Source organism: Mesorhizobium sp. M0185 (assembly GCF_040322175.1).
Classification (GTDB): Bacteria; Pseudomonadota; Alphaproteobacteria; order Rhizobiales; family Rhizobiaceae; genus Mesorhizobium.
In genome coordinates this window covers 1-115,343 of record NZ_JAMYSY010000008.1, presented here as the reverse complement: position 1 = coordinate 115,343, position 115,343 = coordinate 1, and the positions used below count along the sequence as shown (strand labels likewise).

The following is a 115,343-nucleotide window of genomic DNA, read 5'->3' as shown; positions in this document are numbered from 1 at the left end:
CTGGTGTCGACGACGAAAATAGCAAGCAGACGAGCGCCTTCCGTCTTGCTGGCGTTTTCGCTGACGGCATGACGGTCGCCAGGGAATTCCGAGAAACTCTCGCCGGCGCGATAAGTCTTCACCGGCCCGTCATTGACCTGGCTTCGGATCGCCCCCTGCAGGACCGTGGCATAGATGAACGCGGATTTGGGATGGGTATGAGCCGGCGACGTACCCCCAGGCGCGTACTCGACGAGCACGGCTTTCATGCTCTTGCCGGGCACGTTTGGCAGAGCCTGGTCGTAGACAAGCTTCACGCTGGCGGCGTCATTGGCCATTGCTGCGGTGACGGAAGCGGCGGCGAGCGCGGCGCAGAGAAGTGTTTTGATCATGTCTGGTCTCCTTGTTGTGCGAATGGCGGGCCTATCCGATGACTACTTACTTCGGTGGTGTGTATCGGCTGAGCCAATCATCGAAACGCACGGCGCCGATGCGCGCGTTCTCGCCGGGCACCAGCGTTCGATCGTCGATTGCCACTTGGCCGTAGTAGAGCGCGCCGGAATCCGGGACGACTTTACGCGGGTCGTTGGTGGCCTTCAGGAAGCGCTCGACAAGGTCGCTCATGCGAACACGCTCCGGGCCGGCAATTTCGATCATGCCGTTCAACGGCGCGGCAATCGCGACGTCCGCCATCGCATCGGCAACATTATCAGCCGCCATGGGTTGGAAGTAGGCCGGCGACATATGAATGGTATCCCCGACGGCGCCCGTGTTTGCGATGGCGGCGGTGAATTCGAAGAATTGAGTGGCGTGAACGATGGTGTAGGGAATTCCGGACTCCCTGATCAGCTGTTCCTGAAGCAACTTGCCGCGGAAATAGCCCATGCCCTGCAGCCGGTCGGTACCGACGACCGACAGCGCCACGTGATGACGGACGCCGGCGGCCGTTTCGGCGGCAAAAAGATTACGCCCGGATGCCGAGAAGAACTCCAGGGCAGCCTTTTCCTCGAACGACGGCGAGTTCGCGAGGTCGACGACGACCTGCGCACCGGCAAGCGCAGCCGCCAGACCCTCTCCCGTAACGGTGTTGACGCCCGAATTCGGCGACGCCGCAAGTACGTCGTGGCCTTTGTTTCGCAGTCTCTCCACGGTCTTTGAACCGATCAGCCCGGTTCCGCCGATGACGACGATCTTCATGTCTAGTCTCCTGGTGTTGCGTGTCTATTTTCGTTGCTCGATCGGATGCTGGGCGTTTCCGGCCTGCTACTGACTGACCGATGCAGCAGCATCCTCGATGAGTGACGTGACCTCGTCGGGATGCGAAACCATGAGCGCGTGGGACGCACCCTCGATGACGACGGTCTTTACCGCGTGCGCACGCTTGGCCATGAAGCTCATGACGGCTGCCGGAATGTTGCGGTCATCCGAGCCATAGATCATGTAGGACGGCAGCGTCTTCCATGAGGCGACGCCCGAGGCTTCAGCCAGAGCCGCCTGCGCAACAGGGCGTTGAGTGGCAGCCATCAGCAAAGTCTGCTCTTGCGGAACGTCGGCGGCGAACTGCGCGCGGAACTTGGCCGGCTCGATGAAGAGGTCTTGTCCGCCGTCCGGCAACGCGACGGGAGCAAGCGCGCTCCCCAAGGTGCTGCCGGGAAACATGCTGGACAACGTAAGGCTCGATTCGCCGGTATCCGGCGCGAAACCCGCCACGTAGACCAATGCCTTCACATTGGGATTGCCATTGGCGGCCTCGGTGATGACAGGCCCGCCGTAGGAATGCCCCACCAGCACGACCGGCCCGGAAACCGACCGGATGATGGCTGAGACTGCTTTCGCATCGCTGGCAACGCCGCGGAGCGGATTAGCTGCGGCTATCGCTACATAACCGTCCTTGCTGAGCTTGGTGATGACTGCATCCCAGCTCGACGAATCCGCGAAGGCGCCGTGCACCAGTACGATCGTCGGCTTGGGCTGAGAATTCGCGGCCTGCGCCATCCCGCCGCCCGACGCGGCAAGCGCTGCGGTGAGGGCCAGGACTCGAGTTATGTTTCGCATTTGCTTTCTCCCGTGTGGCCTGTGGTGACCAATGCTCAGGAGCATGCGCCGACGCGGCCCGCCAACCTATTGTGCGGAAGGGTCTGTCATACAATGCCAAGGTGCAGGGTAGGTCACCGGGGAGATCAGGTGCCCTGCAGCATAATTGAGGTATCTATGCCGGGTGTGCATTGTCGGCGATCGCCGGAACAGACACTGAGGGCGCGCGGCCAGAGAGTTGTGTTTGCAAGACGCCGCTGCCGCCGTGGCGAGAACCTGGCGCGGTCGATCCGTTGAGCGCTGGTGAGCCGGCCGGATCGAACACGGCGGCAAAGCCTCCTCTCGTCAACGACATAGTTCCTGGCCTTCGGCCCGCATCGCCCAAATGCCTTGGTATGGGTGAAACAGCCGGACCGGCGTTATTCGCCAGTCTATTGGCGCGACATCGCAGTCGTGGCTCAGAGCACTGCCATCCCGCCGTCGACCCGCAGATTGATGCCCGTGACGAAACTGCTCGCGTCCGAGGCAAGGAACAGGGCGGCTTTTGCCAGCTCTTCCGGCTGCCCCATCCGGCGCAGGGGAATTGCCTCCGCCATCACCTTTTCAAACAGCCCGCGCTGCTCAAACGGTACGCCTAGCTTATCGAGAATAGCCGTATCCACCGGACCTGGGCTGAGCACGTTGACCCGGATGCCGCGAGACTTCAGTTCGATCGCCCAACCGCGCGCAAAGGCATTTATGGCCGCCTTCGAGCCAGCGTAAACAGCATGACCGTCCAGAACCTTCTCGCTGGCCAGCGAGCGCATGACCGGAATCAGCTTCTGGACGCCGAAGAAGACGCCTCGCGTATTGACGGCAAATTGCGCATCATATTCTGCCTCGGAGACGTCGGCCGAGTGCGTGATGGTGTTTATGCCGGCGTTCGCCATATAGATGTCGAGCGCCCCGAACCTCTGGCGGATCTGCCGTGCTACCTCGTCATGGTGCGACACGTCGGCCACATTTCCCTGAATGCCCAGCGCGCCTGCCCCGATCTGTGCGACCGCTTCCTCGACCGCCTGCCGCCGGCGGCCGGTAATGACGACTTGCGCGCCCTCGGCCGCAAAGATTTTTGCAGCCGATAGTCCGATCCCGCTGTTTCCGCCGGTGACCACCGCGATCTTGCCCGAGAGTGCGCCCATTTCGTTCCTGCCTTCGAAAAATAGTGCCGGTGCTGCTGCGATAGTCGCAACTGCTGGCCAAGAAAATTTCACGCCGAATTGAGACCGCCAAAATGAGCGGCAATCGCAAACGGCTACCGATTGATAAACTCCCGGTGCTTAGCCAGTTTGACGTCTTGGAGAGCGCTTTGGCCTTCAAGGCAGAACAAGCGCGCGGCGGCGACCCCCGACAGCGCGACGTAGTGTCGAACGCCGGCGATCGCCTCCGCGCTGCACAGGCGCAGTTGGCCGAGTGGCAGCCGTGGCGCAGCATATGTTTCGCGCCTCTGCCAGCGCTCCAGCTCGATGGCGCAGTGGTTCGGTTCCACAATCCGGGACATGAGCCGACAGAACCAGCATTCAGGCCACCGCTCGGCTATGCGAGCGCACAAGGTTTGACCTGGCGCGCCACCCGACATGCGGTTCAGGGCGCGCGAAGTATTGCCAAAAGTGGTCATCGGCGGCTCCAAGGAATTGCGGACAACATGCGGTCGTGACTGAGGGCGTGCTATCCTTTGATGAAGGCGAGCAGGTCAGCATTGACCTGATCTTGGTGCGTGGCCGTGATCCCGTGGGGCGCGCCGGGGTAATAGATGTCCTTTGCGCCTTTGATCAATCGGGCCGACTTGACTGCCGAGTCCTTGACCGGGACGATCTGATCGTCCTCGCCATGCAAGACCAGAGTTGGCACATCGAACTTCCTGAGATCTTCGGTGAAGTCGGTCTCGGAGAACGCCTTGACGCTTTCGTACGCGTTCACGAGACCCGCCTGCATGCTCCAGAGCCAGAACTGATCCAGAGTCCCCTGGGAAACCTTGGCGCCCGGCCTGTTCGCGCCATAAAACAACGGTGCGAGGTCCCGGTAGTACTGCGAACGATCCTTGACGAGGCCAGCCCTTATGCCGTCGAATACCTCGATCGGCAGACCTTCCGGATTGGCCGGCGTTTTCACCATGATCGGCGGAACAGCGGCGATAAGAACAGCCTTGGCCACCCGCTTCGTCCCGTGCCGTCCGATATAGCGAGCAACCTCGCCTCCTCCGGTGGAATGGCCGACCAGCGTGGCGTCCCGGAGATCCAGCGCCTCGATCACGGCTGCAAGATCGTCCGCATAGCCGTTCATGTCGTTGCCGGACGTGGCCTGGCTCGATCGGCCATGGCCGCGCCGGTCATGCGCAACGACGCGAAAGCCGTTATGGGCAAGAAAGAGCATCTGGCCGTCCCAGGCGTCGGAATTCAGCGGCCAGCCGTGCGAGAACGTGACGACAGGACCCTTGCCCCAATCCTTGTAGTAGATTTCGGTGCCATCCTTGGTCGTGATGGTGCTCATCGTCGTGGTTCCTTTGATTGAGGGGGAAGAGGGAAGGTTTTGTTTTCGGCTCGTTGCCGAAGCAGCGCGGGGCAGTCCGGCGGCAACCGTAGAGATCAGGCCTGCCAACAAGACATCGCGGCGAGATCCGCCGACGGAGAAAAGTCCGTCTTTGTTCATCATGTCCATCCATGTGCTTTGAACATCCTGCTCACCATCACGACCGTCGAGTCGGCCTGTGCGGTCGCGTTCGGGGAGGAGCGAGCGAGGAGCGGTAGAAACGCGACGGTCGTGATGGCTTGCGAGGAACAGAATGCACCGATCCGGGCCGCGAACCTACTCTACGGAAGCATCTGTCATACGATGCCAAGGTGCAGGGCAGGCACGCCGAAGATAGGGCCGGGCTAAGGCAAGCTCTTATAGACACACGTCAATTTAGGCTTTGGGTAGCGGCGCGGGGACCGACGCGGCATGGCCGGCGTCAGTTGCTGATGCATGAAAATGTTGCGAGTTTGTCGGTCAGACTGGCGCTGCCAAAGAGCGCCGCTCAGTGGTAACCGATGTTTGGCGCGGGCCTTGCCGCGAAACACCAACAGGACCACCGATGTACATCAGGATCACCCGCAGCAGCACGAGCGTACCAACAGGCAGGAAGGCCTGGGCGCGCTGAGAAAGCACCTGAAATGGCCGGGCGGGCCGGGCGATCCTATTGGATGGGGCATGGATCGGCTTGTGCCAAATTCTAGACCTCGCGCATCGGCGCGGGCAGCGTTTCCCACGCCCGGATCAGCTCACCGATGGAAGCGGCTTCCATCTTGCGCATGACGTTGCCGCGGTGAAGCTTGACCGTCACTTCACTGATGCCGAGGTCGAAGGCGATCTGCTTGTTGAGGCGTCCGCGCGCCACTTCACGCAGGACCTCGCGCTCGCGCGGCGTCAGCGTCTCGACGCGCTCGATATTGCGCTTGACGATCACGGCATCCGCCCGCCGCTTGGCATCCACCGCAATGCCGGCGATCACAGCGTCAAGCAGCGTCTGATCCCGCACCGGTTTGGTGAGAAAGTCCACGGCGCCGGCCTTCATCGCCTGGACAGTCATCGGGATGTCGCCATGCCCGGTCAGGAAGATGATGGGCTTGGGGTTGCCGTTTTTCGCAAGATGGTGCTGCAGATCGAGACCGCTCGTCCCCGGCATGCGCACGTCGAGGATCAAGCAGCCGGGGCTCTCCAACACGTCGGCGTCAAGCAATTCACGGGTTGAGGTAAAGCACACCGGCAGGAAACCCGCCGACAGGATCAATTCAGACAGCGCCTCCCGAACAGAGGCATCATCATCGACAATAATGACCAGCGGCTGCTCGGCTTCAGCCCTTCGCTGCTGTGATGATGGCGTCGATCTCGGTAAGGGCAATTGGTCAACTCTCATGTTTAGCCTCCGTTTCTGGGTTGCGTAAAGCGTCGCCGATCGCCGCAAGCAGTGCCTGGCCATCGAACGGCTTGCGGAAAAGCCCGCCAATGCCCTTGGCGCGGTGCTGATCCACTATCTCGTGGCGGCCGGTGATCAGGAACACAGGCAAATCCGGACGCGCCTTCTTGACCAAGTCGCGAAGTTCAAAGCCGTCCATGCCGGGCATCCCGATGTCGGTGATAAGCATGTCCAATCCAGACAGGCCGCTGACCAGCAACGACCCTGCCGACGAGAAGCTGCGGGCCACATAGCCGGCGGACTCCAGAAGGTCCTCCAGCGACTCGAGCAGTCTTGGGTCATCGTCGACAATCGCCACGACAGGCCTCCGCTTGCTCACCCTCAGTTCCCCCCTGCCCGGCGCGAGTGCGTGATCGGTATTCCCAGTCGCTCGGCGATGCGAACGAGGTCGGCGAGCGACGCCGCGACCATCTTCTGCATGACGTTCCTTCTATGAATTTCCAGCGTAACTTCGCTGATCCCCAGTTCAGCGGCCGCCTGCTTGTTGAGCAGGCCGCTGACCACCAGGGGCAGCACCTCACGTTCGCGCGGCGTCAGCTCGAGATAACGTTGCTTCAACACGCCCAGCTCGGCGCGCTCCGATCGCTGTACCCGATCCTGGGCAATCGCCGCATGGATTGCGGCCATGAGGTCTGCATCGCTGAAGGGCTTAGTCAGAAAATCCACGGCGCCGTGCTTGATCGCACGCACCGAGGACGGGATATCGCCATGTCCCGTCAGGAAAACGATCGGCGGATGATCGCCCTCGGCAATCTGCCGCTGCAGATCGAGGCCGTTAATATCCGGCAACTCGATATCGAGGATGAGGCAGGCAGGGACGTCCGGCTTGTCAGCGCGGATATAATCGCCCGCCGATCCGAACGCTACGGCACGCATGCCATGTGCGGCCAGCAGCTCACTGAGCGCCTCCCGGATGCGTTCATCGTCATCTACGATGAAGACAATTTGGCCGTCCGTCGTCATGACGCCGCTTTCGCTTCAATCGGCAACGTGAAGATAAACGTCGCTCCACGTGGTTCGTTCTTCTCGACCCATAAACGCCCGCTGTGCGACTCGATGATCGAACGGCAGATCGCCAGTCCCATGCCCATCCCTTGCTCTTTCGTGGTAAAGAACGGTTCGAATATCCGGTCGGGAAACTCGACGCCCCGGCCGCGATCTCTGACTTCGGTCTGGACAACATCCCCGATATGGCGCACGCGGATGCTGATAACTCCGTCATCCGCACCAGAGTCCATCGCCTCCATGCCGTTGCGGATGAGATTGACCAGAACCTGCTGGATTTGGACGCGATCGAACGCGACTAGCGGAATGTCGCTTCCGACATCAACGCTGGTGCGAACGCCCCGACGCATCGCTTCCTCGGCCACGAGGTCGCGTGCCTCTGCGATGACACTGCTGAGCGTCGCATTGGTCCTCGTCTCGGTGGATTGCTTGAACAGCGCGCGGATGCGGCCGACGACGTCCGCCGCCGAATTAGCGTCCCGGATTATGCGCTCGGCCGTAATCTTCGCGCGTTCGACGTTCGGAGGGGCGGCGGACAGCCAACGGTGGCATGCATGGGAATTGGCGACGATCGCGGCCAGCGGCTGATTCACCTCGTGCGCGATCGAAGCGGAAAGCTCGGCGAGACTTGCAGCCTGAGTGGCTTGCGCGAGTTTGTCGGAGGCTTGTCGCAGCGCTTCCTGGGCGCGCACCTCTTCGTCGATGTCGAGGGAAACCCCGTACCATTGCACAACCGCCCCGTCTTCATCACGCCGCGGCTCGACCCTGCACTCCGCCCAGCGATAGCCATCTGTTTCGCGCCAGCGAAACCGCATCGCGGAACCGCCGCCTGTTTCGAAACAGCTCAGCAACGTGCGCAGCACCTCGGGAGCATCTTCGGGATGAACCAGTTCTTGCAGCAATTCCTCGATGCGCGGCTCTCCGAGTGTTTCGAAATTGGCGATGACGGCGCGGGAATGGTCCTGGTATCGCTTGTTGAAGTAGACCGGCCCGCCGGTCGGCACCGCGCTCCAAATGCGGACCGGCACAGCGTCGATCATCTGCTGAAGCTGCAATTCGCTCCGCCGCAGCGCCTCTTCGGCTTGCATCTGATCGTCTATGTCGTGACAGAGGCCGTACCACTGCACGATCAGGCCAGCGTGATCGCGCATCGGCTCTGCCCGGCTCGACATCCAGTGATAGACGCCATCGGCGCGGCGTAGGCGATACCTCATGGAGAAGCGCTCGCCGGTAGCAAGGCAGTGACTGAGCGTATCGCCGAATGCTGCTGCGTCGTCCGGATGGACGGTGGCCGCTATCATCGCCGCCAGCCGGCCGATGCCCTGTTTGTCCAAATCCGTTGCGTCAAGGCCGAGAAAGTCGACCATTCGCTTGTTGAAAAAGGTCGGCTCGCCGTCCGGCGTCAGGCGCCAAACGTGGCTCGGAACCATGTCGACAAGCTGCGAGAGCTCCCGCTCCCGGTCGCGTAATGCCTCCTGCGCGCGCACCTCATCGTCGATGTCGATGCTGGCCGTGTACCATTGCACGATCGCCCCACTCTGGTTCCGCAGCGGCTCGGCGCGGCCCTCCCTCCAGCGGTAGACACCGTCAGCGCGACGCAGGCGATACCTTATGGGATAGGGTTCGCCGGTGGCGAGGGAGCGGCTGAGCCATTCTCTCATCCTGGGTCCATCGTCGGGATGGACGGCTGCCGCGACCACGGGCGCCAGGCGGCTCGTGCCCGGCTCGTCCCAGTCCGCGATGTCGTTGAGGCCGATATAGTCTGTCGTGCGCTTGCTGAAGAAGGTTGGTTCGCCGTTGGGCGCCATACGGGCGATGTGAGCGGGGATCATTTCGACCAGCAACGAGAGTTCTCGCTCCCGCTCCCGCAAGGTCTCCACACTTTGGCGCAAAGTGAGCACCGCCGCCTGATGCTGCCTGGAAATGGCGGCCACGACGAGCGCCGAAAATGCAGAGATGGCCAGAAAAAGCTGCAGCATGATCTGGTTGTGCTTTTGGGACTCGGGATCGCCGGCAAATTGGCTGGCGCCGGATATCGTGAATACCGCCGTGATCAGAGCGAGGACGGTCAATGCTACGGCGGCGCCTCTGAACTCAAAACGCACCGCGGCCCAAAGAAGAGGCGGCATGATGATGTAGGCGAAGGGCAGATAGCCGCTCAAGGAAAGGGCGGCGATACCAAGAAAGATCAGCCCCAGGACGCAAGCTTCCATCCATCGCGCTGCCGAGAGCTGCGCCTTGCCGCGCCAGTTCTGGAACACGACCAGCGCCAGTGGCGCTACGATCAGGACTCCCGTCGCGTCTCCGATCCACCACAGCGGCCAAGCCGTCGCAAAGGTTTGCGCTTGTATGCCAAACCATGCAAGCGCCGCACTTCCCACCGTCGCGCTTGCAACTGGCGCAATTCCAGCGGCCAGTACGACGAATGCGAGAACGTCCCGCAACGTTTCCAGCCGAACTGGGCGCTTGCAGGTCTGGTTCACAAGCCATGCGCCGGATACCGCTTCAAGAGCGTTGCCGGCAAAGATCAGGAAGGCCGCGGGCAGCGGAGTGTGGAACCACAAGAAGTTGCTGAACAGTTCCGCCACACAGGCCCCCAGCACCCACCACGGCCAGCTATACCTGGAGGCGAAGACAAGCGTAGCGATGAAAAGCCCGCTCGGAGGCCAAATGGAAATCCCTGTTCCAGGTATGATTGCGAGCGACTGGGCGAAGCCGCAGCCCAGGACATAGGCCGTAATAAAAAGCCCCAGATGCAAGAATCGGGGACGGTGCGACCAGGCGCGCGACAACCCGCCTCTTTCAATGTCGCGGATCAGGTTGCCGCGAATCAGGCCCGGTTCATTCGTCGCGGAAGGTCGGCCACTTCCCGGTCCGGATCGGTCCAAGTCATGCGTTAACGCGCGCGTTGCGTTGGAATCGGTCTCGCCAAGTGAGTTGGGCGCTATCGTCATCGGGTGCCCCTGACGGACAAACAAACTCTGGAGATTGTCGGCGCTTCGTGTAGCACTTGCTCTTGATAGCTGGACTGGGCTGACGGACTCACGTCGCCACCCTAATCCCGCCACGCCCCAACCGCACCTCATGGAAATCCATGCATTGCACGGGGCGGCGGCGCCCCTTCACCGAGAGCCGAAAAAACCAAGCGCTTACTGAGCGCCGCCAGTTATTGCGCAGCTTTCGCTTCAACCGGGAGGGTGAAGATGAATGTCGCCCCACGCGGCATGCTATTCTCCGCCCAAAGGCGTCCGCCGTGAGACTCGATGATCGAACGGGAGATCGCGAGCCCCATGCCCATTCCGTTCCCTTTCGTTGTAAAGAACGGCTCGAATATCTTGTTGGGACGTTCGATACCCGGGCCCCGGTCGCGGACCTCGGTCTGGATCGTGTCCTCTATCCGGCGCACGCGCATTGCAAGAACCTTGTCGCCCGCCGTGGTGTCCATCGCCTCCATGCCGTTGCGAATGAGGTTGACCAGGACCTGCTGGATCTGGACGCGATCGAACGCAACCAGCGGAAGGTTGCTTTCGACATCGATGTCCATGCGAACGCGACGCCGCATGGCTTCCTCGGCCATAAGGTCACGTGCTTCGGCAACGACGCTGGGGATCGGTGTGCTGGTTCTCATTTCAAGCGAAGGTCTGAACAAGGCACGGATCCGGCTGACGACATCCGCCGCCGAGTTGGCATCACGGATGATACGCTCGGCCGTGATCTTCGCGCGCTCGACGTTCGGGGGCTCGGCGGACAGCCAACGATGGCATGCGTTGGAGTTGGCGACGATGGCGGCCAGCGGCTGGTTCACCTCATGAGCGATGGATGCGGAGAGTTCGGCAAGGCTCGCCGCCTGGCTCGCACGCGCAAGTCTCTCTTGTGCCAGCCGAAGCTCCTCTTGTGTCCGCATCTCATTTTCGATGTCGAGGCAGATAACGTTCCACTGCACGATGGCGCCTTCAGCGTTGCGCATCGGCGCGGCGCGCGTCTCGACCCAGCGATATTCACCATCGAAGCGCCGCAGACGGTGCCGTCGCGCATACGGCTCGCCTGTGGACAGACAATCGGCATATCTCTCTTTGACACCTGTCAGGTCGTCGGGATGAACACCGGCGTCGAGTGTGCCAGCCAGCCGGGACTTTCCCGCTTCGTCCAATTCCTCAAGATTGTATCCGAGGAATTCGCGGAGCTGCTGGCTGCGATATATCGGTTCGCCATCCGGCGCGGCGCAATCGATCATTGCCGGCAGCGTTTCAACGAGCTGCCAGAGAGCCCGTTCTCTCTCGCGCAGCGCCTCTTCGACGCGCAGCTGATCGTCGATGTCGTGCGTAAGGCCGTACCATTGGACGATGCGTCCACCCTGGTCCCGCAGCGGCTCCGCGCGGCCCTCCATCCAACGATAAACGCCATCGGCACGGCGCAGGCGATACTTCATGAAGAAGCGCTCGCCGGTGGCAAAGCAGCTGTCGAGTGCTTCCTTCAGGCTGGCTGCATCGTCGGGATGGACGACGGTGGCAATGAAGGCCGCCAGCCGGCTCGTGTCCGGCTTTTCCGCGTCCGCTATGTCCAGGCCGAGAAAATCTATCAGGCGCTTGTTGAAGAAGCTCGGCTCACCGTTGGGAGACAGCCGCCAGAGGTAGCTCGGAACCATGTTGACGAGTTGCGAGAGCTCTCGTTCCCGGTCGTGCAACGCGGCTTGCGTGGTCACCAGGTCATGGATGTCGACGCTCACGCCGTACCATTGGAGAATGCTGCCATCTTCGTCGCGCAGCGGCTCGGCGCGAGTCTCGGTCCAGCGATAGCCGCCGTCGGCCCGCCTCTGGCGATATCTCTGAACGTAAGGCACGCCCGTTGCGAATGAATGGCGGATCGCCTGCCGTGCGGTGTCGATATCGTCTGGATGGATCACGCTCAGCGACGGCGAGCCGTCCGGGGCGGTGATGTCGTGGAGCGTGGCCCCGGTTACATCGGTGAACCGTTTGTTGACGTAGGAAGGCGTCCCTTCCCGTGTCGTACTCCAGATCAAAGCGGGCACGGTGTCGATCAGTTGCTGAAGGCGCCGCTCACTTTTGCGCAACGCCGCCTGCGCGCGCACCTCATCGTCGATGTCGAGAGAAACCCCGTACCACTGCACGACCGTTCCGTCGCCATCGCGTCGCGGCTCGACCCTGCACTCAGCCCAGCGATAGGTGCCGTCTTTTTCGCGCCAGCGAAACCGCATCGCGGAGCCGCCGCCAGTTTCGAAACACCTCAGCAACGTGCGCTGCACCTCGGGCGCATCTTCGGGATGAATCACCTCGTGCAGCAACGTTTCGATGCCCGGCTCGCCGAGCACATCAAAGTTCGCGATAACGGAGCGGAAATGGTCCTGGTATCGCTTGTTGAAGTAGACCGGCCCGCCGGTCGGCATCACACTCCAGATGCGGACCGGCACCGCGTCGATCATGTGCTGAAGTTGCTGCTCGCTCTGCCGCAACGCCGCTTCGGCGTGCATCTGATCGTCTATGTCGTGACAGAGGCCGTACCACTGGACGATGCGGCCAGCGTCATCGCGCATCGGCTCCGCCCGGCTCGACATCCAGCGATAGACGCCATCGGCACGGCGCAGGCGATAGCGCATCGCGAAGCTCGCACCGGTAGCGAAGCAACCACGGAGTGCATCGCCGAATGCTGCCGCGTCGTCCGGATGAACGGCGGCCTGTATCATCGCCGCCAGCCGGCTCATGCCCGGTCGGTCCAGATCCGCTACATCGAGGCCGAGAAAGTCGACCATGCGCCCATTGAAGAAGATCGGCTCGCCGTCGGGACCGAGCCGCCAGATGTGACTCGGGACCATGTCCACGAGTTGCGAGAGTTCCCGCTCCCGGTCGCGCAATGCTGACTCGGCCCGCTTCTGGTCCTCAATGTCTATTGTCGTGCCGTACCATTGAACGATGCGCCCCTGGCTATCGCGAAATGGTCGTCCTGAGCTTCGAAACCAGCGATAGACGCCATCGGCGCGCCGCAGACGATGCTCGGTATCATAGGGATCGCCGGTTTCGAGGCAATGCCGCCATCTGGCGGCTACAGGATCATAATCGTCGGGATGGACGGCTCGACGCCAGCCGAAATCATCGTCGTCTTCGGAAGTGTTGAGATCCTCATCCATGTTGCCGAGGAACGCCAGGGTGTTTGGGCTGACATAGGTGAATCTTCCGGCGGCATCGGCTGCCCACGCGTGGCCGGGCATGCTCTCGATGATTTGCAGCGCAAGCGTTGCTTCGGGGTCGATTTCGCCAAGTGAGTTGGACGCTGCTGTCATTGGCTTCTCCTGTCGGACAAAAAAGCCTGGGGACGGTCAGCGCTTGATATAGCACTTGTTTTCAATATCTGGACAGGCGAACTCACCGCCTAAATCTAGTTCCGCCATGCCACGGCTGCATCTCATGGAAATCCATGCATTGCGCGGAGATATCGCCGCAACGGGGGCCCTAACGATGGCCTCGCGCGAGGAGCGACGCGGATCGATGCATCAACACCTACCACTGGGAATACGAGCCGGACAGGTAAGACGCTACCGCTCGTCGAAGCAGACAGCAGCCACATCGCGCCTGCGAAGAGCAGAATGCCAAATGGCGCAAGCGTGATCAGGCGCATCCCGGTCCTTTGGATGACGAAGCCGGACAACAGAACCTGATCGGTAGTTCGTACTGAACCTCAGCACAGGTCGTATTATCAGTCAGCCGGATTCAGGCGCGCGAACGTGCCGGCGCGGATCTCCGTAGTGCCGAAGACCGCCCACGAGAAAATCCACTTTGAAGTGTTTCCGGATCATCCTGTGGCAGCAATGATCGCAGAGAGCGCCCTCTTGAAGAGTTCGGTTGTCTTAACGTTCACCTATTTTGACAAGCGCAACACGCATTCGCTGTGCGCAGTTGCGAGGGTTCATGAAAACAACCCGCTATCTTGCCGCCGGCTAACGCGGTGCGACACGCAGCCCGGCGGCATCGAAGAGATGCATGCGCTCCGGCGGCAGAGCGAGGTTGATCGGCGGCCCTTGCGATTCAACGCCCTGCTGCTTGAGAACGGCGATAAGTTTGCTGTCGCCGGCAATGGTGGCGTGGACAACTGTTTCCGGTCCCAACGCCTCGGCCAGCGTTACCCGCGCTTCCACCGATCCCTTGCCGCCATTCGAAAGTTGGATGTCGTGTGGCCGGATGCCAAGCGTCGCGTCGTCTCCCGGTTTCAGCGCGACCCCGTCGGCGGCGATCGAGGCCGACAGCCCGCCTGGACCTTCGACACGCACCTCGGCGCCGCTTGCCGAACGCACCTTCACTGGCAGCAGGTTCATCCGCGGCGCGCCGATGAAGCCGGCGACGAACAGGTTGGCCGGCGCGTTGTAGAGATCGAGCGGCCGGCCGACCTGTTCGATCCGCCCCGAGCGCATGACCACGATGCGGTCCGCCAGCGTCATCGCCTCGATCTGGTCATGGGTGACGTAGATCATCGTGGTTGCCAGCCGCCGGTGCAGGCCCGCCAGTTCAGCGCGCATGGTGATGCGCAGTTCGGCATCGAGGTTGGACAGCGGTTCATCGAGCAGAAAGGCGGTCGGATTGCGCACCACCGCACGGCCGATCGCCACGCGCTGCTTCTGACCGCCCGACAATTGGCCGGGCCGGCGGTCTAGATAGGGAGCAATTTCCAGCATGCGCGTCGCTTCCGTGATCCGCGCGTCGATCTCGGCCTTCGGCATACGAATGTTTTCAAGCCCGAAGGCGAGGTTCTGGCGCACGCTCATGTGCGGGTAGAGCGCGTAAGACTGGAACACCATCGCCAGACCGCGTTGCGCGGCCGAAACGTTGGTGACGTCGACCCCGTCGATCTCGACCTTGCCGTCGGTCGGCCGATCGAGTCCGGCAATCAACCGCAGCAGCGTGGACTTGCCGCAACCCGACGGGCCGACGAGGACCAGCATCTCGCCGTCACCGACGTCGAGGTTGATACCGTGCAAGATCTTCATCTTGCCGTAAGCGCGATCGATGTTGGTCAGCGTTATCCGTCCCATGACATCCTCACTTCAGCCCGGTGCCGGCAATGCCGGAGGTGATGTAACGCTGCAGGAAGACGAAGACGAGGACGACGGGGATCATCGTCACCACGGTCATCGCCAGGATGTAGTGCCACTGCACGTTTAGCTGGCCGGCATAGGTGTTGAGGCCGACCTGGAGTGTGTAGAGTTCCTTGCGCGACAGCACCACCAGCGGCCACAGAAAGTCGTTCCAGCGCCAGACGACCGAGAAGATCGCCAGCACGGCGAGCGCCGGTGCTGCAAGCGGCAATACGATGCGCCAGTAGATCTGCCATTCGGAAGCGTTGTCCATGCGCGCCGCATCGAGCAGCTCGTCGGGGATGGTCAGCATATATTGGCGCAGCAGGAAGACGCCGGTTGGCGTCGCCACGGTCGGCAAGATCACGCCCCACAGCGAATCGAGCAGTCCGACGGCGCCCACCACCGAATAGAGCGGCACCAGGATGACCGACAGCGGCACCATCAGCGTACCGACGATCACAAGCATCGTCAGATCGCGACCGCGGAACTTGTATTTCGACAAGGCGAAGGCGGCCATCGAATTGGTGAGCAGCGTGATCAGCGTTGCCATTGCCGTCACAAAAACCGAATTGCGCAGATAGCGCAGGAAGTCGAAATGGACGAAGGGCTCGGTGTAATTCTCCGTCGCGAAGCCGATTTCGCGCACCGGCTGCCGGTCGGCGATGTTGACCTTCACGATATCGTTCGGCGCCTGCGGATCCATCATTTGCGCCACGATGCCGATGCGCCGCACCTCGGCCAGCACCTTGGTCGAACCATCCGGCAACTTCACCCTGTAGAGGGTCAGCGGCTTGTCGTAACCTTCGACCCTCGCGTGTTGGCTGACATAAGGCATTATGGTCGGCGGGAACTCGGCGAGCTGTGCCGGCGTCTTGAATGACGAACCCACCAGCCAGACGGCCGGGCCGAACATGATGACAACGCCGCCGAGCAGCCACAGCCAGCTCACGATATCCGTCCAGTGCCAGCCGCGACCGCCGCGCCGGCGGGTCAGGAATGTCACGACCCGGCTCATTCGCGGGCTCCTTTCCGCTCACCCCGGCGTCCGACCTGCAGCTGAACCAAGGTCAGCACGACCAGCACCAACCCCATCAGGATCGAAGCCGCCGAAGCCAGCCCCGGATTGCGCAACAGGGAGGCGAAGCCGATCTCATAGATGTACTGCGTGATATAGAGGGTCGAGGTTCCCGGCCCTCCACCCGTCAGCACATAGACCTCGTCGAAGATCTGCACGGCGCGGATCAGCGCCAGTATGATGACGACAAGCAGATTCGGCATCAGCAGCGGCAGCGTGATGCGCCAGAACACCCGCGCCGGCTTCGTGCCGTCCATCTCGGCCGCTTCGTAAAGGTCGCGCGGGATCGCCTGCAATCCGGCAAGCAAGATCAGCGTATAGAAGCCCATATGTGCCCAAACCGAAACGCTGACCGCGGCGGTGAAAGCCCAGAAGCGGTCTGTCAGCCAGTTGTGCGGCTCGCCGCCCAGATCATGGACGATCAGGTTGAGCAGGCCCTGGCGCTGCAGGATCCAACGCCAGATCAAGCCGGTGACGACGGGCGACAGCAGCACCGGAAAGAAGAACACCGCGCGCCAGAAGCTGCGCCCGACGATCTCGCGGTTGAGGATCAACGCTGTCGCCATCGACACGACCGTCATCAGCGCCACCTGCACGACGACGAACAGGCCGGTATTGTGCACGGCCTTCCAGAAGAGATCCTCGTGGCAAGTGGCAGTGTCCAGGTAGTTGCCGCAATCGAGCAGGCGCTGATATTGCTCGAGCCCAACATAGGTTCGGTCCTGCAGGAAGTAGGCCGTTCCCGACGTGGCCGAATAGAAGAAGTTGATGATCATCGGCACCAGGACGAAAATGCCGAAGATCGCCATGTTTGGGGCGAGGAAGAACGCGGCCATGCCGCCGGTGCCCGTCGCTCGCTGCCAGAACTTCAGCGGCACGTTGACGATCGACGCCAGCCACACGACCGGCGCCGCGAGGGCGGCGCCAATCCATGCCTTCAGTGTCGCGGCGGCGATCACTTCGCCTCGGCAACCTTGTCGGCGATATCCTGGTCGATCCTGCCCCAGGCATCGTCGAGGCTGAGCTCGCCGGCCATCACCTGGCTGACGCGCGTCACCAGCGCGGCGAAGTAAGCGTTGGCCCACTTCCACGGCGGCAGCGCATCGGCCGCCGGCAGGGTTTCACCCGCCGCCTTGACGAACTTGTCGAGCGCCGGACCGACGTTCTTGTCGGCAGAAACCCATTTCAGCCCGCCCTTGTCTACGACGCCCTTGTGCGCGGGCAGAAACAGCGTGCGCTCGCTGAACTCTTTTACCACGTCTTCACGGGCTAGATAATCCATGACCTTGGCGACGTCCTTGGGGTTCTTCGTGTATTTGATGGCGACCAGCGCCGCGCCGCCCTTCACGCCCGAACAGCCTGCGGTACCGCAGGGCGAGCCGGTCGCCACCCAGTCGAAACTATCGCCGATCTTGGTCGATAGATTGGCGACCTGCCAGCTACCCGAATAATAAAACGGGATCTGGGCGTTGATGAAGTCGTCGGCGGCCGCGCGATAGGTCGAGCCTGCCGCCGAAACCCAGGTATCCTTCAGCATCAGGCCCTTGGCGGTCCAGTCGACGAGCTTGCCGACGAAAGCCTTGGTGCCGTCGTCCACTTTCGCCGGCATGCCATCGGGGCCGATATAGTTCGCTCCGAAGGAGACATTCGGACCCGAAATGCGGTGACCGGAACGATCGATGGCGAAGGCAGCCGGAAGCTGCTGGCTCTTCGCCACCTCGGCGGCGGCGTTGATCCAGTCGTCCCAGGTCGCCTTGTCACCGGGCAGCGGCACGCCGGCCTGTTCGAACAGCGTCTTGTTGGCGAAGCCGCCGGTGAGCGTGAGCTGGGTCATGAAACCCGGGATGGCGTTGGAGCCGTCGGGGCGCATCCAGTCCAGCGTGTCAGCGAAATTGTCCTCCCAATATTTCGGATCGGCCACCAGTGGCCTGAGATCGAGCCAGTGCTGGGCAAGCTCCTTGATGTTTGTGACGCGGGCGATGTCCGGACCCTGGCCGGCTTCGAGCTGGATGGGCAACTGCTCCTGGATCACCTTGTAGGCGACGTTGTCGAGCGTGACGTGGATGTCGGGATTGTCCTTCATGAAGCGGTTCAGAATGTCCTGGATGACATCGCCCTCGACACCGTCCGAATACCACATGATGCGCACGTCGCCGGCAAACGCGCTGGTCGATGCGAGCAGGCTGACCGATAGCGCGGCCAGCAAAGTGCGGGTCTTATTCATGCTTCGTCTCCTCCTTTAGCGGGGCGGCGCCCCGATGGTTCAAGCCTGCTACGCCCTCCTCCTCTTGAGCGTCGCAGCCGATCTCCTCCCTACTCTCTGTGCTTCATGCGCATCGCCTCACCGCGCACGGTCCAGTTGGCCGGATCGAGTGTACGTCCCTCAGCCACGATCCTTGCGTCGGCGAGGAAATGCACCGTGCCGTATTCCGGATCGTCGACGATCAACTCGCCGTCGGGACCCGACCGCACCGACAGGTCCCCAAAAACGGCAGTCCAGGCGTCGAGGGCCGGCCGATTGGCATTCCGGTCACCGAGGCGAAAGATCCATGTCGTCCTGCGTCCCGCCGCCCGCAGCTCGTTGCCGGCGGTCGGGCCGGCCACTACCTGCATGAGCGGCACATCCGTCTTCAGCATGACGAAGGCGTCGCCCGATTGCGCGAACGCCCGATCGCCACCCACTTGCACGGCATCGAAGGCACGTGCGGGGAACCAGGCGTGCGTGAAGTCGGGCTGTTCATCCGAGCAGGAGAAGCTGACGACTGCGAGGTCGCGGTATTGGTGAAGCCGGGGCAAAGTGCCTGAGCCACCCCAATATGATGGTCTGCCATATCCCGACTGCAGCACTTCGCCGGGGTGGTTGATCCAGATCTGCGCATCCGGATTCTTGCCCAGCCGGGCGTGAATGACGGTCTCCTGATAACCCCATTGGTTCCAGCGGTAGCCAGCGGCGCTGCCCATCGCATGGTCGCGCGTCTTGTAGTGGTAGAGCCGCGCGAAGCGATCTTGTCCCTGCGCAAAAGTCCATTCCCACGCCGTATCGTCGGTGAGGGAAGCAATTGCTGCCAACCCGTCCGGAAGGCTCAAATCGTGATCCCGCAGGCACAATGCCAGCTGCGGCAGCGCGTGAAAGCGCATGCCGTAGTTGCCCTTGCCCCAAAGCATGCGGCAGATGCCGGATAATTCCAGGGAACGCGCGGCGCGCAGCGTGTGCTCATAGGAGCGGCCCTGCGCCCCGGTGAGGATGCCGCGATGCGCCGAGCGGGCGACGATTTCAAGCAGGCGTATGATTGCCTTGCCGGCACGTTCGGCGATGTCCTTGTCCGGGGCCAGCGCGTAGAGCGCGCACAGGCCCTTGAGGTCGATCGGGAAATAAGGCGCCGAGTTGAACTCGGCCATCTCCCATGCCTCGAAATGGTCGAGCCAGGCGCGTACACGCGCGGCTCCAACCGCGGACTGTTCGCGGCCAAGGCGGCCCGACCGCACGAACCGCACATCAGGCAACAGGCCCCCGGCAATATAGGCGGCGGTGTGGAAGAGCAGCGCGTGGTTCTCGGAGAAGTACCACTGCACATCATTGCCGGGCTCGTCCATCCAGTAGCGATAGCCGAGGATGGCGTTGTCGACGCGCGCGCGCAGGCTCGCTTCCAGCCGATCGCCATAGGCCTTGCGGCACCACAGCAGCGGCACCAGGATAAAGTCGGCGCAATCGTGACAATCCTCGATCGCCGGCAGCGTGCCGGAGATCATGGCGTCGGTCTCGGCGCCCTGCCGCCCGATCGCCAGGCGCGCCAGCGCGCGCACCGTATCGGCCTCGGCGTGACCGGCGACCTCGCGCAGGGCTTCATCTATCCGCGCGGTAAGCGTTTCCGGCGCATCGCCCTGACGGCGCGCGTGGCATATCTCGACGCCGAAGATACGCGATACGGCATGGTCTGCGACCGTCAGCGCTACCTTGAAATGGCGAAAGTCGGCCGGCAGCTGCTCGGTATCGGCGATCGGCAGCCGCGTCTGGCCCGCCGGCAGATGGAAGGCGAAGCGCACCGGCGTCTCGATCGACATGAAATCGCCTTCGATCTCGATCTCGACTTGCGCGTCGCGCGGCAGGGCCACGCCGGTGACGAGCGCCACCTCGCCGCCGTCATAGGCGGGACGGTCGAAATGCATGGCGTCAAGGGCTGCTTCCATCGCATCGGCAACGCCGCTCTCGACTTCGATCGGCAGTGCCACCGAAGCAGCCGGACCGGATAGATAATCGAGCTGGAAATAGTAGCGGGCGTCGCGCTCGGCGAGATCGTCGAACCACACGCGAATGTCGTTACGGCCGGCCCGCAGCGCGATCTTGAAATGCTCGGCACTTTCCAGGTTGCGGCCGTAGGGCGCCATCCAGCCGGCTTCCTCGCCATTGGCAAAGAGTGTGGCGCCGCCGCATGTGCGCAGCCGCACCAGCGCCTCGCCAGCCGAGGCCGCCTCGATGGTGGTCTCGGCCCAGGTTCCAAGCACCGTCGGCCGGAACCAGAAGCCCGACAGGTCGATGCGCGGCGAGGCGAAGGGCAGCCAGATGCGCTCGGCGCCGAATTCGGCGCTGACCTGTGGTCGCTTGCCGCGTCGTTCCCCTGCGAACTGCGTGCGGCACGGATATTCATGGGGAATGAAATTCTTGTGCTTGGTCAGGAAGAAGAAGGGATCCATCTCGCCTTGCATAGGCTGGTCGGCCACGTCGTAGCGTTGCTCGGCGATAGACCCGAGCCGCCAATAGACGATTGGCTGCCCCGCCATGAGCGGCCGGCGCAGCGTAAAATCCGTGCGAACGCTTTGCGCGGCCTCGCTCATCGCAAATCCTTCACGGCAACTGGATCGACATCGGTGTAGGCCTGGTTCTCGCCGGTCATGCCCCAGACGAAGGCATAGGGGCCGGTGCCGGCACCCATATGGATAGACCAGGCAGGCGACAGGACGACGTCGCCGTCGGCGACCATCAGGTGGCGCGTCTTGTCTGGCCGGCCCATCAGATGGATTACACGGTCGGCCTCGGCGAGGTCGAAATAGCAATAAGCTTCCATGCGCCGCTCATGCAGATGCGGCGGCATGGTGTTCCACACACTGCCCGGCGCGAGGTCGGTGATCCCCATCAGCAAGAGGCAGGACGGGGCCACTTCGGGATGGATGTACATACGCAGCGTGCGCCTGTTCGCACGGGCCTCCTCGCCAAGCACAAGCGGCCTGGCTTCGCTGCTGACGATGAGACGGTGCGCAATATCGGCGCCAGCCGGCACCGAGTTCATGTAGAAGCGTGCCGGCCTCTCCGGATCGTCGCTCTCCAGCGTCACCTCACGCGCTCCGCGTCCGACATAGACGATGTCGCGGTTAGCCACGTGAAAGCGCCGGCCGTCCACCGCGACCGTGCTATTGCCGCCGAGATTGGCGATGCCCATCTCGCGCGCGTCAAAGAAGAGCGGGGTGCCGACTTCGGCCCCGTTGCCGAATGCCAGCGGGTTGGCCAGCGGCACCGCGCCACCGACGATCATGCGGTCGACATGGGTGTAGACGAATTCGATCGCGCCAGGCCGGAACAAGCCGTCGACGAGGAACTCGGCCCTCAGCCGGTCCGTGTCCATGCCGGCAATATCGCCCGGCGACGCGCCATAGAGCGTCCGCATCATGCCGCCTCCACCTTCGACTGCAGATGCCGCGCCCCTTCGGTCAGGCACAGAATGGCCAGCGCCTGCCCGTAGCCCGTCGGATGGATGGGTATATCGCGATAGAACTGCAGGTCGGCGCCCATGCGTGTGCCATAGGACACGTTCGCCACCACACCTTTGTCATCGATGTTGGCCACCACGGCTTCCAAGGCGCGGAGGCCGGCGGCACGGCACTCTGTCGAGCCGATTCCGAGCCGCGCGGCCTTCATCAACCCGTAGCCGAAGCCGGCCGTGGCGGAAATCTCCTCGTAAGATGTCGGGTCGTCGAGCAGAGTGTGCCATGCGCCCGAACCTGCCTGCACCTCGAGCAGGGCGTTGATCTGCGTGTCCAGCACGCCGAGCAGATAGGCCCGGACCGAAGGTGCAATTTCGGCGAACTCCACCAGTTCCAGGATGCCGACGGTAATCCAGGCATTGCCTCTCGCCCAACGCGCGCGGGCGAAATTGTGCCGTCCCGCGAACGTCCAGCCGTGAAACCACAGCCCTGATGCCGGGTCAGCGAGATAACGGGCGTGGACCAGGAATTGCCTTTCTGCTTCCTCGACGAAGCGACGCTGGCCGGCAGCCTGGCCGTAGGATGCGAGGAACAGCGCCACCATGAACAGCGTGTCGTCCCACAATTCGTCGTCGTTGACCCGGTCCGAAACATCATGCTGGAAACCGCCTTCGGGCGTCCGCGGCAAGGCGGTGGCCACCCGCTCGGCCCATTCGCGCAGCACCGGCTCGAAGCGCGGCTGGCGCCGGCGCCGCCACAATTCGCTTAGCGCCAAAAGGGGCGCGGTGGTGTTGACGTTCATCGCAGGGAGACCGGCAGCGATGCGTCGGTCGTACCAGGCCTCGATCGTCTGCAGCAGCCGATCGTCGCCGGTCTGCGCCCACAGCCGAACCAGCCCGTAGAGCCCGACGCCTTGCGGCCATTCCCAGCTGTCGAAGCTGACATAGTCGCCCGGCGTGCCGTCGAGATTCGGCTCATGGAACCGCCCGTCATGACGCAAGCCGGTCATGCCGGCCACAAGGCTGGCAAGCACGGAATTCAGGCGTTCGGCCGATAGCGGCATCACTCCTCCCGTTTCTCCCGCTTCATCGGAATTGTTTCACAGCCATTTTTCTTGCGCAATCTGAAAATTTTTTGCATTAATCGGATGACTTTGCCGGAGGTGACGGAGCGGATGAATATCCAGGGCAAGCGCGGCAGCCCCAGCCGCCGCATTCGACTTGAAGAGATAGCGGCGCGTTGCGGCGTGTCGGTCAGCACCGCCTCCCGTGCGCTGAGCGGCGTCGGCGGCGTGAGGGACGAGCTTCGCACCAGGATCATCGAAACGGCGAAGTCGATGAACTATGCCATTCCCGCCTCGGTTGCCGGCCGCAAGGTCATCCTGGCCGCAAGCAGCGTGGCAATGGTGGACAGTGCCCGCAATCAGTTCACCTACCATGTCCTTGATGGACTCAACGAGCGCGCCCGGTTGCTGGGCGTCGAACTCGTGACCCGGCCGGTTTCGGCGCCCGAGGACGAAATCGCACTGCTGCGTGAATCCGAGCGCGACGACAGCGTCGCCGGCTGCCTGTTTCTGACGCTGGACGATGACGATGTGCTGACGCTGACAGCCGGATTCGCCAAGCCGATCGTGCTCGTCAACGGCGACGATCCCTCGATGCGCCATTCGAGCGTGACGCCCTGCAATCGCTCTGCCGCCATGCTTGCGGCGCAGCATCTGATCGGCCTCGGCCACCGCCGCATCCTGTTCCTGATGCGGCGTGGCCGGCGCACGATCGAGCGGCGCTACGAAGGTTGGCGCGACGCGCTGATCACGGCCGGCATTGCCGGCTTCGACGACTTCGTGGTCGAGGTGCAGGACTGGCTGCCGGAACTTGCGAGCAGGGCCGTGACCGAGCGCATCGCGGCCCGTGGCCTCGATTTCACCGCCGTGCTGACGGCCGGCGACAGCTTGGCGTTTGGTGCCATCGCCGGCGTCCAGGAGGCCGGATATTCGGTGCCTGGCGATGTGTCCGTGGTCGGTATGGACGACTTGCCGCTCGCTGCCTTCTGCAACCCGCCGCTGACGGCGATGCACATTCCCATGCGCGAGATCGGATCGGCGGCGCTTAGCCTGCTGCTCGACGATATGGCCCATTCGGGGTCGCCGCCGCGTCGCGTCGAACTTGCCTGCAATCTCGTGGTGCGCCAGTCGACGGCACCAGCCCGAAGCGGCGCCGGCGGTCATCAACTGGCCTCTTGAGCGCGCGACTTGCCGCCAGCAAAGAGCAGCGGCAAACCCTCTTGCGTCTGCAGTTCAAGGACACGTCCAAGCAGGATCATATGGTCGCCAGCCGGGAAGCGGTCGGCGACGCTGCATTCGAACCGCGCCAGTGCGCGCGGCAGCAATGGCACGCCGTGCTCGCTCCACGACAGGTCAAGATCGGCAAAGTCCGTCCCCGACTTCGAAAAACGCCAGCACAGATCGATTTGATCTTCCGCCAGCACGTGAATGGCGTAGTGCGCGGAATTGGCGAAGGCTTCGAACCGGCGCGAGTGGCGGCCGATAGACCAGAGCACCAGCGGCGGATCGAGCGACACGGATGAGAAGCTGTTGGCAGTGATTGCGACCGGGCCGTCGGCCGTGCCTGTGGTGACGACCGTGACGCCGGTGGCGAAGCGCCCGAAGGCATTGCGCAAAAGGCGTGGATCGCACACGACATGCTCCATCAGCGGCGCTCCCCCGTTCCCAATGGTGTCGCCGGGGTCCGTTCCGGCACACGGCCATAGGCGTGCGGGAGCGAGCATGTCTTGAGCTGGGGCAACACCTTGGTGCCGAAATGACGCGCTTCGTCGAGATGCGGGTAGCCGGAAAAGATGAAGGCGCGGATCCCCATCTTCATATACGTCTCGATTTCCGACAGAACCTGATCGGCCGAGCCCACGAGCGCCGCGCCGCAACCAGAGCGCGCCCGCCCGACGCCCGTCCACAGATGCGGCTCGACATAGCCTTCGGCATCGGCGATCTGGCGGTTCCTGGCTTGGTGCGATACGCCGAGCGATCGGGCGTCGAGCGCGCGCTCGCGGATCGCCCTGCCCTGCTCGTCGTCCAGTTTCGAAACCAGCTCCCGGGCATATTCCTTTGCCTCGGCCTCGGTATCGCGCACGATCATGTGGACGCGCAGGCCGTAGTCGAGCGTCCGCCCATGGCGCTCGGCGCGCTCGTGAACTGCTCTCATGCGGCCGGCAAGTTCCTCCCTGGTTTCCGGCCACATCAGGTAGACATCGCACTGTTCGGCGCAAAGCTCGAGCGCGTCGGGCGAATAACCGCCGAAATAGAGCAGCGGGCCGCCATTTTGCTGATAGGGCTTCGCTGGCGCCGTCGAGAGTCCTTTATAGCGATAGACCTCGCCCTCGAAATCGATGCTGTCCCTGGTCCAGGCCTGGCGCAGGATCTGCACAACCTCGCGCGAACGCTGATAACGGTAGGCGCTGTCGGCTGTCTCGCCCGGAAAGTCCGACGAAATGATGTTCACCGTCAGCCGGCCTTCCAGCATGTGATCCAGCGTCGCAATCGTGCGCGCCAGCATGATCGGCTGCATCTCGCCGCAGCGCACAGCGGCTAGCAGATTGATCTTCGAGGTGATCGGCGCGCAGCCGGCTACGAAGCTCAGCGTGTCCTGGCCGACCTGATAGGACGACGGACACAAGATGTTGCGGAAACCTAGTTCCTCGGACGTCTTCACGATCTCAGAGCAATGCGCCCAGCTCGAGCGCAACGCGCCGTCCGGCACACCGAGATAGCGATAGTCGTCCGAGCAGAGTGCGGCGAACCACGAGACTTCGGCTGCATCGAGATCCGGCGAGGTGATTGGGACGATGCTCATTGCCACTCTTCAAAAAAGAAGCCCGGGCCATTCTTCAAAGAGGTCCGGAGCTGCGAATAGGGCTTGCGTAGCATTCGTTTTGGTGTAGATCAATACTGTATCAATTTGAGCCAAACCCGAAACCGGGATGCGATTGGACACCGGATGCATTTGACAAGGGCTGACCCCGGCCACCGATCCAGCCAGATGCGCGGGCCCTTGCCTGTGCACTTGCAGACCAGCGAAATGCTGATCCGCGAAATCGCGGCCGGACGGCTGGCCGACGGGGCGCGGCTGCCGCCCGAGCGCGAGATGGCCGCGAGCCTCGGGATTGCCGTCGGCACGCTCAGGCGGGCGCTGGCAGATTTGACCGAAAAGGGCCTTCTCGACCGCATCCAGGGCTCGGGTAACTATGTGCGGGCGCGCGGCGACTTGCTCGGGGTCTATGCCTTTTTTCGCCTGGAGCGCATCGGCGGTGGCGGCCTGCCGAGCGCCGACGTGCTGTCCATCGAGCGGCTGCCCAAGCCCGCCGACCTGCCGCAATTCGGCAGCGCCGGCGAAGCCCACCGAATACGCCGGCTGCGGCGGCTCGACGGCGAGCCGGCCGCGGTCGAGGAGATCTGGCTGGACGTCAGCCGCGCCGAGCGGCTCAAGCGCGAGGATTTGTCGGAATCCCTCTATCTCCACTACCGGCTCGCGCTCGGCTTTTCGATCGTTCGCGCCGAAGACCATGTTGCCGTCGCGCCTGCGCCGGACTGGGCCCCGCTTGAGTTCAGGCCACCGCCGGGCACGGTCGTGGGTTTCATAGAACGTATCGCCTGGGCTGGCGACGGCGCCAGCGCGGAATATTCCCGCAGCTGGTTCGATCCGGGCGCGGCGCGGTACGTCACGCGTTTCAGATAGGCCGGAGGAAGACGCCGCGTGACCAGATCATCGATCGGCTACGGCATCATTGGCTGCGGCATGATGGGCCGCGAGCATATCCGCAATATCGCTCTGTTGCCCGACGCGCATGTGGCCGCGATCGTCGAGCCGGACCCCGGCATGTTGGCGGCGTCGCTGGCGACGGCGTCGGGTGCGCGATCGGCGGCATCGATCGCCGAACTGCTGGCCATGGATGAGGTGGACTGCGTCTTGATTGCCAGCCCCAACCACCAGCACCTCGGTCAGATGGAGCAGATCGCCGCACTTCGACCACTGCCGGTACTGGTGGAAAAGCCGCTCTTCACCGAGGGCGCCGACGAGGGGCGCATCGCGGCGTTGAAAGCTCGGCTTCCGCTCGTCTGGGTGGCCATGGAATATCGCTATATGCCCCCCGTCGCCGTATTCGTCGAGCAGGCGCGCCCCGCCACCGGCGGCATCCGCATGCTGACGATCCGCGAGCACCGCTTCCCGTTTCTGGCCAAGGTCGGCGACTGGAACCGCTTCAACCGCAACACCGGCGGCACGTTCGTCGAGAAGTGCTGCCACTTCTTCGACCTGATGCGGCTGATCCTCGGATCGGACCCCGTCCGCGTGATGGCGAGCGCTGGACAGGCCGTAAACCATCTCGACGAACGCTATGGCGGTGAGAGGCCGGATATCCTTGACCATGGCTATGTGCTGGTTGATTTCGCGAGCGGCGCGCGCGCCATGCTGGAACTCTGCATGTTTGCCGAGGGCAGCCGCTACCAGGAGGAACTCTGCGCTGTCGGCGGCGACGGAAAGATCGAGTGTCTGGTGCCCGGACCAGGCCGTTTCTGGCCGACCCACCTTGGCCCTGCGCCAGTGCCCCAGTTGATCGTTAGTCCGCGCAATCCGCCTGGACCACGACTGCTGGAGATTCCCGTCGACCCCCGGCTGCTCGAGGCAGGCGACCATAACGGTTCGACCTATTTCGAGCACGCCCGCTTCACCGCTGCGGTGCGCGGACAAGGCAAGGTGGAAGTGACCTTGCAAGACGGCTGGTGGGCCGTCGTCATGGGTCTTGCCGCCCAGAGATCGGCCCGCGAAGGCCGCGCCATCGAACTCGCCGGTGAATTCGCGTTGCCGACCTAGGCCGACGACGCATTACCGGACCACCGAGTCAGATGCGCCGACCGGTTGCTGCGTCGAACAGATGCGCACATGCGCGGTCGATCTCGATCCGCACCCCTTCGCCTTGCTTGAGCGCAAGCCTTTCTCGGAACAGGCAGGAAATTTCTTCACCGGAGCAGTCGACCTTGGCGAAGATTTCCGAGCCTGTCGCCTCGAGAAGCGTGATCGTGCCCGGCACGCCCTGCCCGGTTGCCCGGATATGTTCCGGTCGAATGCCGTAGACGAGTTCGCGTCCCGCGGCATCCGCCGGCTGGGCGCCTTCCGGCAACGGCAGGATCAACCCGCCGGCGCTGCGGAACACGCCCTCCTCGATGCGGCCGGCAATGAAGTTCATAGCGGGCGAGCCGATGAAACCGGCAACGAAGAGGTTGGCCGGATGGTCGTAGAGGTCCAGTGGCGCGCCGATCTGCTCGACCAGGCCGTCATGCAGCACGACGATCTTGTCGGCCATCGTCATGGCTTCGATCTGGTCGTGCGTGACATAGATCGTCGTGGTACCCAGCCGCTGGTGCAGGGCCTTGATCTCGCCGCGCATCTGGACGCGCAACTTGGCATCGAGGTTGGAGAGCGGCTCGTCGAACAGAAAGACCTGCGGGTCGCGTACGATCGCGCGACCCATGGCAACGCGCTGGCGCTGGCCGCCCGAAAGCTGGCGCGGATAGCGGTCAAGCAGCTTTTCCAGGCCGAGGATGCCGGCTGCCTTCCTGACCCGGCCAGCGGTATCGGTCGGGTCGGCTTTCTTGATCTTGAGGGCAAAGCCCATATTGTCGGCCACAGTCATATGCGGATAGAGCGCATAATTCTGGAACACCATGGCGATGTTCCTGTCCCGTGCCCGCAGATTGTTGACCATACGCTCGCCGATGGCGATCTTCCCGCCGGAGATCGTCTCAAGGCCTGCGATCATGCGCAGCAGCGTCGATTTTCCGCATCCCGACGGGCCGACCAGGATGACGAACTCGCCGTCGGCGATATCGACGCTGACGTCGTGAATGATCTTGGTGGCCCCGAAGGCCTTCTGCACGTTGTTGATCGTTACCGATGCCATTGGATCTTTCCTGGAAAAAGAGTGATGTCAGGGCGCGCCCTCAGCCGCCCTTGACGGCGCCGGCGGTCAGCCCCGCGACGATCTGCCTTTGCGCGAACATGGTCAGGATCAGCACCGGCAACGTCACCACCAGCGCCGCCGCGGCGAGCGGCCCCCAGCTGACCTGCTCGTAGGACAGCATGTTGTAGACGGCGACCGGGAGTGTGCGCGTCTCACGGCTGGCGAGCACCACGCCGAAGACGAAATTGTTCCACGAGAAGATCACGGACAGGATGAAGGCGACGACGATGCCCGGCTTGGCGATGGGCAGGGCAACCAGCCGGAAAACCTGCCAGGAGCTGGCGCCGTCGATGTTGGCCGCCTCTTCCAGTTCCATCGGCGTGGTCTCGAAATAGCCGATCATCACCCACACCACGATCGGCACCGTCACCACCAGATGGATGATGATCTGCGGCCACAGCGTGCCGAGTATCCCGATCCATTGGAACAGCAGAAACAGCGGGATGAGATAGGATAGCCCAGGCGTCATGCGGGCGATCATGATGACGACCGCCGATCGTTCAGCCTTGAGCCGTGCGATGCCATAGCCGGCCGGTACGCCGATCAGCAGCGCCAGCAAGGTCGCCGTGCCGGTCACCAGAACCGAATTCCAGAGATAGAGCAGGAAATTGTTCTCCTCGAACACCTTTACATAGTTCGACCAGGCGAAGCGTTCGGGGATCAGGATCGGCGGATAGGCACCGTTGTCGATCTCGAATTTCAGCGACAGCGAGATCATCCAGAGGAAGAACAAGATCGCCGGGGAGACGAAAACCAGGGCAGCGAAAAACAGACCGATCTGGTTGAGCAGCCGTGAACTCATCTATTTGCCCTCCGTATCGATCCACTGCGAGCGTTGGCGCAGCATCAGCAGGACAAACGACAGGGCCACGATGACAATGAAGAACACCACGGCCATGGCCGAGCCGTAGCCGATATCGTAGTAGGAGAAGGCGGTGTTGTAGAGATAGATGTTGATGGTCTCCGACGCCGTTCCCGGCCCGCCCTGGGTCATCGCGTAGATGATGTCGAAGCTCTTCAGCGCATCGATGGTGCGGATGATGACCGCGATCATCAGGAACGGCGCGATCATCGGCAGAGTGAGATAGCGGAATTGCTGCCAGGCATTGGCGCCGTCGATCTCGGCGCTTTCGAAGGGCTCGCGCGGCACCGAGGCCAGCCCGCCAAGCACGATCAGCATGACCAGCGGCGTCCACTGCCAGGTCTCGACCGCAACCAGCGACGGGATGACCGTGTTGGCGTTGAATATCCATTCCTGAGCCGGGATGCCGACCAGCGACAGCAGGTAGTTGAGCACGCCAAGCTGAGGATGGAACATCATTGTCCAAACCAGTGCGACGGCAACGGGTGTCGCCATCATCGGCATGACGAAGACGCCGCGCAGCAAGCCGCGCAGCGGAAACCTGGCATCGAAGATCAGGGCGGCCAGAGTGCCCAGCAGCATCGGCGCTGCAACCGAGAGGAAGGTGTAGGTCAACGTATGAACAAGGGATTCCCAGAAACGTGGGTCGCTGGCCAGGCGGAGATAGTTTTCCATGCCGGCAAAGCTCCGCGACTGGCCGAGCGTCCAGCGATTGACGCTCATCCACAGGGTGAAAGCCCAGGGGAAAACGATGACGGCGCCGACGACGACGAGTGCGGGGACAACGAAAGGCCAGTAGTTGGGAGCCAGCCGGATCGTCTGGCTCCCGTCGACAACCGGCATCGTCACCCCGGTCTGTTCTGGGGTGGTGGCCGACATCAGCCCTGCTCGCTCCTGTCGAGAACCGGCTGGAATTGTTCGGTGGCCTTCTTCAGCTCCGCGGCTGGATCGGCGCCGGCAATCATGTTGGTCAACGCCACGCCATAAATGTCGCGGAATTCCGTGACGGGGATGATGACCGGCAGTGCCAGCCGACTGATATTGCCCGAGCCGACCACGGCATCAAGCCAGCTTGCCGGCATGGTGACGCCTTCGCGCACCTTGGGATCCTCCAGCACGGATTTGCGGAACGGAACGCCGGCGCCGGCCTGCAACAGCCGTGCACCCATGGTTGGCGATACCGCCCACTGGCAGAACAGATAGGCAGCCTCCTTCTTCTCGCTGGCGGCGGTAACGCCAATCCCGTCGCCGAAGGTGCCCGAGGCATGCGCCTTGGGACCCTTGGGCATCACGCCGTAACCGACCTTGCCGACCACCCTCGATTTTTCCGGATTTTCCATCGGCGGGGCAAAACCCACGCCGTCGAGCCACATGCCGATCTTGCCCTGCAGGAAGGCCGACTGTGCTTCGGCCCAGTTGAACCCGGTAACGCCCGGAGGGGCGGACTTGGTCATCAATCTTTGATAGAGCGCGGCAGCCTCGATCGCCTCGGGAGCCTCGGTGCGCAGCTTGCCCTTGTCATCTAGCGGCGTCATGTCGTACCCGAGCATCAGCGACGTCCACACCGGCGTGTTTGCGTTCTTGAGCCCGCGGGCGACGAAGCCGTATGTATTGGTCGAGGGGTCGGTCAGCGCTTCGGCGGCTGCCACCAGTTGCTCGAAGGTCTCTGGGTATTTGAGGCCCTTGGCCTCGAACAGCTCCTTGTTCCAATACAGGATCCAGTAGTCCACCGAGAACGGTAGCGAGCGCAGCACGCCCTGGCCGTCCTTGGCAAACAGAATGCCGGCTTCGGCGAAGTCGCTTTCGACCAGCGCCGGGTCGGTGAGCGACGGATCGGCGAGATAGCCGGCGATGTCGGCCAGCCAGCCACCCTTCTCGAACTGGCGCTTCTGCACGTGGTAGCTCAGATGCACGACGTCGAAGCTCGGCTTGCCCGAGCTCAACTCGATCACCGTCTTCTGGCGCTGCTGCTGCTCGGGCGTTGCCTCGGCATTGACCTTGATGCCGGTCAGTTCCTCGAACTCGGCGAGATATTTCAGGATGGTGTCGCTGCGCGGGCTTTTCACCAGATTGACGTCAAGCGTCGTCCCGGCAAAGCGTTTCCAGTCAACGCCTGCGGCAAAGCCGGGGCGAAGCCCCACAAGGCCGGCAGCGGTTAGCGCCGCGGTTCCGGCAAGGAGTTGCCTCCTGGTTGGGTTGAACAGATTGGACGACATTTCTTCCTCCCGGTTGCTGTCGTTGTGGATGCGCCGCGAACCGCGGCGCGGCTATATTTCCTCAGATCTGGAGCGCCAGCCGGCGCGCATTGTCGATATGCAGACTGATCGCTTCAACCGCTTTTTGCGGATTGCGGCTCTCCATGGCTTCGATGACCGCCAAATGTTCGCGCATCACCGGCACCACACGACCGTCGATGCGGAAACGCTCCTGGTGGATCAGCCGGATTTTCACCGAGTTGACCAGATAGGCCTTGGCGATAATCTCGTTGCCGAGCGCATTGATGAAGGTGTCGTGCATCGCCCAGTCGATGTTCTGGGCCTTGGCTTCCATTTCTGGCGTCGGCGCCTGCCCGAGAGCTTGAGCCAGCATCTCTTCATGTTCGCGCCGCATGCGGGCAAGTTCGGCATCAGAAGCACTGGTCGTGAATAGCGCCACTGCCTCGCGTTCCATGAACAACCGAAACTGAAACGCCTCGCGGATCAGATTGATATCGATATGCGCGATCTGCATGCCGCGCTGCGGGATGGTGGTCAGCAGTCCCTCGGCCTCGAGACGCGGGACGATCTCGCGAATGGCACCCAGCGGCAGCCCGGTAAAAGCGACCAGTTCGCGCTGTGACACGAACTGCCCCGGCCGCAGATCGCGGGCCAGCAAATGCCGCGTGAAGCTGGCATAGGCCTTCTCCCGGAGAGTGATCGGTTCGCTGCCGTCTTCCACTTCAGCTCGCTTCCTTGTCGGTCAGCCCGGCCTTGTCGGTCAGGCGGCCTCTGTCGCAAACAGCCTGTCGTAGGCAGCGGCAAGCTGCCGCTGTCCCTGCGGATCGATCGCCTCTAGGGGCGGGCGGACCGCCAGCCAGCGCTCGTCGCCGGTCTTGCGCGCGACCATGACCTTCACCGCCGGCGTGACCGGGTATTTGAGCAATTCGAGCACGAAGTCTTCGACGCGTGGGTCGTCGCCCCCGTTTTCGACCATTGCCCGGATTTCGCCGGTAACAAAATTAGCCATGCCGGAAATCGCGCCCTGTCCGCCGCGGCGCACGCTTCTCGCCAGATGCCGTTCGTCGCCGATGAGGATCACCAGATCGCCGTGCGCCTCAAGCAGCGCCTCACTGTAGCTCCAGTCCCCGCCGGAATCCTTCACCCCGGCCACCACAGCGGGAAAAGCGGCGCGCAGCCGGCCGATCAGCCCAAGCGGGAGCGGCACCATGGTGACTGAGGGGATGTTATAGAGCAGCACGTCGCGCGCCAGCGGACCCAGTGCGGCGAAGACGGCGGAAAACCATCCGAACAGCCCGTCCTCGCCGACATTCTTGAAGTAGCTCGGCGGAGCGAGCAGAATGTTGCGAACGCCGCGCTGCAAAGCGTGCCGGGCCTGATCGGCGGCATCTTCGGCTGCATCGACCAGCACTCCGGCGACGAGCTGATGTGGCGGAATACCGGCCGCCAGCATGGCCTCGGTGACGATCCGTCGCTCGTCGGTGCCGACCGAGGCACCTTCGCCGGTGGTGCCGAACAGCGTCGCGCTGCTGCAGCCGGCGCCAAGGCAGGCTCGGGCATGCGCGATCATCGGCGCGAGCGCTATCTGCCCCGACGGGTCGAAGGGTGTGGTCAGGGCAACCGAAAGACCAAAGCGGGAAGCCAATGCGATCTCCGTTGAAATCAATGTGGACGTAGCGTTAGCACGCTAACATGTCAGATGTAAACGGGTGATCTTGCCAACTGGTCACTGCCGCACGGCGCCGGCGAGGGCCGATCACATCCGATGACACATGCTGCTGCCCCCGAGCGTTCTTGCTAGATCGGCCGGAAACTTTGGGGTAGCCGCTATGGTTCGCCGTGGAATGCGTAATAAATCCACGTTCGCTGAGCGCGCCGGACAAACGCGGTTCGCTACCATTCAAAGCAACGACTTTAATATCGGTTTACCTGAATCTGCTAGCAGCAATGACGCCGGTTTTTCGTCGGTTAAGCAAAGGGTTCCACCTTGCCGCAGCAATTCAGCACTCCGTTCGGTCACCGGGGCGATCGCAACTGGCCGAGGTTACACGGCTTCATGGGCGTCGAGTTGGAACGCGCGCCCGATGTTCTCGTGCCTCGTGTCGCCTTGGCCCGGAAGCTCGGTGGACGGGACTTTGGTGGCGGGAGCCGGGCTTGAGCGTCATTCGCGCCTTGCAAGGCGCCGATCTCCCGGCAGTTGCGAACATGTTTCAGCGCGTGCTGTTGAAGGAGAGGACCGAAGCGCCGGCCTCTCTCGTGGAATACATGAAACGGTTTTATCTGGATGCGCCCGGTTGCGCAGACAACCTCCGGTCGCTTGTCCATGTCAACGACGCCGGTCGCGTCTCCGGATTTGTCGGCGTCCACGTCCTGCCGATGACGTTCAACGGCCGACAACTACGCGCGGCCATCTGTAGCTCGCTCATGGTCGAGGACCATGAGCACGACCCGCTGGCCGGCGCCCGCTTGCTGAAAGCTTACCTGGATGGTCCGCAGGACATCTCCTTCAGCGAGACGGCCAACGATATTTCCGTGAAATTGTGGACCCGGCTGCGCGGCGTGGTCCTGCCGCAATACAGCCTTGACTGGGTCCGCGTGATGCGCCCCGCGGCCTTCATGCTCAGCCTTTCCGCCAATCGCATGGCGCTTGCGCGAATGCTCAATCCGCTGGCGCGGACAGTCGACCGATTTTACTGCAGAAGGATGACGTCCAGCGAACGACGTTGGTCGGGTGTGGCGGTGGACGGGGCAGGCCACGGAGCATTTCGTACATCCGAAATCGACAGCCACGCATTTGCCAAGCTCATCGAACCGTTTACCGCTCAATTCGCCCTGCGCCCAGATTGGACGGAAGACCAACTCGACCACATCCTGACCGATGCCGCACAAAAGCCGGATCTGGGCGAGCTTGTGTACGTTTGCGTGACATCGCCAGTCGGCACCAATGTCGGCGCTTTCGCCTACTACGCACGAAAGTATGAAATTGGTCGCGTGCTGCAGATCTTCGCCCTCCCCGGCCAGGCGGGCTCGGTGATTGACTGCCTGATCGATCACGCCGCCGCGCGCGGCGTCAGCGGCCTGCGCGGACGTATTCAACCTGCACTTCTGGAGGCGATGCTTGGACGACGCATTGCTTTCCTGACCGTTGCCTCAACGGTGGTACATTCACGTGATCCAGAGCTTTTGGACGCCATGAAGAACTCGCAAGTCTTCCTGAATGGGCTTGCGGGCGAGCAGTGGAGCCGGCTGATCGGCAGCCGTTTCAGCTGAGGCGGGATGCTTTCAAGTTGAAACCGAGCATCCCGCTCTATCTATTTATTTTAGGCGCGTTTCCACTTGGCTGCAAAATGCTTGGGTCAAAACCCAATCACTCTGAACGACCGAGTTCGACCGTTTGCCGTCATCCAGTTGGGAGCGTCGCATGACGCGATCTGACCCTTGTCCGACATTCGGGCTCTCATGCAGCAAGGTACACAGACCCGAAAAGCTGTCTTTCAGGGCCGGCGGCAATGGCATCAACCTGCGACCTGCTGTAAGCTTGGAAAGCGGGTAACAATCCGCGAAGGATTGGGGGGATGGAACGTCATCTCGCAGCCGTCCTGATTGCCGATGTCGTCGGCTATGGCCGCTTGAGCCAGATCGACGACGAGGGTACGCGTGCGCTTTTCCGAACCGACCTGAACGAAGTATTCGAGCCAAGGATCGCTGCGCACCATGGTCGACTGGTGAAAACCATGGGAGATGGGATGCTGGTCGAGTTCCACAGTGTGGTCGACGCCCTACGCTGCGCGGTCGAAATCCAGCAACAGAAGGCGGAGGTGAACGTTCTCACGCAGCCAGAACGGCGGCTTGATTTCCGCATCGGCATCAATCTGGGCGATGTTATCGTTGAGGGTGACGACATCCACGGCGATGCGGTGAACATCGCCGATCGGCTGCAAGGGCTAGCGGAACCTGGAGGAATCGCGATTTCCGCCACCGCCTGCGACCATGTGAGGGGAAAGGTGCCGATCGGCTTTGCCTCACTCGGCGAGCAGAAAATGAAAAGTATCGCCGAACCGGTTCGCGTGTACCGTGTCTTGATCGACCCCGCTACTGCGGGCAAGATCGTCGGTGCCAAACCAGGCCTTTCTGCCGGCGACGACAGTAAGCCGCCGGTAATTGCGGTTTTGCCGTTCGAAAACCTGAGCGCCGACGACGGCTGGACGCGGCTGGCAGACGGCCTGTCGGCCGACATGATCGGCGACCTAGCGCGCTATCCCGATCTTGCGGTCATTTCGCGCCAGACCATGCAGTCCTATCGGGGACGGGCGAGCGACACACGCTCGGTTGGACGGGAACTGAACGCCGATTACCTGCTGGAAGGCACCCTCCAGGCGATCGGACAGCGTGTCCGCGTCGCGGTGCAGCTGGTCGACACCCGGACCGGAGCCAACCTTTGGTCGGCGCGGTTCGACGAGTCGACCGATGATTTTTTTCTCATGCAGGACAGCATCACACAGAACGTCATCAATGCCCTGGCAGGCACTTTCGGCAAGCTCGCCAATCTCGGGCGTGAGGTGGCTCGGCGGAAGCCTCCCTCGAGCCTGGGTGCTTACGACTGCTATCTACTCGGGGTGGAACTGCACGACAGGTTCACGACCGATGCGAGGGCAGAAGCCATACGCATGCTGTCCCGCGCCGTGGAACTCGACCCCGGCTTCGCGCGGGCCTGGATGACGTTGGGATTGGCACATGCGGTCGATGCCTTCAATGCCTTCACGCCAGATTCAGCCGCTTCGGTCGAGCGCTGGCGAGAATGCGTGGAAAAGGCTCTGGCGCTCGACCCTACCGATCCGATGACGCGCCTTTACATGGGCGCTCTCCGCGCCATTGACGGCGATATCGGCGGGGCCGCAGAGGAATACGACCGGGCGCTGGCCCTGGCACCCAATGACGCCGATGTGCTGTCGATGCTTGCCTCAAGCCGAGCTCTCGTGTGTGGAAATCCGGAAGAAGGCTGTGCTCTTGCCGAACGGGCGCTTCGCCTCAATCCGCAGGCTCCGAGTTGGTACTACGCGCAGCTCGCCCGGGCGCGGTTCGTCGCCGGTCGCTATGCCGACAGTCTGTCGTCGCTGCGCCAAAGTCCGCCGGATATTCCCGTCACTCTGATGTTCCGTGCCCTGTGTCACGCGCTGCTTGAAGAGCCGGCGCAGGCGCAGTCGATCGCCAGGCGGATTGCCGTCGAGTTTCCAAGGTTCACCGTCGAGAACTTCATCCGAACCTATCCCGTCACCAATCCTCTGGCCCTCGCTGCGATTAAGGAAGGGGCTCGTCGCGCAGGTATAGCGTAGAGCCGAAAACGGTGCCTAGCTGAGGAGGGGGACGCGCTTCCTGGATATGCCACTTGGTAAGCCGGGCCCCGCTTCCGGCACAGGCTGAAGGTCTGCTTCGTAGCGCTAACTGGGCGCTGGCGTGACCCCTGCTAAGCTTCCGCTCCTGGCGCAACGTGCTCGTCTGGCAGATGAGACGAACGGCAACTTCCCGCCCATCTCGGCCATTGGCGGCAGCCTGCTGATTGAGTTTTGACCCTAAGGCGCTTTTTGGGACGTGGCCGGTCTCCAAGCAGGTCAGGTACCGAGTTCTTCGACTTCCTCGACGAGTTGCGGACGCTGGTGCAGATAACGCGTCGCCTTGCGCTTGGCGATGATATCGGCCCAGACGCGTTCCACTTGTGTGGCGGCCAACCCGGCCGCCTGCCCCACCACCTCAGCCGCCACGCCGTTGTTGAGACCGTAAAGGCAGAGATCCATACGGTCATAAGGAAGCGAGAAGTAGAACTCCTCCTGGGTCTGCGCCAGCGAGTAGGTATCGGTGGTCGGAGGCCGGTTCAGGATTTCCTCCGGAACACCGAGATGGGCCGCCAGCGCATAGACCTGCGTTTTATAGAGGTGGGCGATCGGCTTGACGTCCGCGGCGCCGTCACCGTTCTTCACGAAGAATCCCTGATCATATTCCAGCCGGTTCGGTGTTCCAAGAACGGCGAAGTTCAGACGATCAGCATGATAGTATTCGATCTGCTTGCGGGTGCGCTGCTTCATATTGGTAGCGGCGACGACGCCGAGATAGACAGGCAACGGCATTCTCAGTTTCGTCTGCTTGCCTTCGGGATCCTGCACCACCAGCGACGAGATATTATAGCCTTGGCCCTCGAGCGCGTTCGCGATCACGATCTTCGAGGCCCAGCCTTCGCCGTATTCCGGGACCAATTCGCGGATGAAGGCGTCGCGGCGCTGGTAGCAGCCCATCGCGCGCAAGGCCGGCCCGATATCCTCCGTCACAGCCTCGACACCGAAAGTTTCGGCGACGAGGCGGCCGAGCCGCAGACTTTCAGGATCGGAATCGCTTTCCGGCATGAACAGGCAAAGCACATTCTTGGGGCCGACGGCTCGTGCCGCCAACGCGACCGACACGCTCGAATCGATCCCGCCCGAAAGACCGAGCACAAGGCCCCGCTTGCGAAGCCCGCGCAACTGCTGGCGCAAGGCCGTTACGATACGGTCCGTTTCGGTGATCAGGTCGATTGCCAGAGCCTGCGCCAGAAAGGTCCGCGCATCCTCGGTCGGGCGAACATTCATTGCGCGGCCTCCATGGTTTCTGCCGCAAGCCGACGGCTGACCTTGCCGGTATCGGTCTTCGGCAGCTCGCGGCGGAACTCGATGACCTTGGGGACCATGAAGTCCTCAAGGTGGCGCGCACAGTGGCGTATGATATCCTTTTCGCTAAGCGCTGGGTCGGACCGTACGATAACTGCGCCGATCGCATGCCCGAGCACGGGATCCGGCACACCGACAACCACCGCTTCCGCGATGCCCGGATGAGCATGAAGCACGGCTTCCACTTCCTTGGGCGCCACCTTCTCTCCCCGCGACTTTATGATGTCGTCCTTGCGGCCGACGAAATAGAGAAAGCCGTCCTCATCGGCCCTGAACAGATCGCCGGTGTAGAGAACCTTCTCCCAAGGGTTCGGGCCTGGGCGCAGGGTTTGTTCCGTCGCAGCTTCGTTTCGCCAATAACCCTGCATGACGTGCGGCCCGCGAATGACCAATTCACCTGCTATGCCCGGCGGCACTCGTTGCCCATGGTCGTCGACGATAAAGGCTTCGGTGTTTGGAATGGCTATTCCGACCGATCCCGGCCGGCGGTCGAGCTCCTCGGGCGGCAGATAGGTGCAGCGCTTGCATTCCGTCAGGCCATACATCGAATAGAGCCTGACACCGGGAAAAAGGAACCGCAAGCGTTCTATGTGAGCCGGCGGCAAGGCAGCCGCCGTGTTGGAAATATAGCGAAGGCTGGGCAGGAAGCCCGGCGCCAGATCACGCATCTGCAGGATCATCGCTGCCATCGTGGGCACGAGCGGAAGCCCGGTGACGCCTTCCTGGCGGATGCGTTCAAAGACCGCCTGGGGAAAAGCGAAGGACTTCTCGAGCACGAGCGTGGCGCCGAGCCTGACAGCCATCAGCAACTGATAGAGGCCGTAGTCGAAAGCGAGGGGCAGAACATTCAAGATGATGTCGTCTGGGGAGTTGCGCAGATAAGTGATGATGGAGCCCGCCGCCGCGTCGCAATTGCGGTGCGTCATCATCACGCCCTTGGGCCGGCCGGTCGAGCCCGAGGTGTAGATCAACATCGCAAGATCGACGTCAACGCCGCGGTGGTCAATCTCCCTGGCTTGGAGCGTCAAGCAATCCGCCAGGGACATCGCCCCTGCCGGGCATTGATTATCGGCAGCAACGGTGGAAGCCACGAAGATGCCGGTCTTGCCGGAGGACGTCTTGCCGGACGATCCGCACGCCTCGGCGACCACGGGCATCAGTTTTGCTTGCGTGAGGATCGCAGCTGCGTCGCAATCGCCGATGATGTAGGCCAGCTTTTCGGCCTTGGTGGATGCATTGATCGGACTGAAAGTCGCGCCTGCTTTAAGAACTGCGAAAATCGAAACCGCAGCCTCCCAGCAATTGTCCATGAAGATCAGGACCCGGTCGTCGCGACTGACGCCATTCATGAAAAGGGCGGCGGCCAGGCGGCTCGAAAGATCGTCCAGCTCTTCATAGCACAGCCTTTTGTGCTCGGTGATCAATGCCGTTTTGGCTGGATGGGCAGCGGCCTTCGCCGTCAGAAAATGTTCGATCCGCACGGACGCTCCTCGCCGATGGCGCCTACGCTGCCAGCGCTTCTGCCTTTGCCTTGATGAAGGCTGAGATGCGGTCAATCGAATCCAGATTGGCCGGTACGATGTCGGCATCGACCATCGCTATGCCGAAATCATCCTCTATGAATGCCACGAGCTCCAACACGGCCGTCGAGTCGATGATGCCGTTCTCGATCAGTGATACGGAGTCTGCAAGCTCGTAGGACGTGTCCCCGAACAGGAAGTTGTCGACGATAAAGGTTTTGACCTTGTCCTTGATTGCTACCATGATTTTTCATTCCCTCGATTTCTCAGGCCGCTCGTGCTGCACCGACCTTTTCGCCAGTGAAAATCTTCTGCCACAGTTGCGTCGACAAAATGCCGACGAAAGCCGCATTGTCGCGGAATCCGGACGCTGGCTGCAAGCGGCATTTCTCGTGCAGGTTCGCCACCGCCTTGGCGTTGAATAGTCCGCCGGCGGCGATGCTCGCTTCGCTCAGTGAGTCGCGTACGTAGTCCAGTTCTCCCGCTCCAACGAAGGAGCGGGCTTCCGGTGCCCGGTAAGGCTGTTTGGTGCGCTCGCGGATGGCCGTCGGAAGCAGGTGCTTGGCAGCTTTGCGCAATATGTGTTTTTCCACCAGTCCCTTCAGCTTCATCTCCGGCGGAAGTCTGGCCGCAAACTCCACCAAGCGATGGTCAAGGAAGGGGAAACGCCCTTCGATACCGTGTGCCATGGCCATGCGATCGCCCTGGCTGGAGAGGATGTAGCCCGGCAGGAGAAAGCGGGTTTCGAGATATTGCGCCTGATGCAGCGGATGCCACCGGGAAAATGCCTCAGGCAACCGGCTGGCCAGGTCCTCGGCTGCGTCATACCCCTTCAATGTCGCGCGCAGGTCACGGGAAAAGAACATCTTCGCCGCTGATGTGGTCTTGAAACGCGGCCGATGCGAGAACAGCGGATCGTCCAGGGCAGCGCTGCCGGTTCCGAAGAACGCAGCCAGGTACTCCACGGACTGCTGTTGCAGGCCCGGCAGATAGGGATAAAGCTTGCGGAACAGTTGTGGCCTTATGCGCGATGCCGGCTGTCGCGCGCAGAAACGGCGAACCCGCGCTTCCTTGAAGACATCATAACCGGCAAAGACCTCGTCGGCGCCTTCGCCTGTCAGCACCACTTTCAAACCGGCCTGGCGAACGAGGCCGGACAGTTGATATAGGGGGGCCGGGGCCGTGCGGATGATCGGCCGCTCGGTAAAGCGGATGACTTCGGGAAACACACCGGCGATATCGCCGGCACGGCAGGCGATGGTTCGATGCTGCGTGCTAATTGCCGACGCCATTTCGGTCTGGAAGGCGCTTTCGTCATGCTCGGCGCTGTCGAACGTCACGGAAAATGTCTGCAGCTTAAGAGGAGTCATGCCGGCCGCGAGTGCCGAAACGAGGGATGAATCGAGCCCGCCCGAAAGGTAAGAACCGACCGGCACGTCGGCGCGCATGCGAAGCCTCACCGCGTCGGTCAACAGGGCCTGCAGTTCCTCGGCCGCGTCGTCCTCATTGGTGATCTTCGATGGCGTATCCGGATACGGGTAGTCTAGGTGCCAATATGGTTTGACCGTGACTTGCCCCTGTGTCGCGATCATCACGCTTGCCGGCTCCAGCTCGTGGATGTTGCGGAAAGCCGTGTGTGGAGCGATCGGCGCCCACAGCGTAAAGATCTGGTCGAGTGCAATCGGATCGATTTCGGCCGAGACGCCGGGTACCTTCAGCAGGGCCTTTATCTCCGACGCAAAGTAGAGCACCCCGTCCTTGCTGGTGTAGAACAGCGGCCGAACACCCATGCGGTCTCTTGCAAGCACCATCCGCCGCCGCCGGTTATCCCAAATCGCGAAGGCGAAATCACCGTTCAGGAGCGACAGGCAGTCTTCGCCCATCTCGTCATACAGCTGCAGGAGAACTTCGGTATCGCTCGACGTGCGAAAGCGTCGGCCCCTGGCCAGCAGCCCTTCGCGCAATTCCACGTAGTTGAAGATCTCGCCGTTGAACGCAATCGTCAAATTGCCGGTTTCGTCGGACATCGGCTGCTGGCCATCGCCAATCCCGATCACCGACAGCCGCGCATGCCCAAGTCCAGCCTCGGGCGCTACGAATTTCCCTTGTTCATCCGGCCCGCGATGGGCGATCGCAGACGTCATGCGCGCAAGCAAAGCTTCCGCATCCCGGACTGAACCGAAATAGCCCCCGAATCCGCACATCCACACAGCTCATACTGAACAGCAAGCCACGAAACATAGCGGTCATAAGCGCCTCAAAGGTTAATCGGATACTTTTCAGCAAGCATGTGGTTAACAGGATGTTAGGACAAAATGATGCTTTTGCGGACCGACTTGCGCCCCACTCCAGGTGTCACGCTTGAAGGCGTCACGGCGAGCGTTGCAAATCACTGCTTCGAGTACGGCCGGTACCAGGCAACAAACTTCTTCAGCCCGTCCTCTATCGAAACGCTAGGCCTGAAACCGAAATTCCGCTCCAGCGCGGTCATGTCGGCGTAAGTCTTCTCGACGTCGCTCGCCTGCATCGGTTCGTTGTGGCGGATTGCCTTGACCTCGAGCAGCCTTTCCAGAATGTCGATGAAGTCGCCCAGACGCACCGGCCGGTTGTTGCCGACATTGTAGAGCCTGTTCGGCGGAACGTCAGCCGCCGGCGGCTTGTCGAGCACGGCGACAACCGCCTTCACAACATCGTCTATGTAGGTGAAATCGCGCCACATTTCGCCATTGTTGAAGACCCGGATCGGCTTGCCCTCGAGCATCGCCTGGGTGAACATCCAATAGGCCATGTCGGGACGGCCCCAGGGACCGTAGACCGTGAAAAACCGCAGGCCGGTCTGCGGTATGCCGAACAGATGGGCGTAGGTGTGGCTCATCAACTCATCGGTTTTCTTGGTGGCGGCGTAAAGCGAAACGGGCTTGTCGACCTGATCGGCTTCGCTGAACGGCACGCTGCGGTTGCCGCCATACACCGAGCTCGACGAGGCATAGACCAGATGCTCGAATGCCGGTTCGGCGCGACAGAATTCGAGCACTTCGAGGTGGCCCATGACATTGGAGCGGATATAGAGCCGCGGATTGTCGAGTGAGTGGCGCACGCCCGCCTGCGCGGCAAGGTGCACGATCCTAACGATGCCTTGCCCGGCCAAAGCGGCTGCAAGCGCGCCCTGTTCGGCAATATCGATCTGGTGGAACGAAAAATCCTTATGGGGCAGAAGGCCGGCAAGCCGCCCCTTTTTGAGCGCCAGGTCGTAATAGTCGTTCATGTTGTCGACGCCGACGACCGCTTCTCCCCGGTCGAGCAGATGGTGGCAAACGTGGCTGCCAATGAACCCCGCGGCTCCGGTGACAAGTATAGGCAACAAGCTTCTCCACGCGCATAGCCGGGCCGGTATCTGGAGCGGCAGATCCGGCCCATTTTGTCGTGCTATAGTCGAAAGCCGAGGTGGAGACCACCATTAAGCTGATGCGTCAGCTTGCCTCGCGCATGGCTTCGGCCGCCTGCAGGTCAACCGACACCAGTTGGCTGACGCCTTGCTCGGCCATGGTCACCCCAAACAGCCGGTCCATGCGCGCCATGGTGATCGGGTTGTGTGTGATGATGACGAAGCGCGTTTCGGTGGTTGCGGCCATTTCGTCCATCAGATTGCAGAAACGCTCAACATTGTGGTCGTCGAGCGGCGCGTCGACTTCGTCGAGCACGCAGATCGGCGCCGGGTTGGTCAGGAACACGGCGAAGATCAGCGACATCGCCGTCAACGCCTGCTCGCCGCCGGACAGCAGCGTCATCGTCTGCGGCTTCTTGCCGGGCGGGCGCGCCAGGATCTCGAGCCCCGCTTCGAGCGGATCGTCGGACTCGATCAGTTGCAGCTCGGCGGTGCCGCCGCCGAACAGGTGCGAAAACAGCCGTTGAAAATGGCCGTTGACCACCTCGAAGGCAGCGAGCAGCCGCTCGCGGCCTTCACGGTTCAGGCTGTGGATCGCCTGCCGCAGCTTGCGGATCGCCTCGATGATGTCGTCGCGCTCTGAAACGATGGCCTCCAGCCGGTCCGACAATTCCTTCTGCTCTTCCTCGGCGCGCAGATTGACGGCACCGAGCCGTTCGCGTTCGACCTTCAGCCGGTCGAGCTGACGCTCGATCTCGGCCATTTCGGGCATCGGGCTGTCGGGTTCGAGGCCGGTGTGGCGGATCACCAGATGCGGCGGCGTGTTCAGCGTTTCCTGGATGCGCGCCTCGACTTCCAGCCGACGCTCGTCGGCGGCGGTCAGCCGCTCTTCGGCGCGAACGCGGGATTCGCGCGCCTCGGCCAGCGACTGGATGGCAGCAGTCGCAGCCTTGTCCAGCTCGGACTGCCGGTTCTCCGCTTCCTGCAAGCGGTCGCCCGCTGCCTTGCGCAGGCTTTCGGCCTCGGCGAGCTGCGACAGCAAGGCACGCCGCTTGGCGTCGATCTCGTCGGGGGCGTCGGCCAGTTGCTCGCGCTCGGCCTCGGCCTCTGCCTTGCGTTCGCCGAGCGCCGCGATCTGCGTCGAGGCGTTTTCGGCGCGCTCGACCCAGTTGCGCCGTTCAACGCCGATGGCGTCGAGCCGGCGCGCACGTGCCTGGGCTTCCCGCCTCAGGCCCTCGTGAACGGCACGCGCATCGGCAAGGGCGGCGCGGTCGCGGGCGACGTTGGCGGCCGACTGCTCGAGCTGCAATTGCAGATCGCCGAGATCGGGCGCGTCCTGCAGCAGCATTTCCGCCTCGACGAATGCCGCCGCCGTTTCCTCATGGCTGTCGACAATGCGTGCGCGCGCCTCTTCAAGTGCTGCACGCCGGCTCGACAGTTCGCCGCCGGCTTTTTCGGCCTCGGCCAGCGTATTGCGGGCAGCGTCGAGCCCGTGCTGGGCATCGCGCCCGGCCTGTCGGGCGTTGCGTTCGGCCTCGCTCGCCTGGGCACGCGCCTGTTCGGCCTGTGCAAGGGCTTGTTCAGCTTCGCGCAGGGTGCGCGTGGCATGGACTGCTTCGGCATCGAGCTCGGCCAGCCGGTTTTTCTGCGCCAGCCGCTGCGCGGCGGCGGTCGGGGCATCGGCGCTGGCGGTGAAGCCGTCCCAACGCCAGAGCGCGCCTTCGCGGCTGACCAGCCGTTGACCGGGAGCAAGCAGCGTCTGCAGCCGTCTTCCGTCGGCGGCTTCGACAATGCCGATCTGGGCCAGCCTGCGGGCCAGCTGTGCCGGCGCACGCACAACGCTGGCGAGGTTCCTTATGCCTTCGGGCAATGCGGCGTCGGCAGGCTGGATTTCGCTCTGGCCCCAATGTACCGGCGCACTGCGGTCGAGCGGCACGTCGAGATCTTCGCCAAGCGCGGCACCCAGCGCCGTCTCGTAGCCACGCTCGACGCTGATCTGCTCCAGCACCGAGGGAAATAGATCGCCGCTGGCGGCGTTGAGGATCTTGGCCAGCGTGCGAGCCTCGGTTTCGATCCGCGCCAGCTCGGCCTTTGCGTCCTGAACCGGTGGGCGGGCAGCACTTTCGCCTGCACGCGCCTCGGCGACCGCCTGTTCGGCGGCAATGGCGGCTGCCTCGGCCTTTTCGAGCAGCGCCAGCGCCTGATCGACCAGTAGCCGCTTCTCGGCGGGATCGGGCAGGCCGGCGACCCTGGAGACGATCTCCGACAGTTCGCGGTCGACATCGGCAAGCTGGCGGGCAAAGCGGTCGCGGCGCTCAGCGGTGTCGCGCAGCGTCCGTTCGATCTGGTTGCGCGAGGCGGCAGCCTCCGCCCGTTCGGCGGTCAGCGCGGCGAGCCTGGCCTCGCTCGAGGCAAGCGTCGATGCCGCCTGCTCGAAAGCCGCGCGGGTGCTGGCCTCGCGCTCGGCGGCGCCGGCGTTTTCGGCGTTGAGCGCGGCTTCTTCGGCGGCGAGGCGTTCGAGGATATCCGCATTGTCGCGGACCATGCGCTCCTCGCGGGCAAGGTCGCCATCGAGCTGTTGCAGTCGGCGGTCGAGCTCAGCCTGGCGGGCGCGGATGCGGCCTGCCTCTTCCTCGATCTGCGCCTTGGCGATCGATAGACGCTGGAAGGCGGCGGCGGCAGCGGCTTCCGCATCGCGCAGGTCCGGCAGCCGGTGGGCGTTGATGCCTTGTTCCCTGGCGGCAGCCATCTGGGCGGCGGCACGGTCGCCGACCAGCGCGGTGGCAATCGCCAGCGCCGAACGCGCTTCGCCTTCCTGCGTCTTGGCCAGCGTCCAGCGCAGATGCAGCAGCGTCGCTTCGGCCTTGCGGATGTCGGCCGACAGGTTCTTGAAGCGCGAGGCCTGGCGGGCCTGGCGTTTCAGGCTTTCGATCTGGCTTTCCAGCTCGCCGACGACGTCGTCCAGCCTTTCGAGGTTCTGTTCCGCCGCCTTCAGCCGCAGCTCCGCTTCGTGGCGGCGCGTATGCAGGCCGGAAATTCCGGCCGCCTCTTCCAGCAGCGCGCGGCGCGCCTGCGGCTTTGCCTGGATCAGCTCGCCGATGCGGCCCTGGCCGACCATCGAGGGCGAGCGGGCGCCGGTCGACTGGTCGGCAAACAGCAGCTGAACGTCCTTGGCGCGAGCCTCCTTGCCGTTGATGCGGTAGAGCGAGCCGGCCTCGCGCTCGATGCGGCGCGAGACCTGCAATTCGTCGGCGTCGTTGAAGGCGGACGGCGCGGTGCGGTCGCTATTGTCGAGGAACAGCGTGACTTCGGCGGTGTTGCGGGCCGGACGCGTTCCCGAGCCGGAAAAGATGACGTCGTCCATGCCGGACGCACGCATGTTCTTGTAGGAGCTTTCGCCCATGACCCAGCGCAGCGCCTCGACCAGGTTCGACTTGCCGCAGCCGTTCGGCCCGACGATGCCGGTCAGGCCGCGTTCGATGACGAACTCGCCGGGTTCGACGAAGGATTTGAAGCCGAGGAGGCGAAGGCGCGAGAACTTCATTCGCGCCGGCCCTTAGCCAAGTTTCGCAAAACTGTGCCGCGGTTTTGCAAGGAGAACCCCCGGCAAGACAAAGAAGTGCGCACGCCGAAGCTTCGCCGCTTCGGCGCTGCCGAAACGTCAGAGCAGAGGGTCGATGATGGCCGACATTTCCGCAATCGACATCGCCCCTTTGTAGGTCTTTCCGTTGATGAAAAAGGTCGGTGTGGAATCGACCTTGAATTCGTCGGCGCCGCGCTTCTGGACGGATCTCACATCGTCCAGAAGTTTCTGGTCCGTCAAGCAGGCCTCGAAGGACTCCTGTGTAAAACCGGCAAGCTTGGCGATTTGCAGCAGTGCGTCCTTGGTATTGTTCACACCAACCCAGTTCGCCTGCTGCCTGAACAGCACGTCGACCATCGGGAAATAGTTGTCCTTGGAGCAGCGCGCCAGCATGAAACCGGCCTCGGCGCTGGGATCGAACGGAAACTCGCGCAGTATGTAACGGGCCTTGCCGGTATCGATATATTTCGTCTTCAGCTCCGGAAAAGTGGTCTCGGCGAAATGCGCGCAATGCGGGCAGGTCATCGATGCATATTCGACGATAGTGACCTTTGCATCGTCCTTGCCGAGCTGCATGTCGGGCAATGCGCCGGGCTTCAGCAGTGCCGCCATATCGACCGTGCCCTGAGCCTCCGGCGCCGCCGCGGCGGCCGGAGCGGCCGGCTTCGCAGGTTCCGGAGCCGCAGGCTTCACATCCTGCGCCTCGGCTTTCTCGCCCGAGTCGCTGCAGGCGGCAAGCAGCGCCACCGCTGGTATTGCGGCCAGCGAAGTCAAAAGGTTTCTGCGGGACAAGGAACGGATCATACGAATCACCTGGCAATAGTTGGATTTTGCAATGCAAAGTCTACAAAAAGCGAGAGTTGGCGCGAATTAAGGCATTACCGCCCCTATTCCAATCGCCAAATCCGGGCATACCATCACGATAGCGCGAGATCACGGTTTCTTTTGACCGAGAATGGTGGCGCCAAGCCGCTCTAGCGAGGCGCGCAGCCCGCCGTCCTCGATCAAACCAACGGTGCCCGACAGCTTCGCTTTCTCGGCCGCAGTCAATGGCCGCAAACTGGGTTTCGGCTTGTCCTTGCCCGCCATTACCGGCTTCTGCACGATTCTGATCCGACCGATCGCATTGAAACCGAGGAAGGCATTGACCCGGTTGATGATCTCGCCGGTCTCGTGCTGCAGATGCAGTGCCGCTACACCCTCGCAGGCAATCACCAGCACCGCCGGTTCGAAAGGATCGTCCTCATGCATGCGGCGCGGCCACTGGATCTTTTCCGGGCGCGAGCGGCCGGCAAGCCGCGGCCCGGCAATTTCTTCCCATGACTGGACCAGTCCGATCGACATACCGGCCCGCTTGCGCAGCACTGGGTCGAGGATCTCGGTTGCGAGATCGCTCACCGGAACGGGATTGCCGAAGGGCCTTTTCCCTGCCATGTGCGTTCTCCAGCTTCAGCACCAATGGATTAGGGCCGACCCTCGATCAATGGCACTGCACGACCAGACCCGCAAGGCCGTATCCGGAGACAATGTCGAGATCGCCTCCCGGCTGCTTGGCTGGTACGACGCGCATCACCGCGACCTGCCCTGGCGCGTTTCGCCGCGCACGCTGGCGGGCGGGGCGCGGCCCGATCCCTATCTGGTCTGGCTTTCCGAGGTGATGCTGCAGCAAACCACGGTCGAGGCGGTAAAATCCTATTTCCGGGCGTTCGTGCAGAAATGGCCAACGGTCCAGGCGCTGGCGGCGGCACCGACCGAAGACGTCATGAAGGCCTGGGCCGGGCTCGGCTATTATTCCCGCGCCCGTAACCTCAAAGCCTGTGCCGATCTCGTCGCGCGGCAAGGCGGCCGCTTTCCGGACAGCGAGTCCGGCTTGAAGGAACTGCCCGGCATCGGCGCCTATACGGCGGCGGCGATCGCAGCGATCGCCTTCGACCGACCAGCCGCGGTCGTCGACGGCAATGTCGAACGGGTCGTCTCACGGCTGTTTTCGATCGCCACGCCGCTGGGCGAAGCCAAGGGCGAGATACGCGGCCAGGTCGAACGCATGGTTCCCCCGACAAGGCCCGGCGACTTCGCGCAGGCGATGATGGACCTGGGCGCGACGATCTGCACGCCGCGCCGGCCCCGCTGCATGCTGTGCCCCGTTCGCGAGGATTGCAGCGCCACAATCTCGGGCGACCCCGAACGCTTTCCGGTCCGCCTGCCCAAGGCCGAAAGACCCCTACGCCGCGGTGCCGCCTTCGTTGCCGTCAGGGGCGACGGCGCCGTGCTTTTGCGAAAGCGCGTCGAAAAGGGCCTGCTCGGCGGCATGACTGAGGTGCCGACGACCGGCTGGACGGCGCGCATAGACGGCGCCACCACGGAAGCGGCAGCCCCGTTCCCCGGCGACTGGCGGCGGGCCGGACGCATCGGCCATGTCTTTACTCATTTTGCGCTTGAACTCTACGTGTTCAAGGCGGACACCGACAGCGTCGCCCCGGCCGGGCATTTCTGGTCGCTGGCGCATGAAATTTCCGGGGAAGCGCTGCCGAGCGTCATGAAAAAGGTAATCGAAGCGGCGATACCGGGCGCGACGAAAAAGCAGCGGCCGCGTTGAAAGAGAGAAGAATGACTGAAATCCGCCACATCGTTTTCGACATCGGCAAAGTGCTGATCCACTATGATCCGGACCTGCCCTTCAGTCGCTTGATCCCCGATCCCGACGAACGGAAATGGTTCTTCGACAATGTCTGCACGCATGATTGGAACATCGAGCAGGATCGCGGCCGCAGTTGGGAAGAGGCCGAAGCGCTGGCGATCGCGCAATATCCCGAGCACGCCGAAAATATCCGCAATTTCCGCCGGCACTGGCACGAGATGGTGCCTCACGCCTATGAGGACAGCGTCGCCATCATGATCGGCCTGATCGACAGCGGCCATGACGTGACGATGCTCACCAATTTCGCTGCGGATACGCTCGCCGAGGCCCGCGAGCGCTTCGATTTCCTCAATCGGCCGCGCGGCGTCACCGTTTCCGGCGACATCCGCCAGATCAAGCCGGATCGCGCCATCTATGACCACCACGTCGCCGCGTTCAGCCTCGAACCGTCAGCGACGCTGTTCATCGACGACAGCCAGAAGAACGTCGACGGCGCCAAGGCGGCGGGCTGGCAGTCGGTGCTGTTCACCGATGCAAGGACGCTCAGGGCGGACCTTGAGCGTCTTGGGATCAAAGTGTGATTTGAATCGGTTCCAGGAGTTGGTTGAGCCTTCGCATTAACCGATCTGTCGCAACTCGGAAGCCGTCAGGCGCCCGCCCGCTCCATGCCTAGCCGAGCAATGCGGCGAAGCTCGTCGATCGGGGTCAGGCCGCCGCTGCGCTCATAATGCCAGAAGGTCCATCCGTTGCAGGCGTCCAGCCCCTGCACCTCGGCGCCGATCTTGTGGATCGACCCGGCACTGTCGCCGATGGCCAGCGTGCCGTCGGCGCGCACTTTTGCCGCCCAGCGCTTCTTGGCGTCGTAGAGCGTGGCGCCTGGCGCCACCAAGCCATTGTCGAGAAGCGTGACGAATGCGACGCGCGGCTCAGCCCGCTTGCCGGTCAGTACCGTCAAGTTGGCGCCTTCCAGCGGCCGGACCGCATCGATACGTTCCATGGCGGCATCGATATAGGTTTGTTCGCGCTCGATGCCGACGAAGTGGCGGCCAAGCCGCTTGGCCACAGCCCCGGTGGTTCCTGAACCGAAGAACGGGTCGAGCACGATGTCGCCCGGCCTGGTCGATGCCGTCATGATGCGGGCAAGCAACGCTTCCGGCTTCTGCGTCGGATGCAATTTGTCACCATTGTCGTTCTTCAGGCGCTCGCCGCCGGTGCAGATCGGAAACAGCCAGTCCGAGCGCATCTGGACGTCGTCGTTCGATGCCTTCAGCGCCTCGTAGTTGAAAGTGTAGCCCTTGCCCTTCTGGTCGCGCGATGCCCAGATCATCGTCTCATGCGCGTTCTGGAAACGGCGGCCACGGAAATTGGGCATTGGATTGGTCTTGCGCCAGACGACGTCGTTGAGGATCCAGAAGCCCAGGTCCTGCATCTTTGCCCCGACCCTGAAAATATTGTGGTAGGAGCCGATAACCCAGATCGTGCCGTTGGGCTTCAACACACGGCGCGCCGCCAGCAGCCAGGCGCGGGTGAAGGCGTCGTAGGCCTCAAAACTGTCGAACTGGTCCCAATGGTCGTCGACGGCATCGACCTTGGATTGGTCGGGCCGGTGCAGATCGCCATCGAGCTGCAAATTATAGGGCGGATCGGCGAAGATCACGTCGATCGACTTTTCCGGCAGCCGTTCGAGCGCGGCGACGCAGTCGCCCTTCAGGATCGTATCCAGCCACTCGGATTGCTGGGGAGCATCGGAAAGCTCGTCGAGAAGACGCACGGCAGACATTGTGACACCCAAGGCACGCGTTACTGTTTACTGTCCGTTATGGTTACCGATCAGCGTAAATATTCAGTGAAGCAGCCCGCCGAATTTGCGAAGCACGGCCTGTTGGTGTATGCCGCGCCGCCTGAGCCGTTTGGACCAAAGGGCCTCGGCATTCCCCTCATCCCGCTTTCCGGATCACCATGCCTCAGCCAGACCTTGTCATCTTCGATTGCGACGGCGTGCTCGTCGATTCCGAAATCATCGCCGCGCGGATCGATGCCGAGCTGTTGACCTCGGCCGGCTACGAGATATCGGCCGAGGAGATTTCCGAGGTCTATGCCGGGTTGACTTTCAAGGACATCATGATGCGGGTCGAGGAAAAGTCCCGGATCCCGTTCCAGGCCTCGCTGATCGACAAGGAGGAACAGCTGGTCGATCGTCGGCTGCGCAGCGACGTGCGTGCCATCGACGGGGCGCACGAGGCTGTCGCCGCGGTAGCAGTGCCGCGCTGCGTCTGTTCGAATTCGCGTTCGGAGCGAATCGAATTCATGCTGGAGAAGGTGCAGCTTTTGCCGTTCTTTGCCGGCCGTATCTTTTCCTCGCTGGAAACCCCGACCGGGAAATCCAAGCCGGCGCCGGACGTGTTTCGGTTCGCCGCGGAAAAGCTCAAGGCCGATCCTGCGAACACCTTTGTCATCGAGGATTCGGTGCATGGCGTCACCGGCGCCAAGACGGCGGGAATGCGCGTCATCGGCTTCACCGGCGCGGCGCACAGCTATCCCGGCCACGCCGATGCGCTGACCGAGGCCGGCGCGGAAACGGTCATCCGCCGCTGGGCGGAACTGAAAAGCGTGATCGCCGCGCTGTCGGAATGGTCGGCGGACGTCTGAGAGGCCGCCTCCAACCGCCGTGGCGCGAATGCAGCGGCTTAGTTGGTCGCGGCGGCTTTCTTCTTCCTCGGCTTGTCTGTCGCTACTTTCGGAGCGCCCTCGTCATACCCGGCATACGCCTGGTAGTCCTTCGCCGTCGGCTCCGGAACGACGACGTTGGAATCGGTGAAGACGAACTGCGTGGCACTCGAAGGATCAGTAACCTGGACCTGATAGGAGTGAAGCTGCGAATAGAGAACTTCGGTGCCGTGCATCACCGCGATGCGGATCGGCATGGTGATGGTCCCGGGGGTGAACATCGGGCCAGGCACGACCTTGCCGGCGACGGCTATCTTCATCGACAAGGAGCCGTTGGCGCGGCTGCAGTCGCGGGTCACATCGGTGATCGAGGCCTGATAGATGATCTTGGCGGAATCGTCCGGCTGATCGGCGCCAGCCGCGTCCGCTGCCGGCTGGGCGGCTTCCTCGGCGGCAACATCGGTTTTTTTCTTCGGCTTCGGACCGCTCTTGGCGTAGGTATTGAAGAAGGCGGTGCCGTCCCGCAACGTCACTTTCGGGCAATAGGCCTGCAGCTGGCTGGAAAGCACCTTGGGATCGGGTGGCGGTGGCGGTGTTGTATCCTTTTTGCCGAAGCCGAGAATTCCATTGTCGCTCGATTGGCAACCTGCGGCGGCAAGCATAAAGCCGGCGAGCGCCAGACCCGCGACAAAACGACCGTTGAATGAATGAAACGCCATGAACTGCACTTCCCTCTCGCAAAGCCGGTGACGTATATCAACCGCGCGGCAAAAATGCGACTGAGCCTGCGCAGAAATCCACCACCTCGCGGCGGGCGAAAATTCCCGGCAGCAATGGAAACGTGACGATGCAATATGTGAGTACCCGCGGGGAAGCGCCCGCGCTTGGATTTTCCGACGCGGTGCTGGCCGGACTGGCGCGCGACGGCGGGCTCTACCTGCCGAGCGCCTGGCCGCATTTTTCCGCAGCCGAGATCCGCGCCATGCGCGGCCTTGCCTATCCCGATCTTGCCATCCGTGTGCTGTCGCCGTTCCTCGGCGGCGAGATCGCGGCGCCAGTGTTCGAACGGCTGGTGCGCGAAGCCTATGCGACCTTCCGCCATGAGGCCGTCTGCCCGCTGGTGCAGACCGGGCCGAACAGCTTCGTGCTGGAGCTGTTCCACGGCCCGACGCTCGCGTTCAAGGACGTGGCGATGCAGCTTCTTGCGCGGCTGATGGACCATGTGCTGGCCGAGCGCGACCAGCGCGCCACCATTGTCGGTGCCACCTCCGGCGACACCGGAGGGGCCGCCATCGATGCCTTTGCCGGGCGCAACCGCACCGACATCTTCGTGCTTTTCCCGCACGGCCGCGTCTCGCCGGTACAGCAGCGGCAGATGACGACCTCGACCGCCGCAAACGTCCATGCGTTGGCGATCGAAGGCAATTTCGACGACTGCCAGGGCCTGGTAAAGGCCATGTTCAACGACCACGGTTTTCGCGACCGGGTATCGCTGTCCGGCGTCAACTCGATCAACTGGGCCCGCATCATGGCCCAGATCGTCTATTATTTCTCGTCCGGCCTGTCGCTCGGCGCGCCCGACAGGCCGGTTTCCTTCACCGTGCCGACCGGCAATTTCGGCGACATCTTCGCCGGCTATGCCGCCAAGAAGATGGGGCTGCCGATCGAACGGCTGATCATCGCCACCAACGACAACGATATTCTGGCGCGCACGCTGGCGACCGGCGAATACCGCATGAAGGGGGTCTTTTCGACCACGTCGCCCTCGATGGACATCCAGGTGTCTTCGAACTTCGAACGCTTGCTGTTCGAAGCGTCCGGCCGCGATGCCTCGACCGTGCGGCGCTACATGAACGGGCTCAAGCAGTCCGGCGCCTTCACCATCGAGGCCGGCGAAATCGCCAAGATCCGCTCCGAATTCGACGCCGGCCGCGCCACCATGGACGAGGTCGCCGCCACCATCCGCACCACACTTGCGGCGAGCGGCTATCTGCTCGACCCGCATTCGGCCGCGGCCGTGCATGTGGCCGCCGGCAAGGCTGCGGGTGAGGTGCCGATGGTGGTGCTGGGCACTGCGCACCCGGCAAAGTTTCCCGCCGCCGTCGAAGCCGCCAGCGGCGTGTCGCCTGCCCTGCCTGCATGGCTAGGCGGGTTGATGAGCGCCGAGGAAAAATACACGGTACTTCCATCCGACCTGAAAATGGTGGAAGATTATCTCGGCCGCCACACGCGGGCGGCGCGTTAGGGAGTAATTGCCATATGGGTGTTGAGGTAAGCCGTCTGTCGAACGGCCTGACAGTCGCCACCGAAACCCTTCCAAGCCTCGAATCTGTTGCCCTTGGCGCCTGGGTCAAGTCGGGCGCACGCAACGAGCGTGACGAAGAGCACGGAATGGCGCACTTGCTCGAGCACATGGCTTTCAAGGGCACCAGGCGGCGAAGCGCCTTCGAGATTGCCTCGGAGATCGAGGACGTCGGCGGCGAGATCAATGCCGCCACCAGCGTCGAGACGACCTCCTATTATGCAAGGGTTCTGAGCGACGACGTGCCGCTGGCCGTCGATATCCTTTCCGACATCCTGCAGGAATCCGAATTCGATCCGCAGGAGTTGGAACGAGAGCAGCATGTAATTCTGCAGGAGATCGGCGCCGCGCACGATACGCCCGACGATGTCGTTTTCGATCACTTTACCGAGACCGCCTTCCGCCACCAGACTATCGGCCGCTCGATTCTTGGCACGCCGGAAACCGTCAAATCCTTCACCTCGAAGCAGCTGCACGACTTCATCGAACGGCAGTACGGCGCCGAGAACATGGTGATGGTGGCAGCCGGCGACATCAAGCACGACGATTTCGTGCGCGAGGTCGAAAAGCGTCTCGGCGGCTTCCGCGGCAAGGCCGACGGCACCGTCCCGCAATATGCGCAATATGTCGGCGGCGATTTTCGCGAGGACCGCGACCTGATGGACGCCCAGATCGTGCTGGGTTTCGAGGGCCGCGCCTATCACGTCCGCGATTTCTATGCCTCCCAGGTCCTGTCGATGATCCTGGGCGGCGGCATGTCGTCGCGACTTTTCCAGGAAGTCCGCGAAAAACGCGGCCTGTGCTATTCGGTCTATGCCTTCCATTGGGGTTTTTCCGACACGGGCGTCTTCGGGGTCCACGCGGCGACCGGACAAAGCGATATTGCCGAGCTGGTGCCTGTGATCATCGACGAGTTGCAAAAGGCCGGTGAAAACATCCTGCAGGAGGAGCTTGACCGGGCGCGTGCCCAATACCGCGCCGGGCTGATCATGTCGGCCGAGAGCCCGGCCAGCCGCGCCTCGCAGATCGCCAGGCAGTTGCTTCTGTTCGGCAGGCCGATCGCCAAGGAAGAGCTGATGGAGCGGCTGGCGGCGTTGACTGTCGAGCGGCTGACGGATCTGTCGTCCCGGCTTTTTTCGACCAAGCCGACGCTTACAGCCGTCGGGCCGGTGGGTACGCTCGCGCCCTATGAGGCAATCCTCGATTCGCTTTCGGGCACGCAGACCACTGCCCGTAAGCTTGCCGTCTAAGCCTATTCGAGCGTCGTGTTCGCGCTCCCTTTCTTTCGCCGCGACCTGCCGGCACTGAAGGGCGAGCTTGTCACGCTGCGCGTACCGCTGACCAACGACTATCGCGAGTGGTCGGTGCTGCGCAGTGAAAGCCGCGCCTTCCTCGAGCCGTGGGAGCCGCGATGGACGCCTGACGAACTCGACCGCACGGCGTGGCGGCACCGTATCGGCCGCTACCGCGAGGACTACGCGCAGGGGACGGCGATCGCCTTCTTCATCTTCGAGAAAAGCAGCGGCAAGCTGGCCGGCGGTATCACCCTCGGCAATATCCGCCACGGGGTCGCCCAAAGCGGCCATATCGGCTACTGGATCGGCGAGCGCTTCAGCGGACGCGGCCTGATGACCGATGCCGTCAAAGTGGTGACGCGTTTCGCCTTCGAAACGCTGCGATTGCACCGGATCGAAGCTGCCTGTATCCCCGATAACGCCCGGTCGATCCGCGTGCTTGAAAAAGCCGGATTCCGGCGCGAAGGACTGCTACGATCCTATCTCAGGATCAACGGCATCTGGCAGGACCATTACCTATACGCCCGAATCGCGGACGATCCGCCGGGCGTTGGAACAAAGGGCTGATTTTGACGAATTTTCTGCGCAACGGGTCGCTGCTTGCCTTTATGCTGGCGGCAATCGTCACGCTCTGCGCGGCATCCTCGGCGTTTGCCGTAGAACCGATCAAGATCGCCCGCGACGACGTTGCGCTCGATCTTTCGGGCGCCGTCTTGATCTACCGGAACCAGGGCGAGAATTTTCAGGTGTCGACCGCGCCAGGCCCGGACGGCATCGTGCGGCGCATCGAGGTCGAGGCAAATGATGCGCGCTCGACCGGTGACTGGGCGGTGTTCGCGCTCGCTAATACCACCGACCAGCAGCTCGACAGGCTGATTGTCGCACCGCATTTCCGGCTGGTGAATTCCGGCCTGTTCTGGCCGGATCTCGGCTCGACCCGTATCGCCGCGATCACGCCCAGCGAAGGCTTTGCGCTCGACCGCCAGACCAGCCCCGACGCCGACGTGTTCCGGGTCACACTGAACCCGGGAACGGTGATTACCTTCATCGCCGAGCTCGCCTCGCCCAAGCTGCCGCAGGTCTATCTGTGGGACCCTGAATCCTACAAGGATTCGGTCAATTCCTACACGCTGTTTCGTGGCATCGTCATCGGCATTGCCGGCCTGCTGGCGCTGTTCCTGACCATTCTTTTCGTCGTCAAGGGGACCTCGATGTTCCCAGCAACGGCGGCCCTAGCCTGGGCGGTGCTTGCCTATATCTGCGTCGATTTCGGCTTTCTCAACAAGATCATAGAAATCTCACCGGGCAATGAGCAGATGTGGCGCGCCGGAACGGAGGTGGCGCTTGCGGCGACCTTCGTGGTGTTCCTGTTTGCCTATCTCAACCTCAACCGGTGGCACGGCCATTTCAGCTACGGCGCACTGGCCTGGATTCTCGGGCTGGTGCTGATCGCCGGTGTCGCCATCATCGATCCGGCGGTTGCCGCCGGCATTGCCAGGCTGTCCTTCGCCGCCACCGCGCTGACCGGGCTCGGCCTGATCATCTTCCTCGGTATCCGCGGTTACGACCGCGCCATCATGCTGGTGCCCAGTTGGGTGATGGTTCTGCTGTGGCTATGCGGATCGTGGATGGCAATCACCGGCATGCTGGACAACGATATCGCTCAGCCGGCGCTGGGCGGTGGGCTGATCCTCATCATCCTGCTGATCGGCTTCACCGTGATGCAGCACGCTTTTGCCGGCGGCGCGCTGCATCAGGGCCTGTTCTCCGACCTTGAGCGGCAGGCGCTGGCCGTTGCCGGATCGGGCGATACTGTGTGGGACTGGGACGTGCTGCGCGACCGCGTCGTCACTCGTCCCGACGTCAGCATTCAGCTCGGTCTTGCCCCCAACAGCCTCGGCGGCCCTGCCCGCAACTGGCTGCCGGTGCTGCATGCCGACGACCGCGACACGTTTCGCACGACACTCGACGTGGTGCTCGAGCACCGGCGCGGCCGGGTGTCGCAAAACTTCCGCCTGCGCGGCGCCGACGGGCACTATCACTGGTTTTCGTTGCGCGCCCGGCCGGTGATCGGCTCGGACGGCGAGGTCATCCGCTGCGTCGGCACCATGGTCGACGTGACGGAGCAGAAGAAATCCGAGGAACGGCTGCTACATGACGCCGTGCACGATAATCTGACCGGCCTGCCCAACCGCGAGCTGTTCATGAACCGGCTGGAGGCGATCATTTCGATTGCCCGCACCGAAGAGAAGGTGCGCCCGACTGTCTTCGTCATCGACATAGACCGGTTCAAGCAGGTCAATGACGGGCTCGGCATCTCGGCCGGCGATACCATCCTTTTGACTATCGCGCGGCGGCTGCACCGGCTGCTCAAGCCGAAGGATTCGCTGTCGCGCTTTGCCGGCGACCAGTTCGCGCTGATGCTTTTGTCGGAGCAGGATCCGGCCCGCATCGCGGCCATTGCCGATGCCATCAAGCACGCCATCAACAACCCGATCACCTTCGCCAAGCGCGAGATCGTGCTGACGGCCTCGATCGGGCTGATCACCTGGACCGCCACGCAGACCTCGGCCGAGGACATGGTCAAGGATGCCGAGCTTGCCATGCATCAGGCCAAGCGCTTCGGCGGCGACCGGATCGAGCCGTTCCGTCCCGCCTTCCGCACCGTCGGCACCGACCGGCTGCAGTTCGAGTCCGACCTGCGCCGCGCCATCGAACGACGCGAATTCACGCTTGCCTACCAGCCGATCGTGCGGCTGGAGGACGGCAGCGTCGCAGGCTTCGAAGCGCTGCTGCGCTGGGACCATCCGCGGCGCGGCATGATCCCGCCGGCGGATTTCATTCCGGTCGCCGAAAACTGCGGCCTGATCGTGCAGCTTGGGCTGTTCGCCATGCAGCAGGCTGCCGAAGACCTGGCGGGATGGCAAAAGCAGATCGGCGATGCGCCGCTGTCGGTCTCGGTCAATCTGTCCAGCCGTCAGCTCATCCGCCGCGACCTGGTCAGTGACGTCCGCTCGGTCATCGCGCGAGCCAACCTGAAACCGCGCTGCTTCCGGCTCGAACTCACCGAATCGCTGGTGATGGACAATCCCGAGCAGACCGCCCATGTGCTGACCAAGCTGAAGCAGCTTGGCATCGGCCTGTCGCTGGATGATTTCGGCACCGGCTATTCATCGCTGGCCTATCTGACGCGCTTTCCGTTCGACACTATCAAGATCGACAAGAGCTTCGTCGACGACGCGACGCCGAAACGTGCGGTGCTGCTCAAATCCATGGTCAACATGGCGCATGAACTCGGCCTGTCGGTTGTCGCCGAAGGCATTTCGGACGAGAGCGATGCGCTGGAGTTGCGGCAGATGGGCTGCGAATACGTGCAGAGCTTCATGTTCGGCGCGCCGATGCCGGGCGACCAGGTGCTGAAGACGCTGAAGGAACAGTATCCGTTGACCCAAGCGTGACAAGTTTCAGGACGTAATGAGGTTCAGGCGTGACCGGCAGCCAGGCTGAGATGCGCAAGATCGATGCCGATCGAGGCGAGGATCCGGTCATATTTGCGATCGATGTCGGCGTCGAACAGAAGCTCGGCACTTGCCGGGCAAGTCAGCCAGCCATTCTCGACGATCTCGTTTTCAAGCTGGCCCGCACCCCAGCCGGCATAGCCGAGCGCCATCAGCGCCCGCCGGGGTCCGCGGCCGGAGGAGATGGCGCGCAATATGTCGACGGTCGCGGTCAGACAGACATCGTCGGACACGGCGAGCGAGGATTCCACCCGGTAGTCGCCCGAATGCAGAACGAAGCCGCGGCTGCGATCCACCGGTCCGCCATTGCGCACGACGAAGTCGCGCGCCGGCGGCGGCAGGCGAATTGCCTCCAGCTCGTTCATGATGCCGAGTTGCACGAGCAGGTCCGGAAACAGCATCTGCTGCGTCTGGTTGATGATCAGCCCCATCGCGCCTTCGTCGCTGTGCGCGCAAATGTAGATGACGGAGCGCGTGAAGCGGTCGTCCTTCATGCCGGGCATGGCAATCAGGAACTGGTCGTCGAGAAAGCCGGGTCCTGTGGCCGTCCTTTTATGGCGCAACAAATCCATGGCCACAGCGTAACGCGTTTCCGGGGCGTCGAAAAGATGGGCGGCGCCCGATTTGATCAGGCTCAAAAGCCGAAGGTCACGCAAATATGATGCCGGCGGCGTCATGAAATCATTGTGCGGCCATCAACGGACGATCAAATCATCGCCATGCAAAGCTTGAAAATCCTGCTGCTTGGCGTGGCCATTGGATCGGCGACCGGCTTCCCCGCCTCAGCCTCCTCGTCGGCCTGGTACAACAGCGAAGGCGGCAGGGTGCGGCTGGTGACGAGCGGCAAGGCCGACGAGGCCGGGCGTCTCCAGGGCGTCCTCGACATTGCGCTGAAGCCCGGCTGGAAGACCTATTGGCGCGATCCGGGTGATGCGGGCGTGCCGCCACAGATCGACGTCTCGGCCAGCACCAACATTGCCGACGCGACGCTTTCGTTTCCGCCGCCGCAGCGCCATGACGACGGCTATGGCAAATGGGCCGGCTACGACCACCCGGTTTCGTTGCCGGTGACGTTCACGCTTGCCGCGCCCGGCCAGCCGGCCGTCATCGATGCGGACATCTTCCTCGGCATTTGCGAAACCATCTGCATCCCGGTGCAGACAAGGCTGACCGTCGATCCCGGCGCCGATCCCGACAACGCCGAGGATGCGGCACTGGTCAAGGCGGGCCTTGCAACCCTGCCCGCCACGGCAACGCCCGATTTCGGCATAAACGTACTGCCGGGCGACCACGAAACGCTGATTGTCGAAGCGAGCTTTCCGGGCAGCCCCGAGGGCGCCGACTTCTTCGTTGCCGGCGAACGCGACTACATGTTCGGTGCCCCGGCACGCAGCGAAAAGGATGGCAAGCTGATCTTTACTGTGCCGATCCTCGACAGGCCGTCGACAACGCCAACCGATGGCGGCCTGCACTACACACTGACAAGCGCCGCAGGCGCGGTCGAAGGCCTGTTGCCATTCCCGTGATGCCAACGTCTGGACGGTTGCCGGGCGCGCCTTAATTCGCTATCGCAAGGACACTCCCTTCCATTTCCAAGCGAGGACCATCATGACGATCTCCGTTGGCGACAAACTGCCCGATGCGACCTTCAAGACAATGACCGCCGACGGTGCAAAGCCGATCACGACGGGCGAGATATTCTCAGGAAAGACGGTCGTGCTGTTTGGCGTTCCAGGCGCTTTCACGCCGACCTGCAGCAACAATCATCTGCCCGGCTACCTGGATAATTACGACGCCATCCTGGCGCGCGGCGTCGACACTATCGCCGTTGTCTCGGTCAACGATGTTCACGTCATGGGGGCTTGGGCCCGCTTCAGCGGCGGTGAAGGCAAAATCCTTTATCTTGCCGATGGCAATGGCGATTTCGCCAAATCGGTCGGCCTCGACGCCGACCTCTCCAGCGGCGGCATGGGGCTGCGCTCAAGGCGTTTTTCGATGATCGTCGATGACGGCAAGGTCACCGCACTCAATGTCGAGACAAAGCCCGGCGTCGACGAGTCCGGTGCGGCTCACATTCTCGGACAGCTTTCCGTCCTGGCGACAGCATAGGCCTGGGACGGCGGCGGGCGCCTTCGAGCGCTCAGCGTCCAAAGGACGCTGACTTTTGCATCGGCGCATGATTCTTCCGAAAGCCGACCCGGTTTTCGGGGCCATGTGTCGGCCCTTCGGGACTGCTTGCTTTTGGGGACCTCGATTATGTCCGACATCTTGTGGCGCAGCGTCGCGATCGGCATCGGCGCAACCGCGCTTATGGATGTCTGGGCGATTTTCCTGAGCAAGGTGTTTGCTCAACCGCGGCCGAACTGGGGGCTGGTCGGCCGCTGGGTCTGTCATCTCAGGGAAGGCAAGGTCTTCCATGACGACATTGGCGAGGCCTCGCCCTGCCCGCATGAATCAGTACTTGGCTGGGCCTTTCATTATGCTGTCGGCATCGTCTACGGCGTCATACTGGTCGTGCTGGCCGGAACGGCCTGGCTCACCGCGCCGACCTTCCTGCCGGCTTTTATGCTCGGCATCGTCACCGTCGGCGCCGGGTGGTTTCTGCTGGCGCCCGGCATGGGCGCCGGCTGGGCCGCTTCGAAGCGGCCCAATCCGATGCAGGTCCGCGCCCTCAATCTTGTGTCGCATACGGTGTTTGCCATCGGACTGTTCGGCACCGCCCTTCTGATCCGCTGACACGCCAGTTCAACCGGATCAATAACTCTGGGTCGAGCGCCGAACCTTCTTGGCCGCCGATTGCCTGGACTGGGTGCCTTCCTTCGGCGGCACGGACGCGAGCACGGGTTTCGCCGACTTCGTCTTGAATGGCGCCATGCCGAGCCGCGCCAATTCGTCGGCGCGCTCGTTCTCAGGATGGCCGGCATGGCCCTTGACCCAATGCCAGGTGACCTGGTGGCGGTTGCGCGCAGCGTCGAGCTGCTGCCACAGCTCGGCATTCTTCACCGGCTGTCGGGCAGCGGTTTTCCAGCCGTTGCGTTTCCAGCCATCGATCCAGCCGAAAATGCCGTCCTTGACGTAATTGCTGTCGGTATAAAGGTCGACGACGCAAGGCTCCTTGAGCGCATTGAGCGCCGAGATGGCCGCCAACAGTTCCATACGGTTGTTGGTGGTCAGAGCCTCGCCACCATGGAGCTCCTTGATTGCGCCGTTGAAGCGCAGGATTGCGCCCCAGCCGCCAGGCCCGGGATTGCCCGAACAGGCACCATCGGTGAAGATTTCAACGCGCTTGGTCATGTCAGTCCATATTCGGAAGGAGAGTTGATCGCCCGGTGGAAGCGCATCCGGCGGATATACTCGGTCGGGTCGCGTTTCATCACCAGCCCGCCGTCCGGGACCGTCAGCCAGTCGTAGAGCCGGGTCAGCATGAAGCGCAGCGCCGAGCCGCGCGCCAGCATCGGCAGCGCAGCTTTCTCGTCACTGCTCAACGGCCGCACGCTTTGGTAGCCGGCAAGCAGCGCCGTGCCCTTGGTCAGATTGAAGGAAAAATCCTTCTCGAAGCACCAGGCGTTCAGGCACGTGGCAACGTCATAGGCGTAGAGGTCGTTGCAGGCGAAATAGAAGTCGATCAGCCCGGACAGTTTCTCGCCGAGGAAGAACACATTGTCCGGGAAAAGATCGGCATGGATGATGCCTTGCGGCAGACCGTTCGGCCAGTTCCGCTCGAAATCGGTGAAATCGGCATCGACCTCGGCCGCCAGTCCCGGCTCGACCTCGTCGGCGCGGGCGCGGGCGGCATTCCACAGCTTGCGCCAGCCATCGATGGCAAGGGCGTTGGGGCGGGTCATCGGAAAATCCGCGCCGGCGAGATGCAGTGCCGCCAGCGCCTTGCCGACCTCGCCGCAATGCGCAGCCGTCGGCCGCCGCAGCGACAGGCCTTCGAGAAAGGTGATGATGACCGCCGGCCGGCCGGCAAGTGTTCCGATCACACCGCCATCATGTGCGGTGACCGGGAGCGGGCACGAAATGCCCTTTCTGGCGAGGTGGGCCATGAGGCCGAGAAAGAACGGCAGGTCAGCCTTGTCGACGCGCTTCTCGTAAAGCGTCAGTATGTAGGAGCCGCTGCTGGTGTGCAGCAGAAAATTCGAGTTTTCGGTGCCTTCGGCGATGCCCTTGTAGGACAACAGGTCGCCGACCGGATAGTTCCTGAGGAATGCGCCGAGCTCGCCCTCGTTGACGTCGGTGTAGACCGCCATCGTTGCTACGCGGCCCCGTTGACGAAGGCCATGTCGGCAGCCGTCAGTTCGACATCGCGCAACACCCGCATCACCGGAAAGTCCTCCGTCTCCGTCGCCGTCACGGCCAGCTCGATGGTCACGTCGAAGCGCTGCCTGAACGCATCGACGATCTCGTCGACGATGATCTCCGGCGCCGAGGCGCCCGCCGACAGGCCGAGCGTCGAAATGCCGGCAATCTCATTCCACGGAATTTCGGAGGCGCGCTGCACGAGAAGCGACATCGAGGCGCCGGCGCGCTCGGCCACTTCGACCAGGCGCCGCGAGTTGGAGGAGTTGGGTGCGCCGACAACCAGGAAGAGATCGGCGCCGGCCGCTGTTTCCTTGACCGCTTCCTGGCGATTGGTGGTGGCGTAACAGATCGATTCCGCCGCCGGCGCGTGCAGCTCGGGAAAACGCTGCTGCAGGGCGCGGATGATACCGGCGGTGTCCTCGACCGACAGCGTCGTCTGGGTGACGAAGCCGAGCGCTTGCGGGTCTGCGGGCACGAAGCTTGCGGCGTCGGCCTCGGTCTCGATCAGAGTGACCGCGCCGTCCGGCAACTGGCCCATTGTGCCGATCACCTCCGGATGCCCGGCATGGCCGATCAAGAGCACGTGGCGGCCAAGCCGCTGATGGCGCATCGCCTGCTTATGGACTTTCGAAACCAGCGGGCAAGTCGCATCGAGATAGAACAGGTTGCGGGACTGGGCGTCGGCCGGCACCGATTTCGGCACGCCATGCGCCGAAAAGACGACCGGGCTCTGGCGATGCTCGGGCGGGATCTCGGAGAGCTCCTCGATGAACACCGCGCCGAGGCTTTGCAGCCCTTCGACGACGTAGCGGTTGTGCACGATCTCGTGGCGGACATAAACCGGCGCGCCGTATTTCTTCAGCGCCAGCACGACGATCTGGATGGCACGGTCAACGCCCGCACAGAAACCGCGGGGCTGGCAGAGCCGGATGGTCAGCGACGGCTTGGTCTGAAGCATGATTGCATCTTACGCTGATTGTAGGCCGGTTGATCGGACTATGACTTCTGAGCTCAAGGCGCGAAATGAGGTGCGCGGCCCTGCCCTGTCAAGGGTAGTGGCGGCGATCATTGGTCTTTCGCCGGGCGGCGGAGCCAGGAGATCAGGACGCCGGCAAGGGCGGCGGCAAGGCCGTACCAGGTTATCGCATATTGCAGATGGCTGTTCGGCAGGTCGATGACGGTGACACCGCCAACTGGCAGCCCGCCGGGGTTGGGCGTGGCGTTCGCATCGATGAAGATCGGCACCAGCGCCGCACCTGTCGGCAGGCCGGCGCTCGAGGCCATCGCGTCACGATCTTTCCAGTAGAAGATATTCTTCTGCGGATCATTGTCGGGAAGCATCATCGAGGGCTTGGCCGGCAGCGGGTTGCGGGCGAGCCCCGTCACCGTCATTTTGCCCGTTACCTGCCCCTGCGGCCGCTTGGCTGGATCCTTGAAATCGTAAGGCACGAAGCCGCGGTTGATCAGCACGAAACGGCCATCGTCGAGCTGTAGCGGCGTGAAGACGTCGAAACCGGACTGGCCTTCCCAGGTGGCGAGGAAATGCCGCTCGCCTCGATGCAGGAAAATGCCGGTCACTATCACCGGCGTGTAGTCCACGTCGCCGGCGGCAGCAAACCGCTTTTCGAGCTCGGCCAATGGCACAGGCGCCGAATGCGTGCGCTGGTCTATCGTCTGGAGAAGGCCCTCTTTCCAGTGCAGGCGCTGAAGCTGCCAGGTGCCGAGCGCCAGCAGGATCAAAAACACGACGATACCCAGGCCGAGTGCCAATGCGCGCTTCGGCCGCGACCGGCCGGCCACCGAACCTGATGCCTCGCTCATTCGCCGCGGTCCAGCCGGCCCTCGGCCGCCTTGTTGCGGTATTGCAGCGTCAGCAGCACGCCCTTGATCAGCCTGAGCGCCGCCAGGCAAAGCACCAGCGTCAGCGGAATCCACAGCAGCAGATGCAGCCAGAGCGGCGGATTGAGCGTCACCTCCATCCACAACGCCAGGCCGACGACGATAAAGCCGATGATCAGGATAACGAACACCGCCGGCCCGTCGCCGGCATCGGCGAAGGAATAATCGAGGCCGCAATTGGAGCAGCGATCACCGACCGTGAGGAACCCGGAGAACAGCTTGCCCTCGCCACAGCGGGGGCAGCGGCCATGCAAGCCGGCCGAGATCGGATCGATTGGTGGCCAGATCGCCTTGTCGTCGCTCATGAGGTCATCCTAGGAGCATTTGCCGCAAAAGATAAGGCGGCCACGTCGCCGCAGCCGCCTTGTCGATTTCCTCAGCTCGATCTCAGTGCGGTTCGATCATCGCGCCGTTCGATGCCCAGACGTAGATCGAGGCAAACAGGAACAGCCACACCACGTCGACGAAGTGCCAATACCAGGCGGCGGCCTCGAAGCCGAAATGCTGCTTGGGCGTGAAGTCGCCCTTCATGGCGCGGATCAGGCAGACCAACAGGAAGATCGTGCCGATGATGACGTGGAAACCATGGAAGCCGGTCGCCATGAAGAAGGTGGCGCCGTAGATCGAATCCCTGAAGCCGAACGGCGCGTGCATGTACTCATAGGCCTGCACCATGGTGAACAGCATGCCGAGGCCGACGGTCAGCACCAAGCCATTGATCAGGCCCTTGCGGTCGCCGTGGATGAGCGAGTGGTGCGCCCAGGTCACCGTGGTACCCGACAGAAGCAGGATGACGGTGTTGTAGAGCGGCAGATGGAAGGGGTCGAGAACCTCGAGGCCCTTGGGCGGCCAGACGCCGCCGGTGAAGGCGGTACGGGCGTATTGATGGACCTCGCCCGGAAACAGGCTGGCGTCGAAGAAGGCCCAGAACCAGGCGACGAAGAACATCACCTCGGAGGCGATGAACATGATCATGCCGTAGCGCAGATGCAGCGACACGACACGGGTATGGTGTCCCTCATGCGCCTCCTTGATCGTATCCGACCACCAGGCGAACATCGTGTAGATGACGATCAGCAGGCCGATGAAGAACAACCATGGATTAGCGATGTTGAAACCGAAGATCGGGAAATCGCCGCCCTTGAGATATTGCATGTAACAGACGCCGCCGAACGCGGTCACCAGCGCCCCGACGGAGCCCAGGAAAGGCCACGGGCTCGGGTCGACAAGGTGGTAGTCATGTTGTGGTTTTGCGTGTGCGTCTGCCATGTCAACCCCCGAGGCTTGCTTCGGTATCTGAAATCTTGTTGCGGCGGCCGTCGGCCGGCACCGATGATGCGACCGGCTTGGTCTTGTCGACCGGGAACATCGTGTAGGACAGGGTAATCGTCGTCAGATCCTTCAATTCCGGCGCGTTGACGATGTCGGGATCGACATAGAAGACGACCGGCATGTCCAGCGTCTCGCCCGGCTTCAGCGTCGTGTCGGTGAAGCAGAAACACTCGACCTTGTTGAAGTAAGGTCCGGCCAGTTCCGGCTGCACGTTGAAGGTGGCGCGTCCGGTGATGGGACGGCTGAATTTGTTGGTCGCGCTGAAATGCGCCTCGGCGGTTTCGCCGATCTTGATGGTGATCGAGCGGGCGACCGGCTGGAATTGCCAGGGAACGCCGGCGGTGTTGGCGTCGAAGCGGATGGTGATGTCGCGATCGAGCACCCGATCGGCATATTGCTGGGTCGCCCGTTTGACGGTGCCGCCGTAGCCTGTCGCCTGGCAGAACATCGCGTAGAGCGGCACCGCGGCGTAGGCCATGCCGATCATGCCGCCGAAGAACGCGATGCAGACGCCGGCGACGACGCGGTTCGTGTTTTTCTTCGTAGGATCGGTGACTGTTTGCCTGGTCATTGTGAGCTCACATCGAGCCGGGGAAACTGTGACCAAATTTCACGATGGTCGCGACGTAGAATATGACGACCAGCGCCGCCAGCGCGAAACCGATTGCGGCCGAGCGATTGCGGCGGGCCTTCTGCTGACGTTCGGTCAGCGTGACCAGTTCAAGCTTCTTTTCGATCATGCTCATGCTCCACCGATGGTCAGCGCGCGCGCGACAACGCAATCGCCAAGGTAGGCGGCGAAGATGGCGAAGAGATAGAGCAGCGAATAGCCGAACAAGGCCTTGGCCGGCTTCATCGCCCGGTCGTCATCGGCCATTTGCAGCACCTTCCACGCATACCAGACGAAGCCGGCGCCGAGCAGCAATGCAACGATGCCATAGGCCGGCGTGGTGAAGCCGAGAACCCATGGCAGCACGCCAACCGGTGCGAGGACCAGCGCATAGGCAAAGATCTGGCGCCTGGTCGAGGCCTGGCCGGCGACATTCGGCATCATCGGAATGCCTGCCTTCGCATAGTCCTCCGACTTGAAGAGCGCGAGCGCCCAGAAATGTGGCGGCGTCCACAGGAAAATGATCAGGAACAGCACCAAGCTTTCGAGGCTGACCGATCCGGTTACCGCCGCCCAGCCTATGACCGGCGGAATGGCACCGGCAGCCCCGCCGATGACGATGTTCTGCGGCGTCCAGCGCTTCAGCCACATCGTATAGATGACGGCATAGAAAAAGATGGTGAAAGCCAGAAGCGATGCTGCCAACCAGTTGACCAGCACGCCGAGCGTCATCACCGACAGAACCGACAGCACCAACCCGAAACTCAATGCCTCGCCCGGTCGGATGCGGCCGGCCGGCACGGGACGGCCGGCGGTGCGCGTCATCACCGCATCGATGTCTGCGTCGTACCACATGTTGAGCGCACCGGAGGCGCCGGCGCCGATGGCAATAGCCAGGATCGCGATCACCGCCAGCAGCGGATTGATGGTCACCGGGGCGGCGACCATGCCGACAAACGCAGTGAACACCACCAGCGACATGACGCGCGGCTTCAGCAGGGCGAAGAAATCGCCCGCCGTCGCTTCCGACATGCGGAAGCCCGGCTCGTCAATCAGTCTGTCTTCGGCAAGGGCCATGCGTACTTAAAGTCCATCATTCCGTTGGCCAAAACCGCCGGCCGGCCGGCGGTTCCGTATTAAGGAGGCAACCGCCTACTTGATCTTCGGCAACTGTTCCCACTGGTGGAACGGCGGCGGCGAAGGCAGCTGCCATTCCAGCGTGGTCGCACCCTCGCCCCAAGGATTGGCGCCGGCGACCCGCCTCTTCTGGAACGCCTCGAAGACGCCGAAGAGGAAGATGACGACGCCGACAGCCGAGATGTACGAGCCGTAGGACGACACCATATTCCAGCCGGCGAAGGCATCCGGATAGTCGATATAGCGACGCGGCATCCCGGAGAGACCGAGGAAGTGCTGCGGGAAAAAGACCAGGTTGACGCCGACGAAAGTGACCCAGAAGTGGGTGTTGGCGATCACCGGCGAATACATGTAGCCGGTCATCTTCGGGAACCAGTAGTACCAGCCGGCGAAGATGGCGAAGACCGCGCCCAGCGACAGCACGTAGTGGAAGTGCGCGACCACGAAATAGGTGTCGTGCAGCGGGCGGTCGAGGCCGGCATTGGCCAGCTGCACGCCGGTGACGCCGCCAACAGTGAACAGGAAGATGAAGCCGATCGCCCACAGCATCGGGGTCTTGAGCGAAATCGACCCGCCCCACATAGTGGCGATCCACGAGAAGATCTTCACACCCGTCGGCACCGCGATGACCATGGTGGCAAAGACGAAATAGCGCTGGGTGTCGAGCGACAGGCCCGTCGTGTACATGTGGTGGGCCCAGACGATGAAGCCCACCGCGCCGATGGCAACCATCGCATAGGCCATGCCGAGATAGCCAAACACCGGCTTCCTCGAAAAGGTCGAGATGATATGGCTGATGATACCGAAACCCGGCAGGATCAGAATGTAGACCTCCGGATGGCCGAAGAACCAGAACAGGTGCTGGAACAGGATCGGATCGCCGCCGCCGTCCGGGGCGAAGAAGGTGGTGCCGAAATTGCGGTCGGTCAACAGCATGGTGATGCCGCCGGCCAGCACCGGCAACGACAGCAGCAGCAGGAAGGCGGTAATCAGCACCGACCAGGCGAACAGCGGCATCTTGTGCATGGTCATGCCGGGCGCGCGCATGTTGAAGATGGTGGTGATGAAGTTGATGGCGCCAAGAATCGAGGAGGCGCCGGCTATGTGGATTGACAGAATCGCCAGGTCCATGGCCGGTCCAGGCTGGCCCGATGTCGACAGCGGCGGGTAAAGCGTCCAGCCGCCGCCGACGCCGTAGGCGCCGGGCGCACTCGGGACGAAGGCCGAGAAAATCAGCAGAATGAAAGCCGGCGGCAGCAGCCAGAACGACACGTTGTTCATGCGTGGGAAGGCCATATCCGGCGCGCCGATCATGATCGGCACCATCCAGTTGGCAAAGCCGCCGATCAGCGCCGGCATCACCATGAAGAAGATCATGATCAGCGCATGCGCGGTGGTGAAAGCATTGTACATGCTCTTGCCGCCGTCGATGGCGGCGTCGCCGTTCATGCCGTAGACCATCTGCGCCAGGCCAGTGAAGATCTGGATGCCCGGCTCCTGCAATTCCATGCGCATGACGACCGACAAGGCGCCACCGATGCAGCCCGCCATGATCGCGAAGATCAGATAAAGCGTACCGATGTCCTTGTGGTTGGTCGAATACACCCACCGGACCCAGCCATGATACGGCTTGTGGTCGTGGTCGTCGTGAGCTGCAGCGTGCGCCATGGTCGGCTCCGTTCCCTGAATCTTTTCTGGTCGCGGCATCAATTGCCGGCGGCCGCTACCTTGTTCGTGCCATCGACCTCGGCCATCAGCGCCTTGTTGGCGCCGGGAAGGTCGGTCTTGGCTGCCGCCAGCCAGGTCTTGTATTGTGCATCGGAGACGACGCGAATGGCGATCGGCATGAAGGCGTGGTCCTTGCCGCAGAGTTCCGAGCACTGGCCGTAATAGAGGCCTTCCTTGTCCGCCTTGAACCAGACCTCGTTGATGCGGCCCGGCACCGCATCGGTCTTGATGCCGAAGGACGGCATGGCAAAGGCGTGAATGACGTCGGTCGCCGTCACCAGCACCCGGGTCATGGTGCTGACCGGCACCACCATCTCATTGTCGACGGCGAGCAGGCGCGGATACGCGGCGCGATCTTCCTTGCCGGCAGCAGCCCTGTCGGAATCCTGAAGGATCGCGGAATTAAAGGAAAGCGTGTTGTCGACCTGGTATTCGTAGTCCCAGTTCCACTGATTGCCGGTCGCCTTGACGGTCAGCTTGGCTTCTTCCGGCGGCGTGTATTGCGCGGTCAGCAGCTGGAACGAGGGAATGGCGAGACAGAGCAGGATGACGACGGGACCGACAGTCCAGATGACCTCGATCAGCGTGTTGTGGCTGGTGCGCGACGGCGTCGGGTTGACGCTCGCCCGGAACCGCAAAATGCAGTAGGCAATCAGGAAAAGCACCAAGGCGGTGATCACAATGATGAACGCAAACGAGTAGTTCCCGAACCACTCGATCTGCCGCATAATGTCGGTTGCCGGAGGCTGAAAACTGGTTTCCCAAGGTTGGGGCTGGGCTGCATGAGCGGATGCAGCGGCAAACAACGTGGCGGCGGCAGTAGCTACGATTTTGGCGGTTGCCAGGAATTTTCTCATCGCCCTCGTCATCTCCCAGTTCCTCGCGATCGGACCGCAAGAATGTCGAACAATGCCGGGACGGGAATCCCGGACAATTCAAGGCTGGTTCAAACCATACTCTATTTGCCTCCGCAAGAAAGGAGCGCCGGAACCCGTGCGGCATTTTTGCGCGCAAGCGCGGCGCTGGCTTCGTGCGGTGACGGCTCGCCGCGAATCACCAGAGCGGCATCCGGGTAGAATGAGCCGCGCGGCGCGCGGAACCGTCGCAATTAGGGCGAAATTGGCACGGAAAAGCGCATTGTTGCCTGTGTCGGGGCAGATCGCCGGGGTCTCGTCCTTTACTTGGGTTTAGTGCGGCTTAAAGTGCCGTGATTCGCAATGGAGCCGTCATGAACCCTTGGCTTTCGAGAACCTTGGCGAAGGTCATCTTTGTTGCCGCCGCAATAGCCTTGTCCGAGGCCGGCCTGGCCAATGCCGCGCAGCCAAGCGGCACGGTGAAGTCAACGCACGGGGCGTGGTCGATCATCTGCGATACGCCCGCCGGTGCTACATCCGAACAATGCGTGATGATGCAGAACGTCGTCGCCGAGGACCGTCCGGAAATGGGTCTTTCCGTTGTCGTGCTGCGCACAGCCGACAACAAGGCCGAAATCCTGCGTGTGCTGGCGCCGCTCGGCGTGCTGTTGCCCAACGGCCTCGGCCTCAATGTCGACGGCAAGGATATCGGCCGCGCCTATTTCGTGCGCTGTTTCCAAGACGGCTGCTATGCCGAGGTCATCCTGGAAAAACCGCTGCTCGACACGCTGAAGACCGGTACGTCCGCCACCTTCATCGTCTTCCAGACGCCGGAAGAGGGCATCGGCATTCCCGTCGACCTCAAGGGTTTCGCCGACGGCTTCGCCGCCCTGCCTTGAGACTGGGTCTTGTAGCGCGATCCAGTGAGTTGACCGGCCGAGGTCACGGCAAATCTTATTTCAGATTGTCTGTGCGGGCCTTCGCGCCTACATCGTGGGAAACAATCCTCCTGCGAATGGACCTGCCATGAACAGCCTGATCGGCCAATTTGACATTTCCGACGATCGCATCAAGCAAATCGTTGCCGAGACTATTAACGGCGCCGACGACGGCGAACTGTTTCTCGAATATAGCGAAAGCGAATCGCTGATGTTCGACAATGGCAAGCTGAAGACCGCGAATTTCAACACCGACCAGGGTTTCGGCCTGCGCGCCGTCGCCGGCGAAGCCAGCGGCTACGCCCATTCCAGCGATCTCTCCGAAGCCTCGCTGCTGCGCGCCGCCGATGCCGTTTCGACGGTGAAGAGCGGCTATTCCGGCACGCTTGCCGCAGCGCCTGCCCGCACCAACCGCCATCTCTACGGCGACGGAAACCCTATCCCCTCGCCTTCCTTCGAGGCCAAGGCCAAGCTGCTTCAGGAAATCGATGCATGGCTGCGGGCCGAGGATCCGCGCGTCAGGCAGGTGACGGCGTCGCTCGCCGCCTCCTGGCAGCATGTCGAGATCGTGCGCGCCGACGGCCAGGGGGTGCGCGACATCCGTCCGCTGGTCAGGATCAACGTGTCGGTGGTGGTCGGCGACGGCGACCGCCAGGAGAGCGGCTCCTACGGCATGGGAGGCCGCAAGGATTTTGGTGAATTCTTGATCGAGGACAGCTGGCGGCACGCGGCCAAGGAGGCATTGCGGCAAGCGCTGGTCAATCTCGAAGCGGTTCCAGCACCCGCCGGCACTTTCGACATCGTGCTGTCGAGCGGCTGGCCGGGCGTCATGTTGCACGAGGCGGTCGGCCACGGGCTGGAAGGCGATTTCAACCGCAAGAAGACGTCGGCCTTCGCCGGCCTGCTTGGCCAGCAGGTGGCGGCGAAAGGCGTCACCGTCGTTGATGACGGCACCATGCCCGAGCGGCGTGGTTCGCTGACCGTCGACGATGAGGGTACGCCTTCGGCCTATAACGTGCTGATCGACGATGGCAAGCTGGTCGGCTACATGCAGGACCGTCAGAACGCCCGGCTAATGGGCATGAAAGCCACCGGCAACGGGCGACGCCAAGGTTACGCGCACGAGCCTATGCCGCGTATGACCAACACCTACATGACAGCAGGCGACATGGAGCCGGACGAGATCATCGCCTCGGTCAAGAACGGCATCTATGCCGTGTCGTTCGGTGGCGGCCAGGTCGACATCACTTCGGGCAAGTTCGTGTTCGGCTGCACCGAAGCCTACATGATCGAGAACGGTAAGGTGACGCAGCCGATCAAGGGCGCCATGCTGATCGGCAACGGGCCGGATGCCATGCATCGTGTGGCGATGATCGGCAACGACATGAAGCTCGACACCGGCATCGGCATGTGCGGCAAGGCCGGACAGGGCGTGCCGGTCGGCGTCGGCCAGCCGCATCTCAGGATGAACCAGATGACAGTCGGCGGCACCAGGGTTTGATGGAGTTGACGCCGAATTATCGCCGCTCCGGAACAACCAATCCCCGCCGCCCACTGCCTTGTCATCGCTTTAAGTAGGAGTAGCTTGCGCCTTGAATTTGCCGAGAGCTTCGACTATCTTACATTCGTCTTACACCTAAGGACGTGCCGAGATGGCTGCCGCAGAGAAGCTCGTAACTACGGTCTCGACCAAGGGACAGGTTATCCTGCCCAGCGCGATCCGGAAACGGAGGGAATGGCATGCCGGCACACGCCTTCTGGTCGAGGATACCCCGGAGGGCGTGCTACTGAAGCCTGCGCCAGTCTTCGCCGAGACGCGGCCAGAGGACGTGTTTGGATCGCTGCGCTATAGCGGCAGGCCGAAGACGTTGGAAGAAATGGACGCGGGCGTGCTCGCCGAAGCGCGGCGGCGCCATGCTCGCAATTGATACCAACGTGATCGTCCGCTACCTGACGGGCGATCACCCGTCGCAGTCTTCCCGCGCCCGGGCGCTGATCGATAGCCAGCCGGTCTTTGTCGCCGTCACGGTGATGCTGGAAGTCGAATGGGTGTTGCGCAGCGCCTACGGTTTTGCGCCTCTTGAAATCGCCCGTACGCTACGGGTGTTTAGCGGGCTTCCCACGGTAGAGGTGGAAGACGGGGCGGTCGTGTCGTCCGCGCTCGACCTCTCGGAACAGGGGTTGGATTTCGCTGATGCGCTGCATCTGGGCAAGTCCGCTCACTGCGCTGGCTTCGCGACTTTTGACCGCAAGTTCGTCAGGGCCGCGAAGGCGGCCGGATACGAACGCGTGCAAGAAGCATAGCAGCTCACAGCGGCCCAGCGCGGCACAAAAGCGCGCCACAGGGTCAGCCTGGTTTCAGGCATAGATGCCGGAGCGGACTGCCTCCAGATAGGCAAGCACCTTGTCCGTCTTGCCTTCGCGAACCAGATCGTAGGCGGTCTTTCCGGCCCAACCGGGGATCGGCTGATGCTTGAACCAGATCGCCGCACGATGTTCATCACCGGCCATCTCGCCGGCCATCGCCAGGATACGGACGATGGGACTCAATGCGGCGTCGACCTTGCGCGCACCGGGCTTGGCGGCAAGCGTGTTGCGCGCGAGACCGGTCAGCCCCGCCAGTTCTGTCATATTGACCGCTAGCAGTTCAGCGACCCGCCTTGGCGAGAGAAGCGGCGCCCGCTCCTCGCCGAAGCGCGATGCCGAAATTTCGAAGGCTGCGGTGCTCATGGCAATTTCCTGGCACAGTTTGAACGACGTGCGCTAAATTTCTTGGCACAGTTTGAACGACGTGCGCTAAAAATGTGCTTTTTTGGTGCGCGTTTCAGGCCCTGGCTGCTAGCGCCTTCGTCTCGGCTTCTCCAACAGCGCCACGGCCTCGACATGCGGCGACCACAGGAACTGGTCGATCGGCGTCACGCTCTTCAGGGCGTAGCCGCCGTCCATGAGGATGCGTAGGTCCCGCGCCAGCGTTACCGGATTGCAAGACACCGCGGCGACGAGCGGCACGTCGCAGCGCGCGATCTGCTTCGACTGGTCCTCGGCGCCGGCGCGAGGCGGGTCGAAGACAACGCCGTCAAAGGCATTCAACTCCTTGAATGTGAGCGGCCTCCGGAACAGGTCGCGACGTTCGCCGGTCACCCGCTTCAGGCCGCTGGCGAAACGGAATGCCCGGTCGAGCGCCGCGAGTGCTGCCGCATCGCCTTCCACCGCATGAACCTCCGATCTTGCGGCCAGGCGCAGCGCGAAGCTGCCGCAGCCGGCGAAGAGATCGGCGACCTTTTTGGCGCGCGCGAAATGCTGGCCGACAATGTTGGCCATCGCCTGTTCGGCAGCTTCGGTCGCCTGCAGGAAAGCGCCCGGAGGCACTGCGACGGCGACGCCACCAAACAGGACGACCGGTTTGTTTGGTTCGATAATGACCTCGCCGTCGACCGACAGCCTGGCTAGCCCCTCGGCGATGACGAAGTTGGAAGCGACGCGGCGCTGGTTCTCGCCGAGCTTGCCGGAATCGTGAACCGCGACATCGAGGCCGGAACCGGTCACCGTCACCGCCATGTGGAACGATTTGGTCGTGGTGCAGATCAGTCCGGCAAGCATCCTCAAACGGTCGAGCGCAGCGACGATCTGCGGCGCCGAGATCGGGCATTCCTCGATCGAGATGATCTCGGATGACAGCGCGCGAACGAAGCCGAACTGCATTCCCGCCTCGCTCCGCCGGGCGGTGAAGACGACGCGGCGGCGCGTGTGCGGCGCGCACGGCACCAGCGCCCCGACATCGCAAGCGATGCCCTTGCTCTTCAGCGCATGCACGACCTTTTCGCGCTTCCACCGGTGATAGGCTTCAGTCTCGAGATGCTGGACGGCGCAGCCGCCGCATGCGCCGAAATGCCGGCACGGCGGATCGACCCGCAACCGCGAAGCCTGAAGGACCGACATCAAGGTGGCGCGATCTTTCTCCCGCGCGGCGGTGACGACCTCTCCCGGCAGCGCGAACGGAATGAAAACCTCGCCGGTTTCCGTCTCGGCGATGCCGTCGCCCTGCGAGCCCAACCTTGCGATCGTGAAACGGGTGCTCATCGCCTCTGGGTCTCGACGTCCTTGATGCCGCCGAGCAGGAACTCGCGGTTGCCGTCGCCGCCCTCTATCGGTGACAGATGAAGCCCCAGCGAGCGCCAGCCGGGAATGGCATCGAGCCAGTCCTGCATCAGGCCGGCAATGCGCGCCGCATCATAGGGGTCCTTCAGCAGGCCGCCCTTGCCGATCGCCTCGCGGCCGGCCTCGAATTGCGGCTTGACCAGAAACACAGCTTTTGCGCCATTCCTGGCCAAGGCAAGCGCCGGCGGCAGCGCCAGTTTCAGCGATATGAAGCTGACATCCGAGACGATGAAATCCGGCACACGGCCGCCGAGATCGGCGGCCGATAGTTCGCGCGCATTCAGGCCTTCAATTACCGTCACGCGCGGATCGCCGGCAATGTTGGAGTGCACCTGGCCGTGCCCGACATCGATCGCCGTGACATGCGCCGCGCCGCGTTCGAGCAGCACCTGCGTGAAGCCGCCGGTCGAGGCGCCGACATCGAGCGCTTCGCTGCCGGTGGGGTCGAGGGCGAAATGGTCGAGACCAGCCTTCAGCTTCAGTGCAGCGCGCGACACGTAACCTTGCGCCGGATCGTCAACGACGATGTTGCACTCAGGCAGAACGGCCTGGCCCGGCTTGAGGGCGACGATGCCATCGACCGTCACGGTGCCGCGCTCGACCGCGTCGCGGGCACGCGAGCGGCTGGCAAACAGGCCGCGCTGGACGAGCAATTCGTCGAGCCGCTGGCGTATGCTGGCTGGCGGAAGGGAAGTCATCGGCCTTCATGGCGAAAGCCAACGATGATGGCAAGGAGATTGGCGATCAGAGAAGGCATAGTTGGAAAGGCGGTGAACGCATCAAGCCGCTGCGCTGTTTGTCGAACCTCGCACGAGACCCGACGCAATGCTAAGAAAGAGATGCCGTTTAGCCGTCGAAACGTGGAGGAGGAACATGCTGACGGGAACCTGCCACTGCGGCGCAGCCCACTGGACCCTGGAGGGCGATCCCGGTTCGATCACTGCCTGCAGTTGCACACTTTGCCGTCGCTACGGCACGCTCTGGGCTTACGACTATGTCGACGAACGCATCCGCCTTGCCGGGCCCGTAAGCGCCTATCGGCGCGTCGGAAAGGCTCATCCTTCGCTTGAGATTCTCTTCTGCCCAACCTGCGCTTGCGTCCTGGCCTGGCGCGGTTTGCATCCCGATGCGGCTGGGCGCTACCGCATCGCCGTCAATGTGAGGCTTGCGCCGCCCGAGGCCGTCGCCGATCTCCCGATCGACCATTTCGATGGTCTCGATACATTCGAGGATTTGCCGAGAGATGGTCGCTGTGTGCGGGACATGTGGTTCTAGTTTCTAGAGTCTTTTCGGGATCATGCTTTAGAATCTGGTCCGCGAAACCCGCCGTTCGGCGGCCGGCGTCGGACCGTCGCTGCTGTCGCCGAACACCTGCGGGCGCGGCCGGTCAACGGAAATTGACGCCTTCGGCAAGGTATCTGGCATGACGACAAATTGCGGCGCCTGCTTGTAGGAAAAGCCGCCGCGGATTTCGCCGATCTTGCCGGCGACGATGCCCATCACCGCCTCTTCGAGTTTGCGGTCGCAGCGCGTTTCGGCCCCGGCCGACGCGGCGAAGATGGCCGCAAGCGCGATGCCGCCCAAAAGCGATCTCATTGGTCTTCTTTCCCCTGCCTGGTTGCCTTCTAGCAGGGCAGCGTTGAAGAACGGCCAAAGGACACGGTAAGCAAATCGCCAAACGGCAGCGTAAACAGCATGTTACGACTGTGCGCCGGCAATTTGATTCAAGCAGTTGAGATTTTGATTCAGACTAGCATCTTGCAGCCAAGTTGAATCGCGTCGGCGTCGCGGGAATGCGTCCAAAAAGCTAGGCGCGCTGGGCCTGCGCGGTATGCCCCAGCGCCACGAACACGGTGCGCACGATGCCGGCGCTGTCCAGCCCGGCATCGGCATACATCTTTTCCGGCTTGGCATGGTCGACAAATGTATCGGGCAGCACCAGCGGGCGCACCTTCAGGCCGCTCTCCAGCAGCCCTTCATGGGCCAGGAACTGCAGCACATGGCTGGCGAAGCCGCCGACCGCGCCCTCTTCCACCGTCACCAGTATCTCGTGCGAACGGGCCAGCCGCCGGATCAGGTCCTCGTCGAGCGGCTTGGCAAAACGGGCATCGGCGACCGTGGTCGAAAGCCCGGCCGCGCCAAGCTCCTCGGCCGCGGCCAGGCAATCCTGCAGCCTGGTGCCGAAGGAAAGCAGCGCAACCTTGGTGCCTTCCCTGACGATCCGGCCCTTGCCGATCTCCAATACCGAGCCGCGTTGCGGCATCTCGACACCAACGCCGTTACCGCGCGGGTAGCGGAAGGCGATCGGGCCGTCATCGTAGCTTGCAGCGGTGCGTACCATGTGGCGCAGCTCGGCCTCATCGGCCGCGGCCATGACGACGAAACCGGGCAGCGTCGCCAGGAAGGTCGTGTCGAAGGCGCCGCAATGGGTGGCACCATCGGCGCCGACGAAGCCGGCGCGATCGATCGGAAAGCGCACCGGCAATTTCTGGATCGCCACGTCGTGGACGACCTGATCGTAGGCGCGCTGCAGGAAGGTCGAGTAGATCGCCGCGAAAGGCTTGAAGCCTTCCGTGGCAAGGCCGGCGGCGAAGGTCACCGCATGTTGCTCGGCGATGCCGACATCGAAGGTCCTCGCCGGAAACGCTTCGCCGAACAGATCAAGCCCAGTGCCGTTCGGCATGGCGGCGGTGATAGCGACGATGCGGTCGTCCTCTCGGGCCTCCTGGATCAGGCTTTCGGCAAACACCTTGGTGTAGCTCGGCGCATTGGCGGGCGCCTTGGCCTGGGCGCCGGTGATGACGTCGAATTTGTTGACGCCATGATATTTGTCGGCCGCCGCCTCGGCCGGGGCGTAGCCCTTGCCCTTCTGGGTCACGACATGGATCAGCACCGGGCCGTCGGCATTGTCGCGGACGTTCTTCAGCACCGGGATCAGGTGCTCGAGGTTGTGACCGTCGATCGGGCCGATGTGGTAGAACCCCATCTCCTCGAACAACGTGCCGCCGGTGACGTAACCGCGCGCATGCTCGACCGCTCGCTTGATGGCGCGATCGGCGCGCTCGCCGAGATAGGACGTCAGCTTCTTGCCGAAATCGCGCAAGCCCAGATAGGTCTTGCCCGACGCCAGACGGGCCAGATAGGCGCTCATTGCACCGGTCGGCGGAGCGATCGACATATCGTTGTCGTTCAAGATGACGATCAGCCGGGCATCGAGTGCGCCGGCATTGTTCATCGCCTCATAGGCCATGCCGGCCGACATGGCGCCGTCGCCGATGACGGCAATGACATTGTTGCGGCCATCGGACAGATCGCGCGCCATCGCCATGCCGAGGCCGGCTGAAATCGAGGTCGAGGAGTGGGCTGCGCCGAACGGATCGTATTCGCTCTCGACGCGACGCGTGAAGCCGGACAGGCCGCCCTCCTGGCGCAGCGTGCGAATGCGATCGCGGCGGCCGGTCAGGATCTTGTGTGGATAAGCCTGGTGGCCGACGTCCCAAATCAGCCGGTCGTCCGGCGTGTTGAAGACGTAATGCAGCGCGACAGTCAGTTCAACGACGCCGAGGCCGGCGCCGAGATGGCCCCCGGTGTGGGAAACGACGTCGATCAGTTCGGCGCGAAGCTCTGACGCCAGCTGCGGCAGGTCGCCTTCGGCAAGCGTGCGCAAATCGGCTGGGACGCGGACCTTGTCGAGAAGCGGCGTATCGGGCTTTGCGTTCACTGTTTGCGAGCCTGGTCAGATTTTCTGTTCATCGTGAAATATGCCGCTGGCCGGCGAATGTAAATGTGGCGGTAACGCGCATCAGCTTTCGGGCAGCGGGATGAACTCTTGCTCGTCTCCAGGAACGATATCGAAGCGGCCCGTCTTCCATTCTTCTTTCGCCTGCTCGATGCGTTCCTTTGAGGACGATACGAAATTCCACCAGATATAACGTTTCGAACCGAGCGAAGCGCCGCCAAACAGCATGAAATGGGCGCCGCGTTCCGATGAGACAACGATCTCATCGCCGGGCCGGAAAACCAGCAGCCGCTCGGCCGGGAAGCGGTCACCGGATATCGAAACCTCGCCTTCCAGCGTATAGATGGCGCGCTCCTCGGCATCGGCCGGGATTTTCACGCCGGCACCCGGCGCCAGCCTGAGATCGGCATAAAGCGTGTCCGAAGCGGTGGCGACCGGGGAGCGCAGTCCGGAAAACGCACCGATGATCACACGGCCGCTGACCCCCTCGGCCTCGACTTCGGGCAGGCGCAGGGCTGCGGTGTTCTCGAAGACCGGCGCGACCTCCTCCTTGCCGTCCGGCAGCGCCAGCCATGTCTGCAGGCCGGAAACCGACATCGGCGCGCCGCGCAATTCTTCCGGTGTCCGCTCCGAATGGACGATGCCACGGCCGGCGGTCATCAAATTCACATCGCCGGGCTGGATTACCATCTCGGTGCCGAGCGAATCGCGGTGCCTGATCTTGCCGTCGAACAGGTAAGTCACCGTAGACAGGCCGATATGTGGGTGCGGACGCACGTCGAGCGCCTGACCCGCTCGCAGAACGGCTGGACCCATGCGGTCGAAGAAGATGAAGGGTCCGACCAGCCGGCGCCTGGCCGTCGGCAAGGCGCGGCGAACCTGAAATCCGCCGATGTCCTTGGCATTCGGAATGACCATCAGCTCGATCTGATCGCTGGCGAAGGCATCGCCCATCTGCGGATCGTTTCCGGGAAAGAAGCTCACGCGGTCCCCTCAGGCGAAGCGAAGTGCAGATTTGGCTTTCGCCTTGGCCGCCACCTCTTCGCGATTGCGCGGATGCTGTGTCGTCTCGAGGCTGTCGAGCAATTCGCGCGCCGAGGCGGCAATGGCCTCGACGGCATGGTCGAACGCATGCTGGTTCTGTTTCGACGGCCGCGTCGTTCCGCTCAGCTTGCGGACAAACTGAAGCGCGGCATCGCGGACCTCGTCATTGGTTGCCGGCGGATCGAAATTGAACAGGGTTTTGATGTTTCTGCACATCGTTCGCAATCTCCTCTCGTCCTGGAGCCGTTTCAAACGGGATGAGTTTTATCCTCAATCGTGATGATGTCCAAAGCCGGTAAGCAAAATTGTCGTTCGAGGCCGCGCCTCAATCCGCGTCCAACGGCTCTGTCCCCACCGGCTTGCCGTCACGCGACAGCCTGATTTTCTCGACCTTGTCCTCGGCCGCCTTCAGCAGCCGGTCGCAATGCGCCTTCAGCGCCTCGCCGCGCTCGTAGATGCGGATCGACTGGTCGAGCGGAACGTCGCCGCGCTCCAGATCGTCGACGATCCTCTCCAGCGCCTCGAGCGCCTGCTCGAAGCTCATCGCCTTGACATCCTCGTTGGTCTCACCAGCCATCGTCTATCCCTTCATCAGCCGCCCGACATGGGCGGCGACTGAAAATGCCAATCCCTGCAGATCGTAGCCGCCCTCGAGCACGCTGACGAGCCGGTTGCGGCTACGGCGCCCGGCTCGTTCGAGCAACTGGCCGGTCGCCCAGTCGAAATCATCCTCGGTGAGGTTGATCTCGGCCAGCGGATCGCGGTGGTGGGCATCGAAACCGGCGGAGATGATGATGAGGTCGGGCGCAAAATTGTCGAGCGCCGGCAGGATGCGTGACAGAAAGGCGTCGCGGAAACTATCGCTGCCGCTCTGCGGCGCCAGCGGCGCGTTGACAATGTTGCCGGCGCCGGTTTCGCTCACGGCCCCGGTTCCCGGGTAAAGCGGCATCTGGTGTGTCGAGCAATAGAGCACCGATGGATCGTCCCAGAAAATGTCCTGCGTGCCGTTGCCGTGATGCACATCCCAGTCGACGACGGCGACGCGGTCGGCGCCATGGTTCTTCTGCGCGTAGCGTGCCGCGATCGCGGCGGTGTTGAACAGGCAAAAGCCCATTGAGGTGGTCTTTTCGGCATGATGGCCGGGCGGCCGTGCGGCGACGAAGACGTTTTCGGCACGGCCGGTGAAGACGTCGTCGACCGCGGCGTTGGCTGCGCCGATCGCGGTCACGGCCGCCTGCCAACTCTTCGGGCTGGCGGTGGTGTCGGCGTCGATACGGGCGATGCCGGTGTCCGGAATCGCTGCGCGGACACGTTCGACGAATTCGGGCGGATGCGCGTAGAGGATGGTTGCCTCGTCGCCTTCGGGCGCCTGGACGCGATCGAGCGCCGCGAAGGCCTCGTCGTCAAGCACACGCTCTATGGCGCGCAGACGGTCCGGTCGCTCCGGATGACCGGGCGGGGTTATGTGCTCGAGAAAAATCGGGTGGGTGTAAAGTCTCGTGACCATGCCCCGATATAGGCGCGCCTCGCCGGTTTGGCCATGTTTTCGCGCGCTGGTGACGCGATGTTCAACAGGGTTTAGGCAACGGGCGTCGGCTGAGCCCACCGCGAGCCGCCTTGGGATCGGCGAAAAGATGACCTCAGGCCGGTGATCGGTCAACCTCGGGCTGCATCGCCGACGGTCGGTCAGGCTGAGGCAGCTTGCCGGTGCGATTGAGCAGCCCTTCCAGAAGAACCTTGAACGCCTTCACTGCCTTCTTCGACGTCGCTTCGGGATGGTTCGAATTTGCGATCCACTGCGCCGCATGCAGCGAGGCGCCGCTGACCAGCCTTGCCGCGGCTTCGGGATCGACGGCGAGAATTGTCCCCTCGTCGCTCAGTCTTTGCAGGCTCTCTGTCATCGAGCGGATGCATGTGCTCTGGCTTGGCCATTGCGATGGATCGCCGAGCACCGCCGGCCCGTCGCGAAGCACGATACGCTGGATCTCCGGCTCCAGCGCCATCTCGATATAAGCGGTGCATTCGTCGACAAAGCCCTGCCAGAGATTGTCCGGCTTGGCCGAAACGACCTTCAGCCGGGCCGACATTTCGGCATCGATCTCGGCAATGACCGCCTGGAGCAGGCCCTTCTTGTCGCCGAAGTGATGATAGAGCGCACCGCGCGTCAGCCCGGCCGATGCCGTGAAATCGTCCATCGAGGCTTCGGCATAGCCGAGCGTGCCGAAGGCCTGGCGCGCCGCCCCGATCAGCTTGGCGCGGGTTTGGGCAATCATCTCCTTGCGTGGTCTATGCATGCTCTGGCCCTATTAACATACGTCTCGTATGCCAATTGACATACGCCGCGTATGATCTATTTAAACTCATACGCCACGTATGTAATCGCCGAACCGGCCGTTGTCGAGGAGCCAGACCATGCAAAATCCCTATTCCCAGATCTTTCGCGCGCCGGGCGCCAAGGGCTTTGCCGCCGCCGGCTTCGTTGCCCGGCTGCCGATGGCCATGGCTCCGATCGGGATCGTCGCGATGCTGTCGCAGACCGATGGCGAATACTGGCTGGCCGGTGCCGTCTCCGCGACATATGCGCTGGCCAACGCTTTCGTCGCCCCGCAGGTATCGCGACTCGTGGACCGCCTCGGCCAGACGCGGATTGTGGTGCCGACCACCATGATTTCCACGCTCGCTTTTGCGATCCTGATTGCAGCGGCCAATCAGCATTGGCCGATATGGACGCTATTCGTCTCGGCGCTGCTCGCCGCCGTCATGCCCAGCATACCGGCAATGGTGCGCGCACGCTGGACCGAGATTTTTCGCAACCGCCCCGAGTTGAACACGGCGTTCGCCTTCGAGTCGGCGGCGGACGAACTGGTGTACATCGCCGGCGCATCGCTGTCGGTAGGGCTGAGCGTTGCGCTTTTTCCGGAAGCGGGAGTGCTCGCGAGCACATTGTTCCTCGCCTTCGGTTCGACGGCCTTCATCCTGCAGCGCTCGACCGAACCGCGAGCCCGACCGGTGGAACATGGTTCAGGCGGCTCGGCAATCCGCCTGCGGCCGGTCCAGATCATCACCTTGGCCCTGATCTTCATCGGCGCGACCTTCGCCACCACGGAGGTGAGCACGGTGGCGATCACCAAGGAGCTTGGCCAGCCAGGGGCCGCCAGCTTCGTCATCGGCGTCTACGCGCTCGGATCGTTCGTCGTCGGCATCATCATCGGCGCCCTGAACCTGAAACTGCCGCTGCAAATTCAGCTTGCCATCGCAATCGCCATCATTGCGCTTACCACGCTGCCGCTGCTCGTCGCCGACACAGTACCGCTGCTGGCACTGGCCGTCTTCGTCAGCGGCGTGGCGATTTCGCCGACCTTCATCACGGCATTCGGCCTGATCGAACGGCGCGTGCCCGAGGCGGTGCTGACCGAAGGCGTGACCTGGGTGATGACCGGCATCGGCATCGGCATGGCGCTCGGCTCGTTCGCCGCCGGCTGGGTGGTGGACGCTTTCGGCGCGCAGAACGGGTTCTGGGTATCGGTGGCATCGGGCACAATCGCGCTGGTCATCGTGCTCGCCGGCCAGCGCAGCCTTGCCGCGCCGGACTGCGACATGGCTGCATGCGACGCAGCCGCGGTCGCTGCGGAATAGTTTCCGGTGCGTCCGCCCCGAGCCGGGGCCGGACGCATACCAGCACCGTAAGAATGGCCTAAAGAATCTCGGTCTTGGCGATGTGGATGCCAAAACCTTCGAGGCCGACATAATGGCGCTCGCGCGAGGCGATCAGATTGATCGAGGAAATGCCGAGATCCTTGAGGATTTGCGCGCCGAGGCCGATCTCGCGCCATTCGTTTTCGCGGCGACGCGCCTCTTCGTGATCCTCGCGGTCGCCGGCAGCCGGGCGCTTGCGCTCCTGATGGGCGACGCCGACCGAGCCTTCGCGCAGATAGACGATGACGCCGCGCTGGCGCTCGCCCATTGCCTTCATGATGGCGTCCAGCCTGTGGCTGGTGCCGAAGACGTCGCTGACCACGTCCTCGGAATGAAGGCGCACCGGCACCTCGACGCCGTCGCGGATATCGCCGAAGACGACCGCCACGTGATGCATGGAGTCCCAGGGCAGCGTGTAGGTGAAGACCTGCGCCTTGCCGCCCGGCGTCTCGATGTCGGAACAGGCGACGCGCTCGACGAGCGTTTCCTTGCGTTGCCGGTAGCCGATAAGGTCGGCAACCGAGATCTGCTTCAACCCGTGCTTTTCGGCGAAGGCCTGCACCTGCGGGCCACGCATGACGGTGCCGTCATCATTGACCAGCTCGGAAATGACGCCGACCGGCGGCAGGCCGGCGAGCTTGCAGAGGTCGACAGCGGCTTCGGTATGGCCCGAACGCATCAGCACGCCGCCTTCACGCGCGATCAGCGGAAAGATGTGGCCGGGGCGGACGAAATCGGAAGCGCCGACATTGCCATTGGCGAGATTGCGCACCGTCAGCGTGCGGTCGTCCGCCGAAATGCCGGTCGTGGTGCCGTGCTTGAAGTCGACGCTGACGGTAAAGGCGGTGGTGTGGGCGGAATCATTGTCAGCCACCATCGGCGACAGGTTGAGCCGCTTTGCTTCCTCGCGCGGCATCGGCGTGCAGACGATGCCCGACGTGTTGCGGACGATGAACGCCATCTTTTCCGGCGTGCAATGGACGGCGGCGACGATCAGGTCACCCTCGTTCTCGCGGCCGTCATCGTCCATAACGACGACGATCTCGCCGCGCTCGAAGGCGCGCAGGGCTTCGACGATTTTCTTCTGGTCGTAAGGCATGGGTGCTCGCTTCGCTCGCGGGAACAGGGGAGTAAGGGAGTAGGGCAGTACGGGAGTAGGGAAAAGGAAAAAATGCTGTCGTGGGAGCTGCGTAACCTACTCCCCTACTCCCCTACTCCCCTACTCCCTTCCCGTTTGTCCCCGATGACGCAGATAATGATCCGCAATGGCGCAGGCAACCATCGCCTCGCCGATCGGTACGGCGCGGATGCCGACACATGGATCGTGCCGGCCCTTGGTCATGATCTCGACGTCGTTACCGTCCTTGTCGATCGACTTTCGCGGCGTCAGGATCGACGAGGTCGGCTTGACGGCGAAACGCGCGACGATCGCCTGGCCGGTCGAGATGCCGCCGAGGATGCCGCCGGCATTGTTGGACAGGAAGACCGGCTTGCCGTCATTGCCCATGCGCATCTCATCGGCATTCTCCTCGCCGGTGATGCGGGCGGCCTCGAAACCGTTGCCGATCTCGACGCCCTTGACGGCGTTGATCGACATCAGGCCGGCGGCGATGTCCTGGTCGAGCTTGGCATAGATCGGCGCGCCAAGCCCCGCCGGAACGCCGTCGGCGACGATCTCGATGACCGCACCGACCGAGGAGCCCGCCTTGCGGACACCGTCCAGATATTTCGTGAAGACGGCGACGGACGCCGGATCAGGCGTGAAGAACGGGTTTTCGGCGTCGCCGACGAAATTCCAGTTCCAATTGGCGCGATCGATCGATTTATCGCCCATCGACACCAGCGCGCCGCGCACCACCATGCCGGGCACGACCTTTCGGGCAAGCGCCCCGGCGGCCACCCGCGCCGCCGTCTCACGCGCCGAGGAGCGACCGCCGCCGCGGTAATCGCGCAGGCCGTATTTGACCTCGTAAGTGTAATCGGCATGGCCCGGCCGGAACTGGCGGGCGATGTCGCCATAGTCCTTGGAGCGCTGGTCGACGTTCTCGATCAGCATCGACACCGGCGTGCCGGTGGTGACCATCGTCTCACCGTCCTCATCGAGGATGAAGCCGGACAGGACCTTCACCTCGTCAGGTTCGCGACGCTGCGTTACAAAACGTGACTGGCCGGGGCGGCGCTTGTCGAGTTCGGCCTGGATCTCGTCGCGAGTGAAGCGGATGCCTGGCGGACAGCCGTCGACGACGCAGCCCAGCGCCGGCCCGTGGCTTTCGCCCCAGGTGGTGACGCGGAAAAGATGGCCGAACGTGTTGTGCGACATGGAACCAGCCCTGCCGGCGTCGGAGCCGGCTCAGCGCATGAGCCCGAAAATCGGAGCGATTTTCGGAAAGGATCATGCACAAAATCAAAAGTGCTACAGCGTCCCTTGCGCGTCCAGGAGGACGCGCGGCGCTGTCGCCTGCCTTCTATTGGCGTTTTCCACAGTGGTCAAACTGTGATCCCGCGGATTTAGTTTTGACACATTCGATTGGTTTCTGCTCAGTTCCGTTCCGTTGGACCGAGCCGCTGTACCGGCAATGATTAAAGAGGACGATGATGCGTATCCTGATTGGCGCTGTTGCCGCCACGCTGTTGATTTCCACCGCCGCCTTCGCCGGCCAGACCGAAGGCCTGATCAAGAAGGTCGACAAGGATGCGCTGACGCTGACGCTGGACGACGGCAAGTCCTACAAGCTGAACGCCGAAACCGACCTCGATGCGCTGAAGCCAGGCATGGACATCGTCCTCGCCTACGACGTGACCAATGGCGAGAACGTCGTCACCGATATGGAACTGCCGGACACCGGATCGACCGAGTAGGACGCGTCGATATTCAGCTGATGCCGGCCCGACCTGATCTCAACATACGCTACGTCATCGGTCTCAGAGCCACTCCAGGCGCCGGCCGTCCAGTCTGAGCACGCGATCCTGCGGCACTTCCATGCTGACCGCATCTTGTTCGGACATCCCAAGTACCAAGCGGAACATTACGCGCATGATGCCACCATGGGTCACGCAGACCGTCTGGCGATCGAGCGCGTCGAACCACGGCTTCACCCGTTCGAGCAGCATCTGGTAGCTTTCGGCGCCCTCGCCGGGCGGCTGGAAATTCCATTTATCGAGGCGGCGGCGCCTGGTCGAACCGGGATTGTTCGCCTCGAGTTCGGCAAAGGTGAAACCCTGCCAGTCGCCAAAGCTCAATTCCACGAGCAGCGGCTCGGTGCGATAGGCGTGCGGATCGAGCTTCATCGCCGCGCGCAGGCGCTCCATCGTCTCGCGCGTGCGCCGCATCGGGCTGGCGACAAAGTCGAAATCTTCGGGCTTGTCGATGAGTTCGGCCAGCCTGCGCCCGTTGCGGCTAGCCTGCTCGCGGCCGAGCTCGTTGAGGTCGGTATCGGCCTGCCCCTGCAGCCGGGCCTCGGCGTTCCACGCCGTCTGGCCGTGGCGCACGATATAGACGAGCGGGTACATCAGGTCTTCCGGAAGAGGTCAGGCGGTGGCGTCAGTCCTTGACCGTCGAAATATCCGGCGCGTCGACCGCCTTCATGCCGACGACATGATAGCCGGAATCGACATGATGGACCTCGCCGGTGACGCCGCGCGAAAGGTCGGACAGGAAATAGACGCCGGAATCGCCGACCTCCTCCTGCGTGACCGTCTGCTTCAACGGCGAATTGTATTCGTTCCATTTCAGGATATAGCGGAAATCGCCGATGCCGGATGCGGCAAGCGTCTTGATCGGGCCGGCGGAGATCGCGTTGACACGGATTTTCTTGGCGCCGAGGTCGACGGCCAGATAGCGCACGCTGGCTTCGAGTGCCGCCTTGGCGACACCCATGACGTTGTAGTGCGGCATCACCTTTTCCGCGCCGTAGTAGGTCAGCGTGAGCAGCGAGCCGCCGTCGGTCATCAGCGCCTCGGCACGTTTGGCGATGGTCGTGAAGGAATAGACCGAAATATCCATGGTGCGCAGGAAATTGTCGCGCGTCGTCTCGACATAGCGGCCGGTCAGTTCGTCCTTGTCGGAGAAGGCGATGGCGTGGACGAGGAAATCGAGCTTGCCCCAATGGCTGGCGATATCGGCGAACACCGCATCGAGGCTGGCCGGGTCGGTCACGTCGCAATGGCCCGCGACATGCGCGCCCAGTTCCGCCGCGAGCGGCTCGACACGTTTCTTGAACGCCTCGCCCTGATAGGTCAGCGCGATCTCGGCGCCGTGATCGACACAGGCCTTGGCGATGCCGTAAGCGATCGAGCGATTGTTGGCGATGCCAAGGATAAGGCCGCGCTTGCCGGCCATAAGGCCCCGTTCACCCGCCATGTCAGCCCTCTCCGCAAGGTTCTCTACTTTGTGGAGTGCCTATCGCACAGCCACAGTGCCCCTTCAAGCGTTCAAAGCGGACAGTTCGGGGGACAAAGCCGCTGGTCTACAGAGCCGCGCGTCCTTTGGGCGCGCAAAGGACCCTGTAGCGCCTTGACCTTGCAGTCGTGCGCCAGTGGAAAAATCCGACGCCAGTATCGGTGTCACGGCGGAAGATGATCCTTTGGCGGAAGTTCGTTGGCCCGTGGCCGAAGTCACGCTCATGACCCCGAGCCGACTTCCATGCTTTGGGCCGTGGACGATCGCTTTGCGGTGCGCCGGGAGCGGACGTCTGGGCTTAGGCCGTCGAATGTCTGCCTTTGGACAAAAATGTGACGTTGAGTTCGCCAACCCACAGGCGAGAGGTCCTGAGCAGCCGTCGCACGTTCCGGCGATCGCCGCTCAGTAATTTGTGCTCTGTCATACTTTTGATAGTATGCGCTGTCAGCGAGGGTGACATGTCGCATAAGAGCCGAGTTGACGTTCCGAAGGCGGGGACTGGCTCGCGCCTTCCGATCGGCAAGGGGTTGATGGATGACGGCGTCGAGACCCGTCACGAGCGGCGCGTACTAACCGCCCTTTGCTACGATCTCGTAGGCTCCACCGAGCTGCTGGGCCTGCTCGGCATCGAAGATTTTGAGGAACTTATCTTGGCGTTTCAAATGGCCGCCAAGAAAGCAATCGTATCGTGCTCCGGAACCGTGAGGGTCGAGGTCGGCGACGGCGGCGTCGCTGTGTTCCCAGTCGATCTGGGTGCGAAGGATGCGGCGTCGCTGACGATCAGCGCCGGACTTGAGATCGTCAGGGCGTGCAAGCTCCTTGCCGCAGAGAAAGGGAGGAGCGACCTACATGTAAGGATCGGTGTGGCGACCTCGATGACGCTAATCCTGAAGGGGGACACCGCTGTAGCGCAGGACACGGTAACCGGCCCGGCATTTGCGCTGGCGACCAGGCTGCAGGCAATCGCCCGGCCGGATACCGTCGTCGTGTGCAACGAGACGCGCAATCTGGCACGGCGCTCACACGTATTTAGCTTCTGCGGTTCTCACGTCATCAAAGGCTTCGCGCAACCCGAGCAGGTCTGGCAGGCGCTGAGTCACAAGCGGGGAGTAGACCGTTTCTCCGCGTTCGGACGCCTCACCAGCCCCTTGGTCGACCGTACGGATGAGACCGAGCTGATCTACGAATGTTGGAATGAGGCCGTTTCGGGACGTGGCCAAGTCGTAGTGATCGAGGGCGACGCCGGCATTGGCAAGTCGCGCATCCTACACGAGGTGCGCCGGCGAACGCGCTTCCAACGCAACAGGTTGCTCCTCTTCCAATGTATGCCAGGCGACTCGCGTTCGACGCTATATCCACTGCGGCAGGCGATGCTGGGCAATTTCGACGACGGCGAGCGTGCACTCACCCCTGCGCTTGTAGCAGAGGTGTTCGCAGCACATGACATTCACGACGCCGAAGTCGTCGACATCTTTTCTTTTCTGCTCGGCGTGGAAGGCGCGAGGTCCGGTTTCCATGAGATGGATCCGGAAGTGATCCGAGAGAAGGCCGGTTGGGCTGCGCGCCATGCGTTACAAGCAACGTGCGCCAGTGGCCCAGTGATCTTGATCGTTGAAGATATTCACTGGATCGACCTTACGTCGAAGCAACTGCTGGGTGAACTTGCAAAGCTGGTTCCTAGTTCCCCCGTGCTCTTGATCGCAACGACGAGGCCGGGATTTGGCGACTGGCTGGACGAAAAAAGCAAGCATGTCCTGCTCGCTCCCCTTGAGCATGCCGACACCTTGCGGGCAATCGCGACGATGTGGCCTCAAGGCAAGCGAGCGCCCGCGCCTGAGCTAATAGAGTTGGTCGAGCGCGTCACCGGCGGTGTACCCCTGTTCATCGAGGAGGTTTGCCAATGGATGGCGGAGAATGCCGCTAGCGGTACTGAGCAGCTGCCACAGGGCGTTTCGCTCGGCCGCGCGGCGGTGTTGGAAACAGTGTTGGACGCCCGGCTGGAGCCTCTCGGCCGCGCCCGCGAGGTGGCGCGCGCGGCCGCCGTCGCCGGCAACAGATTCAGCCTGGACTTGCTGTCGGCGCTCTTGCCGGAATTTGACCCGGGCACAATCTCTGCGGCGCTCGATGCCCTGGCCGAGGCAGGCTTCGTACGCGCCAGGCACGCAGCGGCAACAGTGTACGCGTTTCGGCATGCGCTTATCCAAGAGACGATCTATAATGGAATACTGCGGAAACGGCGCCAGACCCTGCATCAGCGTCTTTATGCGGTGGCTAGTGGCAACCGCAGCCTCGTTGGCTGGCTAACAACGGCAGCTCTTGCCGATCATGCTGAGCGAGGCGGCCTGCTTGACGAAGCGATCGGCGAGTTCGTCAATGCCGGCATGGAAAGCTCGTCTCGCTCGGCCATGGCTGAGGCGAGGCAGCTGCTCGAGCATGCCATTGCGCTTTGCGGGCAGGTTTCTGATCATGACAAACGGGATGCGCTGCGGCTCTCGGCGATGGTGGCGCTCGGGCCGATACTGACCGCCGTCGAAGGGCCAAATTCCGAGCACGCCCGCAGGCTCTACGACGAAGGCGTAAATATCGCACGGCGTCGGCCGATAGCAGAGCGCGCCAAGTGGTTCCCAATCTATTGGGGTTGGTGGTTCACGGGTTCGGTCGTTGATGGCGAGCGGGCGCAGGCCGTCGTCAGTGATCTAAAGGAGGTTAACGACCCCGAGATTCAGCTTCAGGCTAGGCACTGCTTATGGGCAGTCGATTTCAATCGCGGAGACCATGGTGGATGCATAGCCGCGATTGATGCTGGCTTGCCGCACTATGACGTGGGCCAGGGGCACGCGAATGCCACGCGTTTTGGGGGGCACGACGCGCGCGTGTGCGGCTTGGCGCATCGTGCACTGTCGCTGTGGTTCTCGGGACGTGCAACGAGCGCTCTCCGCTCCATGTCGGAGGCCCGCCGCTGGGCTCAGCAGACTGGCCATGTCAGCAGCATCGCGCATGCCTGTATCAACGGCGCGATGCTGAGTTGCTATCGCCGCGACTTCGCTTCGTTGCGTGACGTGATTGAGGATCTGCGACAGCTGACCGCGCTTCATCACCTGCCTTCGCTAGTCGTCTCGGCACAAATCTTCGAGGGCTGGTGCGATGGCAACGCTGGCCAACTCGAGCGGGGCAAGGACAAGATGCGTGAGGCCCTCGGCCTGCATGGACAAGTGCAGACACCCGAGGACGAGCCCGTCTATTGCGGCATGCTCGCGGAACTTCTCGCGCGCTCGGGTGAGATCAGTCACGCGCTTGCCCTGCTTCATTCGGCGGTGGCGCAGGCCGAGGCGGGTGGTAGTCGATATTGGCTGGCGGAACTACACCGGCGAATTGCACAACTTCTCGTCCTTGACAGGGCGGCAGCTGGCCGGGTGGCAGATGCCCTTGAGAAGAGCCTCAATACCGCAGCCGAGCAAAATGCCGTGCCTATCCTCATCGCGGCCTATGAGACGCTCAGCGCGTCAAATCTCTCGCCCGTACTGCTTCGGAGCTACAACGACCGTGTCGAAGCGGCAAGGAAGTCGGTTGAGCCCGGCGAACCGCTGATCGTCAACCCTGAGCCGGAACTGCGGGCCAGTCGATAGTGGAACAATATGAGCGCGTTGGTCCTCCGGCAGACGAAGCGCTGACCTATCTGATGTCGATGCGACAAGCGTTGGGCATCACCCGTATTGCGGACATTACCGGCCTGGACCGTGTCGGTATCCCGATCGTGCAGGCAACGAGGCCGTTCTCGTTTTCAAACGCGGTCGCCCAGGGAAAGGGTGCCAACCTGGCTCGCGCTGGGATATCGGCCATTTTGGAATCCGCTGAGAGCTTTTTCGCCGAGCGCATCGAACATCTTGATGCGGCTTACGCTTCGGCCAAGTTACTCGGAATACCCTACGGGCGATTTGAGACGTGGCTGCGAGAGTCCGCACCTGCTGATTGGCGCGGCCGAGAAATCGCTTGGGTGGAGGCGGAGAACCTGCTGGGCGGCGGCCGCGACTTCGTTCCGCTGGAATTGGTGCACACGGCCTATCTCGTACCGCCCAGCCCTCGTGACGGAATTTTCACGCCAACGACAACCGGACTGGCGGCCGCGCTTGATGAAGCAGACGCCATCACACACGGCATATTGGAATGCGTCGAACGCGATGCGATCGCCCGCGCTCTCAAGACGCATGGTTTTCTGCAACACCAGCGAATCGATCCAGCGACCATAGATGACGCAAGGGTCTTGGCCCTATTGGATGAACTTGCACGAAAGGACATGATCGTCGGCCTTTGGCTTGCGCCGTCGCCTGTTGGCCTGCCTGTGATTTGGTGCCATCTGATGGAGAGCAATCCTCGCGAGACGGCATTGCTCCATCTGCCAGCCGACGGCTCGGCCGCTGCATTCGATCCGCCGGCAGCTGCCGTCCAAGCGATCCATGAGGCGGCGCAGGCGCGGCTTGCGGCGATCTCGGGTGCGCGCGACGACATGACCCGGGCGTCTTATCCGAAATATCCCGACTGGCAGCTTATCGAGGCGCACCGCCAGCTGATCACCGGCGGCCGCAAGGACGTGAGCTTCGCCCGCCAGCCTGCCTGTCGAGCGGCGAGCGGGCAGACCTTGCGTGGCAGCCTTCTCGCAAGACTGGAGGAAAGCGGAATCAGCGCGGTGTATCTGATCCGCCTCAACACCAGCCCTTGGAACCGACTGTCGGCCGTCAGGATAGTTATCCCGCAATTGTACCCTTTAGTGGAGTGACCGGATGCGACCTCGGCTCGTTTTCACCGGCCCCACGCTATCGCATCCAGAGGCACAGCAGGTGGCCGACGTGATCTGCCTGGCGCCCGCGGTGCAAGGCTCGATCATAGCTGCTGTGCAGCGTTATGACCCGGCTGCAATTGTCATCATAGATGGCGCTTTCCAGGCTGAGCCGGCAGTGAGGCACAAGGAGATACTGTGGGCGATCAGCCGGGCCATCCCGGTGATTGGTGCTGGAAGCATGGGAGCCTTGCGAGCCGCCGAGCTGTACCCATACATGCACGGCGTTGGCCTTATCTATCGATGGTACCGCCGCTTTGCTTTCCTGCCCGATGACGCAGTGGCAGTGCTGTACGGTCCGAAGGAGGTGAATTTTTCGCCACTAACGCACGCTTTGGTTGATTTGCGAATGACCGTCCGCGCCGCTTGGAAGCGGAACCTGATCTCCGCCGATTTGTCAGGAAGGCTTGAGAATGCGGCCCGGAATCTCAATTTCAGGGAACGTACGCTGTCGCGAATGGTCCGCAAGGCATTACCGCAAGCCGGTGACCATGATATCGAAGCCTGCCGGCAGATTGTCGCAGGAGCTTTCGTTCAGCAAAAGAAACGCGACGCACTGTCAGCTCTGCAACTTATGAGCAAAAAAGCATTGGTACCGGTGGAATTGAAGAATTTCAGAATGACGGTCGCGTTTGTCCAAGATTTGGAGGACGCCGGCTTAGCAATCTGACGACAGAGTTGCCGGTGATACCTGGTGCAATTTACGACGTGCAGGCTTCGTGCTAGTGTCGCAGACTATGAGAGGGGCCGCGCAGTTGAACGCGCTCGATGTCGCCGGTCGGGCGGGGATGTCGGCTGGAACACGCTTCCTGCTATACCCACAGGCGCCTTACGTTTCTGGGTACGAGAAACCCGAGGCGGTCTGGATTTCAACATCGCCTGGTTTGATCCATCCGGGCCCGGAGGATCATCGCATATACGTGCGTGATCCCGTGCTGGACAAGCAGCCGTACGAGTATCCTTACCTGCCGCCCTTTGTTGGCGCGTATTTCCCACCAGCCGAACCCGGCTTTGATGGTCATTTCGACCACCTCTCTGTTCAGTCGCGCCAGTTCCTGTCAGCGCATGCGTTCGCGGCTGCGAGCCGGGTGCTGGACATCTGGGAAAGCTATCTGGGCAAGCCGATTGTCTGGTACTTCGCCGAAACATACGAGCGGCTTGAGATCATTCCCTGGGTTGACTGGGAGAATGCGCAATCGGGGTATGGCTATCTGGAGCTTGGCCGCGAGCGTGGAGCCGACGGGCGCGGCCATCCGTACGCCCTCAACTTCGACGTGATCGCGCATGAAATGGGTCACTCCATACTCTTTTCTCTCTTCGGAGTGCCCACGCAAGGCCTGCAGGACGGCGACTTCGGGCCGTTCCACGAAGCCAACGCCGATCTTATTTCGCTGCTTTCATTCCTGCATTTCGACAGCGGGATGGATCGATTGTTACGGCACAGCCAGGCAAACCTGCTTGTCCTCAACGAGCTCAACCGCATCGCCGAACTGACGGGCGACCGCCAGATCCGCCTTGCCAGTAACTCGCGGAAGATGACTGAAGTGACCGAAGAGATTCATGACCGGTCTCGCCCATTCACGGGAGCGGTGTTCGATACGCTGGTCGATCTCTACCATGCCGGCCTAGTGCGGCAGGGCCTGGCCGACGAGCGCCTGCTTCGTTTCGACATCAGGCAGGTTGGCGAAGCAGACATGCGGCAAATCTCTAACTTCACGGGCGATGCATTCAGGGCCCGTCCGTTCCTTTTCAAGACCGAGCTGATCAAGGCGCGCGACGATGTCGCGCTTGCGCTCGCGCGCGCGTGGACGCGCCTCGATGCCGATCATCTCACATTCGCAGTCGCAGCCTCCACCATCATCGAAGCGTCCGACCGCATCCGCCCGGCGATAGCGGCAAGCTTCGAAGAGAATTTCAGGTGGCGGGAAATTTTATGAGCCAAACAAATGATAGAGGAGCAAAGAAATGAGTGCCGACTGTCATAAGCCTACATTGACTTTCCCAACGGGCGCGTACAACGCGACCCAAGTCAGACTCTATGGCATCAAACAGGAGAGTTACGTCCTTAGCGTGGACACTCCGATGAAAACAACGAGAACACGTGGAAATATTGTAAACACTGTAGAAATATTAGACAAGGACCCAAAGGCAAAACAGGCCTCTGCTGAAGTAAAAAGGCTAAGGGATGAGGGCGCATCAGAAGAATACATATACAGAACGCTCTCCCATGAAAATAAATTACACAGTGCATTCCACACTAGGATAGTCATAGATCTCAAGAAACCAGGCCGATATGTTGACCTTTTGGCTATATCTCAAAACAAGGATGAACCAATTTCCTGTGGAATTATAGTTGGGTATTCATATGAAGGTCAATGTTACGATCTTCCAAAGCCAAAGATTATGCTAATACCTGCAATCCCTGAATTGATACCTGTTGATGACTGCGGATACCACAAAAAGTATGATGTCAACTCTGCTGACAAGTACATGTTGTGGATCGTGGACAAGCTTGATGAGTGCGTCGAGTTCGAAATGAACCAGGGGTTCGTCGAGCAGCTCGTTCTAGAAGCCAATCTGCCGGGCAAGCGCTCGCCCACGATGTATGCTTCGCGGATGATGATGGGGCACCGCGGGGGAAGGCTAAGCGAGTCATAGACACGAAACCGAGAAGGGCAGATCACGAGTTGTCGTCGGCCAGCCAGCTCGGCTTCCGTCAGCCCTTTCGCCGGCGCATCAGCGCCTCGAGCTCGGCGTCGCCGCCTTCCGGCAGCATCAGCCGCACATGCGCGTAGAGATCGCCGTGACCGCCGGCCTTTTCCGGCAGGCCCCTGCCCTTCAGCCGCAGAACCTTGTCCGAGCTCGACCAAGGGGGAACATTGACCGCAATCCTGCCGGTCGGGGTTTCGACCGCCACCTTGGCGCCATGCACCGCATCGGCCAGTTCCACCGGCAGGTCGACATGCAGGTCGCGGCCCTCGACGCGGTAGCGCGGGTGCCGGCGGAAACGGATTTTAACCAGCGCATCGCCCGGCTGCCCCGGTCCTTGCTCACCCTGGCCTTTCAACCGGATGGTCTGACCGTCCTCGACATAGGCCGGCAACTTGACCGCCATCTTGCGGCCGTCGGGGAACATCGCCGTCACCTTCTCCGCGGTGGCGGCTTCCTCGATGGTGACGTCCAGCGTCACGTTGAGATCGGCGGCGGTCGGGGCCTGACGGCGGCCGCCGGTGCCGGCGCCGCGCTGCTGGGTGAAAGCATCGCCGAAGATCTGGCTGAAGATGTCGCTGTTGCCGTCGAACGGATCGCCGCCGGGACGGCCCGTGCGGAATTCGAAATGCGCGCCGCCCGGCCCTTGCTGCCGGCGGAAACCGGCGAAAGGATCGGCGCCGCCAGCCGCGCCTTCGAAACCTTGGAAACGCTGTTTGCCATCGGCGTCGATCTCGCCGCGATCGAATGCCGCCCGGTTCTTCTCGTCGCCGACGATCTCGTAAGCCTGGTTGGCGGCGGCAAAACGGTCCTTCGCCTTGGGATCATCCGGATTCTGGTCCGGATGATACTTCTTGGCGAGCTTCCGGTATGCGGATTTTATGTCCTTGGCCGATGCGTTCTTGGCAACGCCCAGCACCTCATAGGGGTCGCGCATGCTTACTGCCCTGGAGAAGGAGTGAGTCCATAATCGCCTCCTATATGCGCTCGCATAGGAAGGAATTCCAGTGGCTTACCACCATGTCGCCGGCGGAAAATCAGAGCGCCTTGAAGTCCTGTATGCGCCAGATGCTGCCGCCGGCCAGGCATATTTCACCTTTGAACAGCGCGACGCCGTCGAAGCTTTCGCGCGACGCGGTGAAGCGACGACACGTCTCGCCGTTAGCCCTGAATTCCGCCAGCTCGGTGATGGAGCCGCGCGAGCCGGTGTCGGCATTCGCCCACGGAACGGCCTGCCCGGCCAGTTGCTCGACGTCGGCGGAGGACACGGCATTGCGGATCGTGGCCTGATCGGAGGCGCGGTCCTGATCGAGCGGCGTGACTGAGGCCGGCGTGCTCGAGGTCAGTATCGAGCGGTCGACCTCCGCCTGCTCCAGGCTGAAGCCGCCGCCGCCACAGGCGGCAAGCGGCAGGATGATTGTCACGATCATGGCTTTGGCGCTGGCCGAAGCAATAACGCTCCATTGCCCACTGTCAAAAGCTTGCGCGATACGCGACAATCGGCAATCTCCCCAGCCGGCGACAAATTTGGGAAAACTATGAGCGAAACCGGGTTAACAAGCGGTGACTTTACCGAGGCGGCGGAGCCGTTCCGGCTCTTTGCGGCGTGGCTCGACGACGCGACGAAGAGCGAGATCAACGACCCCAACAGCGTGGCGCTGGCGACCGTTGATGCCGAAGGCATGCCGAATGTCCGTATGGTGCTGCTCAAGGGGTTCGATGAGGGTGGCTTTGTCTTCTACACGAATTTCGAGAGCGCCAAGGGCCGCGAGATCCTTGGCAGCATGAAAGCAGCGATGTGCTTCCACTGGAAATCTCTGCGCCGGCAGGTGCGGGCGCGGGGCCCGGTGGAGATTGTCACCGACGCCGAAGCCGATGCCTATTATGCGACGCGTCCGCGCGGCAGCCGCATCGGCGCCTGGGCCTCCAAGCAGTCGCGGCCGCTGGAAAGCCGCTTCGCGCTGGAAAAGGCGGTTGCCGAATATACGGCGCGCCACGCGATCGGCGAGATCCCGCGGCCAAAACACTGGTCGGGCTTTCGCATCGTGCCGCAGAGCATCGAGTTCTGGCACGACCGTCCGTTCCGGCTGCACGACCGTGTCGTGTTTTCGCGCAACGCCGAGGGCGGCTGGGACAAAATGAGGCTTTATCCGTAGGGCACGACGGTGGAGCGCCGATCTCCCCCTTGTGGGCCCTTGTGGGGCAGATCGGCAGCTTCCGCACCGGCGCCCATTTTTTCAGCCCTTCTTCCTGGTCATGAAGGCGGCCAAGGCCGGGCCGCTTCTGGCGGATTTCCAATTCCCACGATCACGATCTCGTGTGCGTGAAACGTTCCAGCTTGCCGGAACGAACCAGGAAAGGGCTCAACGCGCCGCTGGCGCAAATTCAGGAGGAAACAATGCATTCACTCAGGTTGGTCACGATGGCCGGTCTTGCCTGTCTCTTCGCTTCGCAGGCCTTTGCGGAGGATGCGATGGGGACAATGACGGTGATGAAGGGTGGGGAGGTCATGGCGATCATGCCCGATGGGCATATGGGCACCATGATGCCCGACGCGAAGATGAGCGCCGAAATGATGAAAATGGCGAAACCGATCAAGCATTGCATGATGTTGATGACCGACGCCAAAGGCAAGACATTCATGATCGACACGTCTTCGGCAAAGGCCCAGGCCGAATGTAAAAAAATGGCGATGTGACAAAGAGATCATGGCAAGAAAACCCGCCGGTTGCTGCCGGCGGGTCCACGATGCGAGACAAGGCCAGAAGGTCTAGGCCTTCTTCCTGGTCATGAAGGCCGTCAAGGCTGCGCGGGCCTCGTCGGATTTGAGCCGCTCGCGGAAATGCTGGCTTTCCTGGCCGATGCGCTCGACAAGGGCGTCGCGCGAGCCGCGCATCAGGTCGCGCGCGATCTTCAGCGCTTGCGGCGGTTTGGCAGCGATCTGGCCCGCCGCCGCCAATACCGATGCTTCGAGTGCCTCTTCCTCGACCACCTCGTAGATCAGCCCGGCGGCCTTCGCCCGCTCGGCCGAAAAGCCCTCGCCGAGGCCAAGCAGCGCGAAGGCGCCTTGGCGGCCGAGGATCTGCGGCGCGAGCAGGCTCGAACCGGCCTCCGGCACAAGGCCGAGATCGACGAAGGGCGTTCGGAATAGTGTGCGCGGCGTGGCGAAGGTCAGGTCGCAATGCAGGTTGAGCGTGGTGCCGATACCGACCGCAATGCCGTCGACACCGGAAACCATCGGCTTTTCCACCTTGGCCAGCGCCATCAGGAAATCCCAGACCTCGGAACCGCCTTCGCCGCCCGAGGCGACGACCATGAAATCGGCAAGGTCGTTACCGGACGAGAAGGCACCGGGCACGCCGAGAAAGACATGGACGCGGATCGCCGGATCGGCGTCGCCGCCGGCAAGAGCCGCCGACATCGTCGCGTACATGGCGCGGGTCAGGGCGTTCTTCTTGTCCGGACGGCTGATGCGGATGATCTGGATGGCGCCCTGGCGCTCGACGAGGATGTGGTCTGTCACGGATTGGTCCTTTGTGAATTTCGGGCCTTTGTGAATTTCGGCGCGTGCGAACGTCAGGCTGAAATCAGCGCCTTGCCGGCAACGGCAAGGCTGTCGGCGCCGCCGACGACGCGCTCCTTGAGCGCGCCCACTTCGCCAAGCAGGTTCTCGGTGAAGAACCGGCAAAGCGCGATGCGGTTTTGGTCGGCAAGCGCGCCGCGCGCCAGATAGGCGCCGCCTGCGGCAAGCGAGATCAGCCTGAGATAGGGCGTGGCGCCGGCCAGCGCCTCGTCCGATCGGCCTTCGGCTTGCAGGTCTTGCAGGAAACGGGTTGCCTGGGAGAGCTCGTCGAGCGCCTGGTCGAGGCGATCGGCGGTGCGGCCGAAGCCTTCAAGGTTCGACGCTCGCGCCGCATCGGCGACGGCCTTGAGTTCGGCGATGTAGCCATGCACATGCCGGCCGCCGCCGAGCGGCAGCTTGCGTGTCACCAGATCGATCGCCTGGATGCCATTGGTGCCTTCGTAAATGGGCGCGATGCGCGCGTCGCGATAAAGTGCTGCGGCCCCTGTCTCCTCGATGAACCCCATGCCGCCATGCACCTGCAGCCCGAGCGAGGCGACCTCGACACCGACGTCGGTCGAAAAGGCCTTGGCCAGCGGCGTCAACAGATTGGCGCGTTCCTGCCAGTGCTTTGCATCTTCGCTCTGCGACGCAAGATCGATGGCGTGGGCGCAGGAATAGCAGATGGCACGGGCAATCTGGGTCAGCGCCTTCATGGTCAGAAGACTGCGCTGGATGTCGGGGTGATGCACGATCGGCGCCATGCCGGCACCGCCATAGCTTGCCGCTTTGCCTTGCCGGCGGTCGTTTGCATAGGCGAGCGCCTTCTGCGTCGCCGCCTCGGCGACCGCGACGCCCTGAATGCCGACGGCAAGGCGCGCATTGTTCATCATGGTGAACATGCAGGCGAGGCCCTTGTTCTCCTCGCCGACCAGCCAGCCGATCGCGCCGGGCGTAGCACCGTCGAAGCCATCGCCATAAATCATCGTGCAGGTCGGCGAAGCGTGGATGCCCAATTTGTGCTCCAGCCCGGAGCAGAAGACGTCGTTGCGTGCGCCCAGCGCGCCATCGTCGCCGACGAGGAATTTCGGCACCAGGAACAACGACAGGCCGCGCGTGCCGGCCGGCGCGTCCGGCAGCCGCGCCAGCACCAGATGGATGATGTTGTCGGTGAAATCGTGCTCGCCATAGGTGATGAATATCTTTTGCCCGAAGATGCGGTAGGTGCCGTCGCCGGCCGGCTCGGCGCGGGTTCGCAAGGCATTCAAGTCCGAGCCTGCCTGCGGCTCAGTCAGGTTCATGGTGCCCATCCATTCGCCGGAGACCAGCTTTTCCAGGTATCTGGCCCTGAGCGCCTGCGAGCCGTGCTTGTCGAGTGCTTCGACCGCGGCCATGGTCAGCGTCGGGGCGATGCCGAACGCCATCGAGGCGGAGTTCCACATTTCGAGCGCGGCGACGCCGAGCATGGCCGGCAGCGCCTGGCCGCCATACGCTTCAGGCGCGGACAGCGCATTCCAGCCGCCGCCGATCCAGCAGCGATAAAGTTCCTTCCAGCCGGGCGGGGTAGTGACGGCAGCACCGTCGAGCACCGCGCCGTGCTGGTCGCCGATCGTGTAGAGCGGCGCCACCTCCTCGCTGGCGAAGCGGCCCGCCTCGGCCAGAATGGCGTCGACGAGGTCCTCACCGAGTTCGCCAAAAGTGCCGGCATCGAGCGCCGGCTTCAAGCCGGCGACATGCTTCAGGGTGAAGGCGATCTCCTCGACCGGTGCCCGATACATGGCGCTCGCTCCTCCTCAGTCCAGCCCTCCCCAGTCTGGCAGGTCTACTTAAGACCTGTGCCGATGCAAAATCATCTGCTTTCGGAGTTCCCTGTCCATCTTCTTTTTACGTAAACGTCAAACTTTGTCACGCGGATTTTGCAATTGCCACGACGCAGGCTAAATTCGGCAAGAGAGAGCAGAACACCGAAATAGGATTGCCTCGTGCTCGCACGACCTGACACCTATCGCTGTAGCGAATGCGCCTGCTCTGGCGGACGGCCGGTTTTTGCTATCATGAAGGTAAGGTCGAGAACGGTGCAGCCTATTGGTCGGATCGCGGCATATTGTGCTCACCACCATGTTCGCTGACCCCTCATCGCAAACGCGAGGCCGAGGGAACGCTGTTGCAAGTGCCGGCGCTCGACCCGTTTCATATCCCCTCTCGCCAGTGACAACCATCAAGACCATCGACGGAGAAGCTGACCGAGCCGTGGCATGCGCGGGCCGCGATCGAAAGCATTTCCTTAACCATGGCGGTTCAGGATTTGGCTTTGGCCAGCAAGGATCTGCTGTTTGAAAACGCCGGCGCGCCCCCTTGTCCGCTCAGCACTTCTCGTTGTCGCGGCCGCGATGACCCTGGCGCTGACGCCGGCAAAGGCCTCGGATTTCTCCGAACCTTGGAAGGATGCCGACCGGGCGCTGGTCGTCGACGCCTACGAATACAATTCCATCGACTGGACCCGGCTAGCCGCCGACAAGCGTCTTGTCGGCTTCATCAACAAGGCATCCGACGGAATGCCGCCACCATATTTCTGTTTCGGCGACGAGACCGAGACGCGGCTGTGCAAGACGCTTTGGAAGCGCCATGCGATGGCACAGGAACTGTTCCAGACGCGCAAGGTGGTGGCCAAGGCGCTGGGCCTGAAATGGGGTGCCTATCATCTCGCCCGCCCCGGCAACCCCGTGGGACAGGCCAATAATTTCATCGAGTTCGCCGAACCCGGGCCGGACGACCTGCTTGCCCTCGACATCGAGGACGACGACCCGACGCAGTGGATGTCGCTGGACGACGCCGAAGAATTTGTGCGCCATGTGCATCGTCGGGTTGGCCGCTTTCCGGTGCTCTACACCAACGGCACGACAGCCAGGCATATCGCCGACAACAAGTATAAATACCCGCTCCTGTCCCGGCTGCCGCTGTGGTATGCGCGCTACAAGCCAGACATCGGCGTGCATTTTCCGATGGGCAACTGGCAGGGTTATGCGCTCTGGCAGTTTTCGGCGCGAGCAAATTGCGGCCGGTTCCGCTGCCCTTACAGGGTCGCGGGCACACCCAACGATATCGACGTCAGCGTCGCGCCGATGAACGCCACGGAATTGCGCGCGCAGTGGCCGTTCGGCGGCCTGATCGACGTGCAGCCGGATTACCTCGCCTCCATACCGGTGCCGCTCTCACGCGAAGCCGGGCTCGCCGGCGGCACCATCACTTACGCTAGCGTGACGCCAGCAAGCTTCGAGGAGATGGTCGCGGTATTCAGGGCGCGCCTGGCCAAGTTCAGCAGCGGCTTTCAAATGCCTGCGGCGAAGGCGGCGCCGGGCCTTCCGCGCGGGATTGCCGAATATGTCGCCTGGACGCGAAACGAAAAGCGTGCGGCATCGGTGCCAGGATTTGTCTCCACCGCCGACGCGGTCAGCAGCGTCTCGACTGAATTCGACCACGGCTTGCGCTGAGGCCGAAGGCGCCCGAAGCATCAGTTCCCCTACTCGCGCGCCACCGCCAGCCAGCCAATGTCGCGGCGGCAAAAGCCTTGCGGCCAGTCGATCCGGTCGAGCGCGGCGTAAGCCTTTTTCTGCGCCTCGCCGACGGTGCGGCCGGTCGCCGTGATGTTGAGCACGCGACCGCCATTGGCGACGAGTGCGCCGCCGTTTATGGCGGTGCCGGCATGAAATATCTCGACGCCCTCACCCGCCGCCGCCTCGACGCCGCGGATGACCGAACCCTTTTCCGGCGTGCCGGGATAGCCCCTGGCTGCCATCACCACGGTGAGCGCCGCCTCATCGCGCCAGCGCACCGAAGTATGCGCCAGCTGGCCGTCGGCGGCTGCGTTGAGCAGGACGAGCAGATCGTCCTTCAGCCGCATCATCAGCACCTGGCATTCCGGGTCGCCGAAACGGGTGTTGTATTCGATCAGCTTCGGCCCGCTGTCAGTGATCATCAGCCCGGCGAACAGCACGCCGGAAAACGGCGCGCCTGTTTCAGCCATGCCGCGCATGGTCGGCTCGACGATCTCGCGCATGGTGCGGTCGATCATCTCCGGCGTCATCACCGGCGCCGGCGAATAGGCGCCCATGCCGCCGGTGTTCGGGCCGGTGTCGCCGTCACTGAGGCGCTTATGGTCCTGCGCGGTACCGAAGGGCAGCGCGGTGGTGCCGTCGCACAGGCAGAAGAAGCTTGCTTCTTCGCCGACGAGAAACTCCTCGACCACCACTTCCGCGCCGGCCTGGCCGAAGGAGCCGTCAAAACAGGCGTCGAGCGCGGCCAGCGCCTGGTCAAGCGTCATGGCGACGGTGACGCCCTTGCCGGCAGCGAGGCCGTCGGCCTTGATGACGATCGGCGCACCCGTCTTCTCGACATAGGTCCTGGCCGAAGCCAGATCGTCGAAGCGGCCATAGGCGGCGGTCGGGATGCCGTATTTGGCGCAGAGGTCTTTGGTGAAACCCTTTGATCCTTCCAGCCGTGCCGCCGCCTTTGACGGGCCGAAGACGCGGATGCCCTCGGCGCGCAGGTCGTCGGCAATGCCGGCGACCAGCGGCCCTTCCGGCCCGACCACGACGAGGTCTATTTCATTCTCGCGGCAAAACCGGGCCACCGCCGTGTGATCCGCAATATCGAGCCGCACCAACTCGGCTTCTCGGCAGATGCCCGGATTGCCGGGCGCCGCGTAGAGTTTGGTCAGCAGCGGCGACGCCGCGATCTTCCAGGCAAGCGCATGCTCTCGTCCGCCGGAGCCGATCAGCAAAACACGCATGCCCAGATTCCTCGTCATTCCAAGACCAGGACTGCGCTATTGCGCCGCGCGCGACGGGTCAAGACATTTGGCTGCCGAAACGGCGATTCCGCGCCGCGAGCGGTCCGGGCCTGCTTGACGCTTGACGGCATTCGCCTCTGCTGCCACTCCATCAAAATGGAAACCGTCCAGTCGAAAGCGGCCCAGGGCCGCGTCGCCGATGCGCCGAGCGGCCACTGGGTCTATCGCGTGCTGCCGCGGGGGGTGTGGCCCTATGCGCAGCTTGCCCGGTGGGACCGGCCGATCGGCTGGCAATTGCTGCTATGGCCATGCTGGTGGTCGGCTGCACTTGCCGCGAGCGCCTATCCGCGTCCGACGGATCCGCTGCTCTCGCTGCTGCCGTCGCCGTGGTACCTGCTGCTGTTTTTTCTCGGTGCGTTCGCCATGCGCGGTGCCGGCTGCACCTACAATGATTTGGTCGACGAGAACATCGACAACCAGGTGGAACGCACGCGCTCGCGGCCGCTGCCGGCCGGCAAGGTCACGCGCCGGCAGGCCTGGATGTTTGTTGTCCTGCAGGTACTGGGCGGCCTCGCCGTACTTTTGCAGTTCAACAGCTTCGCCATCTCGCTCGGCATCGGCTCGCTGGTCATCGTCGCCGTCTACCCGTTCATGAAGCGGTACACCAACTGGCCGCAACTCGTTCTTGGCCTTGCCTTTTCCTGGGGGGCGCTGATGGGATGGGCGGTCGAGTTCGGCGATCTCGATGGGCCGGCAATCATGCTCTATATCGGCTCGATCCTGTGGGTGATCGGCTACGACACGATCTATGCGCATCAGGACAAGGAAGACGACGCGATCGTCGGCGTGCGCTCGACGGCGCGCCTGTTCGGCGACAACACCAAGGCCTGGCTGGCCGGGCTTTATGGCGGAGCGCTGGTCTGCTTCGCCATTGCCTTCGCCTCGGCACAGGCACCGGTGCCGGCGCTCGCCGGGCTGATCGCCGCCGGCGCCCATCTGGCACGGCAGATCGCCGTGCTCGACATCGACGATCCGGACCAGTGCCTGAGGCTGTTCAGATCGAACAACCAGGTCGGCTGGCTGATCTTCCTCGGCCTGATCGGCGGCGCGGCCTGGGTGGCGCTGAAGCCGCTGGTTTAGCCAGCGGTATCGATTCGGCAGCTGCGGAATCGACCTTTCTCCAACTGCTTATGCCGCCCCTCCTCGTCCTGCCGGGCACTTCTCCCCGTATAGTGACGGGGAGAAGGACGCCTTCGCAACGGATTTCGCCAATCTCGAGCGTTTGCAGAAAGAGTGCCGAAATTGCGGCCAGTGTCCCTTCTCCCCGTCACTATACGGGGAGAAGGTGGCGGCAGCCGGATGAGGGGCAGCGCCAACTTGCAAGCTGATTTCAATCTACTCCCGCGAAATAAGCTCCTCGCCGCCGATGACAAGCCTGAGGCCGAGGTCGCCGGCGCGGCGGCGGGCGAGAAAGCGCGGGCGGCGCATGGTCGAGACGCGACCCTTGCGGCGGTCCTGCGCCGGCAGCGCCTTGATGGCGGCGCCGAGCGATTCCTCCAGCGTGCGGGCAACGCCGTCGGCCTCGATCAGCAGCATCGGCAGGCGGTAGGCGTCGGCCCAGGCGCGCCAGTCGGCGGCGACGTCGTCGAGATCGTCGGCGACCAGCAGCGGCACCGACAGCATCGGGTCATTGTGCAGAAGCTCAAGCGTCACTGTGACATTGCCATCCGGATCCTCCATGGCGCGGGCGGCGACGCCGCGAAACGCGTTGGCGGGCAGAGCGATGATCGCCGGCACGCCGCTCATCTCCAGCGTGCGGCGGATAACCGCGCCGCGCTGGTCGATGGTGAAGGTAACGTCGCCATAGTCGTCGCGCGTGGCGTAGCTCACCACCTGCGGCAGGCGGAATGGGTCGAGGCGCATATTGCGCCCGGCCCAGACTGGCTTCAGTCCAGTGTTCATATCGTGCCTTTCCTGTTTCTCCTGAGAGCCGGTGTTTCCGGTTCTCCGGGCCGGTTTTCCCAGCCTCGTTGTGGAGAAACATTAGCGCGGGCTTCTTATCCTCGCGCTTAAGAAAGTCGGTTAAATTTTGCTGATCCGAGGCAGATGGTTATCGGAATGCGAACCGGCGCAGGCCGGCGAAAGGATCAGATAACCTTACCCGGATTCATGATGCCGGCCGGGTCGAACGCGGCCTTCACCCTGCGCATCAGCTCGATCGCCATCGGCGGCGCCGTCGCGATCAATTCGTCCCGCTTCAGCTGGCCGATGCCGTGCTCGGCCGAGATCGAGCCATGAAACGAGCGCACGACCTCGTGCACGGCCTTGTTCATGACGTGGTAAAGGCCGAGAAACGCCTCGTCATCGCCGTCGACCGGCCGGGAGATGTTATAGTGCAGGTTGCCGTCGCCCATGTGGCCGAAGCAGACGACGCGCGCGCCGGGACTGACCGATTGCACGGCGCCGGCGGCCTTTTCAATGAAGGGCGGGATTGACGCCACCGGCACCGAGATGTCGTGCTTGATCGAGGCACCTTCCGGTTTCTGCGCCTCGGGCAGCACCTCGCGGAAATTCCAGAACGCATCGCCCTGGGCCATGCTTGCCGCGATCACCGCATCGCCGACGATCCCTTGCTCGAGGCCTGCCTCCAGCACCTCCTCGATCAGCGCCCTGGCATCGTCGGCCGAACGGCCCGACGAGATCTGCATCAGCACATACCACGGCCAATCGCCGGCAAGCGGCCGCACCACGCCTTGTGCGTGGGCAAGCGTGAAGTCGTAGGGCCTCTGGCCGATCAGCTCGAAGGCGGTGAGCGCTGCCCCTGCACGGTCTATCGCGAGGCTGAACAGCGACAATGCCGCCTCCGGCGATGACAGGCCGGCAAACGCCACCTCGCGCCCCTTGGGCTTGGGGAACAGCTTGAGCACGGCGGCGGTGATGATGCCGAGCGTACCCTCGGCGCCGACGAACAGGTTCTTCAGATCGTAGCCGGTATTGTCTTTTTTCAGCTTGCGCAGATCGTCGAACACTTCGCCGGTCGGCAGCACCACTTCGACGCCGAGGCAGAGCTCGCGCGCATTGCCGTAGGCAAGCACGCCGGTGCCGCCGGCGTTGGAGGAGAGATTGCCGCCGATCTGGCAGGAGCCTTGCGCGGCAAGCGACAGCGGAAACAGCCGGTCGGCGGCATCGGCCGCTTCCTGCAGCGTCTGCAGGATGACGCCGGTTTCGACCGTCACCGTGTTGGACAGCGTATCGATCTCGCGGATGCGGTTCAGCCGCGACAGCGACAGCACGATCTCGCGGCCGGATGCGTCCGGCACCTGGGCGCCGACCAGCCCGGTGTTGCCGCTTTGCGGCACGATGGGCGTGCCGGTTTCGGTCGCCAGCCGCATGATGCTGCTGACCTCCTCGACGTTCCCCGGCCTCAGCACCAGCGCCGTCCTGCCGTGCCAAAGTCCGCGCCGCTCGGTGAGGTACGGTGCGATGTCCCGCTGATCGCGCAGCGCATATTTGTCGCCGACGATTGCCGCAAAGCGCGCGACGACGGCGGGGTCGAGATCGGGAGAAATGTCGTTCATGGGTGGAAACTATGGTGCTCGGTCGATCTTGTCACGCGGGGCGGCGGCGCGCGAAAGCCGGTCATTGATCGCCTCGCCCAGCCCGTCGAACGGGATCGGCTCGACAGCGATGGTTTTGGCGCCACTGCCATCGAGATCCTGCAGATGGGCGAAGAGATTGCTTGCCGCCTCGCGCAGGTCGCCGGTCTCCGACAAGTTGCGCAGGGCGGCTGCATCGCGCCAGCCTTCGGCACGGCGGCGGCCGAAGGCCAGCAAGGCTTCGCCCGGTGCGACCTCCGCAGCATTGAGCCGCACTGCCGCACCTGGCGCATAGTGCGAGGCGAGCATGCCGGGCGCCTCGATGCCCGAAGCGCCGCGCAGCAACTTTGTCCCGGCCACCGCTTCGATCTCTTCGGCGGCAATGCCGCCCGGCCGCAGCAGCCGCAGCTTTCCAGCTTCGACCTTGATGATGGTCGATTCCAGCCCGACCGGCGTCGCGCCGCCGTCGACCACAAGCTTGATCCGGGGACCGAGATCGGCGGCCACGGCTTCGGCCGTCGTGGCGCTGATCCTGCCCGAGGAATTGGCGCTGGGCGCCGCCAGCGCGCGGCCGAACCTGGCGATCAGCTCGCCGCCAAAGCCTTTCGGCATGCGCAGCGCGATCGTTTCCAGGCCGGCGGTGACCAGCGGATGAATGCCGTTGCCGGGTCGTTGCGGCAGCACCAGCGTCAGCGGCCCCGGCCAGAATACCTGCGCCAATCTTTCCGACAGCGGATCGAACAGCGCGATGCGCTCGGCCATCGCCGGGTCGGCTATATGGGCGATCAGCGGGTTGAAGCGAGGTCGGCCCTTGGCTTCGAAGATACGAGCCACGGCAACGCCATTGGTCGCGTCGCCGGCCAGCCCATAAACGGTCTCGGTCGGGATGGCGACGACATCGCCGCTCTCGAGCAGCGCCAACGCCCTTTCCATCGCCTCGCCGACGGCACGAATTTCAGCCACTGTCGTCACCTCACGGATGCGGGTGCCTAATACGCTGACGCCGGGCGAGCAAGCCCACGCATTGGCGAATCGCAAATCGCTAAAATTCTATGTTTCCCCGCAAGCCGGCATCAACTGCCCTTGGCTAGGGTGCCGTCTTGTTGGGCAAGGGGAATTATCATGCTTTCGATGCGTATCCTTGGAGCGCTTGGTTTGGCGTTTATGGCCGGCACGGCACAGGCCTCGTCGCTGGTTTTTCTCGGGCAAACGACGGCGACGCCTTCGGTGGTAAGTGCCGGCGCGCTCGAGCGGGCGAAAACACCGTCGATCGTCGCGCTCGGCGAGAAGTTGCCTGACGTCAATGAAAACGTCACCGATGAAAAGGTCGCGGCAATCCCGAGCCAGCCGAACCATGGCTTCACCGGAAGCCCGATGATCATTCGCGGCGGTATCGTCGGCGATGCCTTTGCAACGCCCGCGCCCAAAGCCGCGCCGGCCACCGCTGCCGCGCCCGCCGCGGACAGCAAAGCCGACCCAAAGGTCGCCAGCAAAACCCCTGAGCCCGCAGCGCCGCAGCCTGCGCCGCTAGCAGCTCCCGACCAGCCGAAATAGCGCCACAAGTGATGATTTTTTCGCGAATGTCAGCCGGCTATCTTGGAGAAATCGGCGACCCGGTCGGTCGCCGCGCGGATGCGGGCGAGCAATGCCAGGCGATTGGCGCGCACCGCCTGGTCCTCATCGTTTACGAGGACTTTATCAAAGAATGAATCAACCGGCTCGCGCAACACGCTAAGCGCCAGCATGGCGGCGGAAAAGTCTTCGTTTTGAATTGCTTCGCCGGCTTGCCTCTCGGCCTGATTGACCGCGGCGTACAAGGCTTTCTCGGCGTCCTCCCGGAACAGAGCCGGCTCAACGCTGCTTGCAATCGCCGTCGCCTTCTTCTCCTCGGCAGCCACGATGTTGGCCGCGCGCTTGGTGCCGGCAAGCAGGTTCCTGCCGTCCTCGCTGTCGAGGAAGGAGCCAAGCGCTTCGACGCGGCGGACGATTTGAAGGAGATCGTCGTTGGACGATTGGCCGATCTCCCCCCTAGAGGGGGAGATGCCCGGCAGGGCAGAGGGGGGCGCGACAGAATGAGAGGCCGGCGGGACAGCGCCCCCCTCTGTCGGCTTCGCCGACATCTCCCCCTCTAGGGGGGAGATCGGGCGCGAGCCCGCCGCCAGCACCGCGTCGATCAGGTCATGCCGCGCGCCCTGATCGCGGAGATAGACTTTCAGGCGGTCGTGGAAGAAGGCGAGGAGGTCGCGGGCGCGATCAATCTCCCAATCCTGAGGCGGTACATCGGCGTCGCTAAACATCAGTTGAGAGGCGCGTTCGGATAGGCTGGTGAGTTGGCTCAACAAGCCTTTTCCGGACAGTTCTTCCATTGCTCGCATGGGTGCAAGCCGAGCCTCGGCTTTGCCGGCCTCCTTTTGAAGCAGTTGCGCCATTAGATGACGCCCTGAACGGATAAACTGCATAGCAATCTCCAATCGGACCTCATTCTCGACCAAAATCCTGACCACCCCCAGCGCCGCCCGTCTCAGCGCATAGGGGTCCTTCGATCCCGTTGGCTTTTCATCAATCGCCCAGAAGCCGACCAGCGTATCGAGCTTGTCTGCGAGCGCCACGGCCACCGATACCGGATCGGTCGGCACGCGATCGGACGGGCCTTGCGGCTTGTAGTGTTCCTCGATGGCGGCGGCGACCGATGGATGCTCGCCCTGCAGCAGCGCGTATTTGCGGCCCATGGCGCCTTGCAGTTCCGGGAACTCGCCAACTACTTCGGTGGTGAGGTCGGCCTTGGCGAGGACGGCAGCGCGGCGCGCCAGCGCGGTAATCTCCCCCCTCGAGGGGGAGATGTCACCGAAGGCGACAGAGGGGGTCGGCACGTCCTGACGCGACGCCCTATCGCGGACAGAGGATGCCGGCGATTCACGCGAAGCGACCCCCTCTGGCCTGCCGGCCATCTCCCCCTCAAGGGGGGAGATCGACTGCGCCACGATTGGTGCCAGTTCGTCGGCCAACCTGGCAATCCGCTCCACTCGCTCGCCTTGCGTGCCGAGCTTGGCATGAAACGTCACATTGAGATGGTCGAGGCGGGCCATGCGCTGGTCGAGCGGCTTTTTGAGATCAAGCCCGAACTTTTGCGCCGATGCCTGGAGCTGGTCGAGATCCGGCAGATCGCCCTGGTCGGTCTTCCAGAAATAGAGCGCGTCGGACAGGCGGGCACGCACCACCTTGCCGTTGCCATGGGCGATCTCCTTGCCGCCATCCTTGGCCTCGATGTTGGCGGTCAGGATGAAACGGTTGGAGAGCGGCGATTGGCTGATCTCCCCCCTTGAGGGGGAGATGGCCGGCAGGCCAGAGGGGGTCGGCACAACCTGACGCGACTCCCTATCGCGGACAGGGGATGCCGCCGATCCACGCGAGGCGACCCCCTCTGTCGCCTTCGGCGACATCTCCCCCTCGAGGGGGGAGATTTGGCGCGTCGTCACAAAACACTTCTGGTTGGCGCGGATGGTGAGCCTGATCACCTCGGCCGGAATGGCCAGAAAATCCTGCTCGAATTCGCCCATCAGCACGACCGGCCATTCGACGAGGCCCGACACTTCTTCCAGCAGCCCGTCGTCCTCGACAAGGTCGAGCCCGCTGGCGAAGGCGAGGTTCCTGGCATCGGCAAGAATGATCTCCTTGCGCCTGTCGGCATCGAGCACGACCTTGGCCGCCTCCAGCTTGGCGACATAATCGTCGAAGCGGCGCACCGTGATGGCGCCCGGCGCATGGAAACGGTGGCCGTAGGTGACATTGCCGGAGCGGATGCCGTCGATCTCGAAATCGACGACCACCGGCTCCTCGGTTTCTGGGCCGAAGGTGCACAGGATCGATTGCAGCGGCCGCACCCAGCGCAGCGAGCCGGGCTTGGCCGAAGCCGGCCCCCAGCGCATCGATTTCGGCCAGGGGAAGTTGCGGATGATGCCCGGCACCAGCTCGGCGATGATCTGCTCCGCCGGCCTGCCCGGCCTGGAAATATGGGCGACATAGAAGTCGCCCTTCTTCGGATCGGAATGAACATGCGCCTCGGCAATCGAGGCAAGGCCGGCCTTGCGCAGAAAACCTTGCACCGCCGGCTCGGGCGCCTTGGTCGAGGGCCCCTTGATCTCCTCGCTGATGTCCTTCGAGCGCGCGGTCAGGCCGCGAATGTCGAGCGTCAACCGGCGCGGCGTCCAATATTCGCGCGCCGCCTCATAGGTCAGCCCGGCTTCGACCAGGCCGTCGGTCAAAAGCTTTCGGAGGTCGCCGGCCGCCTTGCGCTGCATGCGAGCGGGGATTTCCTCGGAACGAAGTTCTAGAAGCAGGTCAGGCATTGAAAGAGCTCACGCGACAAAAACAGCCGCCGCTTCGCGGCGTCCTCCCCCATCGAGGCGGAGGTAAGCGGGGCATAGCAACTCGGTCGGCTGCTGTCACCCTTCCCAGCAAGATCGGGCCAGCACGATCAAGGCGTCCAACGGCGAGTTCCGAAAAAATTCAGCCTCCTGTCGGACACGCGCCGGTCCGCCCGTCCTTGGATCAAAGATTTCCATGAACCGAACGCAGCGCTGAAGCGACCAACGCTCAGGCAGAGAGCTATTGGCTGAACGAGCATGAAAACGGCATCGACATTCCTGCAAATCCTTGCGCTCAGCGCCTGTTTTACAGCGCAGGTGCATGGCACGTTCTCGATGCCCGGCGTCAGGCAAGCGCTGCGGACAATAGCCGGTGCAAGCGGCCAAGGCACGTTGCCAATCAGCGCCCCTGTCGAAATCGCCTGGAGCTAAGCCGCCATTCCGCCCGCCTGCGTCAGCAGAAACGCCTCGCCGCAGGCTTTGGCCAGATTGCGCACCCGCAAGATGTAACTCTGGCGCTCGGTGACCGAAATGACGCCGCGTGCGTCGAGCAGGTTGAAGACGTGGCTGGCCTTGATGCACTGGTCGTAGGCTGGGAAGACCATGCGGTGGAATCCCTCCCCCTTGAGGGGACCAGACAAGGTCTGGCCGGGAGGGGTCGCTCGTGCAGTGCTCGACGCCTGACCTGCGGTGCCTTCTGAGGCGACCCCCTCTGCCCGCTTCGCGGGCTCCCCCTCAAGGGGGAAGATGGGCGCGCCGGCTTGTAGCAACGCCTTGCACTCGGCTTCGGCGTCTTCGAAATGGCGCAGCAACATCGCGGTGTTGGCAAATTCGAAATTGTGGCGCGAATATTCCTGCTCGGCCTGCAGGAAGACGTCGCCATAGGTCACCTTGTCGGCGCCTTCGCGGCCGTTGAAGTTGAGGTCGTAGACATTGTCGACGCCCTGCACATACATGGCCAGCCGTTCCAGCCCGTAAGTGAGCTCGCCCGCCACCGGGGCGCATTCGATGCCGCAGACCTGCTGGAAATAGGTGAACTGCGACACCTCCATGCCGTCGCACCAGCACTCCCAGCCCAGCCCCCAGGCGCCCAGCGTCGGGCTTTCCCAGTCGTCCTCGACGAAGCGGATGTCATGCAGCAGCGGATCGATGCCGATCGCGGCCAGCGAGCCGAGGTAAAGCTCCTGCAGATTGGGCGGATTGGGCTTCAGGATCACCTGGTATTGGTAATAGTGCTGCAGCCGGTTCGGGTTCTCGCCATAGCGGCCGTCCTTGGGGCGGCGCGAGGGCTGGACATAGGCCGCGTTCCAGCGTTTTGGGCCGAGCGCGCGCAATGTCGTTGCCGGATGGAATGTGCCGGCGCCGACTTCCATGTCGTAAGGCTGGAGGACGACGCAGCCATAGTCCGCCCAATAATTATGCAAGGTCAGGATCAGCCCCTGGAACGAGCGGCTGGGATGCATGTGGGCAGGGATATCAACGGTCACGGCGGCCTCCGGCGGGATGCCGGCACGTCCTAGATGCCTGGCCAGCAAGCGTCAAGGCAGCGGGGGTCAGGCCTTTGAAGGTGTTCCCTTCTCCCCTTTTGTTTGGACCGGAGACATCGCGAACAGGTGTGCGAGGACATCGCGAACAGTTTTGCGCGTTTTGCGCGAGGGGGTTCGGGATGCCATTCGGGGACAACAGCGCGATGAAACAGAAACTGGAATTCGTCATGTTGGCGAGCGCGGCGGGGGCGAATGTGAGCGCGTTGTGTCGTCGCTTCGGGATCGGCCGAACGTTGGCTCACAAGTTGCTCGCGCGCTATCGAGCGGAAGGCGAAGCCGGGCTTGTGGAGCGCTCGCGCCAGCCGCGCTCGAGCCCACGGCGCAGCGCCCCGGAGGTCGAAGCGGCGGCGCTTTCGGTGCGCACGGCGCATCCGGCGTGGGGCGGGCGCAAGATCGCGCGGGTGCTTTCGCGCCAGGGGCTTGGCCATCCGGCCGCTTCGACGGTGACGGGCATCCTGCGCCGCAACGGCGTCGAGCTGGGTGCGCTCGGTGGCGGCGCCAAAGCGTTCATCCGCTTCGAGCATGC

Annotated in this window: 107 protein-coding genes (1 of these 107 running past the window's edge); 34 read left to right on the top strand and 73 right to left on the bottom strand. The window is 62.8% G+C overall.

Going from position 1 to position 115,343, the window contains the following annotated elements:
* The 19 genes from NKJ20_RS09150 to NKJ20_RS09060 all read right to left on the bottom strand — a co-directional run.
* Positions 1–371, bottom strand: partial view of a cupin domain-containing protein gene (locus NKJ20_RS09150; RefSeq protein WP_352743658.1) — the 5' portion only. The gene continues 31 nt to the left of window position 1, outside the view; 371 of the gene's 402 nt are visible here — the first part of the coding sequence; its start codon is at positions 369–371; its stop codon lies beyond the left edge, outside the window.
* A 46-nt stretch (positions 372–417) separates the two neighbouring features.
* A complete protein-coding gene (locus NKJ20_RS09145) occupies positions 418–1,176 on the bottom strand; it encodes an SDR family oxidoreductase (RefSeq protein WP_352743656.1) in 759 nt (252 codons plus the stop codon).
* A 66-nt stretch (positions 1,177–1,242) separates the two neighbouring features.
* Positions 1,243–2,034: an alpha/beta fold hydrolase gene (locus NKJ20_RS09140; RefSeq protein WP_352743654.1), complete on the bottom strand. Its 792-nt coding sequence runs from the start codon at positions 2,032–2,034 to the stop codon at positions 1,243–1,245.
* A 437-nt stretch (positions 2,035–2,471) separates the two neighbouring features.
* The gene (locus tag NKJ20_RS09135; protein WP_352743652.1) at positions 2,472–3,194 is read right to left on the bottom strand and encodes an SDR family NAD(P)-dependent oxidoreductase; all 723 of its coding nucleotides are present in this window, start codon (positions 3,192–3,194) and stop codon (positions 2,472–2,474) included.
* A gap of 113 nt (positions 3,195–3,307) precedes the next feature.
* Positions 3,308–3,670, bottom strand: a complete 363-nt coding sequence (locus NKJ20_RS09130) for a hypothetical protein (protein ID WP_352743650.1) — start codon at positions 3,668–3,670, stop codon at positions 3,308–3,310.
* Between the two features lie 50 nt (positions 3,671–3,720).
* Positions 3,721–4,704 (bottom strand): alpha/beta fold hydrolase, encoded by a 984-nt coding sequence (locus tag NKJ20_RS09125; protein WP_502902801.1) that lies wholly within the window; start codon positions 4,702–4,704, stop codon positions 3,721–3,723.
* Between the two features lie 559 nt (positions 4,705–5,263).
* Positions 5,264–5,947: a response regulator transcription factor gene (locus NKJ20_RS09120; protein WP_031211078.1), complete on the bottom strand. Its 684-nt coding sequence runs from the start codon at positions 5,945–5,947 to the stop codon at positions 5,264–5,266.
* Positions 5,937–6,326, bottom strand: coding sequence for a response regulator (locus tag NKJ20_RS09115; RefSeq protein WP_352619259.1), 390 nt, complete (start codon positions 6,324–6,326; stop codon positions 5,937–5,939). The genes NKJ20_RS09120 and NKJ20_RS09115 overlap by 11 nt, the downstream gene beginning before the upstream one ends.
* Before the next feature lie 2 nt (positions 6,327–6,328).
* Complete coding sequence (locus tag NKJ20_RS09110; protein ID WP_352622879.1) at positions 6,329–6,970, bottom strand: response regulator transcription factor; 642 nt, start codon at positions 6,968–6,970, stop codon at positions 6,329–6,331.
* The gene (locus tag NKJ20_RS09105) at positions 6,967–9,804 is read right to left on the bottom strand and encodes a sensor histidine kinase (RefSeq protein ID WP_352743719.1); all 2,838 of its coding nucleotides are present in this window, start codon (positions 9,802–9,804) and stop codon (positions 6,967–6,969) included. Before NKJ20_RS09105 ends, NKJ20_RS09110 begins: the two co-directional genes overlap by 4 nt.
* Before the next feature lie 374 nt (positions 9,805–10,178).
* Positions 10,179–13,307, bottom strand: a complete 3,129-nt coding sequence (locus tag NKJ20_RS09100; protein ID WP_352743646.1) for a PAS domain-containing protein — start codon at positions 13,305–13,307, stop codon at positions 10,179–10,181.
* Positions 13,308–13,961: 654 nt separating this feature from the next.
* Positions 13,962–15,050, bottom strand: coding sequence for an ABC transporter ATP-binding protein (locus NKJ20_RS09095; protein ID WP_352449844.1), 1,089 nt, complete (start codon positions 15,048–15,050; stop codon positions 13,962–13,964).
* Positions 15,051–15,057: 7 nt separating this feature from the next.
* A complete protein-coding gene (locus NKJ20_RS09090) occupies positions 15,058–16,110 on the bottom strand; it encodes a carbohydrate ABC transporter permease (protein ID WP_352743644.1) in 1,053 nt (350 codons plus the stop codon).
* Positions 16,107–17,129: a carbohydrate ABC transporter permease gene (locus NKJ20_RS09085; protein WP_502902800.1), complete on the bottom strand. Its 1,023-nt coding sequence runs from the start codon at positions 17,127–17,129 to the stop codon at positions 16,107–16,109. Before NKJ20_RS09085 ends, NKJ20_RS09090 begins: the two co-directional genes overlap by 4 nt.
* Complete coding sequence (locus tag NKJ20_RS09080) at positions 17,126–18,394, bottom strand: ABC transporter substrate-binding protein (protein WP_352743642.1); 1,269 nt, start codon at positions 18,392–18,394, stop codon at positions 17,126–17,128. Before NKJ20_RS09080 ends, NKJ20_RS09085 begins: the two co-directional genes overlap by 4 nt.
* A gap of 89 nt (positions 18,395–18,483) precedes the next feature.
* Positions 18,484–21,003: a hypothetical protein gene (locus NKJ20_RS09075; RefSeq protein ID WP_502902799.1), complete on the bottom strand. Its 2,520-nt coding sequence runs from the start codon at positions 21,001–21,003 to the stop codon at positions 18,484–18,486.
* Positions 21,000–21,833, bottom strand: coding sequence for a 5-dehydro-4-deoxy-D-glucuronate isomerase (gene kduI / locus NKJ20_RS09070; protein ID WP_352743641.1), 834 nt, complete (start codon positions 21,831–21,833; stop codon positions 21,000–21,002). Before kduI ends, NKJ20_RS09075 begins: the two co-directional genes overlap by 4 nt.
* A complete protein-coding gene (bglB, locus tag NKJ20_RS09065; protein ID WP_352576542.1) occupies positions 21,830–22,930 on the bottom strand; it encodes a beta-galactosidase BglB in 1,101 nt (366 codons plus the stop codon). Before bglB ends, kduI begins: the two co-directional genes overlap by 4 nt.
* Positions 22,930–23,127, bottom strand: a complete 198-nt coding sequence (locus NKJ20_RS09060; RefSeq protein ID WP_352743724.1) for a hypothetical protein — start codon at positions 23,125–23,127, stop codon at positions 22,930–22,932. Before NKJ20_RS09060 ends, bglB begins: the two co-directional genes overlap by 1 nt.
* Here NKJ20_RS09060 and NKJ20_RS09055 point away from each other — a divergent pair.
* Positions 23,042–24,109 (top strand): LacI family DNA-binding transcriptional regulator, encoded by a 1,068-nt coding sequence (locus NKJ20_RS09055; protein WP_352743639.1) that lies wholly within the window; start codon positions 23,042–23,044, stop codon positions 24,107–24,109. The genes NKJ20_RS09060 and NKJ20_RS09055 overlap by 86 nt on opposite strands.
* On the opposite strand, the gene NKJ20_RS09050 is transcribed toward NKJ20_RS09055, so the two are convergent.
* Entirely contained in the window at positions 24,094–24,576 is a 483-nt protein-coding gene (locus NKJ20_RS09050; protein WP_023674185.1) for a flavin reductase family protein, read from the bottom strand. The two genes, NKJ20_RS09055 and NKJ20_RS09050, sit on opposite strands and share 16 nt — an antisense overlap.
* Positions 24,576–25,733, bottom strand: a complete 1,158-nt coding sequence (locus NKJ20_RS09045; RefSeq protein WP_352743638.1) for an LLM class flavin-dependent oxidoreductase — start codon at positions 25,731–25,733, stop codon at positions 24,576–24,578. The genes NKJ20_RS09050 and NKJ20_RS09045 overlap by 1 nt, the downstream gene beginning before the upstream one ends.
* Positions 25,734–25,958: 225 nt before the next feature.
* Between NKJ20_RS09045 and NKJ20_RS09040 the strand changes: the two genes are divergently transcribed.
* Together NKJ20_RS09040 and NKJ20_RS09035 are read left to right on the top strand one after the other, a co-directional pair.
* A complete protein-coding gene (locus NKJ20_RS09040) occupies positions 25,959–26,615 on the top strand; it encodes a GntR family transcriptional regulator (RefSeq protein WP_352743636.1) in 657 nt (218 codons plus the stop codon).
* A 60-nt stretch (positions 26,616–26,675) separates the two neighbouring features.
* Positions 26,676–27,749, top strand: a complete 1,074-nt coding sequence (locus NKJ20_RS09035) for a Gfo/Idh/MocA family protein (protein ID WP_502894825.1) — start codon at positions 26,676–26,678, stop codon at positions 27,747–27,749.
* Between the two features lie 28 nt (positions 27,750–27,777).
* Here the strand turns inward: NKJ20_RS09035 and NKJ20_RS09030 are convergent, their stop codons facing one another.
* From NKJ20_RS09030 to NKJ20_RS09005, 6 genes are all read right to left on the bottom strand, one after another.
* The gene (locus NKJ20_RS09030; RefSeq protein WP_352743632.1) at positions 27,778–28,836 is read right to left on the bottom strand and encodes an ABC transporter ATP-binding protein; all 1,059 of its coding nucleotides are present in this window, start codon (positions 28,834–28,836) and stop codon (positions 27,778–27,780) included.
* 40 nt (positions 28,837–28,876) lie between these two features.
* Positions 28,877–29,698: a carbohydrate ABC transporter permease gene (locus tag NKJ20_RS09025; protein WP_023674179.1), complete on the bottom strand. Its 822-nt coding sequence runs from the start codon at positions 29,696–29,698 to the stop codon at positions 28,877–28,879.
* Positions 29,699–30,601, bottom strand: coding sequence for a carbohydrate ABC transporter permease (locus NKJ20_RS09020; RefSeq protein WP_352449957.1), 903 nt, complete (start codon positions 30,599–30,601; stop codon positions 29,699–29,701).
* Positions 30,602–30,636: 35 nt separating this feature from the next.
* Positions 30,637–31,974, bottom strand: coding sequence for an extracellular solute-binding protein (locus NKJ20_RS09015; RefSeq protein WP_352449854.1), 1,338 nt, complete (start codon positions 31,972–31,974; stop codon positions 30,637–30,639).
* A 61-nt stretch (positions 31,975–32,035) separates the two neighbouring features.
* Positions 32,036–32,695 carry a GntR family transcriptional regulator gene (locus NKJ20_RS09010; RefSeq protein ID WP_023674176.1) on the bottom strand — a complete coding sequence of 220 codons (660 nt, stop codon included), beginning with the start codon at positions 32,693–32,695 and terminating at the stop codon, positions 32,036–32,038.
* Between the two features lie 39 nt (positions 32,696–32,734).
* On the bottom strand, positions 32,735–33,619 hold the full coding sequence (locus tag NKJ20_RS09005) for a dihydrodipicolinate synthase family protein (protein ID WP_031211068.1): 885 nt from the start codon (positions 33,617–33,619) through the stop codon (positions 32,735–32,737).
* Positions 33,620–34,128: 509 nt separating this feature from the next.
* Here NKJ20_RS09005 and NKJ20_RS09000 point away from each other — a divergent pair.
* Positions 34,129–35,244 carry a hypothetical protein gene (locus tag NKJ20_RS09000; protein ID WP_352743630.1) on the top strand — a complete coding sequence of 372 codons (1,116 nt, stop codon included), beginning with the start codon at positions 34,129–34,131 and terminating at the stop codon, positions 35,242–35,244.
* Positions 35,245–35,549: 305 nt separating this feature from the next.
* Positions 35,550–37,307: an adenylate/guanylate cyclase domain-containing protein gene (locus NKJ20_RS08995; RefSeq protein WP_352743629.1), complete on the top strand. Its 1,758-nt coding sequence runs from the start codon at positions 35,550–35,552 to the stop codon at positions 37,305–37,307.
* A 276-nt stretch (positions 37,308–37,583) separates the two neighbouring features.
* On the opposite strand, the gene nadE is transcribed toward NKJ20_RS08995, so the two are convergent.
* The 8 genes from nadE to NKJ20_RS08955 form a co-directional block, all read right to left on the bottom strand.
* Positions 37,584–38,591, bottom strand: coding sequence for an NAD(+) synthase (gene nadE / locus NKJ20_RS08990; RefSeq protein ID WP_352743627.1), 1,008 nt, complete (start codon positions 38,589–38,591; stop codon positions 37,584–37,586).
* Complete coding sequence (locus NKJ20_RS08985; RefSeq protein WP_352449863.1) at positions 38,588–40,150, bottom strand: class I adenylate-forming enzyme family protein; 1,563 nt, start codon at positions 40,148–40,150, stop codon at positions 38,588–38,590. The genes nadE and NKJ20_RS08985 overlap by 4 nt, the downstream gene beginning before the upstream one ends.
* 22 nt (positions 40,151–40,172) lie before the next feature.
* Positions 40,173–40,436, bottom strand: a complete 264-nt coding sequence (locus NKJ20_RS08980; RefSeq protein WP_352449958.1) for an acyl carrier protein — start codon at positions 40,434–40,436, stop codon at positions 40,173–40,175.
* Between the two features lie 19 nt (positions 40,437–40,455).
* Positions 40,456–42,393 (bottom strand): asparagine synthase (glutamine-hydrolyzing), encoded by a 1,938-nt coding sequence (gene asnB / locus NKJ20_RS08975; RefSeq protein WP_352743625.1) that lies wholly within the window; start codon positions 42,391–42,393, stop codon positions 40,456–40,458.
* 185 nt (positions 42,394–42,578) lie between these two features.
* Positions 42,579–43,550 (bottom strand): NAD-dependent epimerase/dehydratase family protein, encoded by a 972-nt coding sequence (locus NKJ20_RS08970; protein WP_352743623.1) that lies wholly within the window; start codon positions 43,548–43,550, stop codon positions 42,579–42,581.
* 109 nt (positions 43,551–43,659) lie between these two features.
* Entirely contained in the window at positions 43,660–47,118 is a 3,459-nt protein-coding gene (gene smc / locus NKJ20_RS08965) for a chromosome segregation protein SMC (protein ID WP_352743621.1), read from the bottom strand.
* A gap of 117 nt (positions 47,119–47,235) precedes the next feature.
* The gene (locus tag NKJ20_RS08960) at positions 47,236–47,961 is read right to left on the bottom strand and encodes a DsbA family protein (protein ID WP_023674158.1); all 726 of its coding nucleotides are present in this window, start codon (positions 47,959–47,961) and stop codon (positions 47,236–47,238) included.
* 129 nt (positions 47,962–48,090) lie between these two features.
* Positions 48,091–48,591, bottom strand: coding sequence for a DUF721 domain-containing protein (locus NKJ20_RS08955; RefSeq protein ID WP_023674157.1), 501 nt, complete (start codon positions 48,589–48,591; stop codon positions 48,091–48,093).
* Positions 48,592–48,640: 49 nt separating this feature from the next.
* Here NKJ20_RS08955 and mutY point away from each other — a divergent pair, with 49 nt between their 5' ends.
* The gene (gene mutY, locus NKJ20_RS08950) at positions 48,641–49,753 is read left to right on the top strand and encodes an A/G-specific adenine glycosylase (protein ID WP_352449868.1); all 1,113 of its coding nucleotides are present in this window, start codon (positions 48,641–48,643) and stop codon (positions 49,751–49,753) included.
* Between the two features lie 11 nt (positions 49,754–49,764).
* Positions 49,765–50,376: an HAD family hydrolase gene (locus tag NKJ20_RS08945; RefSeq protein ID WP_352449869.1), complete on the top strand. Its 612-nt coding sequence runs from the start codon at positions 49,765–49,767 to the stop codon at positions 50,374–50,376.
* A gap of 65 nt (positions 50,377–50,441) precedes the next feature.
* Here NKJ20_RS08945 and NKJ20_RS08940 read toward each other — a convergent pair whose 3' ends face one another.
* Positions 50,442–51,575, bottom strand: coding sequence for a site-specific DNA-methyltransferase (locus tag NKJ20_RS08940; protein ID WP_352621675.1), 1,134 nt, complete (start codon positions 51,573–51,575; stop codon positions 50,442–50,444).
* 179 nt (positions 51,576–51,754) lie between these two features.
* On the opposite strand from NKJ20_RS08940, the gene NKJ20_RS08935 reads away from it, so the two are divergent.
* Entirely contained in the window at positions 51,755–52,444 is a 690-nt protein-coding gene (locus NKJ20_RS08935; protein ID WP_352743618.1) for an HAD family hydrolase, read from the top strand.
* A 38-nt stretch (positions 52,445–52,482) separates the two neighbouring features.
* On the opposite strand, the gene NKJ20_RS08930 is transcribed toward NKJ20_RS08935, so the two are convergent.
* Positions 52,483–53,181, bottom strand: coding sequence for a hypothetical protein (locus NKJ20_RS08930; protein WP_023674152.1), 699 nt, complete (start codon positions 53,179–53,181; stop codon positions 52,483–52,485).
* A gap of 128 nt (positions 53,182–53,309) precedes the next feature.
* On the opposite strand from NKJ20_RS08930, the gene thrC reads away from it, so the two are divergent.
* From thrC to NKJ20_RS08910, 4 genes are read left to right on the top strand one after another with little or no spacing between them, the layout of a single operon-like run.
* Positions 53,310–54,707 carry a threonine synthase gene (gene thrC / locus NKJ20_RS08925; RefSeq protein ID WP_352743616.1) on the top strand — a complete coding sequence of 466 codons (1,398 nt, stop codon included), beginning with the start codon at positions 53,310–53,312 and terminating at the stop codon, positions 54,705–54,707.
* Positions 54,708–54,721: 14 nt separating this feature from the next.
* The gene (locus NKJ20_RS08920) at positions 54,722–56,014 is read left to right on the top strand and encodes a M16 family metallopeptidase (RefSeq protein WP_352456896.1); all 1,293 of its coding nucleotides are present in this window, start codon (positions 54,722–54,724) and stop codon (positions 56,012–56,014) included.
* Positions 56,015–56,029: 15 nt separating this feature from the next.
* On the top strand, positions 56,030–56,626 hold the full coding sequence (locus NKJ20_RS08915; protein ID WP_352449873.1) for a GNAT family N-acetyltransferase: 597 nt from the start codon (positions 56,030–56,032) through the stop codon (positions 56,624–56,626).
* A 2-nt stretch (positions 56,627–56,628) separates the two neighbouring features.
* On the top strand, positions 56,629–59,517 hold the full coding sequence (locus NKJ20_RS08910) for an EAL domain-containing protein (protein ID WP_352743614.1): 2,889 nt from the start codon (positions 56,629–56,631) through the stop codon (positions 59,515–59,517).
* Positions 59,518–59,540: 23 nt separating this feature from the next.
* On the opposite strand, the gene NKJ20_RS08905 is transcribed toward NKJ20_RS08910, so the two are convergent.
* Positions 59,541–60,149, bottom strand: a complete 609-nt coding sequence (locus NKJ20_RS08905; RefSeq protein WP_352743715.1) for a YqgE/AlgH family protein — start codon at positions 60,147–60,149, stop codon at positions 59,541–59,543.
* Positions 60,150–60,296: 147 nt separating this feature from the next.
* Here NKJ20_RS08905 and NKJ20_RS08900 point away from each other — a divergent pair, with 147 nt between their 5' ends.
* The 3 genes from NKJ20_RS08900 to NKJ20_RS08890 all read left to right on the top strand — a co-directional run bounded on the left by NKJ20_RS08900 (position 60,297) and on the right by NKJ20_RS08890 (position 62,313).
* A complete protein-coding gene (locus NKJ20_RS08900; RefSeq protein ID WP_023674146.1) occupies positions 60,297–61,103 on the top strand; it encodes a protein-disulfide reductase DsbD domain-containing protein in 807 nt (268 codons plus the stop codon).
* 82 nt (positions 61,104–61,185) lie between these two features.
* The gene (locus NKJ20_RS08895; RefSeq protein WP_352589027.1) at positions 61,186–61,686 is read left to right on the top strand and encodes a peroxiredoxin; all 501 of its coding nucleotides are present in this window, start codon (positions 61,186–61,188) and stop codon (positions 61,684–61,686) included.
* Positions 61,687–61,833: 147 nt separating this feature from the next.
* Positions 61,834–62,313 carry a DUF2938 domain-containing protein gene (locus NKJ20_RS08890; protein WP_352743612.1) on the top strand — a complete coding sequence of 160 codons (480 nt, stop codon included), beginning with the start codon at positions 61,834–61,836 and terminating at the stop codon, positions 62,311–62,313.
* Between the two features lie 18 nt (positions 62,314–62,331).
* Here NKJ20_RS08890 and rnhA read toward each other — a convergent pair whose 3' ends face one another.
* The 11 genes from rnhA to coxB all read right to left on the bottom strand — a co-directional run bounded on the left by rnhA (position 62,332) and on the right by coxB (position 71,445).
* Positions 62,332–62,871, bottom strand: coding sequence for a ribonuclease HI (gene rnhA / locus NKJ20_RS08885; RefSeq protein WP_352476676.1), 540 nt, complete (start codon positions 62,869–62,871; stop codon positions 62,332–62,334).
* Positions 62,868–63,830: a homoserine kinase gene (locus tag NKJ20_RS08880; RefSeq protein ID WP_352743610.1), complete on the bottom strand. Its 963-nt coding sequence runs from the start codon at positions 63,828–63,830 to the stop codon at positions 62,868–62,870. Before NKJ20_RS08880 ends, rnhA begins: the two co-directional genes overlap by 4 nt.
* A 5-nt stretch (positions 63,831–63,835) precedes the next feature.
* Positions 63,836–64,840, bottom strand: a complete 1,005-nt coding sequence (gene ispH / locus NKJ20_RS08875; protein WP_352449880.1) for a 4-hydroxy-3-methylbut-2-enyl diphosphate reductase — start codon at positions 64,838–64,840, stop codon at positions 63,836–63,838.
* Positions 64,841–64,947: 107 nt separating this feature from the next.
* Entirely contained in the window at positions 64,948–65,703 is a 756-nt protein-coding gene (locus tag NKJ20_RS08870) for an SURF1 family protein (protein WP_352743609.1), read from the bottom strand.
* Positions 65,700–66,086, bottom strand: a complete 387-nt coding sequence (locus NKJ20_RS08865; protein WP_352621654.1) for a DUF983 domain-containing protein — start codon at positions 66,084–66,086, stop codon at positions 65,700–65,702. The genes NKJ20_RS08870 and NKJ20_RS08865 overlap by 4 nt, the downstream gene beginning before the upstream one ends.
* An 82-nt stretch (positions 66,087–66,168) precedes the next feature.
* On the bottom strand, positions 66,169–67,050 hold the full coding sequence (locus NKJ20_RS08860; protein WP_352578608.1) for a cytochrome c oxidase subunit 3: 882 nt from the start codon (positions 67,048–67,050) through the stop codon (positions 66,169–66,171).
* 1 nt (position 67,051) lies between these two features.
* Positions 67,052–67,684, bottom strand: coding sequence for a cytochrome c oxidase assembly protein (locus tag NKJ20_RS08855; RefSeq protein ID WP_352743607.1), 633 nt, complete (start codon positions 67,682–67,684; stop codon positions 67,052–67,054).
* 7 nt (positions 67,685–67,691) lie between these two features.
* Entirely contained in the window at positions 67,692–67,859 is a 168-nt protein-coding gene (locus NKJ20_RS08850; RefSeq protein ID WP_502894815.1) for a cytochrome c oxidase system small membrane protein, read from the bottom strand.
* Positions 67,856–68,800 carry a heme o synthase gene (locus NKJ20_RS08845; RefSeq protein WP_352578609.1) on the bottom strand — a complete coding sequence of 315 codons (945 nt, stop codon included), beginning with the start codon at positions 68,798–68,800 and terminating at the stop codon, positions 67,856–67,858. The genes NKJ20_RS08850 and NKJ20_RS08845 overlap by 4 nt, the downstream gene beginning before the upstream one ends.
* Before the next feature lie 75 nt (positions 68,801–68,875).
* The gene (ctaD, locus tag NKJ20_RS08840) at positions 68,876–70,528 is read right to left on the bottom strand and encodes a cytochrome c oxidase subunit I (RefSeq protein ID WP_352578610.1); all 1,653 of its coding nucleotides are present in this window, start codon (positions 70,526–70,528) and stop codon (positions 68,876–68,878) included.
* Positions 70,529–70,566: 38 nt separating this feature from the next.
* A complete protein-coding gene (coxB, locus tag NKJ20_RS08835; RefSeq protein WP_352743606.1) occupies positions 70,567–71,445 on the bottom strand; it encodes a cytochrome c oxidase subunit II in 879 nt (292 codons plus the stop codon).
* Positions 71,446–71,816: 371 nt separating this feature from the next.
* Here coxB and NKJ20_RS08830 point away from each other — a divergent pair, with 371 nt between their 5' ends.
* The 4 genes from NKJ20_RS08830 (at position 71,817) to NKJ20_RS08815 (ending at position 74,684) form a co-directional block, all read left to right on the top strand.
* A complete protein-coding gene (locus NKJ20_RS08830; protein WP_352743604.1) occupies positions 71,817–72,341 on the top strand; it encodes an invasion associated locus B family protein in 525 nt (174 codons plus the stop codon).
* A gap of 127 nt (positions 72,342–72,468) precedes the next feature.
* Positions 72,469–73,881, top strand: a complete 1,413-nt coding sequence (gene tldD / locus NKJ20_RS08825; RefSeq protein ID WP_352743603.1) for a metalloprotease TldD — start codon at positions 72,469–72,471, stop codon at positions 73,879–73,881.
* A 151-nt stretch (positions 73,882–74,032) separates the two neighbouring features.
* Positions 74,033–74,308 (top strand): AbrB/MazE/SpoVT family DNA-binding domain-containing protein, encoded by a 276-nt coding sequence (locus NKJ20_RS08820; protein WP_023674129.1) that lies wholly within the window; start codon positions 74,033–74,035, stop codon positions 74,306–74,308.
* Positions 74,295–74,684 carry a type II toxin-antitoxin system VapC family toxin gene (locus NKJ20_RS08815; RefSeq protein ID WP_352743601.1) on the top strand — a complete coding sequence of 130 codons (390 nt, stop codon included), beginning with the start codon at positions 74,295–74,297 and terminating at the stop codon, positions 74,682–74,684. The genes NKJ20_RS08820 and NKJ20_RS08815 overlap by 14 nt, the downstream gene beginning before the upstream one ends.
* Positions 74,685–74,738: 54 nt before the next feature.
* Here NKJ20_RS08815 and NKJ20_RS08810 read toward each other — a convergent pair whose 3' ends face one another.
* The 3 genes from NKJ20_RS08810 to NKJ20_RS08800 form a co-directional block, all read right to left on the bottom strand.
* A complete protein-coding gene (locus tag NKJ20_RS08810) occupies positions 74,739–75,110 on the bottom strand; it encodes an antitoxin Xre/MbcA/ParS toxin-binding domain-containing protein (RefSeq protein ID WP_352743599.1) in 372 nt (123 codons plus the stop codon).
* A 108-nt stretch (positions 75,111–75,218) separates the two neighbouring features.
* A complete protein-coding gene (locus NKJ20_RS08805) occupies positions 75,219–76,460 on the bottom strand; it encodes a class I SAM-dependent RNA methyltransferase (RefSeq protein ID WP_352743597.1) in 1,242 nt (413 codons plus the stop codon).
* A complete protein-coding gene (locus tag NKJ20_RS08800) occupies positions 76,457–77,236 on the bottom strand; it encodes a TlyA family RNA methyltransferase (protein WP_352743595.1) in 780 nt (259 codons plus the stop codon). The genes NKJ20_RS08805 and NKJ20_RS08800 overlap by 4 nt, the downstream gene beginning before the upstream one ends.
* A gap of 175 nt (positions 77,237–77,411) precedes the next feature.
* On the opposite strand from NKJ20_RS08800, the gene NKJ20_RS08795 reads away from it, so the two are divergent.
* Positions 77,412–77,813 carry a GFA family protein gene (locus NKJ20_RS08795; protein WP_352743593.1) on the top strand — a complete coding sequence of 134 codons (402 nt, stop codon included), beginning with the start codon at positions 77,412–77,414 and terminating at the stop codon, positions 77,811–77,813.
* Positions 77,814–77,840: 27 nt separating this feature from the next.
* On the opposite strand, the gene NKJ20_RS08790 is transcribed toward NKJ20_RS08795, so the two are convergent.
* The 7 genes from NKJ20_RS08790 to NKJ20_RS08760 all read right to left on the bottom strand — a co-directional run bounded on the left by NKJ20_RS08790 (position 77,841) and on the right by NKJ20_RS08760 (position 83,615).
* Entirely contained in the window at positions 77,841–78,134 is a 294-nt protein-coding gene (locus NKJ20_RS08790) for a hypothetical protein (RefSeq protein WP_352743592.1), read from the bottom strand.
* Positions 78,135–78,345: 211 nt separating this feature from the next.
* Positions 78,346–80,259, bottom strand: coding sequence for a 1-deoxy-D-xylulose-5-phosphate synthase (gene dxs / locus NKJ20_RS08785; protein WP_023674120.1), 1,914 nt, complete (start codon positions 80,257–80,259; stop codon positions 78,346–78,348).
* Positions 80,260–80,340: 81 nt separating this feature from the next.
* Positions 80,341–81,261: a pirin family protein gene (locus NKJ20_RS08780; RefSeq protein WP_352743590.1), complete on the bottom strand. Its 921-nt coding sequence runs from the start codon at positions 81,259–81,261 to the stop codon at positions 80,341–80,343.
* A 9-nt stretch (positions 81,262–81,270) separates the two neighbouring features.
* Positions 81,271–81,537, bottom strand: coding sequence for a DUF2277 domain-containing protein (locus NKJ20_RS08775; RefSeq protein WP_023716908.1), 267 nt, complete (start codon positions 81,535–81,537; stop codon positions 81,271–81,273).
* Between the two features lie 109 nt (positions 81,538–81,646).
* Positions 81,647–81,898: an exodeoxyribonuclease VII small subunit gene (locus tag NKJ20_RS08770; protein ID WP_031211056.1), complete on the bottom strand. Its 252-nt coding sequence runs from the start codon at positions 81,896–81,898 to the stop codon at positions 81,647–81,649.
* Positions 81,899–81,901: 3 nt separating this feature from the next.
* Positions 81,902–82,828: a histone deacetylase family protein gene (locus NKJ20_RS08765; protein ID WP_023674116.1), complete on the bottom strand. Its 927-nt coding sequence runs from the start codon at positions 82,826–82,828 to the stop codon at positions 81,902–81,904.
* Between the two features lie 133 nt (positions 82,829–82,961).
* Complete coding sequence (locus NKJ20_RS08760) at positions 82,962–83,615, bottom strand: TetR/AcrR family transcriptional regulator (RefSeq protein WP_352743588.1); 654 nt, start codon at positions 83,613–83,615, stop codon at positions 82,962–82,964.
* Positions 83,616–83,733: 118 nt separating this feature from the next.
* Between NKJ20_RS08760 and NKJ20_RS08755 the strand changes: the two genes are divergently transcribed.
* The gene (locus NKJ20_RS08755; RefSeq protein WP_352743586.1) at positions 83,734–84,957 is read left to right on the top strand and encodes an MFS transporter; all 1,224 of its coding nucleotides are present in this window, start codon (positions 83,734–83,736) and stop codon (positions 84,955–84,957) included.
* A 58-nt stretch (positions 84,958–85,015) separates the two neighbouring features.
* Here NKJ20_RS08755 and ribB read toward each other — a convergent pair whose 3' ends face one another.
* On the bottom strand, positions 85,016–86,116 hold the full coding sequence (gene ribB / locus NKJ20_RS08750; RefSeq protein ID WP_352449900.1) for a 3,4-dihydroxy-2-butanone-4-phosphate synthase: 1,101 nt from the start codon (positions 86,114–86,116) through the stop codon (positions 85,016–85,018).
* Positions 86,117–86,236: 120 nt separating this feature from the next.
* Entirely contained in the window at positions 86,237–87,337 is a 1,101-nt protein-coding gene (aroC, locus tag NKJ20_RS08745) for a chorismate synthase (protein ID WP_352743584.1), read from the bottom strand.
* A gap of 275 nt (positions 87,338–87,612) precedes the next feature.
* On the opposite strand from aroC, the gene NKJ20_RS08740 reads away from it, so the two are divergent.
* Positions 87,613–87,876, top strand: coding sequence for a DUF1344 domain-containing protein (locus tag NKJ20_RS08740; protein ID WP_023716902.1), 264 nt, complete (start codon positions 87,613–87,615; stop codon positions 87,874–87,876).
* 63 nt (positions 87,877–87,939) lie between these two features.
* Here the strand turns inward: NKJ20_RS08740 and NKJ20_RS08735 are convergent, their stop codons facing one another.
* On the bottom strand, positions 87,940–88,527 hold the full coding sequence (locus NKJ20_RS08735; protein WP_352456876.1) for a histidine phosphatase family protein: 588 nt from the start codon (positions 88,525–88,527) through the stop codon (positions 87,940–87,942).
* Positions 88,528–88,558: 31 nt separating this feature from the next.
* Entirely contained in the window at positions 88,559–89,377 is an 819-nt protein-coding gene (gene fabI, locus NKJ20_RS08730; protein ID WP_352743582.1) for an enoyl-ACP reductase FabI, read from the bottom strand.
* Between the two features lie 569 nt (positions 89,378–89,946).
* On the opposite strand from fabI, the gene NKJ20_RS08725 reads away from it, so the two are divergent.
* The 5 genes from NKJ20_RS08725 (at position 89,947) to NKJ20_RS08705 (ending at position 96,908) form a co-directional block, all read left to right on the top strand.
* Complete coding sequence (locus NKJ20_RS08725) at positions 89,947–93,042, top strand: ATP-binding protein (protein ID WP_352743580.1); 3,096 nt, start codon at positions 89,947–89,949, stop codon at positions 93,040–93,042.
* On the top strand, positions 93,042–94,190 hold the full coding sequence (locus NKJ20_RS08720) for a YcaO-like family protein (protein WP_352743578.1): 1,149 nt from the start codon (positions 93,042–93,044) through the stop codon (positions 94,188–94,190). Before NKJ20_RS08725 ends, NKJ20_RS08720 begins: the two co-directional genes overlap by 1 nt.
* Before the next feature lie 61 nt (positions 94,191–94,251).
* Positions 94,252–94,920, top strand: coding sequence for a TfuA-like protein (locus NKJ20_RS08715; RefSeq protein WP_352743576.1), 669 nt, complete (start codon positions 94,252–94,254; stop codon positions 94,918–94,920).
* Positions 94,921–95,005: 85 nt separating this feature from the next.
* The gene (locus NKJ20_RS08710; RefSeq protein WP_352743575.1) at positions 95,006–96,187 is read left to right on the top strand and encodes a gluzincin family metallopeptidase; all 1,182 of its coding nucleotides are present in this window, start codon (positions 95,006–95,008) and stop codon (positions 96,185–96,187) included.
* A 145-nt stretch (positions 96,188–96,332) separates the two neighbouring features.
* Positions 96,333–96,908 (top strand): hypothetical protein, encoded by a 576-nt coding sequence (locus NKJ20_RS08705; RefSeq protein ID WP_352743574.1) that lies wholly within the window; start codon positions 96,333–96,335, stop codon positions 96,906–96,908.
* Positions 96,909–96,966: 58 nt separating this feature from the next.
* Here the strand turns inward: NKJ20_RS08705 and NKJ20_RS08700 are convergent, their stop codons facing one another.
* Both NKJ20_RS08700 and NKJ20_RS08695 read right to left on the bottom strand, forming a co-directional pair.
* Entirely contained in the window at positions 96,967–97,896 is a 930-nt protein-coding gene (locus NKJ20_RS08700; protein ID WP_352456870.1) for a DnaJ C-terminal domain-containing protein, read from the bottom strand.
* A gap of 100 nt (positions 97,897–97,996) precedes the next feature.
* Positions 97,997–98,458 (bottom strand): RT0821/Lpp0805 family surface protein, encoded by a 462-nt coding sequence (locus NKJ20_RS08695; RefSeq protein WP_352571402.1) that lies wholly within the window; start codon positions 98,456–98,458, stop codon positions 97,997–97,999.
* Between the two features lie 39 nt (positions 98,459–98,497).
* Between NKJ20_RS08695 and pdxH the strand changes: the two genes are divergently transcribed.
* Positions 98,498–99,115 carry a pyridoxamine 5'-phosphate oxidase gene (pdxH, locus tag NKJ20_RS08690; RefSeq protein ID WP_352470672.1) on the top strand — a complete coding sequence of 206 codons (618 nt, stop codon included), beginning with the start codon at positions 98,498–98,500 and terminating at the stop codon, positions 99,113–99,115.
* Positions 99,116–99,297: 182 nt separating this feature from the next.
* Entirely contained in the window at positions 99,298–99,657 is a 360-nt protein-coding gene (locus tag NKJ20_RS08685) for a hypothetical protein (protein ID WP_352681146.1), read from the top strand.
* Positions 99,658–99,729: 72 nt separating this feature from the next.
* Here NKJ20_RS08685 and NKJ20_RS08680 read toward each other — a convergent pair whose 3' ends face one another.
* Both NKJ20_RS08680 and NKJ20_RS08675 read right to left on the bottom strand, forming a co-directional pair.
* Positions 99,730–100,482: a crotonase/enoyl-CoA hydratase family protein gene (locus NKJ20_RS08680; RefSeq protein ID WP_352743572.1), complete on the bottom strand. Its 753-nt coding sequence runs from the start codon at positions 100,480–100,482 to the stop codon at positions 99,730–99,732.
* A 53-nt stretch (positions 100,483–100,535) separates the two neighbouring features.
* Positions 100,536–102,299, bottom strand: a complete 1,764-nt coding sequence (locus tag NKJ20_RS08675) for an acyl-CoA dehydrogenase family protein (protein ID WP_352743571.1) — start codon at positions 102,297–102,299, stop codon at positions 100,536–100,538.
* Between the two features lie 555 nt (positions 102,300–102,854).
* On the opposite strand from NKJ20_RS08675, the gene NKJ20_RS08665 reads away from it, so the two are divergent.
* On the top strand, positions 102,855–104,012 hold the full coding sequence (locus NKJ20_RS08665; protein ID WP_502902798.1) for a glycoside hydrolase family 25 protein: 1,158 nt from the start codon (positions 102,855–102,857) through the stop codon (positions 104,010–104,012).
* Positions 104,013–104,041: 29 nt separating this feature from the next.
* Here the strand turns inward: NKJ20_RS08665 and purD are convergent, their stop codons facing one another.
* On the bottom strand, positions 104,042–105,310 hold the full coding sequence (purD, locus tag NKJ20_RS08660) for a phosphoribosylamine--glycine ligase (protein WP_352743570.1): 1,269 nt from the start codon (positions 105,308–105,310) through the stop codon (positions 104,042–104,044).
* 156 nt (positions 105,311–105,466) lie between these two features.
* Here purD and ubiA point away from each other — a divergent pair, with 156 nt between their 5' ends.
* Entirely contained in the window at positions 105,467–106,450 is a 984-nt protein-coding gene (gene ubiA / locus NKJ20_RS08655; RefSeq protein ID WP_352743569.1) for a 4-hydroxybenzoate octaprenyltransferase, read from the top strand.
* A gap of 255 nt (positions 106,451–106,705) precedes the next feature.
* Here the strand turns inward: ubiA and NKJ20_RS08650 are convergent, their stop codons facing one another.
* The 3 genes from NKJ20_RS08650 to NKJ20_RS08640 form a co-directional block, all read right to left on the bottom strand.
* A complete protein-coding gene (locus NKJ20_RS08650; RefSeq protein WP_352743568.1) occupies positions 106,706–107,272 on the bottom strand; it encodes a DUF6101 family protein in 567 nt (188 codons plus the stop codon).
* 185 nt (positions 107,273–107,457) lie between these two features.
* The gene (locus NKJ20_RS08645; RefSeq protein ID WP_352743566.1) at positions 107,458–108,888 is read right to left on the bottom strand and encodes an FAD-binding oxidoreductase; all 1,431 of its coding nucleotides are present in this window, start codon (positions 108,886–108,888) and stop codon (positions 107,458–107,460) included.
* A gap of 9 nt (positions 108,889–108,897) precedes the next feature.
* On the bottom strand, positions 108,898–109,869 hold the full coding sequence (locus tag NKJ20_RS08640) for an L-threonylcarbamoyladenylate synthase (protein WP_352743564.1): 972 nt from the start codon (positions 109,867–109,869) through the stop codon (positions 108,898–108,900).
* 159 nt (positions 109,870–110,028) lie between these two features.
* On the opposite strand from NKJ20_RS08640, the gene NKJ20_RS08635 reads away from it, so the two are divergent.
* On the top strand, positions 110,029–110,460 hold the full coding sequence (locus NKJ20_RS08635; protein WP_352456859.1) for a hypothetical protein: 432 nt from the start codon (positions 110,029–110,031) through the stop codon (positions 110,458–110,460).
* A 29-nt stretch (positions 110,461–110,489) separates the two neighbouring features.
* Here the strand turns inward: NKJ20_RS08635 and NKJ20_RS08630 are convergent, their stop codons facing one another.
* On the bottom strand, positions 110,490–113,252 hold the full coding sequence (locus NKJ20_RS08630) for a glycine--tRNA ligase subunit beta (protein WP_352743563.1): 2,763 nt from the start codon (positions 113,250–113,252) through the stop codon (positions 110,490–110,492).
* 276 nt (positions 113,253–113,528) lie between these two features.
* Between NKJ20_RS08630 and NKJ20_RS08625 the strand changes: the two genes are divergently transcribed.
* Positions 113,529–113,702: a hypothetical protein gene (locus NKJ20_RS08625; protein ID WP_023674088.1), complete on the top strand. Its 174-nt coding sequence runs from the start codon at positions 113,529–113,531 to the stop codon at positions 113,700–113,702.
* Here the strand turns inward: NKJ20_RS08625 and NKJ20_RS08620 are convergent.
* The gene (locus NKJ20_RS08620) at positions 113,699–114,733 is read right to left on the bottom strand and encodes a glycine--tRNA ligase subunit alpha (RefSeq protein WP_352743712.1); all 1,035 of its coding nucleotides are present in this window, start codon (positions 114,731–114,733) and stop codon (positions 113,699–113,701) included. The genes NKJ20_RS08625 and NKJ20_RS08620 overlap by 4 nt on opposite strands.
* A 227-nt stretch (positions 114,734–114,960) precedes the next feature.
* On the opposite strand from NKJ20_RS08620, the gene NKJ20_RS08615 reads away from it, so the two are divergent.
* Positions 114,961–115,343 (top strand): helix-turn-helix domain-containing protein (locus NKJ20_RS08615; protein ID WP_352743562.1); only part of this gene is annotated, 383 nt, incomplete at its 3' end.

Coding starts and splice junctions, on each gene's coding strand:
- NKJ20_RS09145 (WP_352743656.1), bottom strand. CDS start 1,176: ATGAAGATCGTCGTCATCGGCGGAACCGGGCTGATCGGTTCAAAGACC.
- NKJ20_RS09140 (WP_352743654.1), bottom strand. CDS start 2,034: ATGCGAAACATAACTCGAGTCCTGGCCCTCACCGCAGCGCTTGCCGCG.
- NKJ20_RS09135 (WP_352743652.1), bottom strand. CDS start 3,194: ATGGGCGCACTCTCGGGCAAGATCGCGGTGGTCACCGGCGGAAACAGC.
- NKJ20_RS09130 (WP_352743650.1), bottom strand. CDS start 3,670: ATGACCACTTTTGGCAATACTTCGCGCGCCCTGAACCGCATGTCGGGT.
- NKJ20_RS09125 (WP_502902801.1), bottom strand. CDS start 4,704: ATGATGAACAAAGACGGACTTTTCTCCGTCGGCGGATCTCGCCGCGAT.
- NKJ20_RS09120 (WP_031211078.1), bottom strand. CDS start 5,947: ATGAGAGTTGACCAATTGCCCTTACCGAGATCGACGCCATCATCACAG.
- NKJ20_RS09110 (WP_352622879.1), bottom strand. CDS start 6,970: ATGACGACGGACGGCCAAATTGTCTTCATCGTAGATGACGATGAACGC.
- NKJ20_RS09100 (WP_352743646.1), bottom strand. CDS start 13,307: ATGACAGCAGCGTCCAACTCACTTGGCGAAATCGACCCCGAAGCAACG.
- NKJ20_RS09095 (WP_352449844.1), bottom strand. CDS start 15,050: ATGGGACGGATAACGCTGACCAACATCGATCGCGCTTACGGCAAGATG.
- NKJ20_RS09090 (WP_352743644.1), bottom strand. CDS start 16,110: ATGAGCCGGGTCGTGACATTCCTGACCCGCCGGCGCGGCGGTCGCGGC.
- NKJ20_RS09080 (WP_352743642.1), bottom strand. CDS start 18,394: ATGAATAAGACCCGCACTTTGCTGGCCGCGCTATCGGTCAGCCTGCTC.
- NKJ20_RS09075 (WP_502902799.1), bottom strand. CDS start 21,003: ATGAGCGAGGCCGCGCAAAGCGTTCGCACGGATTTTACGCTGCGCCGG.
- kduI (WP_352743641.1), bottom strand. CDS start 21,833: ATGATGCGGACGCTCTATGGCGCGTCGCCGGGCGATATTGCCGGCATG.
- bglB (WP_352576542.1), bottom strand. CDS start 22,930: ATGCCGCTATCGGCCGAACGCCTGAATTCCGTGCTTGCCAGCCTTGTG.
- NKJ20_RS09055 (WP_352743639.1), top strand. CDS start 23,042: ATGAATATCCAGGGCAAGCGCGGCAGCCCCAGCCGCCGCATTCGACTT.
- NKJ20_RS09050 (WP_023674185.1), bottom strand. CDS start 24,576: ATGGAGCATGTCGTGTGCGATCCACGCCTTTTGCGCAATGCCTTCGGG.
- NKJ20_RS09045 (WP_352743638.1), bottom strand. CDS start 25,733: ATGAGCATCGTCCCAATCACCTCGCCGGATCTCGATGCAGCCGAAGTC.
- NKJ20_RS09040 (WP_352743636.1), top strand. CDS start 25,959: ATGCTGATCCGCGAAATCGCGGCCGGACGGCTGGCCGACGGGGCGCGG.
- NKJ20_RS09035 (WP_502894825.1), top strand. CDS start 26,676: ATGATGGGCCGCGAGCATATCCGCAATATCGCTCTGTTGCCCGACGCG.
- NKJ20_RS09030 (WP_352743632.1), bottom strand. CDS start 28,836: ATGGCATCGGTAACGATCAACAACGTGCAGAAGGCCTTCGGGGCCACC.
- NKJ20_RS09025 (WP_023674179.1), bottom strand. CDS start 29,698: ATGAGTTCACGGCTGCTCAACCAGATCGGTCTGTTTTTCGCTGCCCTG.
- NKJ20_RS09020 (WP_352449957.1), bottom strand. CDS start 30,601: ATGCCGGTTGTCGACGGGAGCCAGACGATCCGGCTGGCTCCCAACTAC.
- NKJ20_RS09015 (WP_352449854.1), bottom strand. CDS start 31,974: ATGTCGTCCAATCTGTTCAACCCAACCAGGAGGCAACTCCTTGCCGGA.
- NKJ20_RS08995 (WP_352743629.1), top strand. CDS start 35,550: ATGGAACGTCATCTCGCAGCCGTCCTGATTGCCGATGTCGTCGGCTAT.
- nadE (WP_352743627.1), bottom strand. CDS start 38,591: ATGAATGTTCGCCCGACCGAGGATGCGCGGACCTTTCTGGCGCAGGCT.
- asnB (WP_352743625.1), bottom strand. CDS start 42,393: ATGTGCGGATTCGGGGGCTATTTCGGTTCAGTCCGGGATGCGGAAGCT.
- smc (WP_352743621.1), bottom strand. CDS start 47,118: ATGAAGTTCTCGCGCCTTCGCCTCCTCGGCTTCAAATCCTTCGTCGAA.
- NKJ20_RS08960 (WP_023674158.1), bottom strand. CDS start 47,961: ATGATCCGTTCCTTGTCCCGCAGAAACCTTTTGACTTCGCTGGCCGCA.
- NKJ20_RS08955 (WP_023674157.1), bottom strand. CDS start 48,591: ATGGCAGGGAAAAGGCCCTTCGGCAATCCCGTTCCGGTGAGCGATCTC.
- mutY (WP_352449868.1), top strand. CDS start 48,641: ATGGCACTGCACGACCAGACCCGCAAGGCCGTATCCGGAGACAATGTC.
- NKJ20_RS08945 (WP_352449869.1), top strand. CDS start 49,765: ATGACTGAAATCCGCCACATCGTTTTCGACATCGGCAAAGTGCTGATC.
- NKJ20_RS08940 (WP_352621675.1), bottom strand. CDS start 51,575: ATGTCTGCCGTGCGTCTTCTCGACGAGCTTTCCGATGCTCCCCAGCAA.
- NKJ20_RS08935 (WP_352743618.1), top strand. CDS start 51,755: ATGCCTCAGCCAGACCTTGTCATCTTCGATTGCGACGGCGTGCTCGTC.
- NKJ20_RS08930 (WP_023674152.1), bottom strand. CDS start 53,181: ATGGCGTTTCATTCATTCAACGGTCGTTTTGTCGCGGGTCTGGCGCTC.
- thrC (WP_352743616.1), top strand. CDS start 53,310: ATGCAATATGTGAGTACCCGCGGGGAAGCGCCCGCGCTTGGATTTTCC.
- NKJ20_RS08920 (WP_352456896.1), top strand. CDS start 54,722: ATGGGTGTTGAGGTAAGCCGTCTGTCGAACGGCCTGACAGTCGCCACC.
- NKJ20_RS08905 (WP_352743715.1), bottom strand. CDS start 60,149: ATGGATTTGTTGCGCCATAAAAGGACGGCCACAGGACCCGGCTTTCTC.
- NKJ20_RS08900 (WP_023674146.1), top strand. CDS start 60,297: ATGCAAAGCTTGAAAATCCTGCTGCTTGGCGTGGCCATTGGATCGGCG.
- NKJ20_RS08895 (WP_352589027.1), top strand. CDS start 61,186: ATGACGATCTCCGTTGGCGACAAACTGCCCGATGCGACCTTCAAGACA.
- NKJ20_RS08890 (WP_352743612.1), top strand. CDS start 61,834: ATGTCCGACATCTTGTGGCGCAGCGTCGCGATCGGCATCGGCGCAACC.
- rnhA (WP_352476676.1), bottom strand. CDS start 62,871: ATGACCAAGCGCGTTGAAATCTTCACCGATGGTGCCTGTTCGGGCAAT.
- NKJ20_RS08880 (WP_352743610.1), bottom strand. CDS start 63,830: ATGGCGGTCTACACCGACGTCAACGAGGGCGAGCTCGGCGCATTCCTC.
- ispH (WP_352449880.1), bottom strand. CDS start 64,840: ATGCTTCAGACCAAGCCGTCGCTGACCATCCGGCTCTGCCAGCCCCGC.
- NKJ20_RS08870 (WP_352743609.1), bottom strand. CDS start 65,703: ATGAGCGAGGCATCAGGTTCGGTGGCCGGCCGGTCGCGGCCGAAGCGC.
- NKJ20_RS08865 (WP_352621654.1), bottom strand. CDS start 66,086: ATGAGCGACGACAAGGCGATCTGGCCACCAATCGATCCGATCTCGGCC.
- NKJ20_RS08860 (WP_352578608.1), bottom strand. CDS start 67,050: ATGGCAGACGCACACGCAAAACCACAACATGACTACCACCTTGTCGAC.
- NKJ20_RS08855 (WP_352743607.1), bottom strand. CDS start 67,684: ATGACCAGGCAAACAGTCACCGATCCTACGAAGAAAAACACGAACCGC.
- NKJ20_RS08850 (WP_502894815.1), bottom strand. CDS start 67,859: ATGAGCATGATCGAAAAGAAGCTTGAACTGGTCACGCTGACCGAACGT.
- NKJ20_RS08845 (WP_352578609.1), bottom strand. CDS start 68,800: ATGGCCCTTGCCGAAGACAGACTGATTGACGAGCCGGGCTTCCGCATG.
- ctaD (WP_352578610.1), bottom strand. CDS start 70,528: ATGGCGCACGCTGCAGCTCACGACGACCACGACCACAAGCCGTATCAT.
- coxB (WP_352743606.1), bottom strand. CDS start 71,445: ATGAGAAAATTCCTGGCAACCGCCAAAATCGTAGCTACTGCCGCCGCC.
- NKJ20_RS08830 (WP_352743604.1), top strand. CDS start 71,817: ATGAACCCTTGGCTTTCGAGAACCTTGGCGAAGGTCATCTTTGTTGCC.
- tldD (WP_352743603.1), top strand. CDS start 72,469: ATGAACAGCCTGATCGGCCAATTTGACATTTCCGACGATCGCATCAAG.
- NKJ20_RS08820 (WP_023674129.1), top strand. CDS start 74,033: ATGGCTGCCGCAGAGAAGCTCGTAACTACGGTCTCGACCAAGGGACAG.
- NKJ20_RS08815 (WP_352743601.1), top strand. CDS start 74,295: ATGCTCGCAATTGATACCAACGTGATCGTCCGCTACCTGACGGGCGAT.
- NKJ20_RS08810 (WP_352743599.1), bottom strand. CDS start 75,110: ATGAGCACCGCAGCCTTCGAAATTTCGGCATCGCGCTTCGGCGAGGAG.
- NKJ20_RS08805 (WP_352743597.1), bottom strand. CDS start 76,460: ATGAGCACCCGTTTCACGATCGCAAGGTTGGGCTCGCAGGGCGACGGC.
- NKJ20_RS08800 (WP_352743595.1), bottom strand. CDS start 77,236: ATGACTTCCCTTCCGCCAGCCAGCATACGCCAGCGGCTCGACGAATTG.
- NKJ20_RS08795 (WP_352743593.1), top strand. CDS start 77,412: ATGCTGACGGGAACCTGCCACTGCGGCGCAGCCCACTGGACCCTGGAG.
- NKJ20_RS08790 (WP_352743592.1), bottom strand. CDS start 78,134: ATGAGATCGCTTTTGGGCGGCATCGCGCTTGCGGCCATCTTCGCCGCG.
- NKJ20_RS08775 (WP_023716908.1), bottom strand. CDS start 81,537: ATGTGCAGAAACATCAAAACCCTGTTCAATTTCGATCCGCCGGCAACC.
- NKJ20_RS08770 (WP_031211056.1), bottom strand. CDS start 81,898: ATGGCTGGTGAGACCAACGAGGATGTCAAGGCGATGAGCTTCGAGCAG.
- NKJ20_RS08765 (WP_023674116.1), bottom strand. CDS start 82,828: ATGGTCACGAGACTTTACACCCACCCGATTTTTCTCGAGCACATAACC.
- NKJ20_RS08760 (WP_352743588.1), bottom strand. CDS start 83,615: ATGCATAGACCACGCAAGGAGATGATTGCCCAAACCCGCGCCAAGCTG.
- NKJ20_RS08755 (WP_352743586.1), top strand. CDS start 83,734: ATGCAAAATCCCTATTCCCAGATCTTTCGCGCGCCGGGCGCCAAGGGC.
- ribB (WP_352449900.1), bottom strand. CDS start 86,116: ATGCCTTACGACCAGAAGAAAATCGTCGAAGCCCTGCGCGCCTTCGAG.
- aroC (WP_352743584.1), bottom strand. CDS start 87,337: ATGTCGCACAACACGTTCGGCCATCTTTTCCGCGTCACCACCTGGGGC.
- NKJ20_RS08740 (WP_023716902.1), top strand. CDS start 87,613: ATGCGTATCCTGATTGGCGCTGTTGCCGCCACGCTGTTGATTTCCACC.
- NKJ20_RS08735 (WP_352456876.1), bottom strand. CDS start 88,527: ATGTACCCGCTCGTCTATATCGTGCGCCACGGCCAGACGGCGTGGAAC.
- fabI (WP_352743582.1), bottom strand. CDS start 89,377: ATGGCGGGTGAACGGGGCCTTATGGCCGGCAAGCGCGGCCTTATCCTT.
- NKJ20_RS08725 (WP_352743580.1), top strand. CDS start 89,947: ATGGATGACGGCGTCGAGACCCGTCACGAGCGGCGCGTACTAACCGCC.
- NKJ20_RS08705 (WP_352743574.1), top strand. CDS start 96,333: ATGAAAACAACGAGAACACGTGGAAATATTGTAAACACTGTAGAAATA.
- NKJ20_RS08700 (WP_352456870.1), bottom strand. CDS start 97,896: ATGCGCGACCCCTATGAGGTGCTGGGCGTTGCCAAGAACGCATCGGCC.
- pdxH (WP_352470672.1), top strand. CDS start 98,498: ATGAGCGAAACCGGGTTAACAAGCGGTGACTTTACCGAGGCGGCGGAG.
- NKJ20_RS08675 (WP_352743571.1), bottom strand. CDS start 102,299: ATGTATCGGGCACCGGTCGAGGAGATCGCCTTCACCCTGAAGCATGTC.
- purD (WP_352743570.1), bottom strand. CDS start 105,310: ATGCGTGTTTTGCTGATCGGCTCCGGCGGACGAGAGCATGCGCTTGCC.
- ubiA (WP_352743569.1), top strand. CDS start 105,467: ATGGAAACCGTCCAGTCGAAAGCGGCCCAGGGCCGCGTCGCCGATGCG.
- NKJ20_RS08650 (WP_352743568.1), bottom strand. CDS start 107,272: ATGAACACTGGACTGAAGCCAGTCTGGGCCGGGCGCAATATGCGCCTC.
- NKJ20_RS08645 (WP_352743566.1), bottom strand. CDS start 108,888: ATGAACGACATTTCTCCCGATCTCGACCCCGCCGTCGTCGCGCGCTTT.
- NKJ20_RS08635 (WP_352456859.1), top strand. CDS start 110,029: ATGCTTTCGATGCGTATCCTTGGAGCGCTTGGTTTGGCGTTTATGGCC.
- NKJ20_RS08630 (WP_352743563.1), bottom strand. CDS start 113,252: ATGCCTGACCTGCTTCTAGAACTTCGTTCCGAGGAAATCCCCGCTCGC.
- NKJ20_RS08625 (WP_023674088.1), top strand. CDS start 113,529: ATGAAAACGGCATCGACATTCCTGCAAATCCTTGCGCTCAGCGCCTGT.
- NKJ20_RS08620 (WP_352743712.1), bottom strand. CDS start 114,733: ATGCATCCCAGCCGCTCGTTCCAGGGGCTGATCCTGACCTTGCATAAT.